Annotated in this window: 99 protein-coding genes (1 of these 99 running past the window's edge); 39 read left to right on the forward strand and 60 right to left on the reverse strand. The window is 60.8% G+C overall.

Annotated features, from left to right (window positions below; translation table 11 throughout):
* From M0808_RS15095 to M0808_RS15105, 3 genes are all read left to right on the forward strand, one after another.
* Positions 1 to 288: hypothetical protein (locus tag M0808_RS15095; RefSeq protein ID WP_247841720.1), on the forward strand; the 288-nt coding region annotated here is incomplete at its 5' end.
* Positions 289 to 498: 210 nt separating this feature from the next.
* Entirely contained in the window at positions 499 to 870 is a 372-nt protein-coding gene (locus M0808_RS15100) for a hypothetical protein (RefSeq protein WP_135295709.1), read from the forward strand.
* Positions 871 to 1,011: 141 nt separating this feature from the next.
* Entirely contained in the window at positions 1,012 to 1,371 is a 360-nt protein-coding gene (locus M0808_RS15105) for a DUF6124 family protein (protein ID WP_247841721.1), read from the forward strand.
* A 513-nt stretch (positions 1,372 to 1,884) separates the two neighbouring features.
* Here the strand turns inward: M0808_RS15105 and M0808_RS15110 are convergent.
* The 17 genes from M0808_RS15110 to M0808_RS15190 all read right to left on the reverse strand — a co-directional run bounded on the left by M0808_RS15110 (position 1,885) and on the right by M0808_RS15190 (position 24,689).
* Positions 1,885 to 3,618: a M60 family metallopeptidase gene (locus tag M0808_RS15110; protein ID WP_247841722.1), complete on the reverse strand. Its 1,734-nt coding sequence runs from the start codon at positions 3,616 to 3,618 to the stop codon at positions 1,885 to 1,887.
* A gap of 184 nt (positions 3,619 to 3,802) precedes the next feature.
* A complete protein-coding gene (locus M0808_RS15115; RefSeq protein ID WP_027612047.1) occupies positions 3,803 to 4,561 on the reverse strand; it encodes a PIG-L family deacetylase in 759 nt (252 codons plus the stop codon).
* A 157-nt stretch (positions 4,562 to 4,718) separates the two neighbouring features.
* Positions 4,719 to 5,405, reverse strand: coding sequence for a glycosyltransferase (locus M0808_RS15120; protein ID WP_097089608.1), 687 nt, complete (start codon positions 5,403 to 5,405; stop codon positions 4,719 to 4,721).
* Positions 5,402 to 6,001 carry an SAM-dependent methyltransferase gene (locus tag M0808_RS15125; RefSeq protein ID WP_247841723.1) on the reverse strand — a complete coding sequence of 200 codons (600 nt, stop codon included), beginning with the start codon at positions 5,999 to 6,001 and terminating at the stop codon, positions 5,402 to 5,404. The genes M0808_RS15120 and M0808_RS15125 overlap by 4 nt, the downstream gene beginning before the upstream one ends.
* Positions 5,998 to 6,771, reverse strand: a complete 774-nt coding sequence (locus tag M0808_RS15130) for a PIG-L deacetylase family protein (protein WP_225138859.1) — start codon at positions 6,769 to 6,771, stop codon at positions 5,998 to 6,000. The genes M0808_RS15125 and M0808_RS15130 overlap by 4 nt, the downstream gene beginning before the upstream one ends.
* Entirely contained in the window at positions 6,768 to 7,766 is a 999-nt protein-coding gene (locus M0808_RS15135) for an acyl-CoA dehydrogenase family protein (protein ID WP_247841724.1), read from the reverse strand. Before M0808_RS15135 ends, M0808_RS15130 begins: the two co-directional genes overlap by 4 nt.
* A gap of 1 nt (position 7,767) precedes the next feature.
* A complete protein-coding gene (gene glgX / locus M0808_RS15140) occupies positions 7,768 to 9,927 on the reverse strand; it encodes a glycogen debranching protein GlgX (protein WP_139055875.1) in 2,160 nt (719 codons plus the stop codon).
* Positions 9,928 to 10,176: 249 nt separating this feature from the next.
* Complete coding sequence (locus tag M0808_RS15145) at positions 10,177 to 10,512, reverse strand: DUF2934 domain-containing protein (RefSeq protein ID WP_047602241.1); 336 nt, start codon at positions 10,510 to 10,512, stop codon at positions 10,177 to 10,179.
* A gap of 27 nt (positions 10,513 to 10,539) precedes the next feature.
* Positions 10,540 to 13,308, reverse strand: a complete 2,769-nt coding sequence (locus M0808_RS15150) for a malto-oligosyltrehalose synthase (RefSeq protein ID WP_247841725.1) — start codon at positions 13,306 to 13,308, stop codon at positions 10,540 to 10,542.
* Positions 13,305 to 15,383 (reverse strand): 4-alpha-glucanotransferase, encoded by a 2,079-nt coding sequence (malQ, locus tag M0808_RS15155; protein ID WP_247841726.1) that lies wholly within the window; start codon positions 15,381 to 15,383, stop codon positions 13,305 to 13,307. The genes M0808_RS15150 and malQ overlap by 4 nt, the downstream gene beginning before the upstream one ends.
* On the reverse strand, positions 15,380 to 17,182 hold the full coding sequence (gene treZ, locus M0808_RS15160; protein WP_247841727.1) for a malto-oligosyltrehalose trehalohydrolase: 1,803 nt from the start codon (positions 17,180 to 17,182) through the stop codon (positions 15,380 to 15,382). Before treZ ends, malQ begins: the two co-directional genes overlap by 4 nt.
* An 18-nt stretch (positions 17,183 to 17,200) precedes the next feature.
* Positions 17,201 to 18,787 (reverse strand): glycogen synthase GlgA, encoded by a 1,587-nt coding sequence (gene glgA, locus M0808_RS15165; protein WP_247841728.1) that lies wholly within the window; start codon positions 18,785 to 18,787, stop codon positions 17,201 to 17,203.
* Between the two features lie 595 nt (positions 18,788 to 19,382).
* On the reverse strand, positions 19,383 to 20,336 hold the full coding sequence (locus tag M0808_RS15170; RefSeq protein ID WP_247841729.1) for a D-2-hydroxyacid dehydrogenase family protein: 954 nt from the start codon (positions 20,334 to 20,336) through the stop codon (positions 19,383 to 19,385).
* Between the two features lie 13 nt (positions 20,337 to 20,349).
* Complete coding sequence (locus M0808_RS15175; RefSeq protein ID WP_247841730.1) at positions 20,350 to 21,402, reverse strand: alpha/beta hydrolase; 1,053 nt, start codon at positions 21,400 to 21,402, stop codon at positions 20,350 to 20,352.
* Positions 21,403 to 21,488: 86 nt separating this feature from the next.
* A complete protein-coding gene (locus M0808_RS15180; protein WP_135295720.1) occupies positions 21,489 to 21,923 on the reverse strand; it encodes a YqaA family protein in 435 nt (144 codons plus the stop codon).
* Complete coding sequence (locus tag M0808_RS15185) at positions 21,923 to 22,369, reverse strand: DUF411 domain-containing protein (protein ID WP_103369533.1); 447 nt, start codon at positions 22,367 to 22,369, stop codon at positions 21,923 to 21,925. Before M0808_RS15185 ends, M0808_RS15180 begins: the two co-directional genes overlap by 1 nt.
* A 328-nt stretch (positions 22,370 to 22,697) precedes the next feature.
* Positions 22,698 to 24,689, reverse strand: a complete 1,992-nt coding sequence (locus M0808_RS15190; RefSeq protein ID WP_098963936.1) for a methyl-accepting chemotaxis protein — start codon at positions 24,687 to 24,689, stop codon at positions 22,698 to 22,700.
* A 381-nt stretch (positions 24,690 to 25,070) separates the two neighbouring features.
* Between M0808_RS15190 and M0808_RS15195 the strand changes: the two genes are divergently transcribed.
* The gene (locus M0808_RS15195; RefSeq protein WP_098963937.1) at positions 25,071 to 25,598 is read left to right on the forward strand and encodes a hypothetical protein; all 528 of its coding nucleotides are present in this window, start codon (positions 25,071 to 25,073) and stop codon (positions 25,596 to 25,598) included.
* 48 nt (positions 25,599 to 25,646) lie between these two features.
* Here the strand turns inward: M0808_RS15195 and M0808_RS15200 are convergent, their stop codons facing one another.
* The 6 genes from M0808_RS15200 to M0808_RS28485 all read right to left on the reverse strand — a co-directional run bounded on the left by M0808_RS15200 (position 25,647) and on the right by M0808_RS28485 (position 33,095).
* Positions 25,647 to 26,570: a GNAT family N-acetyltransferase gene (locus tag M0808_RS15200; RefSeq protein WP_139055882.1), complete on the reverse strand. Its 924-nt coding sequence runs from the start codon at positions 26,568 to 26,570 to the stop codon at positions 25,647 to 25,649.
* Positions 26,570 to 27,859, reverse strand: coding sequence for an AMP-binding protein (locus M0808_RS15205; protein ID WP_247841731.1), 1,290 nt, complete (start codon positions 27,857 to 27,859; stop codon positions 26,570 to 26,572). The genes M0808_RS15200 and M0808_RS15205 overlap by 1 nt, the downstream gene beginning before the upstream one ends.
* A gap of 49 nt (positions 27,860 to 27,908) precedes the next feature.
* Positions 27,909 to 30,311: an aldehyde dehydrogenase family protein gene (locus M0808_RS15210; protein ID WP_247841732.1), complete on the reverse strand. Its 2,403-nt coding sequence runs from the start codon at positions 30,309 to 30,311 to the stop codon at positions 27,909 to 27,911.
* 1 nt (position 30,312) lies between these two features.
* Entirely contained in the window at positions 30,313 to 31,443 is a 1,131-nt protein-coding gene (locus tag M0808_RS15215; protein WP_247841733.1) for an acyl-protein synthase, read from the reverse strand.
* Positions 31,440 to 32,696, reverse strand: a complete 1,257-nt coding sequence (locus M0808_RS15220) for an MFS transporter (protein WP_247841734.1) — start codon at positions 32,694 to 32,696, stop codon at positions 31,440 to 31,442. Before M0808_RS15220 ends, M0808_RS15215 begins: the two co-directional genes overlap by 4 nt.
* A gap of 264 nt (positions 32,697 to 32,960) precedes the next feature.
* A complete protein-coding gene (locus M0808_RS28485) occupies positions 32,961 to 33,095 on the reverse strand; it encodes a hypothetical protein (protein WP_007961861.1) in 135 nt (44 codons plus the stop codon).
* 157 nt (positions 33,096 to 33,252) lie between these two features.
* Between M0808_RS28485 and M0808_RS15225 the strand changes: the two genes are divergently transcribed.
* Positions 33,253 to 33,441 carry a hypothetical protein gene (locus M0808_RS15225; RefSeq protein ID WP_007961862.1) on the forward strand — a complete coding sequence of 63 codons (189 nt, stop codon included), beginning with the start codon at positions 33,253 to 33,255 and terminating at the stop codon, positions 33,439 to 33,441.
* 18 nt (positions 33,442 to 33,459) lie between these two features.
* On the opposite strand, the gene M0808_RS15230 is transcribed toward M0808_RS15225, so the two are convergent.
* Positions 33,460 to 33,837, reverse strand: a complete 378-nt coding sequence (locus M0808_RS15230; RefSeq protein WP_027612026.1) for a fe2+ zn2+ uptake regulation protein — start codon at positions 33,835 to 33,837, stop codon at positions 33,460 to 33,462.
* A 277-nt stretch (positions 33,838 to 34,114) separates the two neighbouring features.
* Between M0808_RS15230 and M0808_RS15235 the strand changes: the two genes are divergently transcribed.
* The gene (locus tag M0808_RS15235) at positions 34,115 to 36,460 is read left to right on the forward strand and encodes an acylase (protein WP_247841735.1); all 2,346 of its coding nucleotides are present in this window, start codon (positions 34,115 to 34,117) and stop codon (positions 36,458 to 36,460) included.
* Positions 36,461 to 36,549: 89 nt separating this feature from the next.
* On the opposite strand, the gene M0808_RS15240 is transcribed toward M0808_RS15235, so the two are convergent.
* Positions 36,550 to 37,557: a FecR family protein gene (locus M0808_RS15240; RefSeq protein ID WP_247841736.1), complete on the reverse strand. Its 1,008-nt coding sequence runs from the start codon at positions 37,555 to 37,557 to the stop codon at positions 36,550 to 36,552.
* A 152-nt stretch (positions 37,558 to 37,709) separates the two neighbouring features.
* Here M0808_RS15240 and M0808_RS15245 point away from each other — a divergent pair, with 152 nt between their 5' ends.
* Complete coding sequence (locus tag M0808_RS15245) at positions 37,710 to 37,979, forward strand: PepSY domain-containing protein (protein WP_007961867.1); 270 nt, start codon at positions 37,710 to 37,712, stop codon at positions 37,977 to 37,979.
* A 54-nt stretch (positions 37,980 to 38,033) separates the two neighbouring features.
* On the opposite strand, the gene M0808_RS15250 is transcribed toward M0808_RS15245, so the two are convergent.
* Positions 38,034 to 42,863, reverse strand: coding sequence for a DUF6543 domain-containing protein (locus M0808_RS15250; protein WP_247841737.1), 4,830 nt, complete (start codon positions 42,861 to 42,863; stop codon positions 38,034 to 38,036).
* A 230-nt stretch (positions 42,864 to 43,093) separates the two neighbouring features.
* Here M0808_RS15250 and M0808_RS15255 point away from each other — a divergent pair, with 230 nt between their 5' ends.
* Positions 43,094 to 44,134: an Ldh family oxidoreductase gene (locus M0808_RS15255; RefSeq protein WP_247841738.1), complete on the forward strand. Its 1,041-nt coding sequence runs from the start codon at positions 43,094 to 43,096 to the stop codon at positions 44,132 to 44,134.
* Positions 44,135 to 44,276: 142 nt separating this feature from the next.
* Here the strand turns inward: M0808_RS15255 and M0808_RS15260 are convergent, their stop codons facing one another.
* Positions 44,277 to 44,594, reverse strand: a complete 318-nt coding sequence (locus M0808_RS15260) for a DUF883 family protein (protein ID WP_007961870.1) — start codon at positions 44,592 to 44,594, stop codon at positions 44,277 to 44,279.
* A 153-nt stretch (positions 44,595 to 44,747) separates the two neighbouring features.
* Here M0808_RS15260 and M0808_RS15265 point away from each other — a divergent pair, with 153 nt between their 5' ends.
* The gene (locus tag M0808_RS15265; RefSeq protein ID WP_003224595.1) at positions 44,748 to 45,002 is read left to right on the forward strand and encodes a hypothetical protein; all 255 of its coding nucleotides are present in this window, start codon (positions 44,748 to 44,750) and stop codon (positions 45,000 to 45,002) included.
* An 8-nt stretch (positions 45,003 to 45,010) separates the two neighbouring features.
* On the opposite strand, the gene M0808_RS15270 is transcribed toward M0808_RS15265, so the two are convergent.
* Positions 45,011 to 45,925, reverse strand: a complete 915-nt coding sequence (locus M0808_RS15270; RefSeq protein WP_247841739.1) for a LysR family transcriptional regulator — start codon at positions 45,923 to 45,925, stop codon at positions 45,011 to 45,013.
* Positions 45,926 to 46,009: 84 nt separating this feature from the next.
* Here M0808_RS15270 and M0808_RS15275 point away from each other — a divergent pair, with 84 nt between their 5' ends.
* Positions 46,010 to 46,933 carry a carbon-nitrogen hydrolase family protein gene (locus M0808_RS15275; RefSeq protein ID WP_247841740.1) on the forward strand — a complete coding sequence of 308 codons (924 nt, stop codon included), beginning with the start codon at positions 46,010 to 46,012 and terminating at the stop codon, positions 46,931 to 46,933.
* Positions 46,934 to 47,065: 132 nt separating this feature from the next.
* On the opposite strand, the gene M0808_RS15280 is transcribed toward M0808_RS15275, so the two are convergent.
* From M0808_RS15280 to M0808_RS15290, 3 genes are all read right to left on the reverse strand, one after another.
* Positions 47,066 to 47,539, reverse strand: coding sequence for an LEA type 2 family protein (locus M0808_RS15280; RefSeq protein WP_007966053.1), 474 nt, complete (start codon positions 47,537 to 47,539; stop codon positions 47,066 to 47,068).
* A gap of 65 nt (positions 47,540 to 47,604) precedes the next feature.
* Entirely contained in the window at positions 47,605 to 49,071 is a 1,467-nt protein-coding gene (locus tag M0808_RS15285) for a nucleobase:cation symporter-2 family protein (protein ID WP_139055892.1), read from the reverse strand.
* A 264-nt stretch (positions 49,072 to 49,335) separates the two neighbouring features.
* The gene (locus tag M0808_RS15290; protein ID WP_247841741.1) at positions 49,336 to 50,229 is read right to left on the reverse strand and encodes a LysR family transcriptional regulator; all 894 of its coding nucleotides are present in this window, start codon (positions 50,227 to 50,229) and stop codon (positions 49,336 to 49,338) included.
* A gap of 99 nt (positions 50,230 to 50,328) precedes the next feature.
* Between M0808_RS15290 and M0808_RS15295 the strand changes: the two genes are divergently transcribed.
* The 5 genes from M0808_RS15295 to M0808_RS15315 all read left to right on the forward strand — a co-directional run bounded on the left by M0808_RS15295 (position 50,329) and on the right by M0808_RS15315 (position 55,212).
* Positions 50,329 to 51,420: a polyamine ABC transporter substrate-binding protein gene (locus M0808_RS15295; protein ID WP_247841742.1), complete on the forward strand. Its 1,092-nt coding sequence runs from the start codon at positions 50,329 to 50,331 to the stop codon at positions 51,418 to 51,420.
* A gap of 16 nt (positions 51,421 to 51,436) precedes the next feature.
* Positions 51,437 to 52,396 (forward strand): agmatinase, encoded by a 960-nt coding sequence (gene speB / locus M0808_RS15300; RefSeq protein ID WP_247841743.1) that lies wholly within the window; start codon positions 51,437 to 51,439, stop codon positions 52,394 to 52,396.
* A gap of 492 nt (positions 52,397 to 52,888) precedes the next feature.
* Positions 52,889 to 54,007, forward strand: a complete 1,119-nt coding sequence (zapE, locus tag M0808_RS15305; RefSeq protein WP_247841744.1) for a cell division protein ZapE — start codon at positions 52,889 to 52,891, stop codon at positions 54,005 to 54,007.
* Positions 54,008 to 54,024: 17 nt separating this feature from the next.
* Positions 54,025 to 54,606 carry a DinB family protein gene (locus M0808_RS15310; RefSeq protein WP_247841745.1) on the forward strand — a complete coding sequence of 194 codons (582 nt, stop codon included), beginning with the start codon at positions 54,025 to 54,027 and terminating at the stop codon, positions 54,604 to 54,606.
* Between the two features lie 108 nt (positions 54,607 to 54,714).
* Positions 54,715 to 55,212, forward strand: a complete 498-nt coding sequence (locus M0808_RS15315) for a GNAT family N-acetyltransferase (RefSeq protein WP_098968408.1) — start codon at positions 54,715 to 54,717, stop codon at positions 55,210 to 55,212.
* Between the two features lie 83 nt (positions 55,213 to 55,295).
* Here M0808_RS15315 and M0808_RS15320 read toward each other — a convergent pair whose 3' ends face one another.
* The gene (locus M0808_RS15320; RefSeq protein ID WP_097089648.1) at positions 55,296 to 55,505 is read right to left on the reverse strand and encodes a hypothetical protein; all 210 of its coding nucleotides are present in this window, start codon (positions 55,503 to 55,505) and stop codon (positions 55,296 to 55,298) included.
* A 202-nt stretch (positions 55,506 to 55,707) separates the two neighbouring features.
* Complete coding sequence (locus tag M0808_RS15325; RefSeq protein WP_247841746.1) at positions 55,708 to 57,954, reverse strand: TonB-dependent siderophore receptor; 2,247 nt, start codon at positions 57,952 to 57,954, stop codon at positions 55,708 to 55,710.
* Between M0808_RS15325 and M0808_RS15330 the strand changes: the two genes are divergently transcribed.
* Positions 57,941 to 58,111, forward strand: a complete 171-nt coding sequence (locus M0808_RS15330) for a hypothetical protein (protein ID WP_247841747.1) — start codon at positions 57,941 to 57,943, stop codon at positions 58,109 to 58,111. The genes M0808_RS15325 and M0808_RS15330 overlap by 14 nt on opposite strands.
* Positions 58,112 to 58,151: 40 nt before the next feature.
* Positions 58,152 to 59,510, forward strand: coding sequence for a glutathione-disulfide reductase (gorA, locus tag M0808_RS15335; RefSeq protein WP_247841748.1), 1,359 nt, complete (start codon positions 58,152 to 58,154; stop codon positions 59,508 to 59,510).
* On the opposite strand, the gene M0808_RS15340 is transcribed toward gorA, so the two are convergent.
* Positions 59,507 to 60,523 (reverse strand): DNA-binding protein, encoded by a 1,017-nt coding sequence (locus tag M0808_RS15340; protein ID WP_247841749.1) that lies wholly within the window; start codon positions 60,521 to 60,523, stop codon positions 59,507 to 59,509. The two genes, gorA and M0808_RS15340, sit on opposite strands and share 4 nt — an antisense overlap.
* Positions 60,524 to 60,700: 177 nt before the next feature.
* On the opposite strand from M0808_RS15340, the gene M0808_RS15345 reads away from it, so the two are divergent.
* The 3 genes from M0808_RS15345 to ahpF all read left to right on the forward strand — a co-directional run bounded on the left by M0808_RS15345 (position 60,701) and on the right by ahpF (position 64,034).
* Positions 60,701 to 61,639 (forward strand): site-specific integrase, encoded by a 939-nt coding sequence (locus M0808_RS15345; RefSeq protein WP_247841750.1) that lies wholly within the window; start codon positions 60,701 to 60,703, stop codon positions 61,637 to 61,639.
* A gap of 136 nt (positions 61,640 to 61,775) precedes the next feature.
* Positions 61,776 to 62,339, forward strand: coding sequence for an alkyl hydroperoxide reductase subunit C (gene ahpC, locus M0808_RS15350; protein WP_003224621.1), 564 nt, complete (start codon positions 61,776 to 61,778; stop codon positions 62,337 to 62,339).
* A 132-nt stretch (positions 62,340 to 62,471) separates the two neighbouring features.
* Positions 62,472 to 64,034: an alkyl hydroperoxide reductase subunit F gene (gene ahpF / locus M0808_RS15355; protein WP_247841751.1), complete on the forward strand. Its 1,563-nt coding sequence runs from the start codon at positions 62,472 to 62,474 to the stop codon at positions 64,032 to 64,034.
* A gap of 178 nt (positions 64,035 to 64,212) precedes the next feature.
* Here ahpF and gloA read toward each other — a convergent pair whose 3' ends face one another.
* Positions 64,213 to 64,734 (reverse strand): lactoylglutathione lyase, encoded by a 522-nt coding sequence (gene gloA / locus M0808_RS15360; RefSeq protein ID WP_007963339.1) that lies wholly within the window; start codon positions 64,732 to 64,734, stop codon positions 64,213 to 64,215.
* A gap of 139 nt (positions 64,735 to 64,873) precedes the next feature.
* On the opposite strand from gloA, the gene M0808_RS15365 reads away from it, so the two are divergent.
* Positions 64,874 to 65,392, forward strand: coding sequence for a DUF4946 domain-containing protein (locus M0808_RS15365; RefSeq protein ID WP_247841857.1), 519 nt, complete (start codon positions 64,874 to 64,876; stop codon positions 65,390 to 65,392).
* A gap of 218 nt (positions 65,393 to 65,610) precedes the next feature.
* Here the strand turns inward: M0808_RS15365 and M0808_RS15370 are convergent, their stop codons facing one another.
* Entirely contained in the window at positions 65,611 to 65,976 is a 366-nt protein-coding gene (locus M0808_RS15370) for a histone-like nucleoid-structuring protein, MvaT/MvaU family (RefSeq protein WP_003224630.1), read from the reverse strand.
* A 234-nt stretch (positions 65,977 to 66,210) separates the two neighbouring features.
* A complete protein-coding gene (locus M0808_RS15375; protein WP_247841752.1) occupies positions 66,211 to 67,746 on the reverse strand; it encodes an EAL domain-containing protein in 1,536 nt (511 codons plus the stop codon).
* Between the two features lie 459 nt (positions 67,747 to 68,205).
* Here M0808_RS15375 and hppD point away from each other — a divergent pair, with 459 nt between their 5' ends.
* Positions 68,206 to 69,282 carry a 4-hydroxyphenylpyruvate dioxygenase gene (hppD, locus tag M0808_RS15380; RefSeq protein WP_103368986.1) on the forward strand — a complete coding sequence of 359 codons (1,077 nt, stop codon included), beginning with the start codon at positions 68,206 to 68,208 and terminating at the stop codon, positions 69,280 to 69,282.
* Between the two features lie 176 nt (positions 69,283 to 69,458).
* Here the strand turns inward: hppD and rarD are convergent, their stop codons facing one another.
* The 4 genes from rarD to M0808_RS15400 form a co-directional block, all read right to left on the reverse strand.
* Positions 69,459 to 70,340 (reverse strand): EamA family transporter RarD, encoded by an 882-nt coding sequence (rarD, locus tag M0808_RS15385; protein WP_027611999.1) that lies wholly within the window; start codon positions 70,338 to 70,340, stop codon positions 69,459 to 69,461.
* 286 nt (positions 70,341 to 70,626) lie between these two features.
* Entirely contained in the window at positions 70,627 to 71,640 is a 1,014-nt protein-coding gene (locus tag M0808_RS15390) for an aldo/keto reductase (protein ID WP_247841753.1), read from the reverse strand.
* Positions 71,641 to 71,709: 69 nt separating this feature from the next.
* Positions 71,710 to 72,609: a LysR family transcriptional regulator gene (locus M0808_RS15395; protein WP_247841754.1), complete on the reverse strand. Its 900-nt coding sequence runs from the start codon at positions 72,607 to 72,609 to the stop codon at positions 71,710 to 71,712.
* Between the two features lie 180 nt (positions 72,610 to 72,789).
* A complete protein-coding gene (locus tag M0808_RS15400) occupies positions 72,790 to 74,100 on the reverse strand; it encodes an MFS transporter (RefSeq protein ID WP_027611996.1) in 1,311 nt (436 codons plus the stop codon).
* Positions 74,101 to 74,272: 172 nt separating this feature from the next.
* Here M0808_RS15400 and M0808_RS15405 point away from each other — a divergent pair, with 172 nt between their 5' ends.
* The 4 genes from M0808_RS15405 (at position 74,273) to M0808_RS15420 (ending at position 79,952) form a co-directional block, all read left to right on the forward strand.
* Positions 74,273 to 75,391 (forward strand): sugar diacid recognition domain-containing protein, encoded by a 1,119-nt coding sequence (locus M0808_RS15405; protein ID WP_247841755.1) that lies wholly within the window; start codon positions 74,273 to 74,275, stop codon positions 75,389 to 75,391.
* A gap of 225 nt (positions 75,392 to 75,616) precedes the next feature.
* Positions 75,617 to 76,759 (forward strand): glycerate kinase, encoded by a 1,143-nt coding sequence (locus M0808_RS15410; RefSeq protein ID WP_247841756.1) that lies wholly within the window; start codon positions 75,617 to 75,619, stop codon positions 76,757 to 76,759.
* 338 nt (positions 76,760 to 77,097) lie between these two features.
* Positions 77,098 to 78,723 (forward strand): methyl-accepting chemotaxis protein, encoded by a 1,626-nt coding sequence (locus M0808_RS15415; RefSeq protein ID WP_247841757.1) that lies wholly within the window; start codon positions 77,098 to 77,100, stop codon positions 78,721 to 78,723.
* 41 nt (positions 78,724 to 78,764) lie between these two features.
* On the forward strand, positions 78,765 to 79,952 hold the full coding sequence (locus tag M0808_RS15420) for an aminotransferase class I/II-fold pyridoxal phosphate-dependent enzyme (protein ID WP_247841758.1): 1,188 nt from the start codon (positions 78,765 to 78,767) through the stop codon (positions 79,950 to 79,952).
* A 143-nt stretch (positions 79,953 to 80,095) separates the two neighbouring features.
* Here M0808_RS15420 and M0808_RS15425 read toward each other — a convergent pair whose 3' ends face one another.
* The 8 genes from M0808_RS15425 to M0808_RS15460 form a co-directional block, all read right to left on the reverse strand.
* Positions 80,096 to 81,073, reverse strand: coding sequence for a D-glycerate dehydrogenase (locus M0808_RS15425; protein WP_247841759.1), 978 nt, complete (start codon positions 81,071 to 81,073; stop codon positions 80,096 to 80,098).
* 14 nt (positions 81,074 to 81,087) lie between these two features.
* Positions 81,088 to 82,386 carry an MFS transporter gene (locus M0808_RS15430; protein WP_247841760.1) on the reverse strand — a complete coding sequence of 433 codons (1,299 nt, stop codon included), beginning with the start codon at positions 82,384 to 82,386 and terminating at the stop codon, positions 81,088 to 81,090.
* A gap of 97 nt (positions 82,387 to 82,483) precedes the next feature.
* The gene (locus M0808_RS15435) at positions 82,484 to 83,491 is read right to left on the reverse strand and encodes a sugar kinase (protein ID WP_247841761.1); all 1,008 of its coding nucleotides are present in this window, start codon (positions 83,489 to 83,491) and stop codon (positions 82,484 to 82,486) included.
* Entirely contained in the window at positions 83,484 to 84,266 is a 783-nt protein-coding gene (locus M0808_RS15440; protein WP_097089680.1) for an AP endonuclease, read from the reverse strand. The genes M0808_RS15435 and M0808_RS15440 overlap by 8 nt, the downstream gene beginning before the upstream one ends.
* Before the next feature lie 178 nt (positions 84,267 to 84,444).
* Entirely contained in the window at positions 84,445 to 85,473 is a 1,029-nt protein-coding gene (locus M0808_RS15445; protein ID WP_348773042.1) for a LacI family DNA-binding transcriptional regulator, read from the reverse strand.
* Positions 85,474 to 85,638: 165 nt separating this feature from the next.
* Entirely contained in the window at positions 85,639 to 86,280 is a 642-nt protein-coding gene (locus M0808_RS15450; protein ID WP_027611985.1) for a DUF1345 domain-containing protein, read from the reverse strand.
* 371 nt (positions 86,281 to 86,651) lie between these two features.
* The gene (locus M0808_RS15455; protein ID WP_247841762.1) at positions 86,652 to 89,750 is read right to left on the reverse strand and encodes an efflux RND transporter permease subunit; all 3,099 of its coding nucleotides are present in this window, start codon (positions 89,748 to 89,750) and stop codon (positions 86,652 to 86,654) included.
* A 15-nt stretch (positions 89,751 to 89,765) separates the two neighbouring features.
* Positions 89,766 to 90,923 (reverse strand): efflux RND transporter periplasmic adaptor subunit, encoded by a 1,158-nt coding sequence (locus M0808_RS15460; RefSeq protein ID WP_096797435.1) that lies wholly within the window; start codon positions 90,921 to 90,923, stop codon positions 89,766 to 89,768.
* 275 nt (positions 90,924 to 91,198) lie between these two features.
* Here M0808_RS15460 and M0808_RS15465 point away from each other — a divergent pair, with 275 nt between their 5' ends.
* The gene (locus tag M0808_RS15465; RefSeq protein ID WP_003224662.1) at positions 91,199 to 91,900 is read left to right on the forward strand and encodes a response regulator transcription factor; all 702 of its coding nucleotides are present in this window, start codon (positions 91,199 to 91,201) and stop codon (positions 91,898 to 91,900) included.
* Between the two features lie 4 nt (positions 91,901 to 91,904).
* Positions 91,905 to 93,206, forward strand: a complete 1,302-nt coding sequence (locus M0808_RS15470) for an ATP-binding protein (RefSeq protein WP_247841763.1) — start codon at positions 91,905 to 91,907, stop codon at positions 93,204 to 93,206.
* A gap of 113 nt (positions 93,207 to 93,319) precedes the next feature.
* Here the strand turns inward: M0808_RS15470 and pncA are convergent, their stop codons facing one another.
* The 4 genes from pncA to M0808_RS15490 form a co-directional block, all read right to left on the reverse strand.
* Positions 93,320 to 93,946 (reverse strand): bifunctional nicotinamidase/pyrazinamidase, encoded by a 627-nt coding sequence (gene pncA / locus M0808_RS15475; protein WP_139054034.1) that lies wholly within the window; start codon positions 93,944 to 93,946, stop codon positions 93,320 to 93,322.
* A 49-nt stretch (positions 93,947 to 93,995) separates the two neighbouring features.
* Positions 93,996 to 94,754: a transcriptional regulator gene (locus M0808_RS15480; RefSeq protein WP_247841764.1), complete on the reverse strand. Its 759-nt coding sequence runs from the start codon at positions 94,752 to 94,754 to the stop codon at positions 93,996 to 93,998.
* On the reverse strand, positions 94,751 to 95,209 hold the full coding sequence (locus M0808_RS15485; RefSeq protein WP_230679381.1) for a sigma-70 family RNA polymerase sigma factor: 459 nt from the start codon (positions 95,207 to 95,209) through the stop codon (positions 94,751 to 94,753). The genes M0808_RS15480 and M0808_RS15485 overlap by 4 nt, the downstream gene beginning before the upstream one ends.
* Positions 95,210 to 95,299: 90 nt before the next feature.
* A complete protein-coding gene (locus M0808_RS15490; protein ID WP_247841765.1) occupies positions 95,300 to 95,833 on the reverse strand; it encodes a tetratricopeptide repeat protein in 534 nt (177 codons plus the stop codon).
* A gap of 175 nt (positions 95,834 to 96,008) precedes the next feature.
* Here M0808_RS15490 and M0808_RS15495 point away from each other — a divergent pair, with 175 nt between their 5' ends.
* The 3 genes from M0808_RS15495 (at position 96,009) to nudC (ending at position 98,663) form a co-directional block, all read left to right on the forward strand.
* Entirely contained in the window at positions 96,009 to 96,782 is a 774-nt protein-coding gene (locus tag M0808_RS15495) for a class I SAM-dependent methyltransferase (protein WP_247841766.1), read from the forward strand.
* Between the two features lie 231 nt (positions 96,783 to 97,013).
* Entirely contained in the window at positions 97,014 to 97,826 is an 813-nt protein-coding gene (locus M0808_RS15500) for a crotonase/enoyl-CoA hydratase family protein (protein ID WP_247841767.1), read from the forward strand.
* 6 nt (positions 97,827 to 97,832) lie between these two features.
* Positions 97,833 to 98,663 (forward strand): NAD(+) diphosphatase, encoded by an 831-nt coding sequence (gene nudC / locus M0808_RS15505; protein ID WP_247841768.1) that lies wholly within the window; start codon positions 97,833 to 97,835, stop codon positions 98,661 to 98,663.
* On the opposite strand, the gene M0808_RS15510 is transcribed toward nudC, so the two are convergent.
* Entirely contained in the window at positions 98,631 to 99,410 is a 780-nt protein-coding gene (locus tag M0808_RS15510) for a TSUP family transporter (protein WP_007951261.1), read from the reverse strand. The genes nudC and M0808_RS15510 overlap by 33 nt on opposite strands.
* A 331-nt stretch (positions 99,411 to 99,741) precedes the next feature.
* Between M0808_RS15510 and sfnG the strand changes: the two genes are divergently transcribed.
* Positions 99,742 to 100,824 carry a dimethylsulfone monooxygenase SfnG gene (sfnG, locus tag M0808_RS15515; RefSeq protein ID WP_247841769.1) on the forward strand — a complete coding sequence of 361 codons (1,083 nt, stop codon included), beginning with the start codon at positions 99,742 to 99,744 and terminating at the stop codon, positions 100,822 to 100,824.
* Positions 100,825 to 100,946: 122 nt separating this feature from the next.
* On the opposite strand, the gene M0808_RS15520 is transcribed toward sfnG, so the two are convergent.
* Positions 100,947 to 101,426 (reverse strand): nuclear transport factor 2 family protein, encoded by a 480-nt coding sequence (locus M0808_RS15520; RefSeq protein WP_007963424.1) that lies wholly within the window; start codon positions 101,424 to 101,426, stop codon positions 100,947 to 100,949.
* A gap of 56 nt (positions 101,427 to 101,482) precedes the next feature.
* Positions 101,483 to 102,046 carry a TetR family transcriptional regulator gene (locus M0808_RS15525; protein ID WP_096796073.1) on the reverse strand — a complete coding sequence of 188 codons (564 nt, stop codon included), beginning with the start codon at positions 102,044 to 102,046 and terminating at the stop codon, positions 101,483 to 101,485.
* Between the two features lie 215 nt (positions 102,047 to 102,261).
* Here M0808_RS15525 and pssA point away from each other — a divergent pair, with 215 nt between their 5' ends.
* Positions 102,262 to 103,605: a CDP-diacylglycerol--serine O-phosphatidyltransferase gene (pssA, locus tag M0808_RS15530; protein WP_115989828.1), complete on the forward strand. Its 1,344-nt coding sequence runs from the start codon at positions 102,262 to 102,264 to the stop codon at positions 103,603 to 103,605.
* A 150-nt stretch (positions 103,606 to 103,755) separates the two neighbouring features.
* On the opposite strand, the gene efeO (M0808_RS15535) is transcribed toward pssA, so the two are convergent.
* The 4 genes from efeO (M0808_RS15535) to efeU are packed head-to-tail and all read right to left on the reverse strand — an operon-like array spanning position 103,756 to position 107,984.
* Positions 103,756 to 104,580 carry an iron uptake system protein EfeO gene (efeO, locus tag M0808_RS15535; protein ID WP_247841770.1) on the reverse strand — a complete coding sequence of 275 codons (825 nt, stop codon included), beginning with the start codon at positions 104,578 to 104,580 and terminating at the stop codon, positions 103,756 to 103,758.
* 25 nt (positions 104,581 to 104,605) lie between these two features.
* Positions 104,606 to 105,904 (reverse strand): iron uptake transporter deferrochelatase/peroxidase subunit, encoded by a 1,299-nt coding sequence (gene efeB / locus M0808_RS15540; RefSeq protein ID WP_247841771.1) that lies wholly within the window; start codon positions 105,902 to 105,904, stop codon positions 104,606 to 104,608.
* A 17-nt stretch (positions 105,905 to 105,921) separates the two neighbouring features.
* A complete protein-coding gene (efeO, locus tag M0808_RS15545) occupies positions 105,922 to 107,121 on the reverse strand; it encodes an iron uptake system protein EfeO (protein WP_247841772.1) in 1,200 nt (399 codons plus the stop codon).
* A gap of 8 nt (positions 107,122 to 107,129) precedes the next feature.
* Positions 107,130 to 107,984, reverse strand: a complete 855-nt coding sequence (efeU, locus tag M0808_RS15550; RefSeq protein WP_247841773.1) for an iron uptake transporter permease EfeU — start codon at positions 107,982 to 107,984, stop codon at positions 107,130 to 107,132.
* Positions 107,985 to 108,278: 294 nt separating this feature from the next.
* Between efeU and M0808_RS15555 the strand changes: the two genes are divergently transcribed.
* From M0808_RS15555 to M0808_RS15580, 6 genes are all read left to right on the forward strand, one after another.
* Positions 108,279 to 109,295, forward strand: a complete 1,017-nt coding sequence (locus M0808_RS15555) for an AraC family transcriptional regulator (RefSeq protein WP_247841774.1) — start codon at positions 108,279 to 108,281, stop codon at positions 109,293 to 109,295.
* Between the two features lie 423 nt (positions 109,296 to 109,718).
* On the forward strand, positions 109,719 to 111,383 hold the full coding sequence (locus tag M0808_RS15560; RefSeq protein ID WP_247841775.1) for an AMP-binding protein: 1,665 nt from the start codon (positions 109,719 to 109,721) through the stop codon (positions 111,381 to 111,383).
* Between the two features lie 15 nt (positions 111,384 to 111,398).
* Positions 111,399 to 112,160: an SDR family NAD(P)-dependent oxidoreductase gene (locus M0808_RS15565; RefSeq protein ID WP_247841776.1), complete on the forward strand. Its 762-nt coding sequence runs from the start codon at positions 111,399 to 111,401 to the stop codon at positions 112,158 to 112,160.
* 12 nt (positions 112,161 to 112,172) lie between these two features.
* Positions 112,173 to 113,366 (forward strand): acetyl-CoA C-acyltransferase, encoded by a 1,194-nt coding sequence (locus tag M0808_RS15570; RefSeq protein ID WP_247841777.1) that lies wholly within the window; start codon positions 112,173 to 112,175, stop codon positions 113,364 to 113,366.
* Between the two features lie 145 nt (positions 113,367 to 113,511).
* On the forward strand, positions 113,512 to 114,639 hold the full coding sequence (locus M0808_RS15575) for an acyl-CoA dehydrogenase (RefSeq protein ID WP_096796065.1): 1,128 nt from the start codon (positions 113,512 to 113,514) through the stop codon (positions 114,637 to 114,639).
* 15 nt (positions 114,640 to 114,654) lie between these two features.
* Positions 114,655 to 115,343 carry the 5' portion of an enoyl-CoA hydratase gene (locus M0808_RS15580; RefSeq protein WP_007968973.1) on the forward strand. 85 nt of this gene lie beyond the right edge of the window, so the window shows 689 of its 774 coding nt (coding positions 1-689); the start codon lies at positions 114,655 to 114,657; its stop codon lies beyond the right edge, outside the window.

Consider the following 115,343-nt stretch of genomic DNA (forward strand, 5'->3'; position numbering starts at 1 on the left):
ATGGCCCGACGGATAAAAATACGCTTCCCGGCATCCCTTGGCGCCTTCTGTGCCCGTCGCGGGGAGTGCCTGCAGGGCTTGCTCGTGAATGCGATCTGCCAGACAACATCAAAACAACAGAGCATACCCGCACATAAACGTACCCCGGCAACCACGTTTAAAATACACGAACCGTTACGCCATAACGGCTACAACGCCTTGCGCCGTTACCTACGCGTACGCCAGAATCCGCCGGCTTACACGGCTATGCGTTGGGCTTATCGTTTCCCTGTCGCTGGAAAACAGTGATCGGGTTTGGTAGCCCATTTCGGTACGGTCGTATGGCGTCACCTTATGCAGCCTCTTTTTTGCGGCTCAGCTTTATATGGTGGACATGCGTGGGGCTCATTCGTGAGCGCCGGGTTCCGTATCGACCGGTCTACCAACCCGCGCATGGCCGCCACCCATCGTTTGGTAGCGAGGGTGATGGCTCCTATTTCTCGATACGGAGTTTCATCCATGTTCAAAGCCACACCCAACCCCCCAGACACCTCAATCCCGTACGACCCAGCCCTCGACCCGCAGAAGATAAAAGCGGCAACCGACCGCGCCATCAACTTCTACCTCAACCCCGGCGCCCTGAAGATCTCGATCCCTTCAACCTCGTCATGCAAGGCGAACAGAATCTTCCTCATCGACCCCACCGTGGACGAAGAAACCTTGCTCGTCGAAGCCTGCGAATCGTTAGCCGCCGCCAGCGACATGGCCCGCGATATTGGCGACGTCGTCGACCACCCACAGCGCCGGGCCATGCTGATGCTGCATCAGGTGATCATGCTCAGTGAACTGATGGTCAACCGGGTACTCGATGGCCGCCGCGTGCCGAACTAACTGCCCGGTCCCCCTGTAGGAGCTGCCGAAGGCTGCGATCTTTTGATTTTGTTTTTTAAAAGCAACATCAAAAGATCGCAGCCTTCGGCAGCTCCTACAGGAAGTGATTCTTCCAAAGTGCCCCGATCGGAGTTCCAGCTGATGTCCGAAACCAAGCCCAATCCGCCAATCACAGACCCGCTATCACCCTACGAATCCCTCAACTCCAGAAAACTCCACGAAGCCGCCGAACGCGCCCTCGACCATTACCTCGTGCCCGCGAACATCATGGCAACGCCGTACACCCCCAGCAGCATGTTCCTGGTCAACCCACAAACCGACACCGAATCCCTGCTGGCCAACGCCTGCGAATCCCTGGCCTCGGCCACGGTCATGCTCGGCGATTTCGCCGGGACGCTGGAGGGGCCGAGTCGCAACACAGTGCTGGGTATTGCGCAGGTGGTGATGCTGGGGGAGTTGGCAGTGAATCAGGTGCTGGATAATGTTGTGCCCAAGGAATAGTTGCTGACAGTTCTGGCTTCTTCGTGAGCAAGCCCGTTCCCACAGTGGATCTGCGTTGGTCACTGGTTAAGTGCCCGGCAAAGATCCCTTGTAGTTGTGAGCCAGCTTGCGATTGTCATTAAATAAATCTGTCCCCTTATTCCTGCGTATTTGTGGTGAGGGGGTTTATCCCCGATGGGCTGCGCAGCAGCTCCAAAACCAGCCACCGCGAATGTTCGGAATTGTCTCGTACTCAGTATTTAAGACTGCTGCGCAGCCGATCAGGGCGGTGCGACGTTTCGCTAAATACCCTCGCCACAGGGACTTGGTGTCAGTCCGGCACCTGCAAATTATCCAGCACCCGATTCACCGCCAACTCCCCAGCATGATCAGTTGCGCAAGCCCCAACAGCGTCCGGCGCTGCGACGCTGGCAAGAGGTTGGCGAAGTCACTGGCAATGGGCATCACATCCAGCAGCGCTGCGGTTGAGACCGGTAATACGTGGACTCTGTCCTGAACTTGTCGAATTAAAAGTTACGGATAGCCAAGGGCGCGAATCTTGACTTTTGTTTTTTCCTGCAGCATGAAGCCCCAGGAATCGAAATGGCTGATCAAGTTTTTTTTGGCGCATTTAGATGCCATGATAGCGAATATATCATTTCGCGATTCAGGTAATGCCGTATCCTCAATGAATGATGGATCTTTCAATAAGCGTCTATATTCTTGATAGACCGAAGGGTAAAAATTAGCGCCAAAAAGTTCCGTCAATTCGTTATACATGACCATTGAGACCAAGTTTCCCGCTGTTTCAAAATTTTTGTTCGTCCCCTTTAGCCATTCTTTAGCCTGCGTCCTACCATCATAACGATCAATCCAGTTCGGTGTAATTCCATACATTTCCTCAACGGCGAGTGAGATTATATTGCATGTAGATTCTACCGTATGATATCCATTCATTCTCGGCAATTGATAAACATGACCCAGTTCGTGCCACGCCCCCCAGCCACCTTCTGCTGTCAGTACTTTTGGCGATAAGAGCACTTGAACAACGTCTCTATGAAATAGCAGGCTATAATTTGCAGCCGCCATATACACGTGATCTGAACTGCTTTGATTGAATTGGTAGTAGGAGTCGCTTGGTAAATGTATCCCTCCGTCGGAATGGTTTGTCTCATTTATTCCGCAAGCTTCATCTGCTTTGTCGATGATTCTATTGTATTCGTTGAGCAGTTGGTCAATATCTTCCTCCATATATTCCATTGCCTTTGAAACACTAACGGCAATCATCGCTTTACCGCTGAATAATTGAGCAGAGGTAATCATCGCTGCATTCTTGAGCATCGACACCCATTGCTCCTTTGTTGTGTTACCCAATACGTAGTAGGGGGCGGTTAATACGTTTCTGAAGGAAACTGGAATAATGTATTTATTATCTGGATGAATCACAGAAAAAAATAGTAATCCGTCGCGATCCGGAGTTATCGTGTTTGCGCCCTGTTTTATTGGGAATCGTGAAGGGGCAGGGTTCTCACCTAGGTGCATAGCACCTACTAACAACTCAAGGGTAACCCCGGCAGGAACGTCATTTTCAAGATAAATATAAAACTGCTGATTTGAAATACAATATAAGCCTGTACACTCGAAATCCGCACGTGTCATTGAAAATCCTTTGTCAGACATGTCGTCGATGTGTGAGTGTTTTCTTGATATGAATATGAAATCGCCTCGCTCATTGCCTTCCGATAGTACTATGTCTTGTGGCGATCTGCCCGGATTAAATGTGCCGGACTTTACAGATACCCATTCTGATGTTTCAGTGTAAATTGATAATGAGTATTTTTTAATTCGACCGTTTACGCTGCTTTTTAGCGCTTGTCGAGGGATATAGCAAATTGAACCGATTTCATAACTTTTTCCCATGTCTATGACGACATAGTGCCCGGCAGGAGCTATTTCCTCTGTATGCCATACTGTTTCTGGATTTCCATCCAGTAAGTTGCTGGCGGGGTTTGATTGAAGCTCATTAGATACCGAATGTATGCGCCATGTGGACTTGTCAATAAACTTTCCGTTAATCTCTCTTGCTTCGAACCCTGAAATCGAAATAGCGTTAACTGCATGAAAAACTTCATGCACTACGAAGGAAAAATATTGAGTCTTCGTACTGGTTGTGCTTCTGGCGATTGTTTGTACTTCATCCCAGGAGGGTGCGGAAAATTGATGGGGAATGTCGAGGATGTTGTTGACGGACGTTGTTGACGTGGTCATGGATAAGCTCCTGCGCAAAGGCAATATTCAGGAGTAATGAGCGCACTAAATGAGAGTTTGCGCACCTGTCAGATCTGACAGGTGCACTAGGGTTTCCGACGAGTGGCAATTAAGGAGAACGTGAAGATTAAAAGATCGCAGCCCTTCGGCAGCTCCCACATAGAGCGGGCAGAAGTGAGTGTGTTTAGATAAAGACAATTTCGTAGGGCAGGCGCATCCGTTCCAGGATCACCGGCGGCAGCATCGGCGCGATGCCGATCGCCGGTTCGCCCTTGAGCTGGCTGGCATAGGCGTGGGTGGCGTGGCTTTTGCGCGCCACGGTCCAGGTGTCGAGGCGCAGTTTGCGTGCACGATCCCAGGGGATCAGGCTCTGCTCGCGCTCCGGCCAGTGCCAGGCCCAGACCGCCACGTCGTGATAGGTGGCTCCGGCTTGCGCCGCCGCGTTGGCACTGGCACGTCCGACCGCTTCGTGGTCGTCGTTGCCGTCGTTGCGCCAGGTGCTGAACACCACGTCGCCGGGGCGCAGATAACGTGAGATGAAACTGCTGATTTCCGTCTCGCGCTCGAGCAGCGCGTTGTCGGTGAACCCGCCGCGCACCCATTTCAGACTGTGCATCGGCAGGCCGAGCCGACGCAGGGCTTCGACGCTCTCTTGCGGACGGAACACGCTCAGGCGTTTTTCCGACCACTGTCGCGAGCCGGGATGGCTGGCGCTGCCGTCAGTGATCGACAGCAGTTGCAGCGGATGACCGAGGCTGGAGAGCAATTGCAGGAGCCCGCCACAGGTCACCACTTCATCACCCGGATGCGGGGCGACGACGACGGCGCGAGCACCGGGGGGAACGAGGCTATGGGTGTTGATGACGGGGATGTTGTCCAGCTGCGGGGAACTGTTCCAGATCTGTACCGGCGGCGGGTTTTCGTTGAGGAATAACGGTTTCATGGGTGCTACGTCCTTGTCGAGTCAGGCCCTCAGCCGAATCTGCACCGTGCAAAGGCAGGTGCGCTCGACCCGTGAAGGCGAATGGATTGCTGTGCGACGCTCCGAACCCTGGATTGCCGCGCAGCAGAGTATTGCTCATGAAAACCGGTTCGTCGCGTCACAGATCAATCTGATCCGCTTTTTTTATGTCTAACTGTACCAATTTTCGCAGGTAGTCCCCGAATCCGCCCCGGGCACGGCTGTCCAGACGGGCGCTGGTGTGCACTTGCGGGCGATGGCTCCAGGCGATGTCGGCACCGAGCAATTCCAGTTGCCGCACCAGTTGCACGTCCTCATCACAGGTCAAGGGGGCGAACCCCCCGGCCCAGCGATAAGCATCGGCACTGACCCCGAGATTGGCGCCGTGGATATGGCGATGCCCGTCCCGCGCCTGATAGTGGCTGTGATAGCGGATTTGCGCGCTTTCGTCGAATGTCGGATCCCAATGTTCAACGGTCACCGTGCCGCACACCGCGTCCGCACCCAGCCCCAACTGTGCCACCAGCCAGTCCTCGGCCACACGGCTGTCGGCGTCGGTGCAGGAGATCCAGCGCGCGCCACGCTCCAGCAACACCTGCGCGCCAGCGGCTCGGGCCTGGCCAACGTTACGCGCGTCGATGTGCAGACTCAGTACCGGAAAGCCGCTGACGATCTGCGCCGAGCGATCGGTGCAGCTGTCTAGCACCACCAGCACTTCGACCGGCTCGCCGGCCAGCAGCCCGTGTTTACTGGCGCGCACGGCGGCCGTCAGGCACTGCTCCAGCAGGTCTTGCTCGTTGTGCGCGGGAATCAGAATGCCGATCATCGCAGGCCCTCCAATGCGGCCACCGAGCGCGGCTCACGGCTCCAGACTTCAAGGATAAAGTCGGACTCCTGATGCAGCGCCAGACGCGGTAGCGGTAATTGCTCGTGAATCAGGTCATGTACCTGCCGCGCGTTGAGCGGGCAGCCATCGATGGGCGGGCGCCAGTGGCAGGCCAGCAACTGGCCGTCAGCCGTCAGCGATTCACTGATGCGGCGGATCACTTCTGTCAGATCCTGGGCATCGAGGTAGTAGCCGATTTCGCTAAATACAATCAGGTCGAATTTTTCCTCCGGCCAGTCACCGGGCAGGCGACTTTGGCGCACTTCGGCGTGGTCAAACAGGCTCAATCGGGTACGCGCCAGATTCACCGCGGCACTGGCGGTGTCGCAACACAGCAGGCGGTCGCAGCGCCCGGCGAGCTCGGCGCTGAGTTCGCCATTGGCGCAACCGGGTTCGAAGATCGCCCGATAATGCGCGCGAGGCAGGGCGGCGAGGGTGATCGCGCGTTTGCGCTGTTCGTACCAGCGCTCGCGGAAGGCCCAGGGATCATCGTTAGCGCTGAACAATCCGTCGAAGTAACGATCATCGACGCTCATAGGAACACCACTTCGAACGGTTGCAGCAGACGATCCAGCACGTACGGCGCCAATACCGGTTGCAGGCCGGCTTGCGGGTCGCCTTCCAGTTGGCTGGCGAATGCGTGTACTGCGTGGCGTTTGCGCGCCACTTGCTCGGCGGACAACAGAATTTTGCGCGCGCGCTGCCATGGCACCGAGGCGTCTTCGGGTGAGGCCCAGTGCCAGGTCCATACCGGCAATTCGTGGCAGGTGGCACCAACCCGCCGCGCGGCTTCGATACTGGCGCGCCCGGCGGCTTCGTGATCGCAGTGGCCGTCCTCGCACCAAGTGCTGAACACCACGTCGCCGGGGCGCAGGTGGCGTTCGATGAACGCGACCAGAGACGGCTCATCTGCGGCGACCTGGCTATCACTGAAACCGCCGCGCAGCCATTTCATCCGGTGCAACGGCACGCCGAGGCGGCGCAGGGCTTCGGCCGATTCCTGCGGCCGCACCACGCTCAGGCGTTCGACTGGCCAGCGCTCCGAGCCGGGATGACTGGCGCTGCCATCGGTGACCGAGATCAGTTGCAACTGACGCCCGGCGGCGGCCAGCAACTGCAACATCCCGCCGCAACCGAGCACTTCGTCGTCCGGGTGCGGGGCGACAATCACCGCCCGCGCGCCCGGTGGCACCAGGCTGAGGACATCGACGCTGTCCAGCGCCGCCAGGTGCCGCGAATGTTGCCATTGCAGCAGCGAAGTGCCTTGGTGGCCGATGATCGGATCGGGTTTATTGGCGACATTCATAGCGTCCAGGCCTCCTCGGGGTGTTCAGCCAGCGCTTGGCCAAGGGCCGCCAGATCACGCTCGGCATGGCTCTGGCGCAGGAACACCGGCAGATCAGCGATCAGCCGGGCGAAGTGCCGGTCCTTGCAGAACGGCCCCGCGCCCAGCGCCCGACCGGTCTCGCGCATCACTTGCTCAGCCGATTGCTCGACCACGGCGCGGGCACGTCGGGCTAACAGTTCGGCATCGGCTTCGGGATGCGTATCGATGTGCAGCGCACTGAAACGCAGGACATTGGCGGCTGCGTACAGCGCCGTATCGACCGTGCCGAGGTGGGCGAGGGCGTGCGGCTCCTGACGTTGCGCGCAGTGTTTACGCAGCGCCTCGGCGATCTGCCGAGCCGCGCCGTACCAGCACGCGGCGATGCCGATCCCGCCTTGCCAGAACCCCGGACGATTCAGGTAGTCGCCGGGTTCGCCGATGGCCTGGGCTTCAGCGCCGTCGAACAACACTTCGACGCTGCCGGTGGCACCCATGCCGACCGCTTGCCAGCCCTGATCGGTGATGGTCACGCCCGGTTGGTCCAGCGCCACCGCGACCAGTTGCTGATGGTCTTCGGCATCCCACGCGGTGAGCAGCGCATGGCTGAGCACCGCCGCTCCGGAACACCAGGCCTTGCGCCCGTCGAGGCGCACCATGTGCCCGGCCGGTCGCACCTGCACCCGAGCCTGCGGTGGTTCAGCCGCCCACATGCCCCAAGTGCTGCCCGGTGTGGGCGAGCCACCGAGCTGTTCGATGATCGCCAATGCGTCGGTGTGGCCTTCGTAGAGTTTGCACAAGCCCAGATCGTGTCCGCCGACTTCGGCCAGACGCTGAAAGCGCTCCAGCGTGCGGCCGCTGCCCGGTAACGGCAACTGATCCAGACCGGCCTCGACCAGCGCCCGCAGGCAATGGCCGAGTGCGGCGGTGTCGTGATAGTCGGGCGGGCGGCGCGCCAGATAGCTGTGCAGGTCCATATCAGTCTTCTTCTTCGCGTTGCAGTTCGAACAGCAGCAGCGAACGGCCGGTGACCGAATACTCATGGCCGAACTCGAAGCGTTCCTGACCGCGAATCGATGGCTGATTGGTGTCGATCATGCAGGTCCAGAAACTGCCTTCCGGCACTTCCGGCAGGCTGAAGTTGACGATGTCGTGGTGGGCGTTGACCACCAGCAGCAACGTCGCATCGGCACCTTTGCGGCGGATCCCGGTTTCCTGCGCGCGACCGTCGAGCAGCATGCCCAGGCAGCGGTTGTGCGCGTCATGCCAGTGCTCGGTGGTCATCTCGGTGCCGTCCGGCGCGAGCCAGGTGACGTCCTTGACGCCGATGTCCTCGTTGTATTCGCCGACCAGGAAGCGCCCGCGACGCAGGATCGGATAAGCCATACGCAACTTGATCAGGCGTTTGACGAATTTGAGCAGCGCCTTGCCGTCCTCGCTCAGGTCCCAGTTGACCCAGCCAATCTCGCTGTCCTGACAATAGGCGTTGTTGTTGCCGTCCTGGGTGCGGGCAAATTCGTCGCCGGCAACGATCATCGGTGTGCCCTGCGACAGCAGCAGCGTGGCGAAGAAGTTGCGCATCTGCCGGTGGCGCAGCGCATTGATCTCCGGGTCGTCTGTCGGGCCTTCGACGCCGTGGTTCCACGACAGGTTGTTGTTGCTGCCGTCCTGGTTGTTCTCGTCGTTGGCTTCGTTGTGCTTGTCGTTGTACGACACCAGATCGTTGAGGGTGAAACCGTCGTGGGCGGTGATGAAATTCACCGACGAGTAAGGCCGCCGTCCGCGCTGGTTGAACATCTCGCCGGACGCGGTCATGCGGCTGGCGAAGTCTGCAACCTGGCCGTCGTCGCCTTTCCAGAACGCGCGCACGGTGTCGCGGAATTTGTCGTTCCACTCGACCCAGCCCGGCGGAAAGTGGCCGACCTGATAGCCACCGGGGCCACAGTCCCAAGGCTCGGCGATCATTTTCACCTGACGCAGCACCGGGTCCTGACGGCAGGCGACGAGGAAGCTGTGGCGCTCGTCGAAACCGTCGTGATAGCGCCCGAGAATCGTCGCCAGATCGAAGCGGAAACCGTCGACGTGCATCTCGCTGGCCCAATAACGCAGCGAGTCGGTGACCATCTGCAGCACGCACGGGTGACTGAGGTCGAGGGTGTTGCCGGTGCCGGAATCGTTGATGTAGTAGCGCTTGTCGTCCGGCATCAGCCGGTAATACGAGGCGTTGTCGATGCCGCGCATCGACAGGGTCGGACCTTGTTCGTTGCCCTCGGCGGTGTGGTTGTAGACCACGTCGAGGATCACTTCCAGATTGGCCTCGTGCAGGTGCGCGACCATCTCCTTGAACTCGGCGATCTTGCCGCTGGCCAGGTAGCGCGGGTCCGGGGCGAAGAAGGCGATGCTGTTGTAGCCCCAGTAGTTGGTCATGCCCTTGTGCAGCAAATGCTGGTCGTTGACGAAGGCATGGATCGGCAGCAATTCCACACTCGACACGCCGAGTTTGCGGATGTGTTCGAGCACGTCGTCGACCATCAGACCGGCAAAGGTACCGCGCACGTTCTCCGGCACCGATGGGTGACGCATGCTGATGCCGCGTACGTGGGTTTCATAGATGATGGTTTTGTCCCACGGCACGCTGACGCGGTGGTCGTTGCCCCAGGTATGCGCCGGGTCGATGACCTTGCACTTGGGCACAAACGGCGCGCTGTCGCGTTCATCGAAACTGAGGTCGGCGTCGGGGTGGCCGATGGTGTAGCCGAACAGCGCCTCGGACCATTTCAACTCGCCGACCAGTTGTTTGGCGTACGGATCGATCAGCAGTTTGTTGTGGTTGAAGCGATGGCCGTTCGCCGGGTCATACGGGCCATACACGCGGTAGCCGTAGATCAGCCCCGGATGGGCGTCGGGCAGATAGCCGTGATAGATCTCGTCGGTGTATTCCGGCAGTTCGATGCGTTCGAGTTCGACTTCGCCGGCATCGTCGAAAATGCACAGTTCAACCTTGGTGGCATTGGCGGAAAACAGTGCAAAGTTAACCCCCAGACCATCCCAGGTCGCACCGAGCGGGAAGGGCAGGCCTTCACGGATTCTCGAAGGTTCAGCGTGCGCTGCGGGCTCGGCTTTTTTTGGACTGGACATGATTGCTCCTGCAAAACGGGTTGGTTCGAATAACGGATCAACTGTGGGAACAGAATCTGTGGTGAGGGGATTTATCCCCGATGGGTCGCGCAGCGGCCCTGCGACTGCTTCGCAGCCGATCGGGGATAAATCCCCTCACCACAGACATCTGTCCCTGACAGGGGGTGTTTGAGGTTTCTTGAGGACGAGTTGTCCCTATGTGGCGAGCGAACTCGCCACACGGTCATTCAGTTCAATAATCCGGGTGTGTCAGTTGGCCGGGGGCTTGCGTGGGGCGCGCGGCTTTTTCTCGGCGGCTTTTTCGCCCGGTGGAATCACTTTGGCGGCGCTGGAAGGCTTGGCTTTGGCGTCCGCAGGCGCCTTGGGCTTGGCCGCCGGGGTCTTGCTTTCGGTGGCTTTGCCGGTCGCAGTCTTGCCGGCAGTTTTGCTGCCCGCAGCCTTTGGCGACTTCTTCGGCGCGAGGGCCTCGGCTTCGGCCAGTTTGCGCGCCATTTCCCAATGACGCGCTTCATGACCTTCAGGTTTGCCCTCCGATTCCCAGATCTGATAGGCAAACTCGCGGATGCGTTTATCGTCGGTACTCATCGCAATGCTCCTGAACTGAACTCGTCGTTACGTAAAGAGTTGGGTAAACAGATTGACCGGGAAATCCCCCAGCGCGGCGCTGACGTTCAGCTCCCTGTTTTTTGTGACTGCGCTGCTGTGAAAAAGTCCCTTCAGGTTTGTGTCAGAGGCGGCGAACGGTAAAACCACCCGTGTATCGCCCCAGCGCAGCGCATCCACCTGTGGCACGGCACTGTTTTCCAGCAACGTCGCGCAGCGGATCGGTACGATCACGATGGCGTAGCGGCCCTCGTGCTCACGGGCGAATGCGAGCACGTTGTGCGCCTGCTCGCCCAGCACCTCCAAGGCCTGATACGTGCCCCGGCGAAACAGCTCGACGTGTTCGGCGCGCAGGTTCAGCACCTGCCCGATCAACGCTTGCTTGATGCGCCCGTCACGCCAGTTCGCCAGCAGCTCCGGGAGCGGCGCGTGTCCGTCCAGAGCTTGCGCGCGCGCGGCGTAATCCACCGGCCGGCGGTTGTCCGGATCGACCAGGCTGAAGTCCCAGAACTCGTTGCCCTGATACAGATCCGGTACCCCCGGCACGGTCATGCGCAGCAAGGTTTGCGCCAGACTGTTGAGGGCGCCGGCTGCCGCGATGCTGTTGACGGTCTTGCTCAGCGCGGCGCGCAGCAGCTCGCCTTCTGCACCGGTGAGCAGGCGTTGGGTGAACGTCTGCGCAGCGTTTTCGTAGGCCTCGTTCGGCGCGCTCCAGCTGCTTTGCAACTTGGCTTCACGCAGGGCTTTCTGTTGCCACTGCCAGATGCGCTCGGCGTAGTCGCTGAAACCTGCCTGATCGTCATCACGCAATTGCAGCGGCCAACTGCCGAGCAACGCCTGATACAGGATCAGTTCATCGCCGGACGACGGCACTTGATCATCGTCGCGCAGCGGCCGGGCGAGGGCGCGCCACAACTCGACCTGCTCGGCGTACCAGTGACTGCGTTCGCTGAGTATCGCCAGCCGCGCCCGGGTGTCTTCGCCACGTTTGTGGTCGTGGGTCGCAGTGGCCAGCAAATTGTCGGGAAACGCATCCAGGCGCTGCTGATTGACCGCATGGAAGTCGCTGACCGGTGCGCTGAACTGCTCGGTGTTGTAGCCTACGTCATTGCGCGACAGCAGCACCGCCGAGCGATACAACGCGGTGTCTTCCACGGCTTTGGCCGCTGCCGGCGACGTCAGTTGCTGGAAACGCACGCAGGCGTGCTTGAGGATCTTGCGCGAGCGCCCGCGCGGCTTTTGCCGCCAGGGCGTGCCACCGAGCCAGGCCGCCACACAGTCAAGCACCGGCCAGTCGCCTTCGCCCAGCGTCTGCCGCGCGCCGTCCATGGCCTGCTGGAAGAACTGTTCATCCTGAGCCGCGCGACCCAGCGCATTGATGTAAGTGCGATACACCGGGAAATGCACGATCAGCGCCTGCAACACCCGGCGAATTGCGCCGAGAGTCAGGTCGCGGGTCATCAGGTCATCCCGGGCCACTTGCAGCAGCGCCTGGGCGACGCTTTCGAAGTCACTGGCCAGCGAGCCGTTGAGGATCTGCTGGCGTGCCAGTTGCGCTTCTTCAATGAACGCCGCCGGACGCTCGGTGCGCCGCTGCCAGAGGTCGCCGAGGACGTGTTCGCCATCGGGGTCGTGTTGCAGCAACGACAGCTGATTCATGAACTCGTAACCGGTGCTGCCATCCACCGCCCAATCGGTACGCAGGGTTTCGCCGGCACCGAGAATCTTCTCGACATAGATCGGCAAGTGCCGATCCGGCGCAAGCAAGTCGAGGCGCCGCCGCAGTTTGCGGCAATAGCCACGCGGGTCGGCGAGACCGTCGATGTGGTCGATGCGCAAGCCGTCGACCAGGCCTTCAGCGATCAACTGAAAGATCTTGCCGTGAGTCGCTTCGAATACCGCCGGGCGTTCGACACGCAGGCCACCGAGCTCGTTGATGTCGAAAAAGCGCCGCCAGTTGATGTCGTCTGCTGCGGTGCGCCAACTGGCCAAGCGGTAGCTTTGACGTTCGAGCAACTGATGCAGCTTGTCGAAGCCTTCTGCTGTCGTGGAGTCGTAATGCGCGAGACTTTCCTCGATCGCGGCGAGGATCTGCGGATCGGCTGCCAGCTCTTTCAGTTCAGCCTTGAGCGGCATCGCCAGCGCATGGGCGTCAGTCTGGTAGCTGAGGGTAGTGAAACGATCGGCCAAGTATTGCAGCGCTTCGACCGGTTTGAGCAGTTCGCCGTAGTCATTCGGGCAGATCGGGAAGTGGTGCTCGTAATGCTCGACGTGGAAGCGACCTTGCTGCGCATCGAAGCGCAGTTTCAGCGTGCCTTCCTGCAGCGCGACGCCGTAATCGCTGCCGAGAAACGGCAACAGCAACTGGCCTTCCATCAACGGGTCCGGCGAGTGCCACTGGATGTCGAAGAACTCGCCATAGGGACTCAGGCGTCCCCACTCCAGCAGATCGAGCCACCACGGGTTGTCACCGCCACCGACCGCCATGTGATTGGAGACGATGTCGAGGATCAGGCCCATGCCGTGTTCGCGCAGGGTGCTGACCAGACGCCGCAGCGCCGGTTCGCCGCCGAGTTCCGGATTGACCTGGGTCGGGTCGACCACGTCGTAGCCGTGCATCGAGCCGGCGCGGGCCGCGAGCAGCGGTGAGGCATAGATGTGGCTGATGCCGAGGCGGGCAAAGTACGGCACCAGCGGCACCGCCTGTTCCAGAGTGAAGCCCTTGTGAAATTGCAGGCGCAGGGTGGCGCGCAGGGGTTGGATGAGTGTCTGGTTCATTGGTCACGCTCGGCAGCTTGCAGGCGGGCGCAGGCCAGCAGTTCCAGGCGGCGCGCGGCATCGGCGCCATCAAGCAAGGCTTCGCTGTTGCCGGGCAGGCGTCGCGACCAGTTCGGGTGGCTGTCGATGGTGCCCGGCAGGTTGGCCTGCTCGTCGATGCCCAGCGCATCTTCCAGCGGCAGCAACACCAGCGGTGCACGGGTGTGGCCGAGGAAACGCACGCTGGCATCGACCACTTGATCGGCTTCGTGGGACTCTTCGCGAAAATTTTGCGGGTCCTGACTCAAGGCCCCGCGCAGGCCTTCGCGCTCGCGCTGGCGATGGCGGCGCCATTCGATTTCACCATTGGCGTCGACAAATTCCAGACGCGCATTCCAGTCGATATCGCGGCCATGCCACCAACCGTTGAGCGTCGGCAGATCGTGGGTGCTGGTGGTCGCCAGCGCGTTGTCCGGCCAGTCGAGGATCGGTTTGAAATACGTGTTGTCCTGTTCGAACAGCAGCACGCGCATGCCAAGAATCGCCCGCGCACTGAGTTTTTCCCGCAGACCGTCGGGCACGGTGCCGAGGTCTTCGCCGAGGACGATCGCCTGATGCCGATGGGACTCCAGGGTCAGCAGGCGCAGCAGATCGTCAAACGGGTAATACAGATAAGCGCCATCGGCCGGGGCCGCGCCGTTGGGGATCACCCACAGGCGTTGCAGGCCCATGACATGGTCGATGCGCAGCCCGCCAGCGTGGGCGAAGTTGGCGCGCAGCATGTCGATGAACGCACGAAAGCCGTTGCGGATCAGACCTTCGGGGGAAAACGCGGAAATCCCCCAGCCCTGACCGGAGCGATTGAGAATGTCTGGCGGCGCGCCAACGGTGAGCGAGGCGAGCAGTTCGTCCTGAAAGCTCCAGGCCTGGCTGCCGGCGCCGTCGGCACCGACCGCAAGGTCAGCGATCAGGCCGATGCCCATGCCGGCGCTGCGCGCAGCCGTTTGCGCGCGCTCCAGGCAGCGGTGGATCAACCACTGGCAAAAGGCGAAGTAACTGATGCGTTCGGCGTATTCCTCGGCAAAGGCTTCGAGGGCGGCGCCGCGCGGGTCATGCCAGTGTTCCGGCCATTCGCGCCAGTCGAGGCTTTCGCCACGGGCGGCGCGCATTTCCTGAATGGCTTCGAAACGGCAGTGGTTTTCCAGGGCTTCGCCACCGGCATGGCGGAAACTGGCGAAGTCCGGATGCAACGGATGCTCGCCCGCGACGAAGCCGTCGTACAAGGCTTGCAGCAATTTCTGTTTGGCGTCGGCGGCGGTGGGCCAGTCGATCAGTTTCAAGTCTTCCAGTTGCCGGAATTGCTCGGCCAGACCGCTGGCGTCGATCGCATCACGCAGCGCGCGTTCGCCAAGGATGGCGCCCGGTGCGGCATACAAGGCGTTGAGAAACAGGCGGCTGGACGGCGAATAGGGGCTGTAGCGTCCGGTGTCGGCGCTGAACATCGCATGCAACGGACTGATTGCCAGCGCATCGGCACCGCGCTCGCCGGCCACCCGCGCCAGTTCTTCCAGCGCCTGTGTGTCGCCAAAGCCGCAATCGCCGGGGCGGCGCAGACTGTACAACTGCGCGCTCAACCCCCAGACGCGAGGGATCGGGTTGTCTACCGCATCGCCGACGCTGAAGCAGCGTTCGGGGGCCACGGCGAGGGTGAAATACTGATCGGCGATGTGCACCTGTTGATAGCCGACCGGGATCAACCCTGGCAGTCTGGCTTCAGCATCGAGCTTGAGGTTAAGGCGTGAACCGTCTTCAAGGTGGATTTCGCAAGGCGTTTCAGGCTCGAAATAGCGGGCCAGATCAACGCTGACCCCGACATCTGCGGTCAACAGCGGCGGCAGGTGGCGATCCTGTTGCACCTGTTGCAGTTGCAGCAGGCTGGCGTCGATTTCCTGCGCGGTATTGGCTGGATGACCCAGGCCGGTGAGAACATTGCGCAGCACCGCCGGGGCGACTTTCTGCGGGCGGCCGTTGGCGTCGATCCAGTCGACGGCGAGGCCGGCGCGGCTTGCGAGTATTTCCAGTTGCGCATCGCTCATAGGCGCTCTCCATCCAGAGGTTGCAAGGGGGTTGCGGCCGTGAGGCTGACAAGCGCGCAATACGCGGGCAGTACGCCCGGTTCCGACAGGGCAACGGCGGGCGGCTGTTGAAACAGCCACACGGCGTCGGTCTGTGCAGGGTTGACCACTGGCGTATCGCTGAGGTTCAGGTCAATTCGCAGCTCACTGCCATCGCCCAGGCGCCAGCGTGCACTGACCGCACCGAAGCCGAGCATGTGCGCCCCAAGCGCTTGGGTGCCGGATAGATTGGGAATGATGTAGCGGTGGCGCAATTGCAGCAGTTGCCGGTACAGCGCGAGGCTTTCCTGCTGTTTCGCGCTGCCGCTGCCGACCAGGCGCGGCTGCGAGGCGTGGAAGGTCTGCTCGGCATTCGGATCGGGAATTTTTTCGCGTTTGTGCGGATCGGCGAAGGCGCTGAACCCGGCGAATTCATTGCGCCGACCTTCGCGCACCAGATCCGCCAGTTCACCGTGGTGACTGGTGAAAAACAGAAACGGTTGCTCGGCGGCGTACTCATCGCCCATGAACATCAGTGGAATCATCGGCGACAGCAATAACAGCACGGTGGCGGCCTGCACGGCGCGTGGATCGGCCAGTTGATGCAGACGTTCGCCGAAGGCGCGGTTGCCGATCTGGTCGTGGTTCTGCAGGAACAGGATGAAAGCGGTGGAGGGCAGGTGTTCGCTGGGCTCGCCGCGCGGTTCGCCGTGGCGGGTGATGTGGCCTTGAAAAACGAAGCCCTGGCTTAGGCAGCGCACCAGTTGTTCGGTGGGTTGCAGCGCATAGTCAGCGTAGTAGGCGTCGGTTTCGCCGGTCAGCAGCACGTGCAGGGCGTTGTGGCCGTCGTCGTTCCACTGCGCGTCGTAATCCTCTTCAAGCAGGCTCGACTGGTTGAGCTCGTTTTCGACGGTCAGCCAGACGTGGCGGCTTGGATCGATCTGCTGACGAATACGCTGCGCCAGTTCAGGCAGGAAATCCGGGCTTTCGATGGCGTGCACCGCGTCCAGGCGCAGCCCGTCGAAGCGGTATTCGAGCACCCACATCAGTGCGTTTTCAATGAAGAAGTCCCGCACCTCACGGCGGCGGAAGTCGATCGCCGCGCCCCAGGGCGTGTGCTTGTCTTCGCGGAAAAAGCCTTTGGCGTAGCGCCCGAGGTAATTGCCGTCGGGGCCGAAGTGGTTGTAGACCACGTCGAGAATCACCGCCAGCCCATGGCCGTGGGCGCTGTCGATCAGGTGTTTGAGTTGTTCCGGGGTGCCATAGGAGGCTTGCGGGGCGAATGGCAGCACGCCGTCGTAGCCCCAGTTGCGTGTGCCGGGAAACTGCGCCAGGGGCATCAGTTCGATGGCGGTAATGCCCAGCTCGACCAGACGCGCCAGATGCTGCTCGACTTCGGCAAAGCCGCCGAGCGCGCCGACGTGCAGCTCGTAGATCACCGCTTCGCTCCAAGGCCGGCCGTGCCAGGTGGTGTGGCGCCAGTCATAGGCCAGCGGATCGACCACCACACTGTGGCGGTCAAGGTCGCCGTCCTGGGCGCGGGAGGCCGGGTCGGGCACCTCCAGTTCACCATCGATGTTGAAGCGGTAGCGGGTGCCCGCCAGGCACCGGGTCTTGATCACGAACCAGCCATCGGCCTGCGGTAACATCGGCAAGGACTGGCCGTCTTCAAGTTCGACACTGACGTAAAACGCATCCGGTGCCCACAGCGCAAACTGAGTGTGTTCGGCGTCCTGCATGATCGCGCCGTGGGGCCAGTTTTCTTGGGTCCGTAACGGCATTGTGAAAAGCTCCCTGAGTTATTTGTGGCCGGCTTTACCCAGCGCCTTGGCGACCAGTTGTTCGTAGAGTTCGGCGTAGGGTTCGACCGCTTTGCACCAGTTGAACGGCGCGGCCATCGCTCTGCAGCGCATGGCGTTGAGCAGGTCGGGGAAGGCGAATACCTTGAACGCGCGGCTCAGGGCTACGCGGTAGCTCTCGACAGTGGATTCGTCGAAGAGGAAACCGGTGACACCGTTTTCGATGGTGTCGGCCAGGCCGCCGGTATTGCGTGCCACGGGCAAAGAGCCGAAGCGCTGGGCGTACATCTGGCTCAGGCCGCAAGGTTCATAACGCGACGGCATCAGCAGGAAATCGCTGCCGGCAAACATGCGCCGGGCATCGGTCTCATTGAAGCCGATGCGCACGCCGATCTGCCCGGGAAAGCGCAGCGCCAGTTCACGCATGGCCTGTTCTTCTTCCGGCTCGCCACGGCCGATGATTGCGATCTGGCCGCCGTTCTGCACGATGTATTCGGACACCGCTTCAGTCAGGTCCAGACCTTTCTGATAAACCAGACGCGAGACCACGGCGAACAGCGGGCCGCTGGAATCGTTCAAGCCAAACAGTTCACGCACATGGGCGGCATTGATCGCTTTGCCTTCCCAGTCGCCGATGGCGAACGGCGCGAACAGGTGTGGATCAGTGGCCGCGTCCCAGCTCTCATCGATGCCGTTGGGGATGCCGCTGAGCAAGCCTTGCTGGGTCTTGGCGGCGAGAAAACCGTCGAGACCGCAGCCGAAATCCGGGGTGGTGATTTCCTGCGCGTAGGTGGCGCTGACCGTGGTGATGTGGCTCGAATAGGCCATGCCGGCCTTGAGGAACGACATCTTGCCGTAGAACTCCATGCCTTCCTGTTGCAGGGCGTGGGTCGGAATGCCGAGCTCCGGGCACGAGCCGAGGCTGGTCACACCTTGATAGGCGAGGTTGTGAATGGTGAACAGGGTTGGCGTGCGCTGCCCGCGCCAGTGCATATAGGCAGGGGCCAGGCCAGCGGGCCAGTCGTGGGCGTGCACCAGATCCGGGCACCAGTGAATTTGTGCGAGGTTGGCGGCGATGTCGGCAGCGGCCAGGCCCAGGCGGGCGAAACGAATATGGTTGTCCGGCCAGTCGCGACCGTTGTTGGCACCGTACGGCGAGCCTTCACGCTCATACAGCTCGGGGCAGATCAGCACGTAGATCACCAGCCCGTCCGGCATGTCCATACGCCCGATCTTGCACGGAGGCAATGCGGCATGGCCGCCGAGTTCGCCGATGATGTGGATCGGGTTCTCGCTGTGCATCACCTGCGGGTAACCGGGGATCAACACTCGCACATCGTGCAGGTGCGCCATGGCGCGGGGCAGGGCGGCGGAGACGTCGCCCAGACCGCCGGTCTTCACCAGGTCGGCGATTTCCGAGGTGACGAACAATACTTTCTTCTTGTTGGGATTCTGGCTGGCGACCGGCGTCAGCGTTTTAGTGCCCGGGACGTTGATCGACCGGCTGCCGGGAAGACTCACCGTGCTCGATTCACCAACCGCCTGCTGAGCACGCTCTCCCTGAATATCCAATGCCGCACTGATCATATGAATCTCCCGTGTCGTTGATCTGATTCTTGTATCGAACAAGCTGTGGCCAAATCCTGTGGCCGGGCGCAAACGCGCCACGCATCGGTGAGCAAACGCTACCCAACACGTGCAAGCAGAATGGGTGAAGGGGCCGTTGCAAGGATTGCACCAGTCGCGTTGACCCTGCCTTTCAGATGACCCGCCGCCATCTGCAAAAGTTTCGACAATTTTTCGGGTTTGTGACTGGCCGGTTTTAATCCGCGAAAGTCAGTCTAGGCCAGATCCTAGAGCGGGCGAGAGCAAACGGGTAAATTGTTCGACAATCGGTTTGCAGGCAGCGAAATCCGTGGTGTTCAAGCAGGAACGCACCGACGAAGGGCAGGTTTTTTTGAGGGAGAGGGCTAAAACGGTGACTGGTTGGTCACGATTTTGTGCTAGTGCAAAGGGAGGGCGCACTGTTGTGGTGCGGGCAGTTTGTTGATGTGTTGTCTATTCAGGCCCCTTCGCGAGCAAGCTCGCTCCCACAGTTGATTCGGGTACGACACATTTCCAATGTGGGAGCGGGCTTGCTCGCGAAGGCGTCAGTTGATTCAGCGCAATCGAAACGTTGCGATCAATTCAACAGGCGTAGCGGGCTCCCGGCGGCCCAGCCTTGAATATCCTCGATCATCTGCGCAAAGAACTGCGCATAGTTCTGTCGGCTTACATACCCCACATGTGGCGTGGCCAGCACATTGTCCAATGTGCGGAACGGGTGCAGTTCAGGCAGCGGCTCCTGATCGAATACATCCAGCGCCGCGCCGGCGATCTTCTGTTTCTGCAACGCCTTGATCAGCGCCGCTTCATCGACGATCGGCCCGCGGGCGGTGTTGACCAGCAGCGCGGTGGGTTTCATCCAGTCCAGCGCCTGTGCGTCCACCAGCCCGCGACTGCGCTCGCTGAGCACCAGATGCACAGACAGCACATCGGCCTGTTCGAACAATTGCTGCTTGCTGACGTAGGTCACGCCGGCCTGCTGCGCGCGCTCGGCGGTGAGGTTTTCGCTCCAGGCAATCACGCGCATGCCGAACACCTGACCGAATTGCGCGACCTTCTGGCCGATGCTGCCCAGACCGAGAATGCCCAGGGTCTTGCCGTGCAAATCACCGCCCAGCCCTTGCTGCCAGCCACCGGCGCGCAGGGAGTTGGCTTCGTTCAGCAGATTGCGCGTGGCGGCCATGATCAGCGCCCAGGTCAGTTCCGGCGCCGCGTGTTTATAGCTGTCGGTGCCGCAGACCTTGATCCCGAGCCCGGCGGCCGCCGGCATGTCCAGCGCCGCGTTGCGCATGCCACCGGTGACCAGCAGCTTGAGATTGGGCAGGCGCTGCAGCAGGTCCTGATCGAAACGCGTGCGCTCGCGCATCACGCAGATCACCTGGTACTGGCCCAGACGTGCGGCCAGTGTGGCGTTGTCCGCCGGGTAGTCATGCACAAACGTCACTTCGCCAATGCTGTCGAGCACCGACCAGTCGACCACGTCCCGTGCCACGTCCTGCCAGTCATCGATCACTGCAATCTGCACCGCCATCAGCCTTACCTCATCAACGAACGGGATTGGTGTTGTTCAGCCAGCCGAGCAGGGCCTGGTGAAATTTCGCCGGTTCTTCCATCTGCGGCGCGTGGCCCATGCCGGGGAATTCCACCAGCGTCGACTGTGGAATCAGCTTGGCGACCTGCTTGCCGAGCACCTCATAGTGGCCGATTTTCGCCTTGACCTCGGGTGACGCGAGATCTTTGCCGATGGCCGTGGTGTCGGACGTGCCGATCAACAGCAGGGTCGGCATCTTCAGGTCCTTGAACTCGTAGTACACCGGCTGGGTGAAGATCATGTCGTAGATCAGTGCCGAGTTCCACGCCACCTGGGTTTTGCCCGGGCCGTTGCTCAGGCCGGCGAGCATGTCGACCCAGCGGTCGAATTCGGGTTTCCAGCGGCCGTCATAATAGGTGTTGCGCTCGTAGTCGCGAATGCCTTGGGCGGTGACTTTCAGCTCGCGCTGATACCACTGGTCAACGGTGCGATACGGCACGCCGAGGGCTTTCCAGTCCTCCAGACCGATCGGGTTGACCAGCGCCAGTTGTTCGACCTGATCCGGGAACAGCAGCGCGTAGCGAGTGGCGAGCATGCCGCCGGTGGAATGGCCGAGCAGGGTGGCTTTCTGAATGCCGAGGGCCTTGAGCAGCTGTTGGGTGTTGGTCGCCAGTTGCTGGAAGCTGTACTGGTAGTGATCGGGTTTGCTGGAGGTGCAGAAGCCGATCTGGTCCGGCGCGACGACCCGGTAACCGGCCTCGCTCAAGGCCTTGATTGAACTGTCCCAGGTGGCGGCGCAAAAGTTCTTGCCGTGCATCAGCACCACGGTGCGCCCGTTGGCCTTGCCGTGGGCGGCGACGTCCATGTAGCCCATCTGCAGGGATTTACCCTGGGACTGGAAGGCAAAGTGTTTGAGCGTGTAGGGGTATTGGAAACCTTGCAGCTCCGGGCCATAGGTCTGGCCATCGGCGGGTGCAGTTTCAGTGGGCGCTGCAGCGTGGGCGAACAGCGGCAGCGCAGCGCTGAGGAACAGGCCGGGCAGCCAGCGGGATAGCGTGACGGACATAAGGGCAAACTCCATGGAAATCGGCCGATGCTGGAACGCCCGGATTAGGGCGATGTTAACCACAGGCAACATCGTGACCGGAATGTTCAACCGAGCCAGCCGAGGGTGATCATCGCCACCACGGCGTAACGCGCGCCTTTGGCCAAGGTGACGATCAGCAGAAAGCGCCCGAGCGGCTCGCGCATGACGCCGGCGATCAGGGTCAGTGGATCGCCGATCACCGGCAGCCAACTCAGTAGCAGCGACCAGTGACCATAGCGCTCGTAGTGTTTGCGCGCAGTGGCCATGTGGTTCGGGCTGACGGGGAACCAGCGTCGATCCTGAAAGCGTTCGAGGCCGCGCCCCAGCCACCAGTTGACCAGCGAACCGAGGACGTTGCCCAACGTCGCCACGCCCAGCAGGCCCCAGAGCCAGTAACGGTCGCTGGCGATCAGCCCGACCAGCAGCGCTTCGGATTGCAGCGGCAACAGCGTCGCAGCGCCGAACGCCGCCGCGAACAGCCCGACGTAACCGGCAGCCATCAGTGGGCCGGGTAGTCCGCCACCACCACATCCGTGCCGTCCTTTTTCAGGCCGATCACTTGATAGGCATCGCTCATGCCGTCCATTTCCATGCCCGGTGACCCCATGGGCATGCCCGGCGCGGCGATACCCAGCAGATCGTCACGCTTGCTCAGGGCCAGCACTTGTTCCGCCGGCACATGGCCTTCAACGAACTTGCCGTTGATCAGCGCGGTATGGCACGAGCCCAGGCGCGGTGGCACGCCGTGTTGCTGCTTGAAGCTGCTCATGTCGCTTTCGACATGGTCTTCGACTTTGAAGCCGTTGGCTTCGAGGTGACTGATCCATTTCTTGCAGCAGCCGCAATTGGCGTCGCGGTGCACTTCGATCGGGATCAGCTCGGCGGCCTGGGCCAGGGAGGACAGGAGCAGGGCGCTGAGGGCGGCCAGTCGCAGGGAGGTTCGCATGGTGGGCTCTCGACAAGGATGACGGTCAAAAAGGAAAGTATTTTGACCGGATTATCCTGCCGGGCATCAACGGAGTGTTTCAAGTTGATACAAGGCAGGCTGGCAGGATGATCATGGATCAAACCTGACAGCCTGCTGAGCGGGAGATTACAAATCCGTCAGGCGGAATGGAAATGCGCTCTGTGGCGAGGGAGCTTGCTCCCGCTCGGCTGCGTAGCAGTCGCCAATCGGTCAATTTCGGCTTCCTGTTTATTGCGCTGCCAGAGTTGGGGCCGCTTCGCGACCCAGCGGGAGCAAGCTCCCTCGCCACAATAGACTGGTAGGGTAATCACCGAACCTTGAACCGCCCCATGATCGCGCTCACCCGGTTGTTGGCTTCCAGCAACTGGCGGGTGTTGAGTTCGCTGGCCTGGCCGCTGTGCACCAGTTCTTCGACCATGTGCCGGATCTGCACCATGCTGCGGTTGATCTCTTCGGTGACCGCACTCTGCTGTTCGGCAGCGGTGGCGATCTGCGTGCTGAGGCTATTGATGTGGCTGACCGAACCGGCCATTTCATCCAGACCGGAGTTGACCCGCGCCGTGGCGTCGGCGGCGGACTGGCAGCTGGCCTGAGTGTTTTCCATAGCGCTGACCGACGAGCTCACGCCTTGGGTCAGGCGGGTCAACATCTCGTTGATTTCCGAGGTGCTGGCCTGGGTGCGAGCGGCGAGGGCGCGGACTTCGTCGGCGACCACGGCAAAGCCGCGACCCTGTTCACCGGCCCGGGCGGCTTCGATGGCGGCGTTGAGCGCCAGCAGGTTGGTCTGCCCGGCGATTGCGCCGATCACCCCGAGAATCTCGGTGATGCGCTGCGCGTCCTGCTGCATGTTCTCGACTTTCTGGGTGGCGCTGGCCACTTCGTCGATCAAGGCCACCACGCTGTTGGTCGCTTCACCGACCACCACCCGTGAGCGGTCGGCGTTTTCGTTGGCGCGCTGGGTGAACGCAGCGGTTTCAGCGGCATTCTGCGCGACGCTTTCGGCCGTCGAACTCATTTCGGTGATGGCGGTAACGGTCTGATCGGTTTCCGAAGCATGGCGCAGCAGAATCTGGCTGGTGTTGGCCGACGTACGCTGCAGGTCGTCCAGGCTCGAAGCCATGGCGCCGGTGGCCTGGGTCACTTCACCGATCATGTTTTGCAGGTAGGCAATAAAGGTGTTGACCGAGTGGCCGATGGCGCCCAGCTCGTCTTCGGCACGGATGGTGATGCGTCGGGTCAGGTCGGCATCGCCGCTGGACAGCAAGTCGATGTTGGCCTTCAGCGCTTTCATGCGCGACACCAGTTGGCGGATCGCATACACCTGCAACAGCACCAGCAGGATCACCAGCGGAATCTGCAACAGGCTCAGGCTGCTGAGCACGTCGTCACGCTGGGCGGTGAGCATTTTCGTTGGCAGGGCGGTGGCGAGGAACCACGGCGTGCCTTCGATCGGGCGCATGAAGAAGGTGCTGGCTTCGCCGTTGTTGTCGAACTCGACGCGTTGCGCCTGATCGCGGTTCTGCAGGCCGGCCTTGACCTGACTGGCGAAGGTCGAACCGGCGGCCAGTTCGCTGATGTTCTTCAGTACGATCGGGCCGCTGATGCGCGAGCTGTTGCTGATGATCTTGCCGTCGGCCTCGACGATCAGCATTTCGGCGTTGAGGTCTTTTTCCTTGCGCGCCACCAGATCGTTGAAGAAGCCCAGCGTCACGTCGATGGTCGACACGCCCCACGCTGCACCGTTTTTCTGGATCGCCATGGCGCAGTTGGTGCGCGGCTCGGCACTCGCGTCATCTTTATAGGCAGCGGCCCAGGCGCACTGGCCGCGCGGGGTCTGCATGCCGCCCTTGTACCAGCTCTGGTCGTAATAGTTGGGCGCCGCGTCGCTGTTCCAGAAGGTATTCACCGCCAGTTTGCCCGAGGCGTCGCGGTGCCAGAACGTGCTGAACTTGTTGCGCCCGGCCTCACGCTGACCCGGCAGTGGCCAGATCCCGCCACCGAAGACTTTCAGTTCGCCGTATTGATCCACCAGGCCCGGCAACACTGTGTCGATGGCCGCGCTGTCGAGCAGGGGAATGGTCTGGGTGATGCTGCGCTGCTGCGCCTGGACTTTGTTCAGTTCGCCCTGAATCTGTTCGGCGACTTCGGCAATCCGGTTGAGCACCACCTGTTCTTCGGTATGCCGCAGCTTGGGGGCAACCAATTGGCTGATACCGACCACGGTCAGCACCGACAGCAGCAGGATGAACAGAACCAGAAATAACGTGTAGCGAGCCTGAATGGTGCGGAATGCGGGCATGGATACCGGTCCTTGAGCTGCGATTCTTATTGTGGGGTCGAGGGAAAAACGGCGGGGTCACACCAGCGTATCGTCGGCGAACGGGGAAGCTTTAAGTACTTTGGTGCAAGAAAGTGTCGGGCTGACGGAAGGTGCGTGTCGACTCCGATACAAATGGCTTGACCCTCTTGTCAGCCAGCGCAAAAAAAGCTTCGCGAGCAATCGTCAAACTGCCATGAAACCGCGGCACCGTGAGCTTCTGGCAATTTGTATCGAGAATGTACAAAAATTGTAAGCGGCTGCACTAAAAGGGTTGGTGCCACCAGTTCGCCGGTAGATACTTCCCGGCATTCAAGTAGTCCAGCAAGGACATTTCATGGTTATTTCACAGGGAGTCTTCTCATGACGATCGGCATTGTCGGCGGCTGGGAGAGCAAGGCAGGGGTGCTGGTTCGCAATACAGGCGCGAAGAAGGAGGTCAAGCAAAGCCTCAAGGTGCAGCAGATGCTCGCCAAGGTCGGCACCAATCCTAACGCGCTGAACACAGCCGAAATGGACAAGCAGGGCCTGCGCAAAAATATCAAGGGGTTCGATCCGGCGAATGTCTCGGTCAAGCAACTGAGCAATCTGAGTGTTTTCCTGCGTGAGCGCGGGCTGATTTCCGACATCACCTCCTTTACATTGCTCAATGCCGGCGACAAGTTCGACCGTTTCGGCGTGACCAAAGACCCTGATGCAAAATTCAATGCGCTGGAGTATTTCGCCACCCAGCTCGACGCCATTCAGAACAATGGCCTCAATGGCAATGCCTACGGCAAGAACCTGATCCCTGAATACAAAAAGGCGATCTATGTGCTGCAGAACCTGAAAACCTACGGTGAAGGCAACGCGGCGAAACCGGTGGACCAAGGCGTCAAGTCCAAGGCCTGAGCCGGTCACCCACGGCCCACCCATTGATTGGGTGGGCCGTTTTCGTTTTTAGTCCTGATACCTTTCGCCGGCCTGCTGCGCCTGATCCTGCAGGTGCTGCATGTGTGGACAGTGCAGACTCAGCGTGGAGGCCTGGTAGCCACGATGAAACAGTGCCAGCCAGCCGTCGCTGTGGTCATCGGGGACAATCCCGGTGAAAGCGAAACCGGCATCGGCCAGTTTGCGCAGCGCGCTGGAAAACCCTTGGGCGAGTCTGAGTCTGATCGAAATCAGCCAGTGCGCCGGCAGTTGTCCCAATTGCTCGAGCAGGTTGTCATCGAGGGCCTTGAGCAGCAGGTCGTAGCGCCCGGATACGTGATCGAAGCGGATCTTCGGGCCTTTCCATGGCACGGTATGGTCGGTGGTACCAAACACCGCCTCCAGACGCGACATCAGCTCGCGGCAATCCTGCGGCCAGGCCAGCGCCGGCAGCGGGCGCCGATAACCGTCGATGCTGCAGTGACCCACAACAATCGTCTCCCGCCCTGTTCCACCGAACGGCGAAGGCGCGTAATCGGGCAACAGACCACAGCTGTGAAACCCCAGGCCGGCGGCCATGCGCTGCGTATACGGGTGATGCGTGACCTGTTTGATCGTCACGCCTCGGCAATCCAGCGCCTGGGCGTGAATCAGCAACTGCTGGCCCAACTGGGTGGCGATGTTTTGCCCGCGGGTGTCCGGGTGCACCACGGTCAGTGCCAGCTCCGCCAGTGCGGTTCGGCCAGATTGGCGAAACAACGTGGCATGCCCGCAGATATGCTCGTTTACCACCGCCACCAGCGAGTGCCAGCGACCGACACTGTGGTTCTGGCTGATCATCCAGGGCAGATACACGTGGGGTTGAGGATAATGAACACCGTAGATTTCTTCGAACAGGCGGCTGACTGCCGGCGCATCGGCGACGCGATAGCGGCGGATGGTTGTCGTGTCCATCACGCTTGCCCCTGCTGCGGATGGTCATAAACCCGTCGATCCACGACCCGCTGATGTTTGCCGGAGCGTGGATGACAGGTCAGTTCATCGTTCGCACAGGCGATCACGTTCAGCTCCAGCAATTGATCGAACTGCAGCTTCTCGATCAACGGGTATTGGTCGATCAGCGCACGGTGCAGGGTTGAGCTTGCCTGGCTGATGTCAGCCGTTCGCGTGCAGGGTACCCACTTGAGGCTCAGCAGATCTTTGCTTGCTCGCTGTTCGATGAGCAGTTGCCAGTCATCGCTGGCGGCGATCTTGCGCACCAGCTCGCCGATGTCACCGGTATCCAGACTCAACACGCTCACCCGCACGCGCTGGCTGTTCATGCTGCGGCCCATCAGGGCGAACTTGCGCATCGGCGTCCCCGCCGGTTCACGCCAGCAGGCGAGGTCGCCGACCGGATAGCGGATCACCGGCATCAGGCGCCGGGTGAGATTGGTAAGAACCAGCCTGCCATTACGATTGCACTCTTCGATGACGGCACCGCTCACCTCATCGATGATCTCCAGCACGCTGTGCCGCTCCAGCATCCGGTGTTCGCCCAAGCTGCAATCGCGGGTGCTGACGCCGATCAGTCCGGCATCGACACTGGCGTAGCCGATAGAGGCAATGCGTGCGTTCGGGAACACCCGCTGGAGCGTTTGCAGCTGGGCGGCGAACAGGCTCTCGCCGCCGTAGAGCAGGGTTTCGACGCCCTCCAGGATCCGTGACTGGCGCTCAAGCCAGGCGGCGAATTTGAGCATTTGCGCCGGCAGACCGGCCAGCACATTGATCCGGTACGCAACGATCGACTCGGCCAGTACGGCGCTGTCGACGGCCCCGGTGAAGGGAAATTCGCTGACGGGAGTCTGGACATGTGCCAGCGCGTCGTGAAGAAAAATGAAGCTGGCATACAGGTCGCCGACGAAGAACAGATTGGCGACCCGGTCGCCGGGGTTCAGTTGCGCCGTGAGGTGGCTGCCGAAATCGCGCACCAGGGTTTGCCATTCTGCGCGGGTGAACAGCGAGAGTTTCCCTGAGCCGGTGGTGCCCCCGGTCTTGAAGACCATCGCGTCTTCCAGCGGGCCTGACAACACTGGCCATTGGTGCGGATGCTGACTGTCACGCCAGTATTGTTCAGGGTCGATCAGGGGCAGTTCAGTCAAAGCGCTGATGGGTGCCGCGACATCCTTGAAGTGTTCGCGGCAATAGGCCGAATGTTGGCGGGTGTAACCGAGCAAATTGTTCAATTCAACGATCGTGTTCATGATTTTTTCTTGTATGAAGTGGCGATGGGCCGCGTGCAGATAGCTGCTGTCAGCGGCGCGTATCAATCAGTAGGGGAGTCTTGCCGCTGTGCCGGTTTCGGGCGAACTGCTCGACGGCACATTGCTCGACGTCCAGCGTGAGCAAACCGGTCTGCACCAGCGTGGTCAGCGTCGAATAATTCTGCAGTCGGTGGTGGGCATCGGCCGGCTCCAGAGGGCAGTGCAGGCGCATGCGTTCCAGGCCGTCAGGGCCGTGATCGAGGGTCAGTTGAAACGGCATCTGAAGGTGCTGCTCCAGAATCGCCAGCGAAATAAAATCGGTGCCGATGCGCAGCAGGTTGCCGTGGCGTTGCAGCAGTTCGAAGCGCGGCGAAGTCAGACCGCAGGCACACGGGCCGGGTAACCAGCGTCCGCTGTCGCCAATGTCATAGCGCTGCACGGACTGACCCTGACGCTCGCGGGAGGTCACCAGCAGACGACCGGATTCGCCGTCACCGACCGGCACGTCATGCTCGAAATCGACAATTTCCAGGTGCTGGATGTCGCTCATCAGATGGAAAACGCCATCTGCCGTGGCCCGGCAGGCATGGCCCAGGGGACCGGCATCGACGCTGCCGTAAACCGCCGAGCGGATCAGGCTGACGCCGCAACTTTGCAAGAGCTCGCGGGTTTGCTCACTCAGGTGTTCGCCACCGAGAAAGACCTTGGCGACGCCACCGTATCGCCGGAGTATTTGTTGTTCGTTGATAAACAACCGGTGCAGGGTGCCGGGCATGCCGATCAGCACGGTGATCCGTTGAGCCTCGATCATCTGCGCGATCTCGTGGTAATCGTCGTCCGCCGGGGCGCCCATCGGCCAGTGTCGGGCCTGCAGTTGTTCCAGTACTTTGGCAAAACTGGAAAAGCCGCCGTACAGTCCGCCGCTGAAAAACAGGTTCATGACCCTGTCCTGCGCCGGATCCAGACCGGCCGCCAGCAAACCATCGGCGGCCGCCTGCATCTGGCGCTGGAAGTCGTGGTAACTGAAGCCGGAAAGCACGGGTGCGCCACTGCTGCCGCCGGAGCGAAAGAACAGCTGCGCCGCTGAATCCGGCGGCTGGCGGACGAATTGTGCCTTGTCCATGATTGGCAGCCCGGTCAGTGGTGGTGGGGCTGGCGGCTGGTCGAGCGTGGAGTGGCTGGTCAGCACGTTCGCCGGCAGACTGACCGATACGCGTCGACTCAGGCGCTGCAGCGCATAAACACCGTCGTGGGGTTCGCCGGCGTAGCCATCGTGAATAGTCTCGATCGGGGTAATGCGCGTCACACCGGCGGCAATCAGCGTTTGCGCCAGTTCAGCGATCTGCGCCTCGGGGCACAGCAAGGCGCAGCTCTGCAGCACGTTGCGCCAGGGCAGCAACGTGGCGCTGAGCCGCTCGCGGGGCATTGGTTTGAGCAACAGGCTGCGAAACAGCGCAGAAGGTTCGAGCTGGCGATCATGGCTCCAGATCACCCGCCAGCCCGGGGCACTCCAGACCCGGCCGATCTGCCCGGCAAAACTCTGGGCCAGCCGGGCCATCGCCGTGCAGGTGGTGATTTGCGAAGCCTCTTCAAGCGTCGGCGCAAGGGCCGGCCATTGTCCGGCACGGCGTTCGAACGCGGCGGCCAGTTGTGCCCCGATATCGTTCAGTACGCTCGCGTCGTCGCTGTCCACCAACAACCATTGCGGGCTGGAGCAGGCTTGCTGATCGAGGCGGCAGACTTCATCGACAATCGCATCGAGGATGGCGGGCGATGCCGCGTCCGGGGTCAGGTAGGCGAAGCTGATGCGGTGCCCCCAGTCGATCCAGCGACAGCCTGGCGGGATCTGCTGGCGGATGGCTTGCAGCGCGGTTTCGCCACCCCACGCCGCGACACCGTTGGCGTGCCTGCACAACTGGCCGATTTGTTCGGTGCGGGTCGGCAGCACCGCCACGTAACCATTGAGTTGTCCGCTCGGGTCGCATGCAACCAACGCCTGAAGCAGGCGCGCGGTGAAGCCAGCGTCACTGCTGCTGGGACGCAGCCAGTTGACGTTGCCGCTCAGCAGACTCTCGATCACCGCACAGAACGCCAGCAGCGGCGCGTTGGCCGGAGTGATATGCACCACCAGGCCCAATGGACTCCAGCGCTCGAAGCGTGATTGTCGATAGTCGATGCGACGCAGCGATTCGGGGCGCAGGCCCAGCTCACGATCCAGCTTGGCTTGCAGGGCGGCAGGCTGGCAGAAATCGATCAGTGCCTCGCGCTGACCGGGAGCCAGTGGCAGTTCCGTTTCTTCTTGTTGCAGACGTTCGGCGAAGGCCTTGGCAGTGGCAAGCAGTGTGCTGGTTTGCAGTGGAATCTGCAGCCTTCGTGGCAACTCCAGCTGAAGTTGGTGCAAGGCGCTGTCGAGGCTGCACTCGGTGTGCAACTGACCGTTGATCAGGTACATATCAGTGCCTCCCCAGCAGTTCGGACGCGGCCATGGCACAGCTCCTCGCGGCTGTGGTACCGGCGCGGCCGTGCAACTGGAACCAGTCGCTGGCCAGACCGCAGGCACAAGTGGTGCCGGGATGCAACGTGGCCAGATCGCTCATGACCACGGCATGGGCCGGGCTTGAGGAAATGTAGGGCGAGACCAGATTCAGCAGGCCACGCTGGCCATAGGGCAGCACCGAAAAATCCACCGGGCTGCGTACATACACTTTCGCGTAGACCGGTACGTGAAAGTGATGGTGGGCGCATTCGACGTAAGGCACCGCGTGTTCGACGGCGCCGTAACCGTCGCGACAGTCTTGGGTAGCGATGCCCAGTTGTTGCTGGATCCGTGCATACAAGGCTTGTCTGGGGACTTCTTCGGCGGCGCGGGTTTTCCAGCCGCCGCCGAAAAATGCCAATGATCCGGCCTGCAGTTGCAGGTCTGCCACGCCGGTCGCGCGCATGCGCTGCAGGGTTTCCCAGAGAAAGGCGGGAAAGCCGAAGATGCGCACCGGCAGACCTTCTTCGGCAAAGGCCTGCAAGGCGCTGATCACGCCGAACAGATCAAACTGGTGGCCGTCACCATTGCGACGCAGGGCGTAAACCACCCGATTGGCGGGAGCAAAACCGCACAGGAATTGATCGGTGAAGGATGTGCCCAAGGTGTTTTTCTGCTCCGGCTCATAGCCGAGCAACAGGTAGTTGCACGGGGCACGCGGGGTAATCCAGCCATATTGGGCGAAAATCCGTTCGACCATGTACTGCGCGGCGCCGAGGCTGCGCGCGTCGTAGCGCATGCGGCTCTTCTGCCCGCTGGTGCCGGAGGAAGTCAGTTCCAGGGCGTCTTCGCCCGTCGGACTGAGCAGCATCTGTTGCTTGAAGAAACTGGCGAAAATCGGTGGCAATTGCGACCAGTCGTCGAGCTCGTCCAGGTCATCGACAGCGATTGCATGGGCGTTCAACCAGTGGCCATAACCGGGCGTATGGCGAGCGTGAAACCGGGTGATTTCGCTCATGGCCAGATTGAACAGCCCTTTGGGGACGGCCTCCTGGCAATAGGGCTGCGGCAATGCGCAAAGCGCATCGCTGTGGGGGAACAGAGTCATCGAATATCCTTATTGATGTGTGGTGGGCGCGGCGGGTGCCGCAGAAGGCGGTAGAGCAGGGGCAGGCACAGCAGGCCGCCGAGGCCGGCGAGCAGGGAAAAGGATTGCAGGTTCGAGCCACCGCCGATGATGGCGATGAGCGAGCCGCCGCTGCCCATCACGGCAATCGACAGCATGCCGATCATGGCCGAGACCAGCCCCTTGCCCGCATCGCTGGAGAACAGCGCGAGGCGGTACAGCGCGGCGTTGCTCATACCAAGCCCCAGTGCATACACGGCCAGTGCGCAAACGGCCAATGGCAGCGCAGCCGAACTCAGGGCTGCAGCGATCAGCCCCAGCAGTCCGAGGCAAAACGGCCACAGGGCCAGACCGATCACCTGGGCGAGCGTGTGCCCGACGAGCAATCGATCCAGTAGTAAATTACCGAGGATCACCGCCGCAAACACCGGGATTTGCCACAGGCCATATTCCAGCGCAGACAGCTCAAGGCGTTGCATGAGCAGCACCGGCGCCAGTCCGATCCAGGCAATCAGCGGCAGGCTCATCAGGCCCAGTGTCAGACTGGCGCCGATGAATCGTCGGTTGCGCAGCAGCGCGAGGTAACCCAGGCCGATCTGCCTGAGCGAAAACGCCACTGGTGCCTGTCGCTGGCCGTCACGGCGCACGACGTCGATCGTTTCCGGCATCCAGGCAAACAGAGCGAGCCAGACAACCACACTCGTTGCCGCCAGCCCCAGAAACATCTGTCGCCAGCTCAGCCATTCCAGCAGCAGGCTGCCGAGTAAAGGGCCGAGCAGCGGCGACAGCAGCGCCACGTTGCCCAGTAATGCCATGAGGCGCACGGCATCGGCCTCGCAGAACACTTCCTGCAGGGTCGGGTAGCTGACGGCGACCACAAAGCCCAGGCCCATGCCCTGGATCAGGCGCAACGCATTAAAGGCTTCAATGCGCTGCGTTATGACTGCGGCGCTGCACGCCAGGCCGAACAGCGCACAACCGAGCAACAGCAAGCGACGCCGGCCGTAGCGGTCGGAAAGGGGGCCGATCAGCCATTGCAGGCACACGCCACCAATCAGATACAGGTTGAAGGCGTTGGCTACATGCCGGGTATTGGCGTTGAACTCGCCGGTCACCGTCAACATGGCCGGCATGATCATGTCGCTGGCCATATAGGTGAGCAGTTCAAAAGCGGTAATGGCCAGGCAGAATCCGATAATCTGCACGGGCGTCATTACGATCAAGGTTCTCTGCATAAACATCCCTGTTTCAGTAAGCGAGAAAAGTTCGCAGAGACTAGAGGCAGAGTTGTCGCGGCAGCCAATCCTTTGCTGCGACATGAAATTTCAAATACTTACAGCGTATTTACTGACCCCCGCAGGCTGATCGAAAAGGCATTTGCGAGGCACAGGCGCGCCAACAAAAATGCCCGCTGGCGGGCGGGCATGGTTGGCATTGAAAAGGCTGGTGAGGTATCCCGACCGGTATTTCAGGCGCACCGGCGGGCGAACGATCCTGTTCTATCGATGGTAATAACCGGGGCCTTCCTGATAACGATGGTGGTCGTCATGCCAGCCGCCGTGGGGGAAAATGATGCAGCCGCTCAAGGTCAGAACGGCAAGGACAGGAATCAGCCAGGTGATTCGACGGAACATTTCAAAGATCCTCATGGTTACGCCGGCATGAAGCCAAAACTCTTCATCGGCTGTAACATGAGACCGCGTTCAGCCAAGCCCATCCCCGCAACATGGTATGTGCATGGCATGCAACCGGATACAAACCGGATACATTTGAAAGTTTCAGGAACCTGCAATGACCCAGAAGCAACGTTTGAAATACTCGATCCTGATCGCCCTGTCGGTGCTGGCGATCATGCTCGGCCTGTCCTGGCTGCAAAATGCCGGGATGATCAGTCAGAAGATGTTCCAGTACATCGCCATGGGTGTGGCGGTGGTCGTGGTGGTGATCAACGGGGTGATGCGCCGCAAGGTCAAGCCCTGACGGCGATCGCGGGACGCTTCAATCGTGATTGAGCACGGCAGCAGCCTGTGGATGCAGGCTGTAACTCTTGTCCGGGTTGAAGGTGACCACCCCTTCGGCGCATAGACGCTTCAACACTTCGCGCACGCTGAGAAAGGACAACGGAATATCCAGGTCCAGCAGTTGACTGTGCACGCCGCGCACGCCCAGGCGTCGATCGCTTTGTGCGGCGACCAGCAGGGCGTCGATGACTTTCAGGCGAATCAGGCTGGTACGCAGGCCGAAGCTTTTCAGCAACAGACGAATACGCTCATTGCCCTGACGCTCGGGGCTGGGGGCGAAGCTGCTCGCGCGGGAACTCATGGAAGCTCCTTGTGACGCCTGGCTACCATCCATTGGTAGTTGCGAGTTGTACATGGGGTTACTCCTTTTCAGAGCCCGATCAGGAAACGTTTTGACTGCTCTCAGTAAACAAGACGTTTCAGCACGACAAATCATGAAAGGAAATATGTAGAAATTTTGTCGGTTATTCGTTGTTTTCCCGTAATCAGTGAATTTCACCTTCCTCAATCGGGCTAAATTTTTTTTCTCGCATTCGTTTCCTGAACAGCCGTCTTGCGCCCAGGCGCATGAATCAATTTCAGAGTGGATCCGGCGCAAGCGCCGATCCTTGTCTTGTCGTTCAGGAGCGAGTGTGATTATTTCCCGACAGTTAACCGGACTGGCTCTCGCCGGTGCGTTTCTCGGACTCAGTCTGTCCGCCCATGCGTTCAGTCCCGCTGCACAAGCCAGTGCCGATATCCGCCGCACCTCCTTTGGTGTGCCGCACATCCGCGCGGAAAATGAACGCGGACTGGGTTTCGGCATTGGTTACGCCTACGCGCAGGACAACCTGTGCCTGCTGGCCAACGAGATCGTCACGGTCAATGGCCAGCGCTCGCGTTATTTCGGGCCGGAGCAGTTCACCGTCGAACAACGCGAGAATCGCGTCAGCGACCTGTTCTTCACCTGGCTCAACACTCCCGCAGCGGTGAAAGCCTTCTGGGACGCGCAACCGGCGCAGGTGCACGATCTGGTGGAAGGTTATGCCGCGGGCTATAACCGTTATCTCGCCGAACGCCGCCAGCAGGGTCTCCCGCAACAGTGCCAGGGTGAGTGGGTGCGTGATATCAGCGCCGAAGATCTGGTCAAACTCACTCGGCGCCTGCTGGTCGAGGGCGGGGTCGGACAGTTCGCCGAAGCCCTGGCTGGCGCGACGCCGCCGCAGGCCACGGCGCAGCTCGGCAGCGATGCCCGGGCCTATCAGTTGGCGGACGCGCGCCTGCAGCGCTTCGCTCTGGATCGCGGCAGCAATGCCGTGGCGGTCGGCAGCGAACGCTCGTTCAACGGACGCGGCATGCTGCTGGCCAACCCGCATTTTCCATGGGTTGGCGGCATGCGCTTTTACCAGATGCACCTGACCATTCCGGGCAAACTCGACGTCATGGGTGCAGCCTTGCCGGGGTTGCCGATGATCAACATCGGTTTCAACCAGCACCTGGCCTGGACCCACACGGTGGATTCATCCAAACACTTCACCCTGTATCGTCTGCAACTCGATCCGAAAGACCCGACCCGCTACCTGCTCGACGGCAAGTCGCTGCCGTTGAACAAGCAGACGGTCACTGTGCAGGTCAAACAGGCGGACGGTCAGGTGGTGCCGGTCTCGCGCGATGTCTACAGCTCGCAGTTCGGCCCGATCGTGCAATGGCCGGGCAAACTCGACTGGGATCATCAGTACGCGTACAGCCTGCGCGACGCCAACCTGGACAATGATCGCGTGCTGACGCAGTGGTACGCGATGAACCAGGCGTCGAGCCTCAAGGCTCTGCAGGATTCGGTGCACAAGCTTCAGGGCATCCCCTGGGTCAACACCCTGGCCGTGGATGATAAGGGTCAGACGCTGTACATGAACCTGTCGGTGGTGCCGAACGTCAGCGCCGACAAACTGGCCAAATGCAGCGACCCGCGCATCGGCTTGCAGATGATCGTGCTCGACGGCTCCAACAGCACTTGCGCCTGGGATATCGATCCGCAAGCTGCGCAGAAGGGTATCTATGCCGCCAGCCAGCTGCCGCAACTGTTGCGCAAGGACTTCGTCCAGCATTCCAACGATTCCGCGTGGCTGGCGAACCCGGCACAACCGCTGACCGGGTTCTCGCCGCTGATCAGTCAGGACGGCCAGCCGTTGGGCCTGCGATCACGATTTGCGCTGGAGCGTCTGAGTGCTCTGGGCAAAGAAGGGCCGCTGGCGGTGAAGGATCTGCAACAGATGGTGATGGACGACAACGTCTTTCTGGCGACTCAGGTGCTGCCCGATCTGCTGAAGTTCTGCGCTGCGGATCTGGGTGCGGACGCGGCCGCGTTGAAGCCGGTTTGCGCCAGTCTCAAGGGTTGGGATGGCCGGGCGAATCTGGATTCGGGCATTGGTCTGGTGCATTTCCAGAACATCATGCAGGCGCTGCAAGCGTCGCCGGATGTCTGGCGTGTGCCGTTCGATCCAAAAGACCCGCAACACACGCCACGCGGGTTGGCGATCGAGCAACCGGCCGTGAGCAAGGCACTGCGTGAAGCGCTGCTGGCGTCGGCTGCCACTGCGCAGAAAATGGGTCTCAAGCCTGAAACCCGCTGGGGCGATATTCAGGTGGCGAGCAGCGGCGCTCAACAAACCGCAATTCACGGCGGGCCGGGAACGCTGGGGATCTACAACGCGATCCAGAGCGTGCCGCGTGAAGACGGCAAACTCGAAGTGATCAGCGGCACCAGCTACCTGCAAGTGGTGACCTTCGACGACAAAGGCCCGCACGCTCAAGGGTTGCTGGCGTTCTCGCTGTCCAGTGACCCTGAGTCGAAATACTCCCGGGATCAGACCGAGGCGTTTTCGAAAAAGCAGTGGAGTGTGTTGCCGTTCACTGAGCAGCAGATCGCTGCCGATCCGCAATATCAGGTGCAAACGGTTCGCGAGGTGGCGGGCAAGACTGCCGGAGTAGCTGCGCAGTAAGGTGTCCTGAACGAAAAAGCCGCTGCTCCTTGACGGGAACAGCGGCTTTTTTGTTGCCCTGAGTTAACCGTGGCAGGTGGTGCCCGGTTTCAGGTTTTTGGTGGCTGCCGCGGCATCGAGTTGATCACCGGATCACCCTCGGTATTGCGCGTAAGGTAGACCGGCAACACCTTGGGCAGGGCGTTGACGAGGCCGCCGAGCTCTTTGATGTTGTAGACACCGCCGACGCGGATCGCGCCGGTGTTGGCGTCGGCCAGTTTCAGTGGTTTGCTCAGGTAGCGATTGATCAGCGGCAAGGCTTCGTTGAGTGCCAGGTTGTCGAGCACCAGTTTGCCATTGCGCCAGGCCAGGGCGTTGTCGTTGGCGTAAGTCTGGCTGATCTGTGGCATGTAGTCGCCATGTCGGTACTGCGCCTGCATGGCCGGCCCCAGGCGCAGACCGTCGCCGGGCAGGGCGGCGTTGCTGGTTACCAGAACCGAGCCTTCGATCAGGTTGACCCGCACCTGATCTTCGTAGAGCCAGACATTGAAGCGGGTGCCGGTCACGCGAATCTTGCCTTCGCCAGCCCTGACCACGAACGGGTGGGAGAGGTCGTGGCTGACTTCGAAAAACGCTTCACCCTTTTTCAGGGTGACCCGGCGTTCGTCCTTGTAATTGCTGAAGCTCAGCTCGGTATTGAGGTTGAGCTCGACCTGACTACCGTCCTTCAAGGTGACCTGACGGACATTGTCGGTGGCTTCGAAATGCTGATAGCTGTTGGGCAACCAGCCCAGATTCCAGCCACCGTACGCCGCCAGTGGCAAGGCCAGGGCGCAGACGCTCGCGGCAATTGCGTAGCGCCGCCAGGCGGGCACCGCAGCGGTCAGCGGTACATTGAGCGTTGGGGGTAGCGGCGGACGCGGCAGATGTTCGGCAACGTCCCAGATCTCCAGCATCGCTTCGTATTCGAATGCATGCAGCGGATGCGCATCGCGCCATTGCTCGAAAGCCAGACGCTCCTCGGCGGAGCAGTCTACGGCGTGCAGACGCATGCACCAGTGCGCGGCGGCATCGGTGATCGCATCGTATTCGGCTTCCGAGAGGGATTCTTGGGTCATTGACTCGTCCTGATTTGCTGCATTCTAACCTTGCGGGCGTTGCGCCGAGAACATCCGTCATGGCAATTGCCCATCAAAGTGGAACTTATTTTTCCGTCAGACGCCCAAAAACAGGACATCAGAGGAACATCATCCACAAATGGAGTGAAAAAATGATCAAAAAAACCTTAGCCGCTGCAATCGCCACCGCCGCTTTGTTCAGCGCCGGTGCCGCCATGGCTGATCGTCCCGGTGCGGGCTGGGTCACCATCGAAAAGGCTATCGAGATCGTGAAAACCAAGGCCGGTTACGTCGAAGTCTATGAAATCGAGGCCGACAATGACGGCTACTGGAAAGGCGAGGGCCGCAAGGCCGACGGTTCGGTGTATGAATTCCGTATCGATGGCGCCTCGGGCAATGTATTGCGTGACCAGAAAGACTGAGTTCACCCAGCGATGAACCATGCGCAGGCCAACCGCCTGCGCATTTTTTTTACCTCAGTTGAGCCCTCCGTGAGGTTGGGTTACCGGATCCAGCTGGCGGCCCATTTCGCAAATCAGGAAGGCGATCGAATCGGCATTGCGCAATATCGTGTCGATGCGTGGATGCGGGTTGGTCGGGCTGAGAAATGCCGTTCGCGCGTCCTCCAGATTCCTCGTCCCCGTGGTCTTGAGAACTTCCCTGCGCACATGTTCCATGCCCTCAAACTCGTCGATATCGAGCCACTCCTGAAGGTTGTCGCTCCAGCGCGAAAACAGCTCTTCACGGCGCGTGGACAGTGACAGTGCTTCGCGCTGAAATCGGGTCTGTACCTGTTTTCGGGCCGCTCCGTAACCGGTCACCGTAGCAATCAAGTCGGCAAACGGGCGCCGCGCTTCCAGGGAGGCGATGTCGACGGTCTTGCTGAACTGATGGGAAAACTCGTGGATCAGCGTCGCTGCCCGTGCATGCCCGTCAACATTGAACGGTTCGGTCAGGCCTGTGTTGTACCAATCCAGCCCTTGATTGAAGAACTTTTCGGTGAAGTGGACTTTCTTGAGTAAATCGCCACCCAGTACAAAGGCGATTACACCCGAGCTGCTGTGTCTGTTCGAGCCGACCACAAAGCGACTGGTATTCAACAGGTCTTCTGTTGGATCGACCAAGGCATCACAGATCGGCACGATGGCCTGCTTCAGCTTGTCGAGAATGTCGGCATCAATCCGTTGCACGTCAAAAAAAGACTTGAGAAAAGTATCGAGGCGGGTGCCCGGCACATAGTTTCTCAGCTGGGCAAGATTGTGCAGGCTGTTGAACGCGTAATGCCGGGCCAGATCAATTGCCTCGATCAACATGCGGGCTTTTTCCGGATGGCGGGCGCGGATTTCTTCCATGCCTTGCGCTTCGATATTCAGCATGTACCGCGCCTGGCGATGGGTGGCGTAATGGTTGAGCATCGTCGACATGGCCTTGCCGAAATGCACGGTATGGCGATCCGGGTCCAGCACCAGTTGCCGGGAAGCGGTGTGTTGCAACACCGGGCCTGGCTGCTCGGCGCCTTTGATCTGCCAGACGGCTCCCGGCCGCTCCACGGGATAGACTTTGCCGGCGATAGGGGCGTAAGTCGCTTTGGTTGTCAGATCCTGATACGTGCCCTCGGCAGCATCGTGAGTCAGATCCTTCAGGGCGATCGTCGGAGCTTCGAATGTCTGCAGCGAGGTGCGCAGCGGATCGGTCGGCTTTGTCTGCGCAAGGACGGGGGCGCTCAGCGTGGTTGGCTGCGGTGTTTGCGGCGCTGCCACGGCTTGAGATTCCAGACGTGACTCCAGCGCCAGTCGCCCGAGACTGATCATCTCCGCTGCGCCGGCGACAAAGGTTTGCAGCGCACGTTTCCAGTGGTGATCCTGCAACGCTTCGGCCGAGTCCAGAAAATCCTGGTAGCTTTGCCAGAGAAACTGCACATAGGCGAGTTTGCCCGGCAGCAGGCCCCGGATCTGCTGGATGCCGGAACTGAACAGGTGCTTCGCGGCGTCCCAATCCGCCTGCGCCGATGGCAGCGAATGGCTGCTCAGCAAGTGTGGCAACAAGGCCAGATTGTCGTCGAACAACTGCAGCAGCAAGTTGCCGTCGACCGGGGTAGTGGCCAGGTTCATCTCGCTCGTCTGGCCGCTGCTCGCCTTGAACAACGCGCTGAAGATCGAACGTTGATTTTCCGGCAAGCGGCGCAGCAGCAGGTCCTGCAGTGAGCCCGGCGTATTCAGCGCGGCGATCACTGCTGCCTCGTCCTCGAACTCACTGAATGCGTGCTCTCCATGGTAGGGCGCATAAAGCACCTGAGGGCCGGATTTTTCCGCAGGGCCGATCAAGTACAGCCCCAGCGCCTTGATCGCGGATGCCCCGGCGGTCTTGATCAGCGCCAACGGCCGGACAATCGCATCGGCCCCGTGCACGGTCGCACGAGCGACGGCATCGGGCATGTCGAGCACCTGTGAAATCAAGTCGAAAGCCTTCGGCGACAAGCGTTGTTGCAGTTGTAACTGATGGGCATGTTGCAGCAGTTGCCAGGGTAGTTGCTGGATGAAACGCAGCTTGCGTTGTTCGGCGTCGACGTCATTCGCGGACAACACCGAGGTGATTTTATTGGCAAATGTTGTCGCAACGTTCAAGGACAACAGCAGGCTCCTGACCGCTTGTTGGTCGAGTCCGGTCGGCAGCGTCCGGTCGGTGCTCGAGCTGAGGGTGAATGCAGTGTCCTGGGCAATATGCGCATGGTTCAAGGCGAAATCGGTCAGGCTCATTGCAGACCCGATCAGGCTCAGCGCGGGAGTGACGGTGATCTGTTCGGGGTCGAGATCCTGCCTGTGCAAGCGGGTGTTCAGCAGCGTCTTTAGGGTCTGCCGGATGTAATCACGCAAGGTTGGCAGCGCGTGGAGATAATCCTCGTCGTCGATGACGCTGTGCCGCCACTGTTCCAGCAGTTCCAGGTGCAACTGCTGATCGTCAAGCCTGGCCATTCCCAGCCAGGCAGGCAGTGAATGCTGCTTGCCGAGTGCCATCGCCAGAGCGGTGGCGCGTTGCAGGTTGGTCTCAACGACTTGCTCACTCAACGTCTTGAGGATCTGATGTTCCCGTGGCTTTGGCCAATGGCGGCCCCGCACCTGTTCACAGCGCTGGAGAAAATGTTCGATCGTTGATTCGGTGCGATCCTGCAAGACATTGCCGCTGATCAGCTGTAACCGTCCCAGTGTGTAGTGTTGATGGAACCTCTGGTGCAGGGGTGAAAGGTTTTCCAGCAGCGCCAGGCGTTTTTGCGGATCCAGCAGCCGCTGGTTTAAAACCTGTCTGGCGTGCTCGATCGAGCGGAAGACTTCCAGGCCCAGAGCCGGGGTCCACAAGATCGCGCGTCCGGAGTGCTGCGTATCGAGGCCACCGCGTTCCGTGAGCAGGACGCAGTTGGCCAGCGGCAGCACTTCGCTCTCACCAGCGACCTGTAACGTCAATGACCAGGCATCCGGCCGAATCCCGTTGAGTGCCTTGCGGCGGCTGCGATCCGGGTGATCCGGATTGAACACGGTGTCGACCAGGGTTTGCGCATGACGGCTTAGCGTTCCGTCCAGGACTCTCAACCGTGCTTCGCCATTGATGCCGACAGACAGGGCGTGCGCCAGCTTCGCTGCGATACCTTGCAGGTAGGTACGCTGCAGCGCTGTGACGGTCAACGGCTGGGCGGCGAAGTCTGCGGCGATGGTTGGCATAATGCTGGCGAACTTGCGCACTTCGGCTGCGGCGGTGTCCGCCAGCACCCTTGAAGGCAATGGGTTGCCGGTGAGCATCGGCCGGGTGCTCCAGCGCCCGCGAGCATCCAGGGTGACAAGGCGCTCGTGGAGCATCGAGCGGATGTCCAGGGCCTTATCGAACAGTGCGCGGATATCCACGACGCCGTCGCTGTGCCGGTACAACTGCAAGGCATAGTCGATGTTCTGTCGTTGCTTGGTGATGATCAATTCGAGCAGTACGCTGAACACGTCTCCGGCGATCGATTTGCCGGAAACCTGCGGCCGGTCGAAACCGAGGAAGCGCTGGCGCTCGTCGAGACTCAGCAGACCATAGAGTTCGTCTTCGTGCCCGGGGCTGGCGAACTTGCCGAGCAGCATGGATTTTAGATCTGCGTAGTCCTTGAGCACCTGCAAGCCGTGCGTCGGGGTATACAGGCAGCTTTCGGAATGGCCGATCATCAGCGCACCGGCCAGCTCCACGAAGTTTGCCTGGTGCTCCCATAAACGCACGGTTTCCACGGCCGCGCGAGGTGCCAGACTTTCACTGAAACCCAGCGACGTCAGCAGGCTGTCGAATTGGCGCTGATCGATGATGCCCGCCTCGCGTTTGAGCAAAAAGTCCGCCAGCGCCTGCTGCCGAATGATCTGCGCCAATACGTCGCGCCGCGAGGCCCCGTCAGCACTGGGCCCATTCCAGTAGCGCTCCATTTGCTGGTACAGCAACACCAGCAGTTTGCCTGATGCCGTGGTGACGGCTGTCTCCCAGTGTTGCTGATCACTGGCCTGGAAAGTCCGGTCGGGGTGCGAAAACTCATGGGTCTGGCCAACCGGCCATCCGGTGTGGCGATAGTGCAACAGCAGCGCATCGCCAAGCGACAGCGCTTCAAGCCCATGCCGCGAAGCGAGGTCGGTCGATGCCGGGCCGGTGGCAGTCGTGGTCGCGTACAGGTTCACGCGCGTGCGTGTCTGATCGACGCCGCGCATCGTTGGCGTCAGCAGTGCGTCGACTATGGTCTGGAGCAGACTGCCAAGTTCGGGCAGTTGCATCAATTCATCAAGCATCGCTTGCGTGTTGAGCTGATGGCAATGCTCGATGACGGCGCGTTGATCTTCGAAGATATCGCCTTCGACGAGCTGGTAGGTCACGCTGATGCCGTGCTGTTCTGCCAGTCGTTTGCGTTGGGAAAAGGCGAGGAACGCCAGCAGTCGGTCGTCCTCGCTGGCGCTGTTCAGCTGCTGTTCCAGGTGCGCGGTCAGGGCGGTGAGGCTGGCATGTTTTTTTAGCCCGGCGAAAGGTGTGTACAACAGGATCCCGTGATCATCCGGGGTGGCACTGAGTATGAAACTGCCGGCTAGAGGCACCGCTGGCGCACCAGCGGTATTGAGCAGGATGCGCTGGGCAAGCATGGGCGGGGTCTGCTGACTGCGCAGTGCGTGGGTCGCCAGTTGCACGTGACTCAGCCATTGAAAGTCAGCAGTCGACAAGTGATGGAGATTGCCGAGTTCGCGCCACGATCCGGGGGAGTTGAGGATGGGCTGGAACAGCAGGGGAGGAATGGGAGCAGGCATCATCGGGTCTCGTTCAGGGCACCGTCCGGTGCACCGGTAAATTGAGACACGAGACTAAAGACCGGATCGATTACAGAGGTGGTACATAGTTACCGCACCAGCGGCAGCGCAATGTGCTAGCCGCGACAAGCCGGCACCACAACGGTTGACAGCACCCGTACCGGGCGTGGTTAATCGCTGGGCAAGCTGTTCGTACGCTGTTGTTCCCTCCAATAATTAGTCTGGAGCTTCAGATGTCTGCGCCACACGATTCCGTGTCTTCCCCCGTTGCGTCCACACTCTCGCTCGAAGCGCTGACGCAATTGCTTGAAAAGGTTTTCCTGCGCCACGGTACGTCGGCGTCCGTCGCCCGCACTCTGGCTGCCAACTGCGCCGGTGCCGAACGTGACGGTGCGCACAGTCATGGCGTGTTCCGTATCCCCGGATATGTTTCGACCCTCAATAGCGGTTGGGTCAATGGACAGGCTGTGCCGCAAGTCGAGGACGTAGCCTCGGGTTTCGTGCGAGTCGATGCCGGCAACGGTTTCGCCCAGCCCGCGCTGGCCGCTGCTCGTTCGTTGTTGGTGGAGAAGGCGCGTAAAGCAGGAATTGCGGTGTTGGCGATTCGCAACTCGCATCACTTTGCGGCGCTGTGGCCGGACGTCGAGCCGTTTGCCGAAGAAGGGCTGGTGGCGCTCAGCGTGGTCAACAGCATGACCTGCGTGGTGCCGCATGGCGCCGATCGGCCGCTGTTCGGCACCAACCCGATTGCCTTTGCCGCGCCGCGGGCCGGTGGTGCGCCGATTGTCTTTGATCTGGCGACCAGCGCCATCGCTCACGGTGATGTGCAGATCGCGGCGCGCAAGGGCGAACGTCTGCCCGCCGGAATGGGCGTGGATGGTCTTGGGCAGGCGACGCAGGATCCGAAGGCCATTCTTGAGGGCGGCGCACTGTTGCCATTCGGCGGCCATAAAGGTTCGGCATTGTCGATGATGGTCGAGCTGCTGGCGGCGGCGTTGACCGGGGGCAATTTCTCCTTCGAGTTCGACTGGTCGAACCATCCCGGGGCCAAGACCCCGTGGACCGGGCAGTTGCTGATCGTCATCGACCCAAGCAAATCCGCCGGGCAAAGTTTTGCCGAGCGCAGCGAAGAACTGGTGCGGCAGATGCATGGGGTGGGATTGAAGCGCTTGCCGGGTGATCGCCGGCATTTGCAGCGCGCGCGGTCGCTGGCCGAGGGTATTGTGCTGGAGGAGCAGACGCTGGCGCAGTTGCGCGAATTGGCCGGGGAATAATTGTCAGATAACCCATGTGGCGAGGGAGCTTGCTCCCGCCTGATTGCGAAGCGATCCCCTTTTATCTGCTTGAGAATAGGGGACTGCTGCGCAGTCCAGCGGGAGCAAGCTCCCTCGCCACAGGTTTTTTGTCAGACGTCGATCAACGACGACCGAGCAACAAGCCCACCACCAGACCGAAACCGGCGGAAATCGCTACGGTCTGCCATGGATGGCCGCCAATGTAGCTCTCGGTAGCCTCGACCGCCGGTTTGGTGCGCTCACGCACGCTCGAAACAGAATCCAGCGCCTGTTGCAGTTTCAGGGCGATTTGTCCGCGCAGGGTCTCGGCTTCTTCGCCCACCAGTGAGGCGCTGCTCTTGAGCAGTTTGTCGGACTCTTCGATCAAAGCCTGAAGTTCGCTGAAGGCTTGATCCTTGATTTGGTCTTCGACGGCTTGCACGCGGGATTTGCGGGCCATTGGGTGACTCCTTGCAGATGGATGAACAGTGATCAATGGAGTGTGGCGCTGACTGAAAAGTTGCACTGATTTTAGGTGCGAAAGAAAAACCTGCGCGGGAGATTTCCCTCGAGCGTGTAAGATGTCGCCATTTTACGCAGCAGGTATTTCCCCATGAGTTTCAATCTGGCCGACAAATCCCTCGCCGAGCGCGCTGCGCTGGAAGACGAGAAATCCCGTCTGTTCGAACTCTGGCAGAACAATCTGGGTAAAGCCAAAGGCGAAGCCGCGCGGTTGTTCGGCGAACGCTCCAAGCGCAAGGGCAAATGGGCCGAGTGGGTGCGCGCCGAGCTGGATGGCATGTCCCCGCCGGAATTCGCCAACATGGTGCGCAGTGAGGTCAATCGACTGATGGCAGCCAACAAGTAACACGCGCCTCAGTCCGCATTGAAACATCCGACAATCGCCTCACTCACCTTGATCACTACCGGATCGATCTGCGTGCTGGTGCGCCAGCCCAGTTCGATCGGGTAACGCGGCAACGCCAGCGGGCAGGGCAGCAGCACCAGTCCGCTGAGCTCGGCAATGGCCTGCGCGGCATGGCGGGGGATGGTTGCCACCGCGCCGCTGCCCTTGAGCAGATGCGGCAGCGCGGCAAAGTGCGTGGTCGAGGCGCAGACCCGCCGGCTCAGACCCAGCGCCGCCAGGCCTTCATCGGTGATGCCGATAAAACCGCCCGAGGACACCAGAATGTGCTCGCGGGCGACGAACTCCGGCAAATCGATGTTCTGCTGGCCGGGCGCCAGACTGCCCGGATCGACCAGACACGCATAATCCCCTTCACCCAGCACCTGACGACTGAGCAGACGCTCGGCGAACCCACCGGCGGTGATCGCCAGGTCGATGCTGCGTTCCATCAGGGCGCGGGCGACGATCTGGCTGTGGGTCTGGCGGAAGATCAGCCGTAGCTTGGGAGCGCTGCGAGCGATGGCTTCGATCAGGCGCCGGCCATAAGCGATTTCGAAATCATCCGACAGGCCCACGGTGACTGATCGGCCGTCATAGTGGTGGGCCGCCGGATCGACCATCGCCAGGCTCTGCCGACATTTGTTCAGCGCCTCGCTGACCACCGGTTTCAGTTGATTGGCCTTGAGTGTCGGCGCCAATCCGCGCCCGGTGCGTACGAACAATTGATCGCCATATACCTCACGCAATCGACGCAATGCTGCGCTGACCGCCGATTGCGTCACGCCCAGACGCAGCGCCGCACGGCTGGCGCTGGACTCCTCATGCAAGGCTTCGAAGACTTTCAGCAGGTTGAGGTCGACGGTTGCGATATTCATTTGGTTCATATCATTCAGCAATGAGTCGGTGTTTATTCATGATCCCGCGCCGCCGCAGAATCGGCAACACTTGAACCCGATGGAGTGACTGCAATGCCCAAATCAATCGTCGCCGCCCTGCAGATCGGCGCCTTGCCCGGTGGCAAGGGTGAAACTCTGGAACAGATCCTGAGCTGGGAAGACGCGATCAGCGAGTCCGGCGCGGCACTGGTGGTGATGCCTGAAGCGTTGCTCGGTGGCTATCCGAAAGGTGAGGGCTTCGGCACGCAGTTGGGCTATCGCTTGCCCGAGGGGCGTGAGGCCTACGCCCGCTACTTCGCCAACGCCATTGACGTGCCGGGGGCAGAAACCGAGGCACTGGCCGGTTTGTCGGCGCGCACCGGGGCCAATCTGGTGATCGGCGTGATCGAGCGTGCCGGCAGCACGTTGTATTGCACGGCGCTGTATTTCGATCCGCAGGCGGGGCTGGTGGCCAAGCATCGCAAACTGATGCCGACCGGCACCGAACGGCTGATCTGGGGCAAGGGCGACGGCTCGACGCTGCCGGTGCTCGGCACCCAGGTCGGTAAACTCGGCGCGGTGGTGTGCTGGGAAAACATGATGCCGCTGCTGCGCACGGCAATGTACGCCAAGGGCATTGAAGTCTGGTGCGCGCCGACCGTGGACGAGCGCGAGATGTGGCAGGTCAGCATGCGTCACATCGCCCACGAGGGCCGTTGCTTTGTGGTCAGCGCCTGTCAGATGCAGGCCTCGCCGAACGAGCTGGGCGTGGAAATTGCCAACTGGCCGGCGGATCGGCCGCTGATTGCCGGCGGCAGTGTGATTGTCGGGCCGATGGGCGATGTGCTGGCCGGGCCGTTGCGCGGGGAGGCCGGGTTGCTGACGGCTGAGATCGATACTGATGAGCTGGTGCGGGCGCGGTACGACTATGACGTGGTCGGCCACTATGCGCGGCCGGATGTGTTTGAGCTGAGTGTCGATGAGCGGGCCAAACCCGGCGTGCGTTTCACCGTATAACTTCGGGACTGACACATACCCTGTGGGAGCGGGCTTGCTCGCGAATGCGTCAGATCATCCAACATCATCGTTGAATGTCACACCGCTTTCGCGAGCAAGCTCGCTCCCACAGGGGAGAGTATGTGCAGTCGGTTACCAGGTTGCAGCAGTGGCCTTCGGCAAACTCAGCTTGCCACTGTCGACAAATCGCATGGTGCCGAACACGCCGCCCGCGAGTTTGCCGCGCAGTACGTAGGGCAGGTTGTCGAGGGTTTGTGTCTGGCTCAAACCCAGAGTCTGGCGCAGTACCGAGAACGCGGAAACGCTGACCGGCACGCTGACCACGGTTTCCGAGAAGCGCGGGATCGAGCCGACCTGATCGCTGACGCCCGAGGCCAGTGGACGGCCATTGACCTCCAGATCCAGGGCGATGCCGTTGTAATCGATGGCCGTCTCATTGGGGTTCTGCACCCGCAACTTGATCGCGAAACGCACTTCCAGATCCTGGCTCGGCAACGGTTCGAGGCCGACCACGTTGATGTTCACCGGATCGCGGTTGGGAAACAGCGCGCAGGCGCTCAGGGACAACAGCAGCAGGGACAGGATGACGGCGTGGACGCGGCGCATAAACAGTCTCTCAACGAAAAAGGGCTGAACCGTTGCCGGCTCAGCCCTTTTTTCATGGCGCAGCGTCAGCGGTTCAACTGTGCGACCGCCGCTGCAGATGCAGGTTCAGCTTTGGCCGGCAGATCGGGGTTTTCCATGACCTGCAGAATCGACGCTTCCGGATCGAAATCGTCTTCCTCCAGCTCAATGAATTCTTCCGGCAGGAAGATATTCAGCACGATAGCGCACAACGCACCGACGGTGATCGGCGATTCGAAGATGTTACGCAGCGCTTGCGGCAACTCGCGCAGCACTTCCGGCACGGCGGCGATGCCCAGGCCCATGCCCAGGGAGATCGCCACGATCAACATGTTGCGCCGATGCAGGCCGGCCTCGGCGAGGATCTTGATCCCGGCCACGGCCACGGTGCCGAACATCACCAGTTCCGCGCCGCCGAGTACCGGTTTGGGCATCAGTTGCAGCACCGCGCCGATCATCGGGAACAGCCCCAGCAGCACCAGCAGGCCGGCGATGAAGAACGCCACGTAGCGGCTGGCCACGCCAGTCAACTGGATCACGCCGTTATTCTGCGCGAACGTGACCATCGGCATGCTGTTGAACACCGCTGCCATCGCCGAGTTGAGGCCATCGGCGAGCAACCCGGACTTGATCCGGCGGATGTACAGCGGCCCCTTGACCGGTTGCCGCGAGATCATCGAGTTGGCGGTCAGGTCACCGGCCGCTTCCAGCGGCGAAACCAGGAAGATCACCGCCACCGGCACGAACGCCACCCAGTCGAAATTGAAGCCGTACTTGAACGGCACCGGCACGCTGACCAGCGGCACTTCGGGCATCGAGGCGAAGTCCACCGTGCCCATCAGCCAAGCGACCACGTAGCCGAGAGTCAGGCCGATGACGATCGCGCCCAGGCGCAGAAACGGCACGTCGACGCGGTTCAGCACAACGATAGTGCCGATCACCAGCGCGGCCAGAAACACATGGCTGGCGGCGCCCAGATCGGGTGCGCCGAAGCCGCCGGCAATGTCGGTCATCGCCACTTTGATCAGCGACAGGCCCATCAGGGTGATGATGGTGCCGGTGACCACCGGGGTGATCAGCATCCGCAGTTTGCCGATGAACTGACTGAGCACCACTTCGATGAACGCGGCGAAAAAACACACGCCGAAAATCGTCGAGAGGATTTCATCGGTGCCGCCGCCCCGGGCCTTGACCATGAACCCGGCGCTGAGAATCACGCTGATAAAGGAAAAACTGGTGCCTTGCAGGCACAGCAGACCGGAACCGACCGGGCCGAAACGCTTGGCTTGAACGAACGTGCCGAGGCCTGAAACGAACAGCGCCATGCTGATCAGGTACGGAATTTCACTTTGCAGACCGAGGGCGCCGCCCATGATCAGGGTCGGGGTGATAATGCCGACGAAGCTCGCCAGCACGTGTTGCAGCGCAGCGAAGACGGTGGCGGTGAGGTGCGGACGGTCGTTGAGGCCGTAGAGCAGATCGTTGTTGCGCGGGACTTTTTCAGAGGCGGTCATGGTGTTTTGCGCGCCGCGAGGCGGGGCCGGGTCAGAAAATGGAGGCGCAGGATGCCGGAAGAGGACGGCGAGGGCAACGAGCAAAAATTGCCTGAAAGGTCAAGAAATACGGGGTTTGAACTGGTTGCTGTTTCTGTGGTGAGGGGATTTATCCCCGATGGACTGCGTAGCAGGCCCAGCTCCTGAATACCAGAGAGCCGGGCCGCTTCGCGCCCATCGGGGATAAATCCCCTCGCTACAGGGTTATTTGCTGGCAGAAATTTTTCAGGTGAAGGCTGCGAGCAAATCCTCCTCAAACGCCTTCTGCGCATCCCCCGGCACCTGCGCCCGGTGCCGGGCCAGATGAAACGCCACTTCGAAACTCAATTCCCCAGGCCGCAGCGCGCGCAGCAAGCCCTTGTCCTCCCAGACGCGCGCGTAGTGATCGGGGAGATAATCGACATGCTTGCCGGAAAGAATAAAGGCGAGGGTGCCCTCGACCTGCTCCGAACGCGCGGAAAAGCGCTTGTCCGGGAACGGCTCGCCCGTGCGCATGAATCGATACGGATGATCCACCCGGTCGCAGGCCCGCAACGCCGCGTCATCCGGTGCATCGACGCTGAACAGCGGATGCCCCTGCGCGCAATACAAATGCTGGGTTTCCCGGAACAGCTCGCGGTAATCGAAAGCGCTCTGCACCTGGGAGAAATAACCGATGGCCAGGTCCAGCCGCTGTTGCAGCAGCAGGCGCTCCATTTCACCGGGCATCGCGCTGATCAACTCGATGCGCACCGACTCATCGCGCTCGCGGAAGCGCCGGATCGCATCCGCCAACCGCAGCAGCACCGACTGATCAACCGCCTCGGACAAGCCCAGCCGCACTTCACCGATCAACCGTCCAGCAACGCCGTTGGATTGATGCCGGAACGTCTCGATGGACTGGAACAGTGCACGAATCGCGATCAGCAGTTGCTCACCCTTGGGCGTGACGTTGAAACCGCCTTTGCCGCGGCTGCACAGGCGATAACCGAGGCGGGTCTCAAGCTTGGCCATTTGCTGACTGATGCTCGACTGGCTGAGGCCCAATTCACCTTGCGCCGCGCTGAAGCCGCCACATTCCACGACTCGCACAAACAGGCGCAGCAACTGCAAATCGAGGTCGTGAAGCTGACCGAGCATTACATTACTCCGGGATAAAGTCAGGTTAACAAACTTGATATTTCTGCAATGTATCCGACGGCGCATCCTGCCACCACTTCCTCCGGTCAGGTGTTCGTCATGGCTCCCGTGTTCAAGCTATGTTTTCCCGCGCTGTTGTTGTCCGTAGTCATCCAGGCACACGCCGAGGACAAAACCCTCAATCTCTACAGCTGGGCCGATTACGTGCCGGCGCAGACGCTGCAACGTTTCGAGCAGGAAACCGGCATTCATGTGCGCTACGACACCTTCGATACGTCCGAGGTGCTGGAAACCAAACTGCTGACCGGTGGCAGCGGTTATGACGTGGTGGTGCCGTCGTCCAGCGTACTGGCCCGTGGCTTGGCAGCAGGCGCGCTGAAGGAAATCCCGCATGAAGGCCTCAAGGGTTACGCCAATCTTGATCCCGATCTGCTGGAAAAACTCGCCGCCGTCGATCCCGGCAATCGCTACGCCGTGCCTTATACCTGGGGAACGCTCGGTTTGGGCCTGAACGTCGAGGCGGTGAAAAAGCGCCTGCCGGATGCGCCGCTGAACAGCCTCGATCTGCTGTTCAAGCCCGAGTACGCGAGCAAACTCAAGGACTGCGGGATTGCCGTGCTCGATTCGCCACAGGAAGTCATTGGTCTGGCGCTGCATTACCTCGGCAAAGATCCCTACAGCACCGACAAGCATGATCTGGCCGCTGCCGAAGCCTTGTTGCAGAAACTCCAGCCGTCGGTGCTGTATGTCGCCACCGGCCGGCAGATCAACGATCTGGCCAATGGCAGTGTCTGTCTGGCGCTGACCTACAACGGCGACGTGAGCATGGCCGCCGATCAGGCGCACAAGGTCAACAAAGCCTACGAAGTCGCCTACCGGATTCCGCGCGAAGGCACGTTGATCTGGCAGGACAATCTGGCCATTCCCAAGGACGCGCCAAACCCGCAAGCGGCGCGGGCGTTCATCGAATTCATGCTGCGCCCCGAGTCGGTGGCCGAGCTGACCAATACGCTGTTTTTCGCCACCGCCAACCAGGCCGCGACGCCGCTGGTGGATGAGGCGGTGCGTAACGATCCAGACATCTATCCACCCGCCGAAATGCGCGATCGCTTGTACGCCGACCGCAGCATGAGCCTCAAGGACATGCGTCAGCGCACGCGTCTGTGGACCACTTTCCGTAGCCATCAATAACAAAAGGAGCACACCGATGGACGTGCCGATGCTCAATGACCAAGCCCTGACCCGCGACAGCCTGTACGGCACGAGTGCCGAAAGCACCTACGCCGGGATCACCAGTTTCATGCGTCGCCGCTACAGCCGTGATTTGCGCGGCGTCGACGTGGCGGTCAGCGGGGTTCCGTTCGACACCGCCACCAGCAACCGCCCGGGCGCACGCTTCGGGCCACGGGGGATTCGCGCCGCCTCCACCGGGATCGCCTGGGAACGCCACTGGCCGTGGGCGTTCGATCCGTTCGATCATCTGGCGGTGATCGACTACGGCGACTGCGATTTCGATTACGGCTCGCCGCACAGCATCCCGGAAAGCATCGAGGCTCACGCCGAACGCGTTCTTCAAGCTGGCAGCGCCATGCTTACGTTTGGCGGCGACCATTTCATCACTTATCCGTTGCTCAAGGCCCATGCACGTAAGCACGGCGCGCTGTCGCTGATCCACTTCGATGCGCACAGCGACACCTGGCCGGACGAGGGCGGCAAACGCGTCGATCACGGCACCATGTTCTGGCATGCGGCCAGGGAAGGGCTGGTAGATCCGGCGTGCTCGGTGCAGATCGGTTTGCGCACCACCAATGACGATCATCAGGGCTTTGCCGTGCTCGACGCCCGCCAGGTGCATCGGCGTGGCTGCGAGGCGATAGTCGAGGCGATTCGCGCGCGGGTCGGCGATCACCCGGTGTACCTGACGTTTGATATCGATTGCCTGGATCCGGCCTTTGCCCCGGGCACTGGCACTCCCGTGTGTGGCGGGCTGAGCACGTTGCAGGCGCTGGAAATTCTCGGCGGTTTGCGCGGGATCAATCTGGTGGGCATGGACGTGGTGGAAGTGGCGCCGGCCTATGACCATGCGGACGTGACGTCGCTGGCAGCGGCCACCCTGGCAATGGAAATGCTCTGCCTGTACGCCGCCCGACACAAAGTCGACCGCTGACACGCCACAAAGCCCATGTGGGAGTGGGCTTGCTCACGAATGCGGTGTGTCATTCAACGGTGATGTTGGCTGCCCCGGCCCCTTCGCGAGCAAGCCCGCTCCCACAGGGGGTTGTATTCCAGGCAGTTCCTGCACGCTGTTTTGAGGTCGCGAGATATACAGTCGATCTTTGCCCCCCACAAAGCCAATGTGGGAGTGGGCTTGCTCACGAAAGCGGTGTGTCATACAACGATGCTGCTGGCTGGCCTGACGCCTTCGAGCAAGCCCGCTCCCACAGGAGGTTGTATTCCAGGCAGTTGTTGCACGCTGTTTTGAGGTCGCGAGATATACAGTCGATCTTTGCCCCCCACAAAACCCATGTGGGAGTGGGCTTGCTCACGAATGCGGTGTGTCATTCAACGGTGATGTTGGCTGCCCCGGCCCCTTCGCGAGCAAGCCCGCTCCCACAAAAGGGCACCTGTTTTTCAGGGACATCGTGGCATACTGCCGCGCATGACTTTCGACTCTCCTTTAAGCGCCTGGCAACACGCGATCGAGCACAAGGGTTTCATCCAGGATGAAGCCCAGGAGCATGCGGTCTGGGCCTTGCAAAAATGCCATGAAGCCTTGCACACCGGTGCCCGTTCGGTCACCGGCGTGTACTTGTGGGGCCCGGTCGGGCGCGGCAAGACCTGGTTGATGGATCAGTTTTATCAGAGCCTGCGGGTGCCGGCCCGACGGCAGCACTTTCATCATTTCATGGGCTGGGTGCATCAGCGCTCGTTCCAGCTCACTGGCATCGCCGATCCGTTGCGGGCGTTGGCCAAAGAGTTGGCGGCGGAAGTGCGGGTGCTGTGTTTCGACGAGCTGTTCGTCAATGACATCGGCGATGCGATCATTCTCGGGCGGCTGTTTCAGGTGATGTTCGACGAAGGCGTGGTGGTGGTCTGCACCTCCAACCTGCCGCCGGATGAACTGTACGCCGACGGCTTCAACCGTGATCGTTTTGTCCCGGCGATTGCCGCGATCAAGGCGCATATGCAAGTGGTGGCGGTGAACGGTGCCGAGGATCATCGCCTGCATCCGGGCGCGGGTCAGCAGCGCTATTTTGTCGCTGCGCCGGGACAGGGCAGTGCTCTGGAGCAGGTCTTCCAGTCACTCAACGCCGGGCAGCCCGCCAGCGCCGAGCCGGTGCCCGTCGGCCATCGTGTGCTGAACGTGGTGCAAGCCGGTGCGACGGTGCTCTGGTGCCGCTATGCCGATCTCTGCGAGCAACCATTTGCCGCGATGGATTTCATCGCACTGTGCGACAACTATCGGTCTATTCTGTTGAGCGACGTGCCGAACCTCAGCGCGCAGAAACGCGAAGGGCGCATCGCTCGCGGCACCGAGGACGGCTCGGCGCAGGTGGTGGCCGGTGACCGTGAGTTGCCGCAACTGTCGGTGCACGACGACGGCGTGCGTCGCTTCATTGCTTTGGTCGACGAGTGTTACGACCGTAAGGTGCCGCTGTACATTGAAGCCCAGGTACCGATGGAGGCGCTGTACACCGAGGGTTATCTGGAATTCCCGTTCCGGCGCACCCTCAGCCGGTTGCAGGAGATGCAGCTGCAGCGTTTTGCCGAATCCTGAGCGAAGAGGGCGCGAGTATGAGCCAACCGCTGTCGCATCATTTACTGACCATGGCTTACCAGAACGCGTGGGCCAATCATCGCCTGGGCAAAGCCTGGACTCAGCTCGACGCCACTGAGCTGGCGGCGCCGCGAACCAGCTTCTTTCCGAGTATCCGCCTCACCCTCAATCACATCCTGACGTGCGACTGGTTCTACGTCGATGCACTGGAACGCGAGTTGCGCGGTGACGACCCGCATCCTGATTGCTATGTGTTTTTCAACCATGACGAGCCGTTTACCGAGGCTGCAGCGCTGCGTGAAGAGCAGGCGCACGTCGATCGTCGACTGATCGCTTATTGCGAACAGCTGCGCGATGCCGATCTGGGGCGGATCGTCACCATCGCCCGGGAAACGCCGCAGCATGACAGTCGCTTGCGTATGCTGTCGCACCTGTTCGAGCACCAGATTCATCATCGTGGGCAGGTGCACGCGATGCTCAGCGCGACCACGGTGAAACCGCCGCAACTGGATGAGTTCTTCTGCGCCGGCGAGAGCGGGTTGCGTGCTCAGGATTTTGCCGAGTTGGGCTGGACCGAAGAGCTGATCTGGGGGCGTTGATGCCTGGAAATCAAAAGATCCGGTTGTGGCCCGCAACATCCTCGCGGTAAGGTCGAACAGCCTTTCAGGTGCGCACTTTGCACGCCGGGGCCATGATCGGGGATGGAAATGGATTCCGCAGAAATTCTTGTGCTGCAAGCCAGTTACACCAATCCACTGCACGCCGAAGCCATCGGCATCGTGCTCAATCATTACGCAGAAGATCCCATGGGCGGCGGCCATTCGCTTGACCCGGAACTGTTGCGTCGCGTGCCGGAAGAACTTGCGCGCAGGCCTCATGCGTTCAGTGTGCTGGCGTTCGTCGGTGGCGAGCCGGCAGGGCTGGTGAACTGCTTTGAAGGTTTCTCGACGTTCGCCTGCAAGCCGCTGGTCAATGTCCATGACGTGGCGGTCGTGAGCAAATTTCGCGGCCTCGGCTTGAGTCAGAAAATGCTGCGCAAGGTCGAGGAAATCTGCCGTCAGCGCGGTTGCTGCAAGATCACCCTGGAAGTGCTCGAAGGCAACGAGGTGGCACAGAACTCCTACCGCAAATTCGGCTTCGCCCCCGGCATGTTCGACCCGGAACATGGCCGTATGCTGTTCTGGATCAAGGATCTGCAGGCATAAAAAAGGCGCCCCGGACAGGGCGCCCAACTGTCGTCTCCGAGGCCAGAGCGGAGCCATCGGAGGTCCATCGGTTGCTCGGTGAATCAGTCGCGATAAGACTCGGTGACTTGCGCGGTCTGATCGTTCGGAACCTTCAGTTCCGCTGCTTTGCTATCGGTCGGCTGTTCGCTTGGCGCGTGGTGGACCGGGAAGTTGTCGTAGTAATGCCGCATGCGTTCGGCGCCGCCCTCGGCAAAGGCGCTGGCGGAACCGAGGGCGAGTAGCCCGGCAAGAATGGCGGTGGTGGTTTTCATGGTGCCTCCTACTGAAAAACGTGGGAGCCGTTCGTCCATGAAGCAGATCTCGGGGCACAGTGTCCCGGCGGGGAATTAACTCGGGGTTAACAGCGGTGGCGAGGGGGAGGTGACGCATTGCGCGTCACCTCGAGAGTGGGGCTGCTTCGCGACCCATCGGGGATAAATCCCCTCACTACATGGGCTTGTTTGAGTGCGCCGGTCAGAGCTTCCAGTCCAGGCTCAAGGTCACCGTGCGCGGATCGCCCCAGTACACGCCGTTGTAGAAGCCGACGTTGTCGTAATACTTCTTGTCGAACAGGTTATCGACGTTCAGCGACGCCGACAGATGCCTGTCGAACTCATAGCGCGACATCAGCTTGACCACGGTGTAGGCCTCCTGGTTGATTCGCGCCGGTTCGGTGATGATCCGGCCGTTGGCGCCGCGCCCGACCGGGCGGTTGGCCGCGCCATAGACGTCGCTCTGCCAGTTCACCGCGCCACCCACGGTCAATGCGTGCCAGTTGCCCGGCAGACGATAGGCCGTGGACAGCCGCAGCATGTTCAGTGGTTGAGCGGTGTTGCTGCGCTGTTTTTCGCCGTCGACGGAGTGGGTGTAGGTGTAGCCGGCGGTCATGTTCCAGCCGCTGAGAATTTCCCCGGACACTTCGGCCTCGAAGCCATTGACCTTGTTACCCTTGCCGCCGGACTTGAAAAACTCCTCGCCGCTCACCGGGTCCGGGGGCACCGAGTTGTCACGCTCGGCGACGTTGTCCTGTTTGCTCCAGAACACTGCCGTCGCCAGGTTCAGGCGTTCGTCGAGCAGGCTGCCTTTGAGCCCGACTTCATAGTTGCTGCCAATCACCGGGTCGAGGTAATTGCGGTTGCTGTCGCGCTTACTCTGCGGTTTGAAAATGTCGGTGTAGCTGGCGTAAACCGTGTACTCCGGCGTCAGGTCGTAAAGCAGGCCGGCGTAGGGTGTCCAGATATCATTCTGGCGTTGATGGGTGGCATCGGTGCTGGTCAGTTTTTGCTGCGTATCATAGTAGTAATCGGTGCTGGATTCGTCCCAACTGCCATAGCGGCTGCCGAGTACTGCATGCAGCTCATCGGTCAGGCTCAGACGTGTCGCGAGATAACCGGCTTTCTGCCGGGTGATGCCTCGCGCGCCCGGCAGGCTGGTGACAGTGTCGGCGAATTTGCCGATGTCACCCATGTATTTCCAGTCGCGGATCTTGCCGTAGTCGGCGGCTTGGGGACTGTTGAAGGCGTAGGGCGAAGTCGAGCGGTTTTCCGCCTCGCCGTAGCCGAACATCATCTCGTGTTCGCGGCCGAACAGTTGGTACGGCCCCGACAGGTTGAGGTCGTACACGCTCATTTTCTGCGTGCCGAGCATGTGCCCCATGTAGGCCGTCATGCCGCTGCGGTCGGCCTCGGGAAAACCGGAGCCGCCGTAATAGACCTTGCCGTCGGTATCACTTTCGCGGTGGGTGTAGGCGGCCTTCAGCTTCCAGCCATTACCCAATTGCTGGTCCAGGGTAACGAACGCGGTCTTGTCCTTCAGCGGCCAGGAGCTCCAGGATGTCGCCATGTTCGTTGACCGGCCGAGGCCGGCCTTGCTGCCGTCGGCGTTCCAGTACGGCACCGTCCCCCAGGAGGTGCCCTGAACCTGCTTGTCCTGATAGTCGTAACCGACGGCAAGCACCGTGGAGTCGGTCAGATCAGCTTCGAGAATGCCGTAGCCGACCTCGCGCTGCAGCGCGTATTTGTCGCGGAACGACTGGCTGTCGCGATAGGCCAGCACCGTACGCCCGCGCAGCCGACCGTCGAAGGCCAGCGGCCCGCCGACATCGACATAGCTGTAGTAGTTGTCGTAGCTGCCGCCACTGACCCCGGCCAGTGCCTGCCACTGGGCAGTCGGGCGCTTGCGCACCATGTTGATCGTCGCTGAAGGATCACCCGCGCCGGTGGTCAGGCCGGTGGCGCCGCGTACCACTTCGATGCGGTCGTAGATGATGGTGTCCGAGTCTGACTTCATGCGCCCGAAGGTGTTGAGCATTCCGTCGATCTGGAAATTGTTGATCGGGTAACCCCGCGCCGAATAGCTGACCCGATCCGAGTCGTTGTGTTGCACGACGATGCCGGTGGTCTGGCGCATGGCTTCGGACAAGGTACCGAGCTTGAAATCATCCATCTGCTGGCGCGTGACCACGGACACCGATTGCGGGGTTTCCTTGATCGACAGGTTCAGCCGCGTCGCGGTGCTCATCGCGCCAGTGGTGTAGGAATCAGTGTTTTCAGTGTTAACGCCGAGGCCTTCGGCGCTGACGCTGGTGGCGTCCAGTTCCAGCGCCTGGGCGGCGGATTGTGGCGCTGTTTCAGGATCGGTTTCAGCCAGCAGATCGGCACTCAACGCCATGCTGAACAAGCCGACAGTCAGGGTCATGGAACGGGTAATGGGCGCGAACATCGCAGCCGACTCCTTGTCTTCGAGGGAAAAAATCCATTGGTTCAAAGACGAGACGCAGCACGACGATTTAGTAACAAACAAGAAATATTATTATTTGGAGATGTTTCCCGACTTCGCCGAGACGGGCGAAAAGCTGCTCACGGCGCTTGCCCAATAGACGGCGGCGGGTATGCTGTTGGCCTGCCGAGGAGATAGCAATGGCCTACGATTTTGATCTTTATGTGATTGGTGCCGGTTCTGGCGGTGTACGTGCAGCGCGCTTCGCCGCCGGTTTCGGTGCGAAAGTGGCGGTGGCCGAGAGCCGTTACCTGGGCGGCACCTGCGTCAACGTCGGCTGCGTGCCGAAGAAACTGCTGGTGTACGGCGCGCATTTCGCCGAAGACTTCGAGCAGTCGTCCGGTTTCGGCTGGAGCCTGGGCGAAGCGAATTTCGACTGGGCGACCCTGATCGCCAACAAAGACCGCGAGATCAATCGCCTCAACGGCATTTATCGCAACCTGCTGGTCAACAGCGGTGTGACCTTGCACGAAGCTCACGCGAAGATCGTCGGCCCGCACGAGGTCGAGGTCAACGGTGGGCGCTTCACTGCGAAAAACATCCTGATCGCCACCGGTGGCTGGCCGCAGATTCCGGAAATTCCGGGGCACGAACACGCGATCAGCTCCAATCAGGCGTTCTTCCTCAAGCAGCTGCCGAAGCGGGTGCTGGTGGTCGGTGGTGGTTACATCGCGGTCGAGTTCGCCGGGATTTTCCACGGTCTGGGCGCGAACACTACGCTGCTGTATCGCGGTGATCTGTTCCTGCGTGGTTTCGATGGCGCGGTGCGCAAGCATCTGCAGGAAGAGCTGACCAAGCGCGGCATGGATCTGCAATTCAACGCCGACATTACGCGCATCGACAAACAGCCTGACGGCAGCCTGAAAGCGACCCTCAAGGATGGTCGCGTGCTGGAAGCCGATTGCGTGTTCTACGCCACGGGCCGGCGTCCGATGCTGGACAACCTCGGGCTGGAAAACACCGATGTGCAGCTCACCGACAAAGGTTTCATCAAGGTTGACGAGCAATACCAGACCAGCGAGCCGTCGATTCTGGCGCTGGGTGATGTGATCGGTCGGGTGCAACTGACGCCAGTGGCACTGGCCGAAGGCATGGCGGTGGCGCGGCGCTTGTTCAAGCCTGAGCAATACCGTCCGGTGGATTACAAGATGATCCCGACCGCCGTGTTCAGTCTGCCGAACATCGGCACTGTCGGCTTGACCGAAGAAGAGGCGCGGGAAGCGGGGCATGAAGTGGTGATTTACGAGAGCCGCTTCCGCCCGATGAAGCTGACGCTGACCGAGTGTCAGGAGAAAACCCTGATGAAACTGGTGGTCGACGGCAAGACCGACAAGGTGCTCGGTTGCCACATGGTCGGCCCGGACGCGGGGGAGATCGTCCAAGGCTTGGCGATCGCGCTGAAGGCTGGCGCGACCAAGCGTGACTTCGACGACACGATCGGGGTGCACCCGACGGCCGCCGAAGAGTTCGTCACCATGCGTACGCCGGTCGGCGCTTAAGCGTCCTTCGCTTTGGCTGTGTCTGGCGCTGCCGCAACGGTAGCCGCCAGACGCAAGCTGTCCTCGAGGCTGGCCTGAGTCTTGGTCAGTTCCTTTTCCAGTGACTGATTGAGCTGCCGTTGTTCGTCGGCATCCTGTTTCAGCGTCTGACTTTCCAGCAGGGCCACGCGCAGGCGTTCCTGGAGGAGGGTGCGCTCGTTGTCGACGCGAGTGGCTTGCTCCAGCAACTGATCCTGACGCTGGTTGCTGTGCTTGAGCTGATCCTGCATCAGGCTCAGTTCGCGCTGGGTGCCACGGTTTTCCGTGAGCAGGCGTTCGTTGTCGCGATGCAACTGAGTGATCTCGTCCTGACGCACCAGTGCACTTTGTTGCGCCTGGCGCAATTCCATCTGCAACTGCTGCATCTGTCCTTCATGACGGGCCTGCTCCTGCTCGCGCTGCTCTTTAGTGGCGTTGCGGTAATGCTCGAGAGCATCGCGGGCGTGCAGATGTTTCTCTTCCAGCGAGCGGATCTGCTCGTCCTTGTCCTGCAGGCGCAATTCGAAATCAGCCAGCGCCTGATTGAGTCCGGCGTTGCGGGTTTGCTCGGTCTGCAGCATCGAGCGGGTTTCTTTTAGCGCTTCGGATTCCTTGGCCAGCGCCGCGCCTTGAATGTCGTGCTGTTGTTCCAGTTGCTCAAGTGCCTGGCGCACCTGCTTGAGTTCCGACTCCAGGGTTTCACGCTGCTCCTCGAACTGCTCGCGGGCTTGCTCGATCGGCTCTTGCGCCTGTTCTTTCAGGCGCTGGGCGAGACGCGAGACCAGTGCGGTCAGTTCGTCATTGATCGGTTCCGCGGACGCTTCGAGCGGTTGGCTGCCGTCATCCAGCTCTTTCAGATAGCGATGGATCGTGGTTTTCGAACCGGTGTTGCCCAGTTCGATGCGTACTGCATCGATGCTGGGGTGTTCGCCTCGGGCCAGAATCGCTGAGCGCGCGATCTGCACCACTGCTTTATTAACGCCACCACGGGCCATTTTAACTCCTACCATTACGTACTGTGGTACATGCCACCAAAGTACGCAGTGTACCACGCTGAAAATAAAGTTAAATGCTTGATTATTCACAGGCGGGATATACTGGTATTACCCAATGTCAGACCCCTGAATCGGTTTTTTCATCCAGCAATCAGTACGCCTGCGAGAACACTGCCCATGAGCGAGATCGATCGCTATCTGCAAGCCGCCACCCGTGACAACACCCGCCGCAGCTATCGTTCGGCGATCGAGCATTTCGAAGTGAAGTGGGGCGGCTTCCTGCCAGCGACCGCCGACAGCGTGGCGCGGTATCTGGTCGAGCATGCCGGGGTGCTGTCGATCAACACTCTGAAACTGCGGCTGTCAGCGCTGGCGCAGTGGCACAACAGTCAGGGTTTTGCCGATCCGACCAAGGCGCCGGTGGTGCGCAAAGTGTTCAAAGGCATTCGCGCACTGCATCCGGCGCAGGAAAAACAGGCCGAACCGTTGCAATTGCACGATCTGCAGCAAGTGGTCGACTGGCTGGAGCAGGAAGCCAGTAGCGCCAGGCAGAATCAGGATCGTCCGCAGTTGCTCAAGGCCTATCGCGATCGGGCGCTGATTTTGCTGGGCTTCTGGCGGGGCTTCCGCAGTGACGAGTTGTGCCGTCTGCAGATCGAGCACGTGCAGGCGCACGCCGGCAGCAGCATCACCCTCTACCTGCCGCGCAGCAAGGGCGACCGCGACAACCTCGGGCAGACGTATCAGGCGCCGGCGCTGCTCAAACTGTGCCCGGTGCAGGCTTATATCGACTGGATCACCGAGGCGGCGCTGGTACGCGGTCCGGTGTTTCGCGGCGTCGACCGCTGGGGACATCTGAGCGAGGAGGGCTTGCACGCCAACAGCATCATTCCGCTGTTGCGTCAGGCACTGGAGCGCGCCGGCATCCCGGCCGAGCGTTACACCAGCCATTCCCTGCGCCGCGGCTTTGCCACGTGGGCGCATCAAAGCGGCTGGGATCTGAAATCGCTGATGAGTTACGTCGGCTGGAAGGATATGAAGTCAGCCATGCGCTATGTTGAAGCCAGCCCCTTTCACGGGATGGCCCGGATTACGGATAAACCGGCTTCGTCGTAGATATGGTTTTCTTCTATTAATACAGTCCGCTAATAGCGAAAACAAATCAGCAGCATCAGGTTTGCCAATGAGCCATCCGTCGAGTGAGTGGGTAGGATTCACCCATCGAATTCACAACCCTGACGGAGAGTCATCAATGCCTATCATCAACAGCCAAGTAAAACCGTTCAAAGCTACCGCGTTCAAAAACGGCGACTTCGTACAAGTCTCGGACGCTGACCTGAAAGGCAAATGGTCCGTAGTGTTCTTCTACCCAGCCGACTTCACCTTCGTGTGCCCAACCGAGCTGGAAGACCTGGCCGACAACTACGCTGCGTTCCAGAAACTGGGCGTGGAAATCTACAGCGTTTCGACCGACACCCACTTTGCTCACGCTGCCTGGCACAACACCTCGCCAGCGATCGGCAAAATCGAATACACCATGATCGGCGACCCGACCCACGTCATCTCCCGCAACTTCGACGTGCTGATCGAAGAAGCTGGCTTGGCTGACCGTGGCACCTTCGTGATCAACCCTGAAGGCCAGATCAAAATCGTTGAACTGAACGATGGCGGCGTTGGCCGTGACGCTTCCGAGCTGCTGCGCAAGATCAAGGCTGCTCAGTACGTTGCTGCTCACCCAGGCGAAGTTTGCCCGGCCAAGTGGAAAGAAGGCGAGGCCACTCTGGCTCCGTCCCTGGACCTGGTCGGCAAGATCTAAGTCTGTGACGCACGCAACACAGGGCGGGACTCCGCACCTACTTCAGTAAGCTGCACCGCCCATTGAAAAAGCCCGGGCGAGATTCGCTCGGGCTTTTTTTCGCCTCGAATAAAGACACAGGAGATCGCCCGTATGTTGGACGCCAATCTTAAAGCCCAGTTGAAATCGTACCTGGAACGGGTTACCCAGCCGATCGAGATCGTTGCTTCCCTCGACGACGGTGCGAAATCCCGGGAAATGCTTGACCTGCTGAAAGACGTTGCCAGTCTTTCGAGCCAGATTACCCTGATCGACAGCGGCACCGATGCCCGCAAGCCGTCGTTCTCGATCAATCGCCCGGGTGCCGACATCAGCCTGCGTTTCGCCGGCATCCCGATGGGCCATGAATTCACATCTCTGGTGCTGGCCCTGTTGCAAGTCGGCGGCCACCCATCGAAAGCCAGTGCCGAAGTGATCGAACAGATCCGCTCGCTCAAAGGTGAGTTCAACTTCGAAACCTACTTTTCGCTGTCGTGCCAGAACTGCCCGGACGTGGTCCAGGCGCTGAACCTGATGGCTGTGTTGAACCCGAACATCCGTCACGTCGCCATCGACGGCGCGTTGTTCCAGGACGAAGTCAACGATCGCAAGATCATGGCCGTGCCGAGCATCTATCTTAACGGTGAAAACTTCGGCCAGGGCCGTATGGGCCTGGAAGAAATCCTCGCCAAACTCGACACTGGCGCCATCGAGCGTCAGGCCGAGAAAATCAGCGCCAAACAAGCCTTTGATGTGCTCGTAGTTGGCGGTGGCCCGGCCGGTGCGTCGGCCGCGATCTATGCCGCCCGTAAAGGTATCCGCACCGGTGTTGCGGCTGAGCGCTTCGGCGGTCAGGTGCTCGACACCATGGCCATCGAGAACTTCATTTCCGTGCAGGAAACCGAAGGCCCGAAACTGGCGACGGCGCTGGAAGAGCACGTCAAGCAGTACGACGTCGATATCATGAACCTGCAGCGCGCCGACAAGCTGATTCCCGGCAAGAACGGCGAGCTGCACGAAGTCCACTTCGCCAGCGGTGCGACCCTGAAAGCCAAGAGCGTGATCCTGGCGACCGGCGCACGCTGGCGTGAAATGAACGTGCCGGGCGAGCAGGAATACCGTAACAAGGGCGTGGCGTACTGCCCGCACTGCGACGGCCCGCTGTTCAAAGGCAAGCGCGTGGCGGTGATCGGCGGCGGTAACTCCGGCGTTGAAGCGGCCATCGACCTGGCCGGTATCGTTGCCCACGTGACACTGCTGGAGTTCGACGTGCAACTGCGTGCCGACGCGGTGTTGCAACGCAAACTGCACAGCCTGCCGAACGTCACCGTGATCACCAGTGCGCAAACCACTGAAGTCACCGGTAATGGCGAGAAGGTCAACGGCCTGCGTTACAAGGATCGCAATAGTGACGAACTGCGTAGCGTCGAACTGGAAGGGATCTTCGTGCAGATCGGTCTGCTGCCGAACACCGACTGGCTCAAGGGCACCATCGAGCTGTCGCCGCGTGGTGAAATCATCGTCGACAACCGTGGCGAGACGTCGATTCCGGGCGTCTTCGCGGCCGGCGACGTGACCACTGTGCCGTACAAGCAGATCGTGATTGCGGTGGGCGAGGGCGCGAAGGCTTCCCTCAGCGCGTTCGATCACTTGATCCGTACTTCGGCGCCGGCGTAAAACGGCAGTCGCTGAAACGAAAAAACCCATGAGCGATCATGGGTTTTTTTATGCCTGCCACAATTTGAAGGTGGGAGCGGGCTTGCTCGCGAAAGCGTCCTGTCAGCCAACATTTTCGCTGAATGACTCACCGCTTTCGCGAGCAAGCCCGCTCCCACAAAGGCTTTTATGTGGTCAGTTATAGCGGCGCAGGCTGGATGATTTCAACCCAGTAGCCATCCGGGTCCTTGATGAACGCCAGGCTTTTCATACGGCCATCAGTCAGGCGCTTCTGGAAATCACAGCCCAGCTCTTCAAAACGTGCGCACGCGGCAACGATGTCTGGCACCGAGATGCAGATGTGGCCGAAACCGCGCGGGTCGGTGTTGCCGTTGTGGTAGGCGAAGTCGGCGTCGTTTTCGGTGCCGTGGTTGTGGGTCAGTTCCAGAATGCCGGGGATCGACTTCATCCATTCGGTGCGGGCGGCGGCGTCGGCCGGGATCTGCGCCTTGTCGACCAGCGCGAGGAAGTACAGGCTGAATTCGGCTTCCGGGAAATCACGCTTCTCGACCAGCGAGAAACCCAGGACGCGGGTGTAGAAGTCCAGCGACTTGGTGATGTCCTTCACACGCAGCATGGTGTGGTTGAAGACGAAGTTGCGGGTTGCGCTGTCTGGAGTGGCGGTGACGCCGGGGAAAGTGTTCAGTTCGTGCAGGCTCATAGGCCCTCCGTAACAATGGGGCGAGTGAATGGGCGCAATGATACGCATGCGGGGCGGCATCGCCAAACCGAATGCGCGGCTTGCTCTGTGGGCGGCCGGGCCTCAGACTTTGCTGCTCAATCTGCGAGTGCCTCTGGTAATGATCCGACCGTTCAAAGCGCTGTTCGTTTGCCTTTTCTCATCGCTGCTTGCCGTTCCGGCGCTGGCGGATCAGCCCAGTATCACCTGGCCTGCAGGCTGGGAAGTAGAGGCGCTGCCTGATCAAACCCCTCAGGTTTCGCGCCAGCGCGCGGTGAAAAACGATGCTGACGGCAATCAGGTGATGGTGATGGAGTTGACCATGAGCCAGGTTGAGGCAGGCCATCAGGTCAATGTGCAGGGTGTCCTGCTGGAAATGCGCAAATCTATTCAGAAAGACTTCTTCCAGGGTGGCTATCAAAGCGTTTGCAACAAGATACATCCGGCAAAACTCGCCGCTCTGGATGCACTGGAGACCACCTGCACGATCACCGAAAACGGCCGTCATGTGTTGTCGCAAACATTGGTTGCTGCGGTCGCGACGGATAAGGCTTATGTACTTTCTTACGCGGGTCAGGCTGAGGTTTATACGGCGAGCGCCGAGGAAATAGTCGCAGTGAGAAACAGCTTGAAACTTTAAGCGTCTGTTTGCACCGCTACGGGTTTAGATACCCGAAGGAATTAAGCACAAAGTTTAGCGGTCGTTGCGGTTGCAACATCCCGGCGCAAAATGTTTAGCCTCACGGCTTGTGGGTGTTAAAGCAGATTGATAACTAGCGTGGCGGAAATCGTTGCTTTTGTTAGATATTGTCGAAAAAAAAGCCCTGCATAGAGCAGGGCTTGTTTGTTGACGCAAGATTAACCGCGCAACCAGGAATCGACGGTGGCAGCACCGTACTGTTCTTTCCAGGCTTTCAGGCCGCGGTGATTGCCGCCCTTGGTTTCGATCAGTTCACCGGTGTGCGGGTTCTGATAGACCTTGACCACGCGAGCGCGGCGGGTTTTCGGTGCGGCAGACACTTGCAGGCCGGACTTGGACGGGTTCGGATCGAGGATGGCGATGATGTCTTTCAGGCCTTTGCCGTAGGTTTTCATCAGCCCCTGGAGCTTTTCTTCGAATTCGATTTCTTTCTTGAGCCCGGCATCGTTCTTCAGCGATTCCAACTGCTTGAGCTGTTCCTGAAGGGCCTTTTCAGCTGCACGAAATTCAGCGAGTCTGGACAATATCTTTACTCCAATAGTGTGTTTGGCTGATACCAACCGCAAACAAAGCTATAAGCCAAGAGCCTTGAAGCGACTCGGTGATAATGGCTCACCTGCCAATCTTGCACAGGCTGAAAAAATTGTAGTAGTTAATGCGCCAAGAGTAAATCCTGATCTTGTCGTCATGTAACAACAGTGGTGTTTTGTATCAATTTGGTGCGCCCGGTCGCAGCGCCAGGCTTAATTTATTTTTAGTTAATGGTGACTTAATGCATCGATGAAGTCGGCGCCAGGCATGGCTTTTCCGAACAGATAGCCCTGCAGGAAGTTGACGTGGTGTGCGGTCAGATAGTCAGCCTGAGCCTGAGTTTCTACACCTTCGGCAACAATACCCAAATCGAGCTTGGCCGACAGTTCGATAATCGTGTCCAGAATATGCCGCGACAGCGCATCAATGCCGATCATCGCGACGAAACTCTGGTCGATCTTGAGAAAATCGACATTGAATGTTCGCAGGTAGCCCAGACTTGAATGGCCGGTACCGAAATCGTCGATGGCGATCATCACCCCCAGCGCGTGCAACTGCTCGAACAATAGGTGCGTGACATCGGTTGGCTCAATCAGCTCGCGCTCGGTCAGCTCCAGCACCAGGTTGATACTGCCGGGGGCAAAAGCAGCGAGAAACCCGCGACAGTCTTCGACCAGTTGCAGATCCTGGCAATGGCTGGCGGTGATGTTGATGCCGATGTGGAACGGTTTGTCGAACTCCGCCGACAACGGGCCGAGCAGGGCGGCTGTCTGCTGCATCAGCGAACGAGTCATGGGCACGATCAGGCCTGAATGTTCGGCAAACGGAATGAACAGATCCGGACGCACCAGACCCTCCTTGGGGTGATTCCAGCGCATCAGCACTTCAGTGCCGGACCACTTCCGGCTGTCGCCATGCACCACCGGCTGGAAGTAGGGAATGAATTCGCCAGCCTCCAGCGCGCGCAGCATCTCATGGCTGGGCGACGTGGCGCGCCGTTGCAGGACGTGGGCGATAGCGCCCGCGATCACCCCGAAAAATATCAGCAGACTGAACAGCGGCGGGTATTCGCCGGCCATGTAGCGCCACGTTTGCCCCTGCGGAAAGCCTGCACTGACACTGAAGGCATAGCGCGAAGACGCGAGCATACTCTGCGCCACCGGTAACGGCGGCAGGGCGCCTTGATGCACCTTGCCATCGACGGACAGCCAGTTATCGCCGACCTGCAACAACAGCAGCGTCTGCCGGCCGATCAGGCGCAGGATGTTGCTCAGGTGATAACCATCGAGGGTGGTCAGCGCGCCACCGCGACCTTCGCTGAGGCGATACACCAACAGCGCGGTGTCGGGCGTGACGGGGTTGCCATTCATCAACCACAGTTTGCCCTGCGTATAGTCGCCCGGATTCACGGCCTCCTTGAACTCCCCGAACAGCGAGCTGCAATAGAGGTTGTTGTCCCACACCAGATTGGTCGAGCGTACGAAGGGGCGACGGGTCACCTGCTCACGCAAGGCCAGTTTGACGCTGTCGCAGGGCTGGCCGGCCAGGGGCAGCAGTTCGCTGGCGGCCTGGGCGGTGTTGTCGAGCATCAGTTCAAACTGGCGCAACGCCTCCTCGGCGGTATTTTGCGTGCTCTGTTGCAAGGTGCGTTCGGCTTGCAGATACAGAATCCCTGTGCCCAAAAGCACCGGCAGCAGGCCGCAAAGCAGGGTCACAATCATCCGCACGCTACGTTTGCGGCGGGGTTTGACAGTCAAGGGCATGGACGCATCCTGTTGCGATGGAGTGAAACTCTCGAATGCAGGCTGGCAACGGCGCGCCTGTGAAAAACAGCGGCGTCAAAACGCATGATAGATGGCCGTTGCCGCTTGTGCCGCTTACAGGCGATTGATCTGCGGGGCGAGTGCGATACAGGCTCAGCTTGCTTACGTGCGCAACAAACCTCTTGCACCGATGCGAAAAAGGCGGATTTTATAGAGAGGGCAGACAACCCTATTTACGCTGTGTAGAATCCGGTTACGCATACAATAATAAACGTCTTCTGGCAGCAGAAGCCTCGCCCGCAAGAGCCTTGGGTCGACAATGAAGATATTCGGGTTTCAACTGATCTACGGTGACTTCCTCGCCCGCAGTGTGCGAGGCATCTCCTGCGCACCTCCCGCCGGTCTCAGCATTACTGACAAATAACTCTGGTTAATTGATAAGAATGATGAGGCGTCACCATGGCAGATTTATACGAAAACCCAATGGGCCTGATGGGCTTTGAGTTCATCGAGTTCGCATCGCCGACTCCTGGCACCCTGGAGCCGATCTTCGAGATCATGGGCTTCACCAAAGTCGCGACCCACCGCTCCAAGAACGTGCACCTGTACCGTCAGGGCGCGATCAACCTGATCCTCAACAACGAACCGCACAGTGTGGCCTCGTATTTCGCGGCCGAGCATGGACCGTCGGTGTGCGGCATGGCGTTCCGCGTGAAGGATTCGCAAAAGGCCTACAGCCGCGCACTGGAACTCGGTGCTCAGCCGATCCACATCGAAACCGGCCCGATGGAGCTGAACCTGCCAGCGATAAAGGGCATCGGCGGCGCGCCGCTGTACCTGATCGACCGTTTTGGTGAAGGCAGTTCGATCTATGACATCGACTTCGTGTTCATCGAAGGCGTTGATCGCAACCCGGTCGGTGCCGGTCTGAAGATCATCGACCACCTGACCCACAACGTGTACCGCGGCCGCATGGCCTACTGGGCCAACTTCTACGAGAAACTGTTCAACTTCCGCGAGATCCGCTATTTCGACATCAAGGGCGAATACACCGGCCTGACCTCGAAAGCGATGACCGCACCGGACGGCATGATCCGCATCCCGCTGAACGAAGAGTCGTCCAAGGGCGCCGGGCAGATCGAAGAGTTCCTGATGCAATTCAATGGCGAGGGCATTCAGCACGTGGCGTTCCTCACCGACGACCTGGTCAAGACCTGGGATCAGTTGAAGAAGATCGGCATGCGCTTCATGACCGCACCGCCGGACACCTACTACGAAATGCTCGAAGGCCGCCTGCCGAACCACGGCGAGCCGGTGGATCAACTGCAATCGCGCGGCATCCTGCTCGACGGCTCGTCGAACCCGGACGACAAGCGCCTGCTGCTGCAGATCTTCTCGGAAACCCTGATGGGCCCGGTGTTCTTCGAATTCATCCAGCGTAAGGGCGATGATGGTTTCGGCGAGGGCAACTTCAAGGCCCTGTTCGAATCGATCGAGCGTGATCAGGTGCGTCGTGGTGTGCTCGCAACCGAGTAATCCGCCACCAGAATGAAAAAATCCCGGCTTGCAGTCATGCACAGCCGGGATTTTTTGCATCAGCAAAACTGTGGGAGCGGGCTTGCTCGCGAATTCGGTCTTTCGTTCAAGGTCTTTGTTGACTGAGCTGACGCTTTCGCGAGCAATTCCGCTCCCACAGTAGTTTTGTGTTGCTTTTAAGACCTGCGTTGTCGCATCAGGTGTTTGAAGCCTTCGAAGATCAGCACCACAACGGCGAGCCAGATCGGAATGTACGTCAGCCACTCACCCGCCTTGATGCTTTCCCCCAGCAACAGCGCCACGCCGAGCAGCAACACCGGCTCGACGTAACTGAGCAAACCAAACAGGCTGAACGGCAGCAAGCGGCTGGCAATGATGTACACCACCAGCGCCGAAGCACTGATCAGACCGAGCAGCGGAATCAGCCAGAGCAAGCCCGGATACTGATCGAACACGGCAAAACCTTGCTCACCACCGCGCACGAACCAGTACGCCACCGGCAGCATCAAGGTCATATCGACCCACAGACCGCCCAGGTTGTCGGTCTTCAGGCGTTTGCGCAGGACGAAATACAGCGGGTAACCGACCACGACCACCAGGGTCGCCCAGGAAAATCCGCCGACCCGATACAGCTCGTTCGCCACGCCGAGAACGGCAAAGAACACCGCGATTTTCTGCAGGTACGACAGGCTGTCACCGTACACAATGCGCCCGGTCAGTACCATCGCCAGCGGCAACAGGAAATAACCCAGCGACACATCGAGGCTGTAGCCGTTGAGCGGCGCCCACATGAACAGCCACAACTGCACGCCGAGCAAACCCGACGAAACAATCAGACCGCCAATCAGCTTTGGATAGCCCGCCACCTTGCGCAGCAACTCCAGCACCCGCCGCCATTCACCCGACACCAGCATGAACACGGTCATGCACGGCACAGTCAGCAGCATCCGCCAGCCGAAGATTTCCACGCCGCTCAACGGAGTGAGCAGCGAGGTGTAGTAATACATGACGGCAAACAGCACCGAAGCTGAAACCGATAGAGCGATACCTTTAGACAAACTGTCCTCGCGGATGGGTGATCAAACAGGGCGCGCAGGATACGTGGTTTTTGTGCTGAATATTGGCCGGGGCGGTCAATATTTTCTACATAAACCCAAAAGCCCCTCACCCTAACCCTCTCCCAGAGGGAGAGGGGACTGACCGTAGGGTCTCGCGACATTCAGCGATGTGAAAGTCCGAGTCGATTATGCATTCAACACAACAGCTTCAGGCAAAAGCGTAGCTTCAATATTCCCCGATCGGTTCCCTCTCCTCCGGGAGAGGGCTAGGGTGAGGGCGGGGGGCTCACGTCGAACGCGGTTTACGGCCCGGCACAAAATGGCTCACATCGTTAAACCCCGGCGTCGAAGCATGCCCCGGCGTCACCAGCGAGTCGATAAACGCTTCATCCTCCGCCGTGATCTGCACCGCCTGCGCCTTGGTATAAGCATCCCACTGTTGTTCGGTGCGCGGCCCGACAATCGCCGAGGTCACCGCGCTGTTGTTCAGCACCCAGGCAATCGCGAATTCGACAATCCCGACGCCACGGCCCTGGGTGTACTGCTGAATCTGCTGGGCGATGCGCAGCGATTCCACGCGCCATTCGGTTTCCAGAATGCGTTTGTCCTGACGCCCGGCGCGGCTGTTGGCGTCGGGAGTGGCGTCGGGTGCGTACTTGCCGCTGAGCACGCCGCGGGCCAGCGGGCTGTAAGGCACCACGCCGAGGCCATAGGTTTGCGCGGCGCTGATCTGCTCGGTCTCGGCCTGGCGGTTGACGATGTTGTACAGCGGCTGGCTGATCACCGGGCGGTCGATACCGAGCTTGTCAGCGATGCGAATCACCTCGGCGATGCGCCAGCCGCGATAGTTCGACAGGCCCCAGTAACGGATCTTGCCCTGACGAATCAGGTCGCCGATCGCCGACACCGTGACTTCCAGCGGCGTGTTGTGGTCTTCGCGGTGCAGGTAATAGATGTCGAGATAGTCGGTGCCAAGACGGGTCAGGCTGGCCTCCAGACCATTGAAGATGTGCTTGCGGCTCAAGCCGCTGCGGTTCGGCACGCCGTCCGCCGGGCCGAAACCGACCTTGGTTGCCAACACCCATTCGTGCCGATGGCGGGCAATCGCCTCGCCGACGATTTCTTCCGAGCGGCCGTTGGTATAGACGTCGGCAGTGTCGATGAAATTGATGCCCTGATCCCAGGCCTTGTCGATGATGCGCAGCGAGTCCTCGGCGCTGGTTTGCTCGCCAAACATCATCGTGCCGAGGGTGAGGGTAGACACCTGCAACCCCGAGTGCCCCAGTGTGCGGTAGCTCATGCCGAAATCCTTTTATCGGGTGGGAAAACTCCAATCAAATACCAGAAGCTTCCGATGGGGCAAAGTGAATTATCGGCTGAGCGCTGCGCAACGCGTCTGCAAAAAAGCCTGCAACACCCGAACGCGTTCGGACACCTGCACCCGATGCGGGCAGAGCAGATTGAACGGCACGCTTTCGCCATGCCAGTCATCGAACAGCGTCAGCAGGCGTCCGCCGCGCACATCCTCGGCGACGTCCAGCCAGGCTTTGTAGGCAATGCCATGCCCGGCCAGGGCCCAGCGCCGCGCGACTTCGCCGTCATCGCTGAAGTAATCGCCGTGGACTTCAACCTCCAGCGTTTCGTCCTCGCGACTGAAGCGCCAGGTGTTGTAGGGCCGGCCATTGCGCAGGTAGAGCAGGGCGCTGTGTTCGCGCAGTTCGCCGGGATGTTGCGGTGTGCCATGGCGGGCGAGATAGTCCGGGCTGACGCAGGCAACGCGGCGATGCGCCGGCAGAATCGGCAACGCTACCAGCGTCGAATCACTGGGCACACCAAAGCGCAGCGCGACATCCACGGTTTCGCGGAACAGATCGGCGTGCCGATCGTTGAGCAGCAGTTGCAGCTGAATATTCGGGTGTTCGCATTTGAAATCGTCCAGCCACGGCAACAACACGTTGCGCCCGAAGTCCGAGGGCGCCGCCAGTTGCAGCACACCACTGAGGCCTTCGCCGTGTTGCTTCAGTGCCTGCTCACCTTCGGCCAGGGCGGACAGGGCAATGCGTACGCTGTCGAGATAACGCCGACCTTCTTCGGTCAGGCGCATGCTGCGGGTAGAGCGCGCAAGCAGGCGGCTACCGAGGCGGGTTTCCAGACGCTTCAAGGCGATGCTTGCGGCGGCCGGCGTCAGTTCCAGCGCGCGGGCAGCGGCGGAGATGCTGCCGGAGTCGGCCACGCGGACGAAGATCTCCAGATCGAGAATCGAGCTCATTGGTAAAAATCCTTTAAAGATCTGTGCGTTTTTGCGGGATTTCTCCGTGATTGGCAAGTTCGGGCGTTGCAATCAGTGAGCAAAAAAAGATCGCAGCCTGCGGCAACTCCTACAGGGAAACGCGTATTTCCGTGCAGGCGCTGCCGCAGGCTGCGATCTTTTGATCTTGATGCGTGATGATTAAGCCCGCAGCGTCCGCGTCATGCGCAACGCCAGCAAGCTGCCGCCGACAATCACACCCGCCAGCAGATACAACGCCGCATCGGTCGAACCGGTGCTGTCCTTGACCCAACCCACCAGGTACGGGCTGAGGAAACCGGCCATTTGCCCCATCGAGTTGATCAACGCCAGACCACCGGCCGCCGCGCCTGCGCTCAACAGGGCGGTCGGCACCGGCCAGAACATCGGCAGGCCGGTCAGCGCGCCCATGGTTGCAATGGTCAGGCCGAGGATGGCGATGGCCGGGTTGGCGGCGAAGTTCACCGCGATCAGCAGACCGAGCGCGCCCATCAGCATCGGTACGACCAAGTGCCAGCGACGCTCTTTGCGCAAGTCCGCCGAACGCCCCACCAGCAGCATGAACACCGCCGCCAGCAGATAGGGGATCGCACTCAGCCAGCCGATCACCAGGTTGTCGCTGAAGCCGAGGTTCTTGATGATCGACGGCAGCCAGAAGTTGATCGCGTACACGCCGCTCTGGATGCAGAAGTAGATCAGGCCAAACGCCCAGATCGCCGGGTTCTTGAATACCGCGAGCAGCGAGTCCGAGGTGGTTTTCGGTTTGTTCGCCAGGTCTTCGGCCTGATCCGCCTCAAGCACCGCGCGCTCGTGCGGGCTCAGCCACTTGGCATTGGCGAAGCTGTCGCTGAGCAGGAAATAGGCGAGGGCGCCGAGGATCACGGTTGGAATGCCTTGCAGCAGGAACATCCACTGCCAGCCGGCCAGTCCACCTTGCCCGGCGGCGAAGTGATTGAGGATCCAGCCGGAGAATGGGCTGCCTAGCAGGCCCGAGACCGGAATTGCCGACATGAACAGCGCCATGATCCGTCCACGGCGGAACGTCGGGAACCACTGCGAGAGGTACAGCACCACACCCGGGAAGAACCCCGCTTCGGCCGCACCGGTGAACAGGCGCAGGGTGTAGAACTGGGTCGGGGTGGTGACGAACAACAGACAGGTCGACAGCGTGCCCCAAGTGATCATCATCAGCGCGATCCAGCGTCGCGGGCCGAATCGGGTCAGCGCCAGGTTGCTCGGCACGCCGCACAGCACGTAGCCGATGAAGAAGATCCCGGCACCGAGGCCGTAAACGGTTTCACTGAACTTCAATGCGTCGAGCATCTGCAGTTTGGCGAAGCCAACGTTGACCCGGTCGAGGTAGTTGAACAGGTAGCAGATGAAGATGAAGGGGATCAAACGCAGGGTGATGCGTTTGTAGACGGCGTTTTTACCGTCGTCGATGGTCTGGGTAGCTGCGGCGCTCTGCGACATAGCGGCTCTCTCTTTATTATGATTTTTTGCGATGCACAGGTTAACGTTGATCGCCCCGAGAGTCTCGGCCACCTGTGGCCGGATTGTCTTTGTGCCTGAGCACAGGGTTTGCCGCCAGACCCTGTGCGGGTGAACAACCGTCCGCCGCCGCTGCTTAAGGATTTTGCCGATCATGTTCGAACTCGATCACGACCTCGCTCAGGATATCGTCGACCGGGCCATGGCCATTTTGCCCTACAACGTCAACGTCATGGACAGCCAGGGCCTGATCCTTGGCAGCGGCGAGCCGGAGCGCATCAACACCCGTCACGAAGGTGCGCAACTGGTGCTGGCCAACGGGCGGGTGGTAGAGATCGATGCACAAACCGCTGTGCACTTGAAGGGTGTGCAGCCGGGGATCAACCTGCCGCTGATGCTCGATCAACGCCTGATCGGCGTGCTCGGTATTACCGGCGAACCGGAGCAACTGCGCACCTACGCCGAACTGGTGCGCATGACCGCCGAAATGCTCGTCGGTCAGCGCAACCAGCAGGCCGAGCAGCAATGGCGGCGCCAGCGTTGCGATGACCTGTTGGCGTTGCTGTTGAGCGAAGCCGGCGACTCGCCGCGACTGATCGATGAGGCGCAGCAACTGGGGCTCAAGCCGCAGTTGACCCGGGTGCCGTATCTGTTCGAACTGGGTCTGGAGCATGGGCCGGGGCAAACCGTCGAGGCGTTGAGCGCGTGGCTGACCTCGCGCTATCCGGACAGCTGGTGCGTCAGTTCGGCCAAGTCGTCGCTGCTGTGGTGCCGACCCGCAAGTCAAACGGTTGAGCATGATCGCCTGCTGGAAAAACTCGATGGCCTCGGCTGGAACATTCTGCGCATCGCTGTGGGCGGGCAGGCGGATGGGCTGGCCGGGTTACGCCGCTGTTATCGGCGGGTTGGCGATCTGCTGGCTTATGGCCGGGAAGTGCTGCCGAATTCGCGCTTGCTGACGCTCAATCGCTATCGCTTGCCGGTGATGCTCTGGCGCCATCGCAACGATGATGCGCTGGATGAATTGCTCAAACCGTTGCGCAAAGTTATCGCCAAGGACGGCAATGGCCAGTTGCTCGCGACCCTGCGCAGTTGGTGTGAACACGACGGGCAGAGTCAGGCCTGCGCCGATGCGCTGGGCATCCATCGCAACAGTCTGCGTTACCGGATGGAGCGGATTGCCGAGTTGAGCGGGGTAGACCCGATGCGGCTGGACGGGATGTTGGCGTTGTATCTCGGGGTGCAATTGCTGCCGCAGACTGATCCGGGTTGATTGGGTGTTTTCACCGACGCCTTCGCGAGCAAGCCCGCTCCCACAGGAGGAACGCATTCTAGGGTGGGAGCGGGCTTGCTCGCGAAGAGGCCGGTACATCCAGCGCATATCTCGCTGGGCTTTTGTAGAAATGAACAATAAACGCCCACCGCACTTGTGCAGCGGACCGGCGTCAATGCGCAGGCCGACTGGCAGCATGAGGTGCATTGGAACTGGAGAATTCGCATGAAGATCGTCATCGCCCCCGATTCGTTCAAGGACAGCCTAAGTGCCCAAGGCGTTGCCGAGGCCATTGCGCTGGGGCTGGCGCAAGTCTGGCCGCAAGCAACACTGGTCAAATGCCCGATGGCCGACGGCGGCGAGGGCACGGTGGAATCGATTCTCGCCGCTTGCGAGGGTGAACTGCGCCGCACCCGAGTACGCGGGCCGCTGGGTGCGCCGGTCGACGCCGCGTGGGGCTGGTTGCCACACAATCACACCGCGATCATCGAAATGGCCGAGGCCAGTGGTTTGCAATTAGTGCCTACGGGGCAACGCGATGCATGCATCACCAGCACCTTCGGCACCGGCGAACTGATTCGCGCCGCGCTGGATGCCGGCGCGCAACGGGTGATTCTGGCGATTGGCGGCAGCGCCACCAACGACGGCGGCGCCGGCGCGATGCAGGCGCTTGGGGTGAAATTGCTCGATGCGCAGGGTCAGCCATTGGTGCCGGGCGGCTTGGCACTGGCGCAACTGGCGCGGCTGGATTTGAGTGAGCTTGATCCGCGTCTGGCCCACGTGCGCTTCGACATCGCCGCCGACGTCAACAACCCGCTGTGCGGCCCGCACGGCGCCTCGGCGATTTTCGGCCCGCAAAAGGGCGCTTCACCGGCGCAGGTTCAGCAACTGGATCAGGCGCTGGGGCACTTCGCCGAGCTCTGCGCGCAAGCGTTGGGCAAGGACGTTCGCGATGAGCCGGGCAGCGGGGCAGCGGGCGGACTGGGCTTTGCGGCCAAGGCGTTTCTTGGCGCGCAATTTCAGGCCGGCGTGGAAGTGGTGGCCGAGTTGGTGGGGCTGGCCGAAGCGGTCAACGGCGCCGATCTGGTGATCACGGGAGAAGGGCGGTTCGACGCGCAAACCCTGCGCGGCAAGACCCCGTTCGGCGTGGCGCGGATTGCCAAGCAGCACGGCGTGCCGGTGATCGTCATCGCCGGCACCTTGGGTGAGGGTTATCAGGAACTCTACGAGCACGGCATCGACGCCGCATTCGCCGTCACCAGCGGCCCGATGACCCTGGAGCAGGCCTGTGCCGAAGCTCCACGCTTGTTGCGCGAACGGGCGACTGACATTGCCCGCGTCTGGCAGATGGCCAAACTCAATAGCTGATTGCGTGAAGATGTTGTGGCGAGGGGATTCATCCCCGATGGGTTGCGAAGCAGCCCCCCCGCGTTTTTCGCAAAAAACCAGTTTTGAGATTTTGCGACTGCTGCGCAGCCGATCGGGGATAAATCCCCTCGCCACAGAGGGTTGGTGTCAGGGTGTTTCAGTGGTGAAACACCTTGAAAAATATTTTCGCTTTACACGAAATCTTCCTAAAGCCCCGCCGATACAGAGATCAGGCGCACACAGATTCCCTCGAACAGTGACGCCTGACTGGTCCCGCCCCCAAGGGCCAGTGATGACGGCACGGACGCTCGCAGCTACCTCTATCCGAGAGTCCAACCATGTCCTTGCGTAACCTGAATATCGCGCCCCGTGCCTTCCTCGGTTTTGCCTTTATCGCCTTGCTGGTGATTGTCCTTGGTGTGTTCGCCGTCAACCGCATGTCGACCATCCGCCAGGCTTCCATCGACATGGATACCAACCAACTGCCCAGCGTCACCTACCTTGGCGTGGTCACGGAAAACGTTCTGCGCCTGCGGATTCTGTCGTTCCGGATTCTGGTCAACCGTGACCCGGCAGGTCTGCAAGAGGCTCAAACGCGCATCGGCGTGCTGGTGGACAAGGTGCGCAGTGCTCAGGCCAGCTACGCCGCGTTGCCGGCAGAGAGCGAAGAGCGTGCGTTGTATCAGACGTTCGCGACCACGCTCGACAACTACCTGCAAGCGCAAAACCAGATGATGGAGCTGTCGCGTCAGGACAAGGTCGACGAGATGCGCACCTTGATCAACACGCGAATCAAGGACGGCACCGACCAGATGGGCGAGCAACTCAACAAGCTGATCGCGATCAACGCGGCGGGTGCGAAAGTCGCCTCCACCCAGGCCGGTGAGCATTACGACAGCGCCATTACCGGCATCATCGTTGTTGCCGTGGTCGCCGCGCTCGCCACGGTACTGCTGGCCCTGTTGCTGACCCGCAGCATCGTCACCCCATTGAACCGTGCGGTACAGGCTGCGCAAACCATCGCTGGCGGCAATTTGACCCAGTCGATTGAAGTCGACGGCAAGGACGAAGCCACACAGCTGTTGCAAGCGTTGGCCACGATGCAGACCAACCTGCGCAAAACCATCGAACAGATCGCCGGTTCCGCCACGCAACTCGGCGCCGCGGCCGAAGAGTTGAGCGCTGTCACCGAGGAGGCTTCCCGTGGCCTGCAACAGCAGAACAACGAGATCGAACAAGCCGCCACCGCCGTCAACGAAATGACCGCCGCTGTGGAGGAAGTCGCACGCAACGCGGTATCGACCTCCGAAGCCTCGAACCAGTCGACCCAGGCCGCCCGTGAAGGTCGCGATCAAGTGGTGAAAACCGTCGACGCGATCCAGACCATGACCCATGACGTGCAGAGCACCGCGCAAATGATCGAAGGCCTCGCCGCGCAGGGGCGCGACATCGGCAAGGTGCTGGATGTGATCCGCGCCATCGCCGAACAGACCAACCTGCTGGCCCTCAACGCGGCGATCGAAGCAGCGCGTGCCGGTGAGGCCGGACGCGGATTTGCGGTGGTGGCGGACGAAGTGCGTGCCTTGGCACATCGCACCGCGCAATCGACTCAGGAAATCGAAAAAATGGTCGCTGGCATCCAGAACGGTACCGGCGAAGCGGTGTCGTCGATGCAGCAAAGCAACCAGCGCACCCAGACCACTCTGGAAATGGCCCGCGCTGCGGGTGTGGCGCTGGAGCAAATCACCCAGTCGATCCACCAGATCAACGAGCGCAACCTGGTGATCGCCAGCGCTTCGGAAGAACAGGCGCAGGTCTCCCGTGAAGTTGATCGCAACCTGGTCAACATCCGTGATCTGGCCACGCAGTCCGCCGCCGGAGCCAACCAGACCAGCGCTGCGACCCATGAGCTGTCGCGTCTGGCGGTGGATTTGAATGCCATGGTGGCGCGGTTTGTGATTTGACCTAGGGTGAAGGCTGGAGACCGCGCAATCAGGAGACGTGCATGCGTTATTCAGCCTTGACCCAACGAATCGCCGGGGAGGGAGCCGCAGCCTGGCAGATTCATGACCGAGCGCTGGAGCTGCGCGCCGAGGGCGTCGATATCCTGCTGCTGAGCGTGGGGGATCCGGATTTCGATACGCCGCTGCCGATCATTCATGGTGCCATCGACAGTCTGCTGGCCGGCGATACGCATTATTCCGAAGTACGTGGCCGCTTGGCGCTGCGCAAATTGATCGCCGCCCGCCACCAGCGGCGCAGCGGTCAGGTGGTGGATGCCGAGCACGTGATCGTGCTGCCCGGCGCGCAATGCGCGGTGTATTCGGTGGCCCAATGTCTGTTGGATCCGGGCGATGAAGTGATCGTCGCCGAGCCGATGTACGTGACCTACGAGGGCGTGTTCGGCGCGTGCGGTGCGACGGTGGTGCCGGTGCCGGTTCGACCGGAAAACGGCTTTCGTGTTGATCCCTCTGATGTCGCTGCGCGGATCACGCCGAAGACCCGCGCGATGTTGCTCAACAGTCCGAATAATCCTTCCGGCGCGAGCCTGTCGCTGCTGATCTGGCAAGAGCTGGCGGCGCTGTGCGTGCGCCACGATTTATGGCTGATCAGTGACGAGGTCTACAGCGATCTGCTCTACGAGGGCGAACACATCAGCCCGGCGAGCCTGCCGGGCATGGCCGAACGCACGGCAACCATCAACAGCCTGTCGAAATCCCATGCCATGACCGGTTGGCGCATTGGCTGGTCGATCGGGCCGAAGGTGCTGGCCGAGCATCTGGTGAACCTGTCGTTGAGCATGTTGTTCGGTCTGCCGGATTTTGTGCAGAAAGCAGCGGAGGTCGCGTTGGCAAGCGATCTGCCGGAGGTGACGCAGATGCGCGAGGAATATCGGTTGCGCCGCGATCTGGTGTGCGAGCGTTTGCGCGGTTGTCCGGGGTTGCAGCCGATCCGCCCGGATGGCGGGATGTTCGTGATGGTCGATGTGCGCCAGACCGGGTTTGGCGCGCAGGCGTTTGCCGAGCGCTTGCTGGAAGGTTATGGGGTCTCTGTGCTGGCTGGCGAAGCGTTCGGGCCGAGTGCGGCGGGGCATATTCGCATCGGGCTGGTGCTGGATCGGGTGCAGCTGGCGGATGCCTGTGCGCGGATTGCGTTGTGTGCGGTGCAGCTGTTGCAGGTGCGTAGTGCCTGACAGTCTTGTGTTGTCTGAACTGGCCTCTTCGCGAGCAAGCCCGCTCCCACAGTGGATGGGTGTGTACATAATGTTATCTGTACACACCGAACCCTGTGGGAGCGGGCTTGCTCGCGAATGCAATCTGCCATTCAGCGCATTTTTCAGCCCTGCCAAGCCACCGGATTCACCAGATTCGCCGGCTTCTCCCCAGCCAAAGCCGCCAGCAGATTGTCCACCGCACACCGCGCCATCGCCTCGCGTGTCTCATGCGTCGCCGAACCCATGTGCGGGGTTGCCACCACATTGTTCAACTGCAACAACGGCGAATCATGATTCAACGGTTCACGCTCGAATACATCCAGCCCCGCTGCGCGAATCCGCTGGTGGCGCAACGCGTCGATCAGCGCCGCTTCATCCACCACTTTGCCGCGCGAGATATTGATGAAGATGCTCTCGGGGCGCATCAGCGCAAATTGCTCGGCGCCGATCAGGCCTTCGGTCTGTGTAGTCAGCGGCAGGGTCAGGCAGATGAAATCCGCCTCTTGCAGCAGCGCCTCAAGGCTACGGTACTGCGCGTCAAAACGCGCCTCGACTGCCGGTTTGCGCGACTGGCTGTGATAGAGCACCGGCATGCCAAAACCGAAATGCCCGCGCTGCGCGAGCGCTTCGCCGATACGGCCCATGCCGATGATGCCCAGGGTCTTGCCATGCACATCGGTGCCGAAATGCGCCGGGCCGATGTTGCGATGCCATTGGCCGCTGCGCACCATGTTCGCCAGTTCCACCACGCGCCGGGCCGTGGCGAGGATCAGCGCGAAACCGGTGTCGGCGGTGGTTTCGGTGAGCACGTCCGGGGTGTTGCTAAGGAGGATCTTGCGCCGGGTCAGGTAGTCGATGTCGTAGTTGTCGACACCGACCGAGACGCTGGCAATCGCCTGCAGTTGCGGCGCCAGGTCGAGCAACGCGGCGTCGAGTTTCAGGCTGGCGCCGAGCAAGCCATGGGCGCCGGGCAGGGCGTCACGCAGCTTCATCAGGCCGTCGGCGTCGAGGCTTTCGATCAACGTCACTTCACACTGTTGCTGCAGACGCGTCATCAGCGCCGGCGAGAGTTTCTTGTACAGCACGACTTGCTTTTTCATGGGCAAAAATCTCTTCAGGAATGCGCCGGCATGGGACGCGTGACTACGGCTTTGGCCACGACACGATCACTGGCGCCAGGCTTGAGAAAAATCGTCAGCACCACCGACAGCAGCAACGCGCCGCTCATCAGCAGGTACGAAGCACTGGGCGAACCGGTGGAGCTGTTCAGATAGCCAACCAGGTACGAGCCGCCGAACGAACCGAGCGCGCCCATGCTGTTGATCAGCGCCATGGCGCCACCGGCAACGTTGGCCGGGAGGATCTCCGGAACGATGGCGAAGAACGGCCCGTACGGCGCGTACATGCAGGCGCCGGCGATCACCAGCAGCGTGTACGACCACCAGAAATGTTCCGCGCCCAAGGCGTAAGAGCCATAGAACGCGATGGAGGCGATCAGCAGCGGCGGCCAGACGAAGCGTTTGCGCTTCTGCAGTTTGTCCGAACCCCACGACACCGCGAGCATGCCGATCACCGCCGCCAGATACGGCAGCGCCGACAGCCAGCCGGCCTCGATCATGTCCATTTGCGCGCCGGCCTTGAGGATCGACGGCAGCCACAGCACGAAGCCGTAGACGCCGATGCTCCAGCAGAAAAACTGCAGCGCCAGAATGATCACCTTCGGCGAGCGGAACGCTTCGGCGTAGTTCTTCACCGCTTTGATCCCGACCTGTTCGGCGGCGAGAGCGCTCTCCAGATCGTGCTTTTCCTGCTCGCTCAGCCACTTGGCCTGAGCCGGACGGTCATCGGCCAGCTTCCACCAGATAAACGCCCAGATCACCGCCGGCAGACCTTCGATGATGAACATCCAGCGCCAGCTGAAGTGCTGCACCAGATAGCCCGAAACCACCGACATCCACAGCATCGTTACCGGGTTGCCGAGGATCAGAAAGGTGTTGGCCCGCGAGCGTTCGGCGCGAGTGAACCAGTGGCACAGGTAAACCAGCATCGCCGGCATCACCGCGGCTTCTACCACACCGAGCATGAAGCGAATCACGATCAGCCAGTAGGCGTTGGACACGACGCCGGTCAGGGTGGCGAGGCCGCCCCAGAAAATCAGGCTGAAGAAAATCAGCTTTTTCACGCTGTGCTTCTGCGCGTAGATCGCTCCCGGTACCTGGAAGAAAAAGTAACCGAGGAAGAACAGCGCGCCGAGCAATGAAGACAGGCCCGGGGTGATCATCAGGTCGGCGGCCATGCCGGACGCGGCGGCAAAGCCGTAGTTGGCGCGGTCGAGATACGCCAGGCTGTAGGTGATGAACACGATCGGCATGATGTACCACCAGCGGCGGGCGGCGAGGGTTACGGATTTCATGGTGTTGCTCCTGAGCTTGTTGTTTTTGTCGCAGCAGGTTCAAATTTTTGCGGTGATCAAGCGGGCCTCATCGCGAGCAGGCTCACTCCTACAAGGGTTATGTGTTTGCCGCTGCAGCTGTGACTGGCGGAGATCCACTGTAGGAGTGAGCCTGCTCGCGATCAGCGGCCTCGAATTCAACGATGAGTTCAGACCGGGTCGGCAACCCCTCCATATCCCCGCGACTCTGCACCGCCCGACTGCCAATCCAGTTCGCGCGTTGCACCGCCTCGGCAAAACTCTGATGCTCCAGCAGGGCACTGATCATGCCAACCGCAAAGCCATCACCCGCACCCACGGTGTCGACCACGTTGGCCACCGGAACCCCGGCGACAAAACCCTGATCCAGATGCGTGCGGTAATAGGCACCTTGCGGCCCAAGCTTGATCGCCACGGCTTCGGCGCCCTGATCGAGATAAAACGCCGCGATGTCCGCCGGGTCTTCGAAGCCGGTCAGCAAGCGACCTTCGCTCAAGCCCGGCAAGACCCAGTGGGCGAGGGCGGCGAGGCGGTTGATCTCGCGGATCATCTCTTGCTCAGAGGCCCACAGACTTGGGCGCAGGTTGGGATCGAACGACACGCTGCGCTCGGCATGGCGCATGCGTGTCATCAGCTCGAACGACATTTCCCGGGCGCTCGCTGACAGCGCCGGTGGAATCCCGGTGGCGTGCAGGTGGCGAGCGCTTAACAGGCTGTCAGTGATCGACAGCGATGACAGATGACTGGCCGCCGAGCCACGGCGGAAATACTCGACCTGCGGGTCGCTGCCGTCGTCGGTGCGCGACTTGAACTGGAAACCGGTCGGGTGCTGGTGATCGACCGCGACGTGACTGCAATCCAGACCTTCCTTGATCAAGGTCTCGACCACGAAACGTCCGAGGGAATCGGCGCCGACCCGGCTCAGCCACGCCACATTGAAGCCCAGGCGCGACAGACCGATCGCCACATTGCTGTCGGCGCCTGCGATGCGTTTGTGAAAATGCTCGACTGCAGCCAGATCACCGGTCTGCTCGGCGACCAGCATCGCCATTGTTTCGCCGAACGACAGAATATCGATGTCAGACATGGGCAGGCTCCAGACGCGATTGGCCAAGGCGGGCGAGGGCGGCGACGTGTTCCGTGGTCAACGCTACCAGGTCATCGCCCTGCAACGGGTATTCGGCGGCACGCATAACGCCTTGGGCCATGTGCCGCAGCAGTTGTTCCCACAAATGCAGGTCGCTGACGGCGGGCGGCACGGCGACCAGTTTGCCGTCGGCGCGGCGGGCCACGGCTTTGCAGTGCACGTAGCCGACGTGGCGTCCGAGCAGACGTGCGGCGTTGGCGGCGGACTGGTCTTGCCACTGCCAGTTGCCGATATCGAAGGTCATCTTGATCGGCAAATCATGCTGCTCCACCGCCGCGAAAAAACGCTGGAACGGCTCGATGCGGCCGCCCTGCAAGGTCTGGTCGTTTTCCACCAGCAACTGCACCGGGCTGTTGCCCAGCAGTTGTTTCAGCACTTGCAGATCACAGTTGTCGGTGAAGTAACCGAGCGAGACTTTCAGCCATTTCGAGCCGAATGCCTCTGCGTGTTGCAGGGCGTTGATCAGCTCGGGATTGGGCCGCGCCTGACCGGCGAGCCACAGTTCGCTCGGCGACGAATAGATGCTTTGCAGTCCCTGCGCCCGAGTGGCGGCTTGCAGTTGCTCGGGCACTTCGCGAGTCAGCAGCTCTTCGCGCCATTCGATGCGATCAGCGCCAGCGGCGGCCAGCACATCGATGAAGAAGTCTTGCCCGCGTTGGCGCACAAGCTCGGCGCCGTAGCTGGAAAGGCTGATGGAAACGGCAGGTTTATTCATTGTTATCCACCTCTGAAACCGGTTTCATTTTTGTTCAAAAAAATATCAGATGGTTTTTTGATGGTCTTTTGGGCTTCGTCGCTGGCAAGCCAGCTCCCACAATGTTCTGGGGTATTGGATGGATTGCATTAACACCACAAAACCCTGTGGGAGCTGGCTTGCCAGCGAAGGCGTCAGCTCAAACACCACCAGTCCCCCGGGTAGAACCGCGCTCAATCAGCACCGGCGCAAAATCCACTCTGCGCGCTACCTCGACATCCCCCCGCAAACGCTTGAGCAAACATTCAAACGCCCGCGCGCCGATCTCGGCTGTGGGCTGGGCGAGGGCGGTAATTCCGCTGCCGACCAACGGGTACCAATCCAGATCATCCAGGGCAATCAGCCCGACATCCTCGAACAATCGGCAACCGATTTCGCGCAAGGCCAGGGTACAGGCCAGCGCTGCCACACCGTTGGCGCAGAACAGTGCTTTCGGCCCGGTCGCCGGTGTGTCCAAAAAGATTTGAAGATGAGTAGCGAGTGCGTCGCTGGTTTCCAGCACCGCCCCGGTCAACCCGGAGCGCTGGGCGATCTGCGTCTGAAAACTGCTGACCCGCTCGATCCGCGAACTGGTGCCGTCATAAGGCTCAGTCACCAGCAACACATCGAGATAGCCCCGCTGTTCCAGGTGCTTCAGCGCCATCTCAACAGCTTGCGGATTGTTCAGCCCGACCATGTCGCTGTCGAGGCCATCGACCTTGCGGTCCACCAGCACCAAGGGCATTTCCCGGTGCAACTCGTGGAGTTCGTCACGGTGATGGCCAAGGGTGTTCACGATCAGCCCCTCGATGTTGTACGAGCGCAACAGCGCCAGATGCTGGCGCTCCTGCTCGTCGTCGCGGTCGGTGTTGCACACCACCAGGCTGTAGCCGTGCGCACGGCAGGCGGTTTCCACCCCGTGCATCACGGCAATCGAATAAGGGTTGCGGATATCGGCCACCAGCATGCCGATCAGGCGCGTGCGCCCGCGTTTCAGACCACGGGCCATCTGGTTCGGGCGATAACCCAGCTCACTGATCGCCTGCTCGATACGCAAGGCGATGGCATCGGAGAGCAGGGCGCGGTCGTCGCCGATGAAGCGCGAGACGCTGGCCTTGGATACGCCGGCGCGTTCGGCAACATCAAGCATGGTCACGCGGCTGCGCTGGGCGGCGGAGAAGTCGTTCACGGTCTGAAACCTATTATTGGATTTATTCGTTTCGTGCGCCGCGATGGCGCTGAAACCGGTTTCAGGAAACACCAGAAGCTGACACTCCGTCAAGTGAATGCGCGTGGTACTTCAACTTGGCGCCGACGGGCGGTGCTTAGCGTTACTGAAGTATCTGCGCAATGCTCAGCCAAACAGGCCGGCAGCAATATTGATCGAAAAGCCCAGAATCGCGGTGTTGAACACAAAACCGATCAATGATTGCGCCAGGACGATCTTGCGAATATCGCGGGTAGCCACGCCGACATCGGCAGTCTGCACTGCCACGCCGATGGTGAAGGAGAAATACAGGAAGTCCCAATAATTGGGCGTGGTCAGACCTTCAGCGAAACGCAGGGCCGGTTCCTTGCCGTCCCAGGTGTAAAACAGGCGCGCGTAGTGCACACAGAAGATCACCCCGATCACCAGCCAGGAACCTACGACGGTGACGGCGGTGAACGCGTAATGCAGAAGTTTGTGATGGGTATCCAGATCCTTGGTGCCGGCCAGTTCCAGGGTGATGGCGGCCAGGCTGGCCAATGCTGCGATGCACACCACGAACAGCACCAGTCCGGCATTCTCGTCTTCGACGACGGCGATGCGTTTGACGTCCGGCGCCTTGGCCCGGGTGGCGAGCCAGAACATCAGGATCAGGTAAGTCCAGACGCCGGCGTTCCAGCCGATGAGGATTTTGCTGACGACGGAGTCGGCAGGGACCAGCAGGCCGGTGGCAAGGCCGACCAAAGCGGCGGCGGACAGGCGAGGGTGGGTGCGGGCGAGAAAGCGCATGGGGACTCGATGGGCCAGGATGTTTTTACACCTTAGCCCAGCGACGTCTCGGATGACCACTGACTTGACTGTTCGAATGACCTTGTGGGAGCGGGCTTGCTCGCGAAAGCGCTGTGTCAGCTACATGAATACTGACTGACACGATGCCTTCGCGAGCAAGCCCGCTCCCACAGGGATCAGTGGTGTTTAGTGAGGCGTTGAACGAGCTTCATCACTACCACAAAGAACAACGGCACGAAAATCAACGGATGACCACTGACGTGACTGTTCGATGACCTTGTGGGAGCGGGCTTGCTCGCGAAAGCGGTGTGTCAGCTACATCAATACTGACTGATACGATGCCTTCGCGAGCAAGCCCGCTCCCACAGGGATCAGTGGTGTTTAGTGAGGCGTTGTACGAGCTTCATCACTACCACAAAGAACAACGGCACGAAGATCACCGCCAGCGTCGCCGTGATCATCCCGCCGATCACTCCGGTGCCGATCGCCTGCTGGCTTGCCGAACTGGCGCCAGTGGCGATGGCCAACGGCACCACGCCGAGGATGAACGCCAGCGAAGTCATGACGATCGGCCGCAGACGCAGGCGCGCGGCTTGCAACGTCGCGTCGATCAGGTCGTGACCTTCGTCGTACAGGCTCTTGGCGAACTCGATGATCAGGATCGCGTTCTTCGCCGACAGACCAATGATGGTAATCAGCCCGACCTTGAAGAACACATCGTTGGGCATGCCGCGCAAGGTCACCGCCAGTACTGCGCCGAGCACACCCAGCGGCACCACCAGCAGCACCGAAGTCGGAATCGACCAGCTCTCGTACAGCGCCGCCAGGCACAGGAACACGATCAGCAACGACAGACCGAGCAGGATCGGCGCCTGACTGCCGGACAAGCGTTCCTGCAACGACAGCCCGGTCCATTCCTGACCCAGACCTTTCGGCCCTTGGGCGACCAGCCGTTCGATCTCCGCCATGGCCTCGCCGGTGCTGTGCCCGGGCGATGGCTCGCCGGAAATCGCAATCGCCGGGTAGCCGTTATAGCGGGTCAATTGCGCCGGGCCTTGGGTCCATTTCGCCTGGACGAACGCCGACAGCGGCACCATGTGCCCGGCGTTGTTGCGCACGTGCATTTTCAGCAGATCATCAACCTGACTGCGCTGATCGCCTTCGGCCTGGACCACCACCCGCTGCATGCGTCCCTGATTGGGGAAATCATTGATGTAGGAGGAACCCACGGCGGTAGACAACACGCTGCCGATGTCGGCGAACGACACGCCCAATGCATTGGCCTGTTTGCGGTCCACTTCCAGCTGTACCTGCGGTGCTTCGGCCAGCGCGCTTTCGCGCACGTTCATCAGCACCGGGCTTTTTTCTGCGGCGGCGAGCAGTTCAGTGCGCGCCTGCATCAATGTCGCGTGACCGAGACCGCCGCGATCCTGCAGACGGAATTCGAAGCCGCTCGACGTGCCGAGGCCGTCAACCGGCGGCGGCAACACAGCGAACGCGATGGCATCCTTGATCTGGCTCAGGGCGATATTGGCGCGATCGGCAATCGACGTAGCCGAATCGTCGCTGCCGCGCTCCGACCAGTCCTTGAGGGTGGTAAACGCCAGCGCCGCATTCTGCCCGCTGCCGGAGAAGCTGAAGCCGAGAATCACCGTGCTGTCGCCAACCCCCGGTTCACTGGCGTTGTGCGCTTCGATCTGCTCGACCACCTGCACCGTACGGTTCTTGCTTGCACCCGGCGGCAGCTGGATATCGGTGATGGTGTACCCCTGATCCTCAACCGGCAGGAACGAGGAGGGCAGACGCGCAAAGCACAACCCCATGCCGATCAGCAGCACGCCGTAGATCAGCAGATAACGCCCGCTGCGCTTCAGCGCGTAGCCGACCCAGCCTTGATAGCGATCGGTCAGTTGCTCGAAGCGGCGGTTGAACCAGCCGAAGAATCCGCTCTTCTCATGATGCTCGCCCTTGGCGATCGGCTTGAGCAGCGTGGCGCACAGTGCAGGCGTCAGCGTCAGGGCCAGAAACGCCGAGAACAGAATCGATGTCGCCATCGACAGCGAGAACTGCCGGTAAATCACCCCCACCGAACCCTGCATGAACGCCATCGGGATGAACACCGCCACCAGCACCAGGGTAATGCCGATGATCGCCCCGGTAATCTGCTTCATCGCCTTGCGCGTCGCTTCTTTCGGCGACAGGCCTTCAGTGGCCATGATGCGCTCGACGTTTTCCACCACGACAATAGCATCGTCCACCAGAATGCCGATCGCCAGGACCATGCCGAACATGGTCAGCACGTTGATCGAGAAACCCAGCGCGAGCATGGTGGCGAAGGTGCCCATCAGGGCCACCGGCACCACCAGCGTCGGGATCAGCGTGTAGCGGATGTTCTGCAGGAACAGGAACATCACCGCAAACACCAGCAGCATCGCTTCGCCCAAGGTGTAAACCACTTTGGTGATCGAGACTTTGACGAACGGCGAGGTGTCGTACGGAATCTTGTATTCGACGCCCGCGGGGAAGTAGCGCGACAGTTCGTCCATCTTCGCCCGGATCAATGTGGCGGTCGCCAGCGCATTGGCCCCAGGCGCCAACTGCACGCCGACGGCGGTGGACGGCTTGCCGTTGAGGCGCGTGCCGAACTGGTATTCCTGACTGCCGACCTCGACCCGCGCCACATCGCCAATGCGCACGGTGGAGCCGTCGGGATTGGCCTTGAGCACGATGTCGGCGAACTCTTCCGGCGTCGACAACTGCCCCTTGACCAGAATGGTCGCGGTGATTTCCTGCGAGGATGGGTTGGGCAAGTCGCCAATACTGCCCGCCGACACCTGGGCGTTTTGCGCGACGATGGCGGCGTTGACGTCAGCCGGGGTCAGGTTGAAACCGATCAGCTTCTGCGGATCGATCCAGATCCGCATCGCCCGTTCGGCGCCATACAACTGTGCTTTGCCGACGCCGTCGATGCGTTTGATCTCGTTCATCACATTGCGCGCCAGATAATCACTGAGCGCTACGTCATCGAGCTTGCCGTCGCTGGAGGTCAGGGTGATCAGCAACAGGAAGCCTGCGGAAACTTTCTCCACCTGCAAGCCTTGCTGGTTCACCGCTTGCGGCAGGCGCGACTCGACCACTTTGAGGCGGTTCTGCACATCCACCTGAGCCAGTTCCGGGTTAGTGCCCGGCTGGAACGTCGCTTTAATCGTCGCGCTGCCGAGGCTGCTCTGCGATTCGAAGTACAGCAGGTGATCGGCGCCGTTGAGTTCTTCTTCGATCAGGCTGACCACGCTTTCATCGACGGTCTGCGCCGAGGCGCCAGGGTACACCGCGTAGATTTCGATCTGTGGCGGCGCGACATCGGGGTACTGCGCCACCGGCAATTGCGGAATGGCCAGCGCACCGGCTAACAGGATGAACAGGGCGACAACCCAGGCGAACACCGGGCGATCGATAAAGAACTGCGGCATATGAAAGCGTCCTGCTTACTGACCAGAGGTCTGGGCAAGTGGAAGAGGGGTGTCGTCGATCTGCACTTTTTCGCCTGGACGGGCGTGTTGCAGGCCTTCGATGACAATGCGGTCGCCGGGCTTGAGGCCGCCGGTGACGATCCAGCGGTCGTTCTGCACCGCGCCCAGTTGCACCGGCTGCTGGGCGACGCGCATCTGCTCGTCGACAGTCAGCACCTGGGCGATACCCGCGCTGTCACGCTGCACCGCACGTTGCGGCACGGTAATGCCGTTCTGTACGGTGGCTTGTTGCAGACGTACACGGATGAAGCTGCCCGGCAGCAGGTCGAGATCGGGATTCGGGAACTCGCTGCGCAGAATGATCTGGCCGGTGCCCGGATCGACGCTGATGTCGCTGAACAGCAATTTGCCCGGCAACGGATAGAGGCTGCCATCATCCTGAATCAGCGTGGCCTTGACCTGATCCTGACCGACTGCCTGCAACTGCCCGGAACGGAACGCGCGACGCAGTTCGTTGAGTTCACGGGTCGACTGAGTAAGGTCGGCGTAGATCGGGTTGAGCTGCTGAATCAGCGCCAGCGGCGTGGTTTCGTTCTGCCCGACCAGCGCACCTTCAGTGACCAATGCACGGCCGACCCGCCCGGAAATCGGCGCGGTGACGGTGGCGTAGCCGAGGTTCAGCTTCGCGCGTTCCACTGCAGCTTTATTGGCCGCCACATCGGCGGCGGTTTGCCGGGCATTGGCGCGGGCGTTGTCGTAATCCTGAGCGCTGATGGCCTTGTCGTCGATCAACTGCGCGTAGCGTTGTTCCTGCAGCCTGGCCTGGAAGGCATTGGCCTCGGCCTTGCGCAGCGCGGCTTCGGCGCTATCGAGATCAGCCTTGAACGGTGCCGGGTCGATGCGAAACAGCACGTCACCCTTTTTCACGTCGCTGCCTTCACGGAAGGTCCGTTGCAACACCACCCCGGCCACTCGGGCACGCACTTCAGCGATGCGCGGGGCGGCGATACGCCCGCTCAGTTCGCTGCTGATCGACAGGGGGCGGGCCTCGATGGTCTCGATGCGCACGGTAGCTGGCGGCGCTTCTTCTTCGGCCTTCGAGGACGAATCACAGGCGCTCAGCAACAGCGCAGCGGCGATCAGGCCGAGCCCGGCCAGAAGATTTTTTGACATGTACCACCCCCAATATTGAAGCCCGCATCCTAAGGCCAGACGCCGAGGGTAGCGGTGAAGCTTTGTAGGCGCTGTGTGAAATTGTGTAAGGGTTTTACTCAGGGACGGGCGAGGGCGTATATCCTTTACGCCTTGAAATTTATTGCGACAGATAAACCGCCATCGCGAGCAGGCTCACTCCTACATTGGAACTGTGTCAGACACGAACCTTGTAGGAGTGAGCCTGCTCGCGATGAGGCCCAAACAGTCGCCACAGCACTTTCCTGGAACACCCCATGCCCAACATCCTCCTGGTCGAAGACGACACCGCCCTCGCCGAACTGATTTCCAGCTACCTGGAGCGCAACGGCTATTCCGTGAGCGTGATCGGCCGTGGTGATCACGTGCGCGAGCGGGCACGGATCAATCCGCCGGATCTGGTGATCCTCGACCTGATGCTGCCCGGCCTTGACGGCTTGCAAGTCTGCCGCTTGCTGCGGGCCGATTCGGCGACGCTGCCGATCCTGATGTTGACCGCTCGCGACGACAGTCACGATCAGGTGCTGGGCCTGGAAATGGGCGCCGACGATTACGTCACCAAACCGTGCGAGCCACGGGTTTTGCTGGCCCGGGTGCGTACTTTGCTGCGGCGCAGCAGCCTCGGTGAACCGATGACGGTCAATGATCGCATCGTCATGGGCAATCTGTGCATTGACCTGTCCGAGCGCACCGTGACCTGGCGCGAGCAACCGGTGGAACTGTCCAGCGGCGAATACAATTTGCTGGTGGTGCTGGCCCGGCATGCCGGGGAAGTGCTGAGCCGCGATCAAATCCTGCAACGCCTGCGCGGCATCGAGTTCAACGGCACCGACCGCTCGGTAGACGTGGCGATTTCCAAGCTGCGGCGCAAGTTCGACGACCACGCCGGCGAGGCGCGCAAGATCAAGACGGTTTGGGGCAAGGGCTACCTGTTCAGCCGCTCCGAGTGGGAATGCTGAGCTGATGTTCAGAATCCTGTTTCGCCTGTATCTGGTGACGATCGTCTCCTACAGCGCGGCGATCTATCTGGTGCCGGATCTGGTGATCATGGCGTTCCGCGAGCGCTTCATCACCTACAACCTCGACTACTCGCGCGGCCTGCAATCGCTGATCACCCGGCAGTTTCACGCGGTGCCACAGGATCAGTGGCCAGCCTTGGCGCAGTCGATGGACAAAGACTTCCAGCCGCTGCACATCGCTCTGGCGCGCATCGACGACGCCGGGTTCACCGCCGCAGAGCAGGTGCGTTTGCGCGCCGGGGAAAACGTGGTGCGTATCGGCGATTGGGGATGGCGCACCTTGGCGGTCACGCCGCTGAACGATGACGTCGCCGTGCAAATGGTGGTGCCGCCGGATCCGCTGGACGTCAATCTGTTGTACTGGAGCATCAACGTGCTGATCGGCGCGAGCATGCTCGCCTGCCTGCTGCTGTGGATTCGCCCGCACTGGCGCGATCTGGAACGCCTCAAGGGTGCTGCCGAACGCTTCGGCAAGGGCCACCTGAACGAGCGCACGCAGATCCCCGCCAGTTCCAACATCGGCAGCCTGGCCAACGTGTTCGACACCATGGCCGGCGACATCGAAAATCTGCTCAACCAGCAGCGCGACCTGCTGAATGCGGTGTCCCACGAATTGCGCACGCCGCTGACCCGTCTGGACTTCGGTCTGGCCCTGGCGCTGTCCGATGATTTGCCGGCGACCAGTCGCGAGCGCCTGCAAGGATTGGTCGCACACATTCGGGAACTGGATGAGCTGGTGCTGGAACTGCTGTCCTACAGCCGCCTGCAGAACCCGGCGCAGTTGCCGGAACAGGTCGAGGTTTCGCTGGACGAGTTTATCGACAGCATTCTGGGAAGTGTCGATGAAGAACTGGACTCGCCGGACATCGTCATCGATGTGCTGCTGCACGGTCAGCTCGAACGTTTCACGCTGGATCCGCGCCTGACCGCCCGAGCGATCCAGAACCTGCTGCGCAATGCCATGCGCTATTGCGAAAAACGCATTCAGATTGGCGTGCAGGTCAGCCCCGATGGTTGCGAGATCTGGGTCGACGACGATGGCATTGGCATCCCGGATGATGAGCGTGAGCGGATTTTCGAACCGTTTTATCGACTTGATCGCAGTCGTGATCGGGCTACCGGCGGCTTTGGTCTGGGCTTGGCCATCAGCCGTCGGGCGCTGGAGGCGCAGGGCGGGACCTTGACGGTTGAAAGTTCGCCGCTGGGTGGGGCGCGGTTCAGGTTGTGGTTGCCTGACATGACTTGACCCGAAACCCGTGGGAGCGGGCTTGCTCGCGAAGGCGGAGTGTCAGTCGACATAAATTAATCTGACACACCGCCTTCGCGAGCAAGCCCGCTCCCACAGGGGGTTTGTGTTGCTCAGATCAGTTGGTTCGACTGAATCAAGCCAACCCCGGCCGTCTGCATCCGCTCCATCGCCGCTGCCAGTGACCCATCCCTGTCAATGGCACGACAGGCGTCCAGCACCACGAACGCGTTGAACCCCGCCGCCCGGGCATCCAGCGCGGAAAACATCACACAGAAATCCAGCGCCAGACCGACCATGTACACCGTGTCGATACCGCGTTCTTTCAGGTATCCGGCCAGACCGGTGGTGGTGCACCGGTCCGCCTCGAGAAACGCCGAATAGCTGTCGATGTCCGGATTACAGCCCTTGCGGATGATCAGTTGCGCGTGCGGCAGGTTCAGCTCGGGGTGAAACTCGGCGCCGGCAGTGCCTTGCACACAATGCTCCGGCCAGAGTACCTGCTCGCCGTAGGGCAACTGAATTACCTCGTAAGGCTGGTGTCCGGGGTGGCTTGAGGCAAAGGACGCGTGGCCGCTCGGGTGCCAGTCCTGGGCAATCACCACCTGTTTGAACAGGCCACCGAGGCGATTGATCAGCGGCACGATCTGATCGCCTTCGGGCACGGCCAACTGGCCGCCGGGGATGAAGTCGTTCTGCACGTCAATGACCAGCAGGGCGGTGCGGGGTGAAATCTGCATCGGGGCTTCCTCCTTGGATAATCACCCGCTCAGCATAGTGGAGCGGCACTCACGCGCCCAGCTTGTCGACCAGGTGTTTTGCCAGGTCTTCCAGCGCCGGCGCCGGGTTGTGCCCGATCAACATCCACGCATGCTCACCTTCGGTCCAGTACACCACGTTCATCTCATGTCGGCGTTCGTGCGCCAAAGGCTGGCTGCCACTGTTGGAGCGAGTCACGCACAAGGCCAGCGGCCCGTGTTTCGCATCGAGATAGGTCAGTTGCGCAATCGGCACACCGTCGTACTCGAGCATTTGTGCACGTTTGAGTTCGGCGCCCGGTAACCTCACCAGTGCCGGCGACAGACTCAGCCCCAATCGTGCATCCACCGCACGCAGTTGCGCGCGCTGGCTGGCTTCGTCACTGGGCAGGTGATCGAGGGTTTGCGGCACATACAGCGCCATATAGTCGCCCACCAAGACGCGCCAGTTATGCGCTTGCTGTGACTGCCAGGCGAGAAACAGGCGATCGGCCAATACGCCGCCCGCCAGCAGACTCGCGGCGGCCGCACCGATGAACCAGCGTCGACTCAGGCCCGGCCGCTGAGGGGCGGGGATGGCATCGAGGCGCGCCTGCAAACGTTCCAGCGGTGCCTGTAGCGCCAGTTCGTCATAGGCATCCTTGTACGGCAGGCTGCTGCGTTCGAACCATTGCACGCGCAGGCTGAGCAACGGATCGTCGGCAATCGCGCTGTCGAGCTGGCTGCGATAGGCGGGGTCCAGCTCGTCATCGAGGTAGGCCACCAGTTGTTCGTCGGAGGGCTTGTTCATGGGCGGTCACCTCCGGTGGTTTTCGGCACGGCTTGCAGGGGCGGGTATTCAGCCAGTTTCAGGCGCGCGGTGGCCAGACGGCTCATCACCGTGCCGATCGGCACTTGCAGGATCTCGGCGACTTCGCGGTAGGACAGGCCTTCGACATAAGCCAGATACACGGTTTCGCGCTGGGTTTCCGGCAACGCATCGACCCGGCGAATTACTTGCGCCGCCATCACGTGCGTCTGCGCGGCGTATTCGCCATCGAAGGCCAGTTGCCCGTCGGCATCGACCTGACCGGCGCCCTGACGCACCCGGCGGGCGCGCACTTCGTTGAGCCAGATCGAATGCAGGATGCTCAGCAACCAGCGATCCATTCGCGTGCCGGCCACATATTGGCCGGCACGCTCCAGCGCCCGCACGCACGTGGCCTGCACCAGATCCTCGGCCACGTGCCGATTGCGCGACAGCAGCAGGCCGTAGCGCCAAAGTCGCGCCAGATGCTGTCCGAGTTCCGCTCTGAATGCCTGATCGCTGACGATGATGGCGTTCCTTTATCTGTTTCAGGTTTTCGATGAATCGTTGATGGCTTCAGCCAGGTCCTGGTATTCCTCGCAGGCGGTGCCGCAAATCGATTTGATCTGCTGCAATTGCTCCTGCGCCAGGTCGACGCGGCCTTTGATCACATAGGCTTCGCCGAGGTATTCACGCACTTGCGCGTACTGCGGATCGAGTTTCACCGATTGCAGGTAATAGCCGATGCCTTCATCGGTACGCCCCAGTTTTCGCGTGGCGTAACCGCGATAGTTGAGGGCTTTGGCGGTGTTCGGTTGTTGCAGGGTGTCGAGCAGGGCCAGGGCCTCTTCGTAGCGACCGTCCTTGGCCAATCGGTAGGCATAGTCGGTGCGATCGGCATCCCGTACGGCGCTGCTGGTCTGCAGCACGCATTTCTGTGATTTGCTGTCCCAGACCTGGCCTTTGGGGCAGTTGGGCTTCTGCACGGGCGCGCTTTCATCACCGTTGGCAAACGCCATCGATGCGGACAACACGGTGACCAGCAGCAACAGGGCGGCGAACATAACGGAACGGATAGTCATGGGCAAGGCTCCACAGAGGGTTATGTTTCACTTTGAACACCACAGCCCGGCATTTTATTCATTGCTTTGTCAGGCTCTGTTCAAGGTACGCGCAAATCGCGGCGTTATGCTCGGCTACGCCTGCCGTCCATCCAGCGCTTTGCCATGCCCGGGCGCTGACACACGAGGAACTGCCATGAAAGATCAGGTCCATCATTCCGCTGCTGCCGGCTACAAGACTGCCGCTGACACCTACATCAAGGGCCGCCCGGACTATCCGCCGCAGGTCAGTCAGTGGCTGACCCAGACGTTGGGTCTGGACAATCACAAGACTGTCATCGATCTGGGCGCCGGCACCGGCAAGTTCACCGGCCGGCTGGCGGCCACCGACGCGCAGGTGATCGCCGTGGAACCGGTGGCGCAGATGCTGGAAAAACTTTCCGCTGCCTGGCCGCAGGTGTTGGCGGTGAGCGGTACCGCGACCGATCTGCCACTGCCTGACGCGTCGGTGGATGCAGTGGTCTGCGCGCAGGCGTTCCATTGGTTCGCCACCCCGCAAGCCCTGACGGAAATCGCCCGCGTGCTCAAGCCTGGCGGCAGACTCGGGCTGATCTGGAACCTGCGCGATACGCAGGTCAGCTGGGTGCCGAAACTCGACGCTATCGTGAATGCGCTGGAGGGGGACACGCCGCGTTACTACACCGGCCAATGGCGTCAGGCGTTTCCGCATCCGGCGTTCGGGCCGTTGCAGTTGCAGCAGTTTCATCATGGGCACACCGGCTCGCCCGAGGACGTGATCTTCAATCGGGTGCGCTCCACCAGTTTCATTGCGGCCTTGCCGCAGGCGCAGCGCGACAAGGTTGATGAGCAGATTCGCGCGTTGATTGCCTCGGAGCCGGTGTTGCGTGGGCGGCATGTGCTGACGGTGCCTTATGAGACGGCGGCGTATGTGGCGGTGAAGGGCGGTTAGATTTTTTGCTGCACATTCAAAACCCTGTAGGAGCTGCCGAAGGCTCGGGCCGCGATCGGACGATCTTTTGATCTTGAAAGTCAAAGGATCGCAGTCTGCGGCAGCTCCTACAGGGATCAAGGCGCGGCAAAAATCTCTTTGTGGAAGTCAGTCCCGCATTTGGCCGAACCGCCATCGTGATGCCTTGTTATAGTTCGGGCCTCATTTTCAGCCCGGTAAAGGATCACTGCCATGACTCAATACACCGCCTTCAGCGTCGAACTGGCCGACAACATCGCGCATGTGCAGATCAATCGCCCGGAAAAGATCAACTCGATGAACGCCGCGTTCTGGAGCGAGATCGTCGAGATTTTCCAGTGGATCGATGACACCGACGAAGTGCGGGTGGTGGTACTGAGTGGCAACGGCAAACACTTTTCCTCGGGTATCGACCTGATGATGCTCGCCGGCGTCGCCAATGAACTGGGCAAGGACGTCGGCCGTAATGCGCGCCTGCTGCGGCGCAAGATCCTCACCCTGCAAGCCTCGTTCAGTGCTGTCGACAACTGCCGCAAACCGGTGCTCGCGGCAATTCAAGGTTATTGCCTCGGTGGCGCCATCGACCTGATCGCTGCCTGCGATATGCGCTACGCCGCCGAAGACGCGCAGTTCTCGATCAAGGAAATCGATATCGGCATGGCTGCCGATGTTGGCACTTTGCAACGGTTGCCACGGATCATCGGGGACGGCATGCTGCGTGAACTGGCTTACACCGGCCGCACCTTCGGCGCTGAAGAAGCGCGCAGCATCGGCTTGGTCAATCGCGTGTATGGCGACAAGGAGCTGCTGCTCGACGGCGTCATGGACATTGCCCGTGACATCGCCAGCAAATCGCCAATTGCCGTGACCGGCACCAAGGAAATGATCAGCTACATGCGCGACCATCGCATCGATGACGGCCTCGAATACGTTGCCACCTGGAACGCCGCCATGTTGCAATCCACCGACTTGCGCGTGGCCATGGCCGCCCATATGAGTAAACAGAAACCCGAATTTCTGGATTGAGAAACCATGACAGCTCGCTGGACCACTGCAGTACTGGACACCGATCAACCCGGCGGCTGGGCCGTGGCGCGCAGCCCCGAAGGCTTTCTGTTCGATGACAACGGCGCGCTGTTCCCGCGGGAATGGCTCAAGCGTCAGGAGTTGTCGATTCTCACCGAACACGGCATCGGCCATCTCGATGGCGAGCCGGTGTATCTGCTGGAATTGCACAGCTCCAGCGACGTGCCGGGCTGCAACTGGAAAGGTCTGCGGGCGTTCATGCTCGATGGCGATCACACCGTTTACAAAGTGCTGGGTTATGCCGCGCAGATCGGTACCTGGGCCCGCGAGCATCGCTTTTGCGGCAACTGTGGGCAGGCGATGACGCAGGTGCCGCGTGAGCGGGCGATGTATTGCCAGCCGTGCGACCTGCGCAGTTATCCGCGCATTTCACCGAGCATGATCGTGCTGATCACCCGCGGAGACGAGATTTTGTTGGCGCGCTCACCGCGTTTCGTCACCGGGGTCTACAGCACGCTGGCCGGGTTCGCCGAGCCGGGCGAGTCGGCGGAGGATTGCCTGATTCGCGAAGTACGCGAGGAAGTCAGCATCGAAGTGAAGAACATCCAGTACATGGGCAGCCAGTGCTGGCCGTTCCCGCATTCGATGATGCTCGGCTTCCATGCCGAATATGCCGGGGGCGAGATCGTCTGTCAGGAGGACGAGATCGAGGACGCCCAGTGGTTCAACGTGCACGATCTGCCGCCGTTGCCGGCGTCAAAATCGATTGCCCGTTACCTGATCGACGTCTACGTGGCCCGCCGCTTAGGCCACGCTGAACCAGTGTTGCCAGGCTAGGCGCACGGTCAAACCCAATACCACGGTGATGAACACCGGACGAATGAACTTGGCGCCGCCGCTGATCGCGGTGCGCGCCCCGAAGAACGCGCCGACCATCACCGACAGGCCCATGCTCAGGCCGATGATCCAGTCCACTTGCCCGGAAAACACGAACACCGACAGCGCCGCGATGTTGCTGACGAAGTTCATGCTGCGCGCCACACCGCTGGCCTTGACCAGGTCGATCGGGTAGAGCAGCAGGCTGCTGACCGTCCAGAACGCACCCGTGCCAGGGCCGGCCACGCCGTCGTAGAAACCGAGGCTGAAGCCTTGGGTCGATTGCCATTTCTTCTTGATCGGCGCGTCGCTGTCCAGCGGCGCTTTTGGCGTGCCGCCGAACAACAGATACAGGCCACAGGCGAAGACGATCACCGGCAGCATCTTGTTCAGCCATTCCGCCGGCAGGTAGTGCGCGACAACGGCACCGGTGAGCGCACCGACCAGGGTGCCGACGATCGCGTGCATCCACTGCCGGGGGTGGAACAGTTTGCGTCGGTAGAAGGTGAAACTGGCGGTGGCCGAGCCGAACGTCGAACTCAGTTTGTTGGTGCCCAGCACCAGGTGCGGTGGCAGGCCGGCAGTGAGCAGCGCCGGGGTGGTCAACAGACCGCCGCCGCCAGCAATGGCGTCGATGAAACCGGCAATGAAAGCGACAAGGGCCAGAACGGCCAGGGTGGTGAGGTCAACGCTGAGTTCGAAAGGCATGGAATCGGCTTATTCGGCAGGGCGCAGAAGGGCTGCGGGAGGTCGGTCATGTTACCTGTATCCGGCTTTTGCGGCGACCCGTCGGACGCCTTCGCGAGCAAGCCCGCTCCCACATTCTGGAATGCATTCAACCTGTGGGAGCGGGCTTGCTCGCGAAGAGGTCGGCTCAGGCACCGCCTATTCAACTGTTGCCCACCCAACACCTCGACAACAAATCACCCTCCAACAATGCAACTCCATCAGCCTCAAGCCCAATAAAACCGGCCCTCTGGACGCTGGCACGCTTGCTGCTCTGTCCCATTGACCTTCCCAATGTCCCGAGGACACGCCAATGAGCAAGCAAGCCGTGAAATTCGCCTACTGGGTGCCGAACGTCAGTGGCGGCCTGGTGGTCAGCAAGATCGAGCAGCGCACCGACTGGGGCATCGACTACAACCGCAAACTGGCGCAACTCGCCGAAGCGGCGGGGTTCGAGTATGCCCTGACGCAGATCCGCTTTACCGCCGGTTACGGTGCCGAGTTCCAGCATGAGTCGGTGGCGTTCAGTCATGCGCTGCTGGCGGCTACCACCAGGCTCAAAGTCATCGCGGCGATTCTGCCGGGGCCTTGGCAACCGGCGCTGGCAGCCAAGCAGTTGGCGACCATCGATCAACTCACCAACGGCCGGATTGCGGTGAACATCGTCAGCGGTTGGTTCAAGGGCGAATTCCAGGCCATCGGCGAACATTGGCTGGAACACGACGAGCGCTACCGGCGTTCCGAAGAATTCATCCGCTCGCTGCGCGGGATCTGGAGCCAGGATAACTTCAGCTTTCGCGGTGACTTCTACCGCTTCGACCATTACACCCTCAAACCGAAACCGCTCGGGCGCCCGGAAATCTTTCAGGGCGGCAGTTCCCGTGCGGCACGAGACATGGCGGCGCGGGTCTCGGACTGGTATTTCACCAACGGCAACAGTGTCGAAGGGATCAAGGCGCAGGTCGATGACATCCGGGCCAAAGCGGCGGCCAACAAGCATTCGGTGAAGATCGGCGTCAACGCCTTTGTCATCGCTCGCGACACTGAAGAAGAAGCGCGTGCGGTACTGGCGCAGATCATCGACCAGGCTGACCCGGAAGCGGTTAACGCCTTTGGTGACGCAGCGAAGCAAGCGGGCAGGGCGTCGCCGGAAGGTGAGGGCAACTGGGCGAAATCGACGTTCGAGGATCTGGTGCAATACAACGATGGCTTCAAGACCAACCTGATCGGCACGCCACAGCAGATTGCCGAGCGGATTGTGGCGCTGAAAGCGGTGGGGGTGGATCTGGTGTTGGCGGGGTTTCTGCACTTTCAGGAGGAGGTGGAGTATTTCGGCAAGCATGTGCTGCCGCTGGTGCGCGAGCTAGAAGCCGAAAGGACTGCCGCAGTAGCCTGAACACCACAAAACCAATGTGGGAGCGAGCTTGCTCGCGAAAGCGGTTTGTCAGTTACATGAATATTGACTGACACGACGCCTTCGCGAGCAAGCTCGCTCCCACATTTTCGATCTATGTGAACTCAGAGACCGAGATCGGAGAGCCCCGGATGATCATCCGGACGCCGACCCAGCGGCCAATGGAACTTGCGCTCGCTTTCCTTGATCGGCATGTCGTTGATGCAGGCATAGCGCTGGAACATCAGCCCGTGCTCATCAAACTCCCAGTTTTCGTTGCCGTAGGAGCGGAACCAGTTGCCCGAATCGTCGCGCCATTCATAGGCATAGCGCACGGCAATCCGCGTGTCCGAATACGCCCAGAGTTCCTTGATCAGGCGGTAGTCGAGTTCCTTGGCCCATTTACGGGTCAGGAAGGCCTTGGCTTCTTCGCGGTTGTTGGCGAACTCGGCGCGGTTGCGCCATTTTGTGTCGAGGGTGTAGGCCAGCGACACCTTCTCGGGATCGCGGGAGTTCCAGCCATCTTCGGCCAGACGTACTTTTTCGATAGCCGATTCACGGTTGAACGGCGGTAAAGGCGGACGCACTTGGGCAGCAGTCGACATTTTCAGTCTCCCGATCTAATTAACGATTAAACAACGGTTGAGGCTTATTTAAGGCGTTACAGGTCCAATAACTTACGCGCCATGCATTGCGCATTATCAGCGGCACTGTGATCACCCATCACAAGCGCTACGGTAATGGCGCCGTCAATCAGGATCAGCAATTGTCTGGCCAGACGTTGCGGATCTTCGACGCCATGTTCGGTACACAGCTCGCACAGGTAGTCGAGCAGCTTCTGTTTGTGGTCTTTGGCGACCTGGCGCACCGGGTCTTCGGGATCACCGGTCTCGCCACTGGTATTGATGAAGGCACAGCCACGGAAACCTTCCGAAGCGAACCAGCTTTTGAGCACGGTAAACAGGTTGAGCAGGCGGTCGGCCGGGGTTTCGGCCTGATCGACAGCACTTCTGTACCAATGCATCCAGCGCACATCGCGGCGTTGCAGGGCAGCGACGGTCAGCTCCTCCTTGTTGGCGAAGTAGCGGTAGATGCTTTTTCTGGAGACGCCGGCGGTTTTCACCAGTAGATCCATGCCGGTGGCCGCGATGCCACTTTTGTAGATCAACTTTTCGGTGACATCCAGAATGATGTCGCGGGTCGAGGTGTCAGTGATTTCGTTCATGTGGCGAACAGTAGAACGATCGTTCTCCTTGGTCAAGCAGTTATTTTTGTGTCTGCCATACCGCTTTCGCGAGCAGGCTCGCTCCCACATTTGAAATGCGATCCATTGTGGGAGCGAGCCTGCTCGCGAAGGGGGCATTACAGACAGTAACAAGACCCGAACCGGTTGATGGTGTAAGCTCTCGGGTTCTTCGGATTCGACCCATTGCGAGCCCTATGCCGTTGCTTTTCAAACGCTCTTTGCTGCCCAAACTGCGCAGCTTTCCGCTGACTGCCGAGGCCGTGACCATTCTGTCCGGCGCCGCCGAGTTCCGTCGTTGCCTGCTGGAGAAAATCGCCGAGGCGACCCGGCGCATCTACATCGTTGCGCTGTATCTGCAGCACGACGAGGCCGGTCAGGAAATCCTCGATGCCTTGCACGCCGCCAAGCTCAAGCGCCCGGAGCTGGAGATCGTCGTGGTGGTTGACTGGCTGCGCGCCCAGCGCGGGTTGATCGGTGCCGGCAAACAGCCGGGCAACTCGGCGTGGTACCAGGAAATGACCCGCACCCATCAGAGCGAAGTGCCGGTCTACGGCGTGCCGGTACAGACCCGCGAACTGTTCGGCGTCCTGCATCTGAAAGGCTTCGTGATCGACGATTGCGTGGTTTACAGCGGTGCAAGCCTGAACAACGTCTACCTGCACAAGTTCGACAAGTACCGTTTCGACCGCTACCACGTGCTGCACAGCCGCGAACTGGCGGATTCAATGCATCACCTGGTCAAGCACGGCCTGATCGAATCCAAGGCTGTGCATCGCCTCGACCTGCCGAACCTGCCGACTACCCGCAGCCTGCGCAACGACATCGGCGACCTGCGCAGCCGTCTCAAATATGCGGCGTACGACACCAGCGCCGGCAGCACCGCGCATACCGGCCTGTCGGTAAGTCCGCTGCTGGGCGTGGGCAAGAACAACCCGTTGAACCGGGTGATTGTCGAGCTGATCGCCAGTGCACAACAGCAGCTGACCATCTGCACGCCGTACTTCAACCTGCCGCTGCCGATCATCCGCGAGGTTAACCGTGCGCTGGCCCGTGGGGTGAAGATCGACATCGTGGTCGGCGACAAGACGGCCAACGATTTCTACATTCCGCCGAGCGAGCCGTTCAAGGTGATTGCGGCGCTGCCGTATCTGTACGAAATCAGCCTGCGGCGTTTTGCCAAGCGGCATCAGCGCAACATCGACAGCGGCCAGTTGAACTTGCATCTGTGGCGGGATGGCGACAACAGCTATCACCTCAAGGGCATGTGGGTCGACCAGCGCTATACGCTGCTGACCGGCAACAACCTCAATCCACGGGCGTTTCGTCTGGACCTGGAAAACGCTCTTTTGATCGATGATCCGCAAGGCGAGTGGCTTGAGCCACGGGCGAAGGAGCAGCAAGAGATCTTCCGCAACACCACGCGGATTGCCAGTTTCCAGAACCTGGAAACCTTGCCGGAGTACCCGGCAGGGGTGGCGAAGTTTCTCAAGCGCGTGAGTCGGGTGCGGATTGAGCGGTTGCTCTACCGGATTTTGTAAGGCTCAAGTCATTGGGTGCGCTGCCACCGCTTTCGCGAGCAAGCCCGCTCCCACATTGGATTTGTGTCGACCACACGGTTTGTGCTCAACACACTCCCCCTGTGGGAGCGGGCTTGCTCGCGAAGGGGCCGGATCAGGCGCTACAAAAACTCAGTTCAGACCCAGCTTGCCACGCAATGTGGACAGGTCTTCCGCCAAGGTATTGACCGGCCCGACCAGTGCTTTGCGGTCGTTATCCTTCACTTTGTCATAAGTCTCGAAACCACCGTCCTTGGTCTTGTACTTGGCAAGGATCTTGTCCACGGTTGCGAAGTTCTTGTCGACTTTGGCAACAAACGCCTTGTCCTGTTTTTCGATCTGCGGACGGAACAGGTCGACGATTTTCTTCGCGCCGTCGATGTTGCCCTGGAAGTCATACAGGTCGGTGTGACTATAACGGTCTTCTTCACCGGAGATCTTGGTCGCGGCGACTTCTTCCAGCAGCGCGGCCGCACCACCGACGACTTTCTCCGGCGGGAAGGTCAGGCCAGCGACGCGGGTTTGCAGGTCTTTCACATCGCTGTCGAGCTTGTCCGCCAGAGCGGTCAGGCCTTCAGTGGTTTTCTCCGAGAACAGCGAATATTCAATGCGGTGAAAACCGGTGAAGTCTTCAGCCTTCACGCCTTTTTCGTGGTCGTCGACGCGCGAGTCGATGGACGCATCAAGGTCACTGAACAGCTCGGCAATCGGCTCGATCGACTCGTAGTAGACGCGGGTCGGCGCGTAGAGCTTTTGCGCGGTGGCCAGATCACCTTTCTTCACCGCATCGGTGAATTGTTTAGTGTGGCTGCCCAGTTCATCCAGTTGCTCGGTGACGTAGATCTTGTAGTCCGAGACCGGGCCGACCAGATCCAGTGGCGCCGTCGCGGCGAACGCCGAAAGTGGGCTGTTGAGCAAACCGAGGGTCAGCAGTAACGCGAGTGGCGACTTTTTCATGGAGCGGCTCCGATGGTTTTTATGGTTAGGCAGCTGTTTTGGGTTGGGTGGCGTTGAGCAGCGAGCGACCGATGAAATCCTTGTCGCCGGTGACACCCGGAAGGGTGAAGAAGTAACCGCCGCCGACCGGTTTGAGGTATTCCTCAAGCGGCTCGCCGTTGAGCCGGGTCTGCACGGTGATGAAGCCTTTTTCCAGATCGGCCTGGTAGCAGATGAACAGCAGGCCCATGTCGAGCTGGCCGTTCTTGTTCACGCCGTTGGAGTAGTTGAACGGCCGGCGCAGGATCAGGTTGGCCTGGCTCGCGGCGGTGCGCGGGTTGGCCAGGCGAATGTGTGCGTCGAGCTTGGTCAGTTTGCCTTCCGGGTCTTTGCTGTAATCCGGGACTTCGGTCTCATGCTGCGCGCCCATCGGTGCGCCAGTGGTCTTGACCCTGCCGATGATGCTTTCCTGTTCCTGCAACGGCGTACGATCCCAGCGCTCGACAAAATTGCGGATGATCCGCACCGCTTGATAGCTGCCGTGGGCCGCCCACGCCGGCTCATCGCTGCCCGGTTGCACCCAGACAATCTTGTCCATCGCCTTGGCGTCGTTGGAGTCGGGGTTGGCCGAGCCGTCGCGGAAACCGAGAAAGTTACGCGCCGATTGCGCCGGCACACCCGGTTTGGCCGGGGCTTGTGGCGGCACGCTGCCTTCCTGTTTCCAGCGCACCAGCAGCAGGTCCGGCAGGTTCTTGACGATGTCGCGCAAGGCGTGAATGTTGGTGTCGGCAGTGTTCGAGCAGAACTGCAGGCTCAAGTCGCCGTGGCAGCAATCGGCCTCCAGCGCATCGTTGGGGAAGCCGACCATGCGTTGCAGGCGCTTCGGTTTGGCGGCGGCCAGGCCGAAACGCTCGTCGAACAGCGATTCGCCTACCGAGACGGTGATGGTCAGGTTGTCCGGGGTCACCACCGGGCCGAGAATGCCGGAATCCGGCGGCGGCAGTTTCGGGTCGATCTGCGCCACCGGGCCGCCCTTCATCAGGAACGCGATGCGCTCGTTGAGGGTACGGAACAGCCGCTCAAGGTCTTCGCGATCGCTAGCCAGTACGTCGAACGACACGAACATGCCGGCCGCCGGCCGCGGGGTGACGATCCCGGTCTGGTGCACGCCGTGGAAATCGTGGCGGTCTTCGGTCTTGTCGCTGCTCGGCGCTTCGGTGACTTGCGCCGGCGCTGCAGCCATGGCCGGGCAGCTCAGGGCCGAACCGGCCAGGGCGACGCCGGCGACACCCATGCCCATCAGCAGGCGGCGACGTTGCAGGTCGAGGTTTTGCAATTCTTTCATCGGTATTCGTCTTCTGCTTAGAGGCCGGAAAGGCCGAGGGCGGGATCGATGCCATCCAGAGCGTCAGCCAGGGCCTGAGCCTTGTCGGCGATCTGTTTGCGTTGTTCGCCACTGACCATGTCGTAAGTGGCGTAGCCGTCCTTGACCTTGAAGCTGTTCAGTACGCTGTCGAAATCGCTCAGCGCCGCGTCGATTTTCGGCAGCAGATCCGGCGCTGACTTGGTCAGCATCGGCCGCAGCAGCTCGACCACTTTGTGTGCGGTTTCCAGGTTGCTGGCGAAGCCATTGAGGTCGGCGTGGCTGTAGCGTTCCTCTTCGCCGCTGGCGGCGCGCACGTCGGCTAGGGTGTTGAGGTTGCGCACCACGATGCTCACCAGTTGCTCCGGTGGCAGCGATTGGGCCAGCAGTTGCTGTTTTAGGGTGGTGACGTCGGCCAGCAGGCGCTCGGCGACCGGGTTCAAGCCGTCGAGGCTGCGTTGCTGGAACAGTGCATATTCGACGCGGTGGAAGCCGACGAAGGCCGGATCCTGTTCGCGTTTTTCGAAGTAATCGGCGCGGGCATTGATGCTGTTGTCCAGTTCGGCCAGCCGTTGCGCGGCAGGTGCCAGACGCTGGTAAGCGGCACGCGCCGGCAGGTACAGCGCCTGTGCCTGGGCCAGGTCGCCACCGGCAATCGCCTGATTCAGCGCGGTCACGGCTTTGATCATCGCGCTGCCCTGCGTCGCCAGATACACGCGAAACTCCGACAGCGGCCCGACGAAAGCGACCATCGACGGCTTGGCCTTGGCGGCAGCATCGGAAGCCGCAGTCGGCGTTACGTGCAGTACGCCACGTGGATTGCTCAGCAGACCGCAAGTGATCGCATAGTCGCCGGGTTGCAGGTTGGCGTTGATCACCTGGCTCAGGCCCGGCGCGATGTTTTCGCGCTCTTCGATCACCAGCACGCCGTCGAGGATTTCCCATTCCACCGCCCGGTCGGAGCGGTTGACGATGCGGAAACTGGCGCGGCCAGCGGGAACCGTCAACTCGTTCGGATCACAGCTGTGGGCGTTGATGTTGACCACCACTTCATCATGGTTGTGCTGACGCTTGGCCGCGGCCATTTTCGAGGCGTAGTAGAACAGGCCACCGGCGGCGATCATCACGACCACCGAACCGGCCACCGCCCAGCGCAAGGCGCGGGGAGGCGAGGCCTGAGGAGTATTAGGCTTTGACATGGAGGCCCTTATTGGCTGGAAACGGAAGACGATTTGCCGGCGGCGTCAGCGCTGGAGGCCGGCGCGGCGGGGTAGAAAAACATCACCAGCGCCAGCACCAGATAGATCAGGTACGCACCGAGAGTGCTGACGGTCGGCGCATCCTGATACCCGAACATGCCGGCCAGCACCGAACCCAGCGGGCCGTCCATCGGCAGCGTCGCGCTGAAGTCGAACAGCACGGTTTGCAGGTGATTCCACACGCCGGCTTCATGCAGCGCCTGCACCGAATTGGCGAGGATCCCGGCGGCGACTACCAGAATGAACAACCCGGTCCACTTGAAGAACGCCGACAGGTTCAGGCGCATGCTGCCGCTGTAGATCAGGAAGCCGACGACAATCGCCAGCACCAGGCCGAGCAGGGCACCGATCGGCGCGCCCGGACCTTCGCTCTGCTGGAACACGGCGAGCAGGAAGAACACGGTTTCCAGGCCTTCGCGAGCCACGGCGAAGAACACCATGGCGATCAGCGCGATCACTTGATGCTTTGACGAGGTCAGGGCGTGATCGAGCGAGGCTTGCAACGAATACTTAATCGAGCGCGCAACCTTGCGCATCCAGAACACCATCGAGCTGAGAATGCCCACCGCGACCAGACCGACAATGCCTTCAAACAACTCCTGCTGTTTCTGTGGGAATTCGGCGCTGACCAGTTCCAGGCCACCGCCGACCAGCAGCGCCAGAGCGGCGGCGAGGAAGACGCCGATCCACACTGCCGGCATCCACTGGCCACGACCGGTCTGTTGCAGGTAGCTGGCGATGATGCCAACGATCAGCGCGGCTTCAATGCCTTCGCGCAGCATGATCAGAAAGGGAACGAGCATTCAGGCAACCACGAGTGATTTAGATAGGTGGCTAAGTTGTAACATAATGACACTCATTCCCAAATGGGGATGGTTGACATTTACCTGAACGCCAGCTGAACGGCACCTATCTTGGCTTTGCTCAGATCCAATTGTGGGAGCGGGCTTGCTCGCGAAGGCGGCGCGTCAGTCGATAAGGATGTTGCTGACACATCGCCTTCGCGAGCAAGCCCGCTCCCACAGGGGATTCGTGCTGAATTCGCATCCTGCGTTAAGATGCCGGTCACTCGAAAACAACAAGGTCTGCCTCGCTCCATGTCGGAAAAAGACACCATCGCCGTTCAACTGGTGCGTGAAGCGCTGCTGCAAAGTTGTGCCCCGGGCGTGGCCACGGATGAAGTCCTGAACAAGATCGGGATTGCTCCGGCGCTGCTGCACAGCGAGCAAGGTCGGGTGCCTGCCTCGCAATACGCCAGACTCTGGCGCTTGCTGGCCCGGCGCGGCGATGACGAGTTCTTCGGCATGGATCCGCGCAAACTCAAGTCCGGCAGTCTTGAGTTCCTTTGCCGCAGCGCCATGGCGCAACCGACGCTGGCCGCCGGCCTGGGCATGGGCCTGAATTTCCTCTCCTTGATGCTGGAAAAAATGCCCGCGCAATTGGCGCATCAGCAGAGCCTGGCGGAAATCGTCCTGCTCGAAGACGATCCCGAGCCGCGTCGGGCGTTTACCTATTTCACCTACTGGATGATCGTCCACGGCGTGGCCTGCTGGCTGGCGGGGCGGCGGATTCCGATTCTGGCGATCGAGCTGCGCTGCGCCGAGCCGGATTTCTGCGACGACTACCGGGTAATGTTCTCGGAAAACCTGCGCTTCGACCGTCCGCGCACGCGGATGATCTTTGCTGCTGACTGCCTCGACCTGCCGATCAAGCGTACGGCCGAAGAACTGAAACGCTTTCTGGCCCATGCGCCGGCGAACATTCTGGTGAAATACCGCGACCCCGAAAGCCTCGCCAGCCGAATCAAGCAGGATCTGCGGCAGCTACCCGCCGAACAGTGGCCGGAGACTGAGGCGCTGGCGCAACAACTGTGCATGTCCGCCTCGACCCTGCGCCGGCGACTGTCCGAGGAGGGGCAGACCTATCAGGGGCTCAAGGACAGCGTGCGCAAGGAACTGGCAATTACCTGGCTGGCCGAACCGTCGATCAGCTTCGTCGAAATCGCGACGCGGCTGGGGTTTGCCGATGCGAGTTCGTTCTACAAGGCTTTTCGCAAGTGGTCCGGGTCGAATCCGGGGCATTACCGCACGTTGATCCTCAACGAAGCCGTCTGATCCGGATTGTCAGTCGCCTGATCGGGCCTCTTCGGGAGCAAGCCCCCTCCCACATTTGAAATGCATTCTTCCTGTGATTGCAGCCTGCCTGGATTGCTCAGGTGGCCATCATTTTGAAATGCATTGTTCCTGTGATGTGCAGCCTGCCTGGCTTGCCCAGGTGGCCTTCCATTTGAAATGCATTCCTTCTGTGATTGCAGCCTCCCTTGCTTTTGTGGCTGATCCCTCATTGTGAAATGCAATTCCCTGTGGGAGGGGGCTTGCTCCCGAAGGCGCCAGTCCAGGCGGCACATCTCTGGAATCTTGGCCAAACCAATCAGCCAGATTGACAGCTTTGACCATTGCCGCCTCCGCGCCGCAGCGCGACTATCCCTGTGTTGTTTACGGTTCCCAGCCTAATAAAAACACCGAGGGATTCTGGCAATGCGCGATTACTTGTCTGCCACCGAACAGTTCAACTATCAGCACACCGTGGACGCTGCGCTCAGCGGTACGCTGGAGGCGCTCAACGCCTGCGTCGAATGTTGCGACCGCCACGCATTGCCTGGGCGCATTGCGTTGTTCTGGGAGGGCCGCGACGGCGCGAGTGCCACGTACACCTTCAGCGAGCTGCAAGACCAAGCCGCGCGTTTCGCCAATTTCCTTCGCGAACAAGGCGTGCAGAAGGGCGACAAGGTCGCCGGCCTGCTGCCACGCAACATCGAATTGCTCATCACCGTGTTCGCCACCTGGCGCATCGGCGCGGTGTATCAGCCGCTGTTCACCGCGTTCGGCCCTAAGGCCATCGAGCATCGCCTGAACAGTTCCGGCGCCAAAGTGGTGGTCACCGATGCGGTCAACCGGCCGAAACTCGCTGAAGTCAGCGATTGCCCGACCATCGTCACCGTCGGCGGCGCCAAGGGCCAGGGCATCGTCCGTGGCGATTTCAGTTTCTGGGCCGAGCTGGCCAACTATTCCAATCTCTGCGAGCCGGTGCTGCTGAGCGGCGAAGACCCGTTCCTGCTGATGTTCACCTCGGGCACCACCGGCCCGTCGAAAGCACTGTCGGTGCCGCTCAAGGCCATCGTCGCGTTCCAGAGCTACACCCGCGACGCGGTGGATCTGCGTCCCGAAGATTCGTTCTGGAACGTCGCCGATCCGGGCTGGGCCTACGGCATCTATTTCGGCGTCACCGGCCCTATGTCGATGGGGCACCCGATCACCTTTTACGATGGCCCGTTCACCCTCGAAAGCACCTGCCGGGTGATCAACAAATACGCCATCACCAACCTCACAGGTTCGCCGACCGCGTACCGCTTGTTGATTGCCGGCGGCAACGAGTTCGCCAAGTCGATCAAGGGCAAGCTGCGCATCGTCAGCAGCGCTGGCGAGCCGCTGAACCCGGAAGTGATCCGCTGGTTCGCCGACAACCTCGGCGTAGTCATTCACGACCATTACGGCCAGACCGAACTGGGCATGGTCCTGTGCAACCACCACGGCCTGGAACACCCGATCCACCTCGGCGCCGCCGGTTTCGCCTCGCCGGGCCATCGCATCGTGGTGCTCGACGAGCACTACAACGAGCTCGGTGTCGGTCAGCCGGGCATTCTCGCCATCGACCGCACCCAGTCGCCGATGTGCTGGTTCGGCGGCTACGAGGGCGTGCCGACCAAAGCCTTCGTCGGCGATTACTACCTCAGCGGCGATACCGTGGAGTGGAACCCGGACGGCAGCATCAGCTTCGTTGGGCGCAGTGATGACGTGATCACCACCTCTGGCTACCGCGTCGGCCCGTTCGACGTCGAAAGCGCGCTGATCGAACACCCGGCGGTGGTCGAAGCCGCCGTGGTCGGCAAGCCGGATCCGGAGCGCACCGAACTGGTCAAGGCCTTCGTCGTGCTCAACCCGCAATACCGCGCCGAACCGGCGCTGGCCGAAGAGCTGCGGCAACACGTGCGCAAGCGTCTGGCCGCGCATTCGTACCCGCGGGAAATCGAATTTGTCAGCGAATTGCCGAAAACCCCAAGCGGCAAATTGCAGCGCTTTATCTTGCGCAACCAGGAAATCGCCAAGGCTCAAGAGGCTGCGGCGCATAACGTTTCAGCTTGAATCAGGAAGTCAGTCATGCAGATCGAGAACAAGGTTTTTATCGTCACCGGCGGCGCTTCCGGCTTGGGTGCCGCCACCGCTGAATTGCTGGTCAACGCCGGCGCCAAAGTGATGCTGGTGGACATGAATGCCGAAGCCGTTTCCGCTCAGGCCCAGCGTCTCGGCGCGCAAAGCGTCGTCGCCGATATCAGCAACGAAGCCGCTGCCGAAGCTGCGGTGCAGGCGACGCTCAAAGCCTTTGGCAGCCTCAACGGTCTGGTCAACTGCGCCGGTATCGTCCGTGGCGAAAAGATCCTCGGCAAGAACGGCCCGCATGCGCTGTCGAGTTTTGCCCAGGTGATCAACGTCAATCTGATCGGCAGCTTCAACATGTTGCGTCTGGCCGCGGCGGCCATCGCCGAGAGCGAAGCCAATGCCGATGGCGAGCGCGGGGTAATCATCAACACCGCCTCGGTCGCAGCGTTCGACGGCCAGATCGGTCAGGCCGCGTATTCCGCCTCCAAAGGCGCGATCGCCAGCCTGACCCTGCCGGCCGCCCGTGAACTGGCGCGTTTCGGCATCCGCGTGATGACCATCGCCCCGGGCATTTTCGAAACGCCGATGATGGCCGGCATGACTCCGGAAGTGCGCGAGTCGCTGGCCGCTGGCGTGCCGTTCCCGCCGCGTCTTGGCAAACCTGCCGAGTACGCCGCGCTGGTTCGGCATATCATCGAAAACAGCATGCTCAACGGTGAGGTGATCCGTCTCGACGGCGCCTTGCGCATGGCCGCCAAGTAAGGAGGATTTGTCATGACTATTGCCAACGATCCGATTGTTATCGTCAGCGCCGTCCGCACCCCTATGGGCGGTTTTCAGGGCGAACTGAAAAGCCTCACCGCGCCGCAACTCGGTGCTGCCGCGATCAAGGCAGCGGTTGAGCGCGCCGGGGTTGCCAGCGACGCGGTCGACGAAGTGCTGTTCGGTTGCGTATTGCCGGCCGGCCTCGGTCAGGCACCGGCACGTCAAGCGGCATTGGGTGCCGGGCTGGATAAATCGACGCGCTGCACCACCGTCAACAAAATGTGCGGCTCGGGCATGGAAACCACCATTCTCGCCCACGACATGCTGCTGGCCGGCAGCGCCGATGTGGTGATCGCCGGCGGTATGGAAAGCATGTCCAACTCGCCATACTTGCTCGACCGTGCTCGCGCCGGTTACCGCATGGGCCATGGCCGGGTGCTAGACTCGATGTTCCTCGACGGCCTCGAAGACGCCTACGACAAGGGCCGTCTGATGGGCACCTTCGCCGAAGACTGCGCCGAAACCAACGACTTCAGCCGCGAAGCCCAGGATGCGTTTGCCATCGCTTCGACCACCCGCGCCCAACAGGCGATCAAGGACGGCAGCTTCAAGGCCGAGATCGTGCCGCTGACCGTGACCGTCGGCAAAGAACAGCTGCTGATCAGCAACGACGAGCAGCCGCCGAAAGCCAAACTGGACAAGGTCGTCTCACTGAAACCGGCGTTCCGCGAAGGCGGCACGGTGACGGCGGCCAACTCCAGCTCGATCTCCGACGGTGCGGCGGCACTGGTGCTGATGCGCCAGTCGCAAGCGCAGAAACTCGGGCTTAAACCGCTGGCGGTGATTCATGGTCACGCGGCATTTGCCGACACGCCGGGCCTGTTCCCGGTGGCACCGATTGGCGCGATCAAGAAGCTGGTGAAGAAGACTGGTTGGGCGTTGAACGAGGTCGATCTGTTCGAAATCAACGAAGCGTTCGCCGTGGTGGCGATGGCGGCGATGACCCACCTGGAAATCCCCCACGAAAAGCTCAACGTGCACGGCGGCGCCTGCGCGCTGGGCCATCCGATCGGTGCCTCGGGCGCGCGGATTCTGGTGACCTTGCTCTCAGCTCTGCGCCAGAAAAACCTGAAACGCGGGATTGCGGCGATCTGCATCGGCGGCGGTGAAGCCACGGCGATGGCCGTGGAATGCATCTACTGAGGCCAACGCCCTTTCTCCCTGTGGGAGGGGGCTTGCTCCCGAAGGCGGTGTGTCATTCAGAAATTGTCTGACTGACACGGCCAATTCGGGAGCAAGCCCCCTCCCACAATGAATAGGCGGTGCGACTTGAATTTAAGGATTCACCATGATTCCCAACGAAGACCAAACCCAGATCCGCGACATGGCCCGGCAGTTCGCCGAGGAACGGCTGAAACCGTTCGCCGCCGAGTGGGATCGCGAGCATCGTTTCCCCAAGGAAGCCATCGGCGAAATGGCCGAACTGGGCTTCTTCGGCATGCTTGTGCCGGAGCAGTGGGGCGGCTGTGACACCGGCTACCTGGCGTACGCCATGGCCCTGGAAGAAATCGCCGCCGGCGACGGCGCCTGCTCGACCATCATGAGCGTGCACAACTCGGTGGGCTGCGTGCCGATCCTCAAGTTCGGCAACGACGACCAGCGCGAACGCTTCCTCAAACCGCTGGCCAGCGGCGCCATGCTCGGCGCATTCGCCCTGACTGAACCGCAGGCCGGCTCAGACGCCAGCAGCCTGAAAACCCGCGCGCGTCTGGAAGGTGAGCACTACGTACTCAACGGCTGCAAACAGTTCATCACTTCCGGGCAGAACGCCGGGATCGTGATCGTGTTTGCGGTGACCGATCCGAGTGCCGGCAAACGCGGGATCACGGCGTTCATCGTGCCCACCGATTCGCCGGGCTATAAAGTCGCGCGGGTCGAAGACAAACTCGGCCAGCACGCCTCGGACACCTGCCAGATTCTGTTTGAAGACGTGAAGGTGCCGGTCGCCAACCGCTTGGGTGAGGAGGGCGAAGGCTACAAAATCGCCCTGGCCAACCTCGAAGGCGGGCGGGTCGGCATCGCCTCGCAAGCGGTGGGCATGGCCCGCGCTGCGTTCGAAGCGGCCCGCGATTACGCCCGTGAGCGTGATACTTTCGGCAAGCCGATCATCGAGCACCAGGCCGTGGCCTTCCGCCTCGCCGATATGGCCACGCAGATCGCCGTCGCCCGGCAAATGGTGCATTACGCCGCGGCCCTGCGCGATAGCGGTCAGCCGGCGCTGGTCGAGGCTTCGATGGCGAAACTGTTCGCCTCGGAAATGGCCGAGAAAGTCTGCTCGATGGCGTTGCAGACGCTGGGCGGTTACGGTTACCTCAACGACTTCCCGCTGGAGCGCATCTACCGCGACGTGCGCGTGTGCCAGATCTACGAAGGCACCAGCGACATTCAGCGCATGGTTATTTCGCGCAATCTCTGACAAGGAATCTTGCCCATGACTTACGAAACGATTCTGCTGGAAAACCACGGCCGCGTCGGCCTGATCACCCTCAACCGCCCACAGGCGCTGAACGCCTTGAACGCGCAACTGGTCAGCGAAGTGAACCATGCCCTCGATGGTCTGGAAGCGGATGCGAACATCGGTTGCATCGTCATCACCGGTTCGAAGAAAGCCTTCGCCGCCGGCGCCGACATCAAGGAAATGGCCGAGCTGACCTACCCGCAGATTTACATGGATGACCTGTTCAGCGACAGCGACCGTGTGGCCAACCGCCGTAAGCCGATCATTGCTGCGGTCAACGGTTTCGCCCTCGGTGGCGGCTGCGAACTGGCGCTGATGTGCGACTTCATCCTGGCCGGTGACAACGCCAAATTCGGTCAGCCGGAAATCAACCTCGGCGTGCTCCCGGGCATGGGCGGCACCCAGCGCCTGACCCGCGCCGTGGGCAAAGCCAAGGCCATGGAAATGTGCCTCAGCGGGCGGATGATCGATGCGGTGGAAGCCGAACGCTGCGGCATCGTTGCGCGGATCGTGCCGAGTGATGAACTGCTCGACGAGGCGTTGAAAGTCGCCGCGGTGATCGCCAGCAAGTCGTTGCCGATTGCGATGATGATCAAGGAAAGCGTCAACCGCGCCTTTGAGGTCAACCTGACCGAAGGCGTGCGCTTCGAGCGCCGGGTGTT

Origin of the sequence: Pseudomonas sp. MWU12-3103b (genome assembly GCF_023100615.1) — a bacterium.
Taxonomy (GTDB): Bacteria; Pseudomonadota; Gammaproteobacteria; order Pseudomonadales; family Pseudomonadaceae; genus Aquipseudomonas; species Aquipseudomonas putida_A.

Excerpts from the sequence above, each read along its gene's own strand:
- glgA (WP_247841728.1), bottom strand. The coding sequence starts at position 18,787 with ATGATCAGTGCGGCATTGGATATTCAGGGAGAGCGTGCTCAGCAGGCG.
- M0808_RS15180 (WP_135295720.1), bottom strand. The coding sequence starts at position 21,923 with ATGGCTGCCGGTTACGTCGGGCTGTTCGCGGCGGCGTTCGGCGCTGCG.
- M0808_RS15510 (WP_007951261.1), bottom strand. The coding sequence starts at position 99,410 with ATGCCTTTCGAACTCAGCGTTGACCTCACCACCCTGGCCGTTCTGGCC.
- M0808_RS15275 (WP_247841740.1), top strand. The coding sequence starts at position 46,010 with ATGCCCAAATCAATCGTCGCCGCCCTGCAGATCGGCGCCTTGCCCGGT.
- M0808_RS15100 (WP_135295709.1), top strand. The coding sequence starts at position 499 with ATGTTCAAAGCCACACCCAACCCCCCAGACACCTCAATCCCGTACGAC.
- M0808_RS15280 (WP_007966053.1), bottom strand. The coding sequence starts at position 47,539 with ATGCGCCGCGTCCACGCCGTCATCCTGTCCCTGCTGCTGTTGTCCCTG.
- M0808_RS15220 (WP_247841734.1), bottom strand. The coding sequence starts at position 32,696 with ATGCAGAGAACCTTGATCGTAATGACGCCCGTGCAGATTATCGGATTC.
- pncA (WP_139054034.1), bottom strand. The coding sequence starts at position 93,946 with ATGCAGATTTCACCCCGCACCGCCCTGCTGGTCATTGACGTGCAGAAC.
- M0808_RS15460 (WP_096797435.1), bottom strand. The coding sequence starts at position 90,923 with ATGTCAAAAAATCTTCTGGCCGGGCTCGGCCTGATCGCCGCTGCGCTG.
- M0808_RS15525 (WP_096796073.1), bottom strand. The coding sequence starts at position 102,046 with ATGAACGAAATCACTGACACCTCGACCCGCGACATCATTCTGGATGTC.
- M0808_RS15200 (WP_139055882.1), bottom strand. The coding sequence starts at position 26,570 with ATGGACACGACAACCATCCGCCGCTATCGCGTCGCCGATGCGCCGGCA.
- M0808_RS15440 (WP_097089680.1), bottom strand. The coding sequence starts at position 84,266 with ATGAATAAACCTGCCGTTTCCATCAGCCTTTCCAGCTACGGCGCCGAG.
- M0808_RS15245 (WP_007961867.1), top strand. The coding sequence starts at position 37,710 with ATGATCAAAAAAACCTTAGCCGCTGCAATCGCCACCGCCGCTTTGTTC.
- M0808_RS15435 (WP_247841761.1), bottom strand. The coding sequence starts at position 83,491 with ATGTCTGACATCGATATTCTGTCGTTCGGCGAAACAATGGCGATGCTG.
- M0808_RS15500 (WP_247841767.1), top strand. The coding sequence starts at position 97,014 with ATGACTCAATACACCGCCTTCAGCGTCGAACTGGCCGACAACATCGCG.
- M0808_RS28485 (WP_007961861.1), bottom strand. The coding sequence starts at position 33,095 with ATGTTCCGTCGAATCACCTGGCTGATTCCTGTCCTTGCCGTTCTGACC.
- M0808_RS15415 (WP_247841757.1), top strand. The coding sequence starts at position 77,098 with ATGTCCTTGCGTAACCTGAATATCGCGCCCCGTGCCTTCCTCGGTTTT.
- M0808_RS15230 (WP_027612026.1), bottom strand. The coding sequence starts at position 33,837 with ATGTACAACTCGCAACTACCAATGGATGGTAGCCAGGCGTCACAAGGA.
- M0808_RS15115 (WP_027612047.1), bottom strand. The coding sequence starts at position 4,561 with ATGAAACCGTTATTCCTCAACGAAAACCCGCCGCCGGTACAGATCTGG.
- treZ (WP_247841727.1), bottom strand. The coding sequence starts at position 17,182 with ATGCCGTTACGGACCCAAGAAAACTGGCCCCACGGCGCGATCATGCAG.
- M0808_RS15260 (WP_007961870.1), bottom strand. The coding sequence starts at position 44,594 with ATGGCCCGCAAATCCCGCGTGCAAGCCGTCGAAGACCAAATCAAGGAT.
- M0808_RS15295 (WP_247841742.1), top strand. The coding sequence starts at position 50,329 with ATGGCTCCCGTGTTCAAGCTATGTTTTCCCGCGCTGTTGTTGTCCGTA.
- M0808_RS15285 (WP_139055892.1), bottom strand. The coding sequence starts at position 49,071 with ATGACCGCCTCTGAAAAAGTCCCGCGCAACAACGATCTGCTCTACGGC.
- sfnG (WP_247841769.1), top strand. The coding sequence starts at position 99,742 with ATGAGCAAGCAAGCCGTGAAATTCGCCTACTGGGTGCCGAACGTCAGT.
- M0808_RS15575 (WP_096796065.1), top strand. The coding sequence starts at position 113,512 with ATGATTCCCAACGAAGACCAAACCCAGATCCGCGACATGGCCCGGCAG.
- gorA (WP_247841748.1), top strand. The coding sequence starts at position 58,152 with ATGGCCTACGATTTTGATCTTTATGTGATTGGTGCCGGTTCTGGCGGT.
- ahpF (WP_247841751.1), top strand. The coding sequence starts at position 62,472 with ATGTTGGACGCCAATCTTAAAGCCCAGTTGAAATCGTACCTGGAACGG.
- efeB (WP_247841771.1), bottom strand. The coding sequence starts at position 105,904 with ATGAAAGAATTGCAAAACCTCGACCTGCAACGTCGCCGCCTGCTGATG.
- M0808_RS15120 (WP_097089608.1), bottom strand. The coding sequence starts at position 5,405 with ATGATCGGCATTCTGATTCCCGCGCACAACGAGCAAGACCTGCTGGAG.
- M0808_RS15395 (WP_247841754.1), bottom strand. The coding sequence starts at position 72,609 with ATGAGCTCGATTCTCGATCTGGAGATCTTCGTCCGCGTGGCCGACTCC.
- pssA (WP_115989828.1), top strand. The coding sequence starts at position 102,262 with ATGCCGTTGCTTTTCAAACGCTCTTTGCTGCCCAAACTGCGCAGCTTT.
- M0808_RS15110 (WP_247841722.1), bottom strand. The coding sequence starts at position 3,618 with ATGACCACGTCAACAACGTCCGTCAACAACATCCTCGACATTCCCCAT.
- efeU (WP_247841773.1), bottom strand. The coding sequence starts at position 107,984 with ATGCTCGTTCCCTTTCTGATCATGCTGCGCGAAGGCATTGAAGCCGCG.
- M0808_RS15570 (WP_247841777.1), top strand. The coding sequence starts at position 112,173 with ATGACTATTGCCAACGATCCGATTGTTATCGTCAGCGCCGTCCGCACC.
- gloA (WP_007963339.1), bottom strand. The coding sequence starts at position 64,734 with ATGAGCCTGCACGAACTGAACACTTTCCCCGGCGTCACCGCCACTCCA.
- M0808_RS15430 (WP_247841760.1), bottom strand. The coding sequence starts at position 82,386 with ATGAAATCCGTAACCCTCGCCGCCCGCCGCTGGTGGTACATCATGCCG.
- ahpC (WP_003224621.1), top strand. The coding sequence starts at position 61,776 with ATGCCTATCATCAACAGCCAAGTAAAACCGTTCAAAGCTACCGCGTTC.
- M0808_RS15185 (WP_103369533.1), bottom strand. The coding sequence starts at position 22,369 with ATGCGAACCTCCCTGCGACTGGCCGCCCTCAGCGCCCTGCTCCTGTCC.
- M0808_RS15135 (WP_247841724.1), bottom strand. The coding sequence starts at position 7,766 with ATGGACCTGCACAGCTATCTGGCGCGCCGCCCGCCCGACTATCACGAC.
- M0808_RS15495 (WP_247841766.1), top strand. The coding sequence starts at position 96,009 with ATGAAAGATCAGGTCCATCATTCCGCTGCTGCCGGCTACAAGACTGCC.
- M0808_RS15405 (WP_247841755.1), top strand. The coding sequence starts at position 74,273 with ATGTTCGAACTCGATCACGACCTCGCTCAGGATATCGTCGACCGGGCC.
- M0808_RS15150 (WP_247841725.1), bottom strand. The coding sequence starts at position 13,308 with ATGAACCAGACACTCATCCAACCCCTGCGCGCCACCCTGCGCCTGCAA.
- M0808_RS15320 (WP_097089648.1), bottom strand. The coding sequence starts at position 55,505 with ATGAAAACCACCACCGCCATTCTTGCCGGGCTACTCGCCCTCGGTTCC.
- M0808_RS15190 (WP_098963936.1), bottom strand. The coding sequence starts at position 24,689 with ATGCCCGCATTCCGCACCATTCAGGCTCGCTACACGTTATTTCTGGTT.
- M0808_RS15210 (WP_247841732.1), bottom strand. The coding sequence starts at position 30,311 with ATGTACCTGATCAACGGTCAGTTGCACACCGAGTGCAGCCTCGACAGC.
- M0808_RS15410 (WP_247841756.1), top strand. The coding sequence starts at position 75,617 with ATGAAGATCGTCATCGCCCCCGATTCGTTCAAGGACAGCCTAAGTGCC.
- M0808_RS15145 (WP_047602241.1), bottom strand. The coding sequence starts at position 10,512 with ATGAGTACCGACGATAAACGCATCCGCGAGTTTGCCTATCAGATCTGG.
- M0808_RS15420 (WP_247841758.1), top strand. The coding sequence starts at position 78,765 with ATGCGTTATTCAGCCTTGACCCAACGAATCGCCGGGGAGGGAGCCGCA.
- speB (WP_247841743.1), top strand. The coding sequence starts at position 51,437 with ATGGACGTGCCGATGCTCAATGACCAAGCCCTGACCCGCGACAGCCTG.
- M0808_RS15195 (WP_098963937.1), top strand. The coding sequence starts at position 25,071 with ATGACGATCGGCATTGTCGGCGGCTGGGAGAGCAAGGCAGGGGTGCTG.
- M0808_RS15265 (WP_003224595.1), top strand. The coding sequence starts at position 44,748 with ATGAGTTTCAATCTGGCCGACAAATCCCTCGCCGAGCGCGCTGCGCTG.
- M0808_RS15130 (WP_225138859.1), bottom strand. The coding sequence starts at position 6,771 with ATGAATGTCGCCAATAAACCCGATCCGATCATCGGCCACCAAGGCACT.
- M0808_RS15470 (WP_247841763.1), top strand. The coding sequence starts at position 91,905 with ATGTTCAGAATCCTGTTTCGCCTGTATCTGGTGACGATCGTCTCCTAC.
- M0808_RS15325 (WP_247841746.1), bottom strand. The coding sequence starts at position 57,954 with ATGTTCGCGCCCATTACCCGTTCCATGACCCTGACTGTCGGCTTGTTC.
- M0808_RS15560 (WP_247841775.1), top strand. The coding sequence starts at position 109,719 with ATGCGCGATTACTTGTCTGCCACCGAACAGTTCAACTATCAGCACACC.
- M0808_RS15555 (WP_247841774.1), top strand. The coding sequence starts at position 108,279 with ATGTCGGAAAAAGACACCATCGCCGTTCAACTGGTGCGTGAAGCGCTG.
- hppD (WP_103368986.1), top strand. The coding sequence starts at position 68,206 with ATGGCAGATTTATACGAAAACCCAATGGGCCTGATGGGCTTTGAGTTC.
- M0808_RS15455 (WP_247841762.1), bottom strand. The coding sequence starts at position 89,750 with ATGCCGCAGTTCTTTATCGATCGCCCGGTGTTCGCCTGGGTTGTCGCC.
- M0808_RS15205 (WP_247841731.1), bottom strand. The coding sequence starts at position 27,859 with ATGAACACGATCGTTGAATTGAACAATTTGCTCGGTTACACCCGCCAA.
- M0808_RS15520 (WP_007963424.1), bottom strand. The coding sequence starts at position 101,426 with ATGTCGACTGCTGCCCAAGTGCGTCCGCCTTTACCGCCGTTCAACCGT.
- M0808_RS15175 (WP_247841730.1), bottom strand. The coding sequence starts at position 21,402 with ATGTCCGTCACGCTATCCCGCTGGCTGCCCGGCCTGTTCCTCAGCGCT.
- M0808_RS15390 (WP_247841753.1), bottom strand. The coding sequence starts at position 71,640 with ATGAGCTACCGCACACTGGGGCACTCGGGGTTGCAGGTGTCTACCCTC.
- malQ (WP_247841726.1), bottom strand. The coding sequence starts at position 15,383 with ATGAGCGATGCGCAACTGGAAATACTCGCAAGCCGCGCCGGCCTCGCC.
- M0808_RS15255 (WP_247841738.1), top strand. The coding sequence starts at position 43,094 with ATGTCTGCGCCACACGATTCCGTGTCTTCCCCCGTTGCGTCCACACTC.
- M0808_RS15345 (WP_247841750.1), top strand. The coding sequence starts at position 60,701 with ATGAGCGAGATCGATCGCTATCTGCAAGCCGCCACCCGTGACAACACC.
- nudC (WP_247841768.1), top strand. The coding sequence starts at position 97,833 with ATGACAGCTCGCTGGACCACTGCAGTACTGGACACCGATCAACCCGGC.
- zapE (WP_247841744.1), top strand. The coding sequence starts at position 52,889 with ATGACTTTCGACTCTCCTTTAAGCGCCTGGCAACACGCGATCGAGCAC.
- M0808_RS15225 (WP_007961862.1), top strand. The coding sequence starts at position 33,253 with ATGACCCAGAAGCAACGTTTGAAATACTCGATCCTGATCGCCCTGTCG.
- M0808_RS15450 (WP_027611985.1), bottom strand. The coding sequence starts at position 86,280 with ATGCGCTTTCTCGCCCGCACCCACCCTCGCCTGTCCGCCGCCGCTTTG.
- M0808_RS15400 (WP_027611996.1), bottom strand. The coding sequence starts at position 74,100 with ATGTCGCAGAGCGCCGCAGCTACCCAGACCATCGACGACGGTAAAAAC.
- M0808_RS15315 (WP_098968408.1), top strand. The coding sequence starts at position 54,715 with ATGGATTCCGCAGAAATTCTTGTGCTGCAAGCCAGTTACACCAATCCA.
- M0808_RS15105 (WP_247841721.1), top strand. The coding sequence starts at position 1,012 with ATGTCCGAAACCAAGCCCAATCCGCCAATCACAGACCCGCTATCACCC.
- M0808_RS15340 (WP_247841749.1), bottom strand. The coding sequence starts at position 60,523 with ATGGCCCGTGGTGGCGTTAATAAAGCAGTGGTGCAGATCGCGCGCTCA.
- M0808_RS15565 (WP_247841776.1), top strand. The coding sequence starts at position 111,399 with ATGCAGATCGAGAACAAGGTTTTTATCGTCACCGGCGGCGCTTCCGGC.
- M0808_RS15310 (WP_247841745.1), top strand. The coding sequence starts at position 54,025 with ATGAGCCAACCGCTGTCGCATCATTTACTGACCATGGCTTACCAGAAC.
- M0808_RS15215 (WP_247841733.1), bottom strand. The coding sequence starts at position 31,443 with ATGACTCTGTTCCCCCACAGCGATGCGCTTTGCGCATTGCCGCAGCCC.
- M0808_RS15270 (WP_247841739.1), bottom strand. The coding sequence starts at position 45,925 with ATGAACCAAATGAATATCGCAACCGTCGACCTCAACCTGCTGAAAGTC.
- efeO (WP_247841770.1), bottom strand. The coding sequence starts at position 104,580 with ATGAAAAAGTCGCCACTCGCGTTACTGCTGACCCTCGGTTTGCTCAAC.
- M0808_RS15170 (WP_247841729.1), bottom strand. The coding sequence starts at position 20,336 with ATGGCGGTGCAGATTGCAGTGATCGATGACTGGCAGGACGTGGCACGG.
- M0808_RS15465 (WP_003224662.1), top strand. The coding sequence starts at position 91,199 with ATGCCCAACATCCTCCTGGTCGAAGACGACACCGCCCTCGCCGAACTG.
- M0808_RS15375 (WP_247841752.1), bottom strand. The coding sequence starts at position 67,746 with ATGCCCTTGACTGTCAAACCCCGCCGCAAACGTAGCGTGCGGATGATT.
- M0808_RS15490 (WP_247841765.1), bottom strand. The coding sequence starts at position 95,833 with ATGACTATCCGTTCCGTTATGTTCGCCGCCCTGTTGCTGCTGGTCACC.
- glgX (WP_139055875.1), bottom strand. The coding sequence starts at position 9,927 with ATGTCCAGTCCAAAAAAAGCCGAGCCCGCAGCGCACGCTGAACCTTCG.
- M0808_RS15240 (WP_247841736.1), bottom strand. The coding sequence starts at position 37,557 with ATGACCCAAGAATCCCTCTCGGAAGCCGAATACGATGCGATCACCGAT.
- M0808_RS15250 (WP_247841737.1), bottom strand. The coding sequence starts at position 42,863 with ATGATGCCTGCTCCCATTCCTCCCCTGCTGTTCCAGCCCATCCTCAAC.
- M0808_RS15125 (WP_247841723.1), bottom strand. The coding sequence starts at position 6,001 with ATGAGCGTCGATGATCGTTACTTCGACGGATTGTTCAGCGCTAACGAT.
- efeO (WP_247841772.1), bottom strand. The coding sequence starts at position 107,121 with ATGTCAAAGCCTAATACTCCTCAGGCCTCGCCTCCCCGCGCCTTGCGC.
- M0808_RS15365 (WP_247841857.1), top strand. The coding sequence starts at position 64,874 with ATGATCCGACCGTTCAAAGCGCTGTTCGTTTGCCTTTTCTCATCGCTG.
- M0808_RS15290 (WP_247841741.1), bottom strand. The coding sequence starts at position 50,229 with ATGCTCGGTCAGCTTCACGACCTCGATTTGCAGTTGCTGCGCCTGTTT.
- M0808_RS15330 (WP_247841747.1), top strand. The coding sequence starts at position 57,941 with ATGGGCGCGAACATCGCAGCCGACTCCTTGTCTTCGAGGGAAAAAATC.
- M0808_RS15425 (WP_247841759.1), bottom strand. The coding sequence starts at position 81,073 with ATGAAAAAGCAAGTCGTGCTGTACAAGAAACTCTCGCCGGCGCTGATG.
- M0808_RS15480 (WP_247841764.1), bottom strand. The coding sequence starts at position 94,754 with ATGAACAAGCCCTCCGACGAACAACTGGTGGCCTACCTCGATGACGAG.